Source organism: Natranaerobius trueperi (genome assembly GCF_002216005.1).
In the GTDB taxonomy this organism is placed as follows: Bacteria; Bacillota; Natranaerobiia; order Natranaerobiales; family Natranaerobiaceae; genus Natranaerobius_A; species Natranaerobius_A trueperi.
Genome location: NZ_NIQC01000002.1, coordinates 57,672 through 156,831, shown reverse-complemented (window position 1 = coordinate 156,831; position 99,160 = coordinate 57,672). Strand labels below are relative to the sequence as shown.

Sequence of the window (99,160 nt, the reverse complement as noted above, 5' to 3'; positions counted from 1 at the left end):
GACATAAATTTGTGAGGTACGCAGATGACTGTATCATCTACGTCAAAAGTAAGAGAGCCGCTGAAAGAGTAATGACCAGCTGTACAAAATACCTCGAAGAGAAATTAAAACTTAAGGTGAATCGAGAAAAGAGCAACATTGGGAGCCCACTTAAGCTTAAGTTTCTTGGCTATTCCCTCTACAAAGCTAGAGGAAAGGCTGGAATACGACCACACCAAGAGTCCATAAAACGCTTCAAAGACAGGGTACGGCAGATAACAAGTCGTAAACGTGGTAAGTCAATTCAACAGACACTTAAAGAACTTAAAATGTTCACCACAGGCTGGTTAGGTTATTTTGCCATTGCAGATATGAAGAATAGAATTACCGCCCTTGACGTATGGATTAGGCGTAGAATTCGAATGTACTTGTGGAAGCAATGGAAGAAAATAAGTGCTAGGTTTAAGAATCTCAAGCGACTTGGAATATCCAAAGGGAAAGCTTGGGAATGGGCAAACACTCGGAAAGGATATTGGCGGATAGCCAATAGCTGGATATTATCAAGGTCATTAACAAATGAATACCTCGCATCAGTTGGATATGATGACATATCCAAAAGATACGAGGTACTGCACTTAAATCATTGAACCGCCAAGTACCGGACGGTATGCTTGGTGGCGTGAGAGGTCGGTAGATAAATTAATTATCTACCTCCTACTCGATTACTTGAAAGTTTCGTGAATTGTATCTAACCATCCTCTTATATCTAACCCTTGTGGACATTCAGTTTCACAAGCTCCACACTTTATACATTGTCCACCATCTCTATTTTGTTCTTGAAGTTTTCTATAACTCTTAAGAGACTTTTCAGGGTTATTGAATAAGAAGGTAATCATTATATTGAGTTAATATAGCAGGAATGGCTATATTTTTTGGTTTACAAGGAATACAATATCTACAATGCAGTACATCTAATTTTTAATTTTTCATGATATAGATTTTTTATCCTATCTATCACTTGTAAGTCTTCATCACTCAAACTATTAGGACTCATTTTATTTGCGATTTTTATGTTTTCTTTAACTTGCTCTAAAGTATTCATCCCACTTAATACAGTAGTGACTTATGGGTGATCAAGAACCCAAGTTAATCCCCATTCTGCTGGTGTACGTTGGACTGAAGCGGAATTAATAATATCCATAACTTTTGGAGGTTGATTTTGTGCGAGCCTTACCCCTCTTAAAGGTTCCATTATTGCTACACCGATATCTCTTTCAACGGCATATTTAATACCTTTTATTCCAGCCTGGTGATGTTCGTCTAAATAATTAAATTGAACTAAGATAAGTACCAATTATAAGAGTCAATTATTTCTTTATATAATTCAGTACCTGCATGAAAAGAAAAGGATGGATAGCGAATTTTACCTTCCTTTTGAGCTTTATCTAATTTAGTTAATTAATCAAACTTTTTAACTTTTTTCCAGTTTATTGGATTTAAAACATGTAGCATATAGAAATCAATATAATCAGTTTGTGTTTTTCCAGTTGGTCTTCTAAAAATATATTAAACTCATGTTCAGATTCCATTTTAGCTACAGGTAGCTTTGTAGATAAATAAACTTTTTCACGATAACCATTTGATGATGCTTTTCCTGTAACTACTTCACTATTCACTTCATGGTACATATGCTGTGTCTATGAAATTGATTCCATTATCTATTCCGTATCGAATTATATCTATTGATTTTCTTCGTCAATTTCACTTTGATTATTATTTTAAATAGCAAATCTTAAACATCCCAATCTTAATGTTGAAATGCTTATATCAGATTTAGGGATATTTCTATATAACATAATCTCCTTCCTTAATATCTTCTCTGTATTTTTTTTCTTGAAAATTAGTATTTTTCCTTTGAAAGATGTATTTTTTTAATGTTTTTGGTCAAGAGTAATAGACAGATAATATGCATTAAGGAGGAAGTTATTTAGATGATGAAAGGTACAGTAAAATGGTTTGACTCTAAGAAAGGTTATGGTTTTATTGAGAAGGAAGACGATGGTGAAGATGTATTTGTACATTTTTCTGCCATCCAACAAGAAGGTTTTAAGACCTTAGAAGAGGGCCAACAAGTAGAGTTTGAAGTAAAGCAAGGAGATAAAGGTCCTCAAGCAGATAACGTACAAGTTGTAGAGTAATTGAGTAATGCAGCAGAGCATACTAGTATGCTCTGCTGCAATCTTTGTAAAATTGCTCTCGGGAGGGTACCGGTTTGGGACTTACTATTTTTATTAGAACTATTATATTTTACTTTATAATATTAACATTGTTTAGAATAATGGGTAAGCGAGAGGTAGGTCAGCTTTCTGCTTTTGACCTTGTCGTTTCGATTATGATAGCTGAAATTTCTGTATTAACTATTGAAGATGAAACAATCCCTATCTATGCAGGAATAATCCCCCTAGTATCTTTAATGGGGCTCGAAGTTATGTTTACTAAATGGGGACTAAAAAATAAACTTATACAAAAATTAACACAGGGCTCACCAAGTGTTTTGATTGAAGATGGAAAGATTAAAGAGCAAGAGTTAAAAAAGGTTAGGTTTGATTTAAACGAATTAATGGTACAACTTCGTCAACAAAATGCACATAATATTAGTGAGGTTGAGTATGCCATTTTAGAACCAGATGGTCAGCTAAGTGTTATTATAAAGAATGCACAAAGGCCAGTTACAAAACAAGATTTAAACATAAATGCACCTTATGACGGACTGCCAGTACCTTTAATTATGGATGGTGAAGTTGAGTATGGGCATTTAAAAAAAGAAAACTTAACTGAAAAATGGTTAATCAGTGAGTTGAAAGAGCGAGGTTTTAGTTCTCCGCAAGAAATTTTATATGCTAGTTTAGATTCACAGAGAAATTTATATGTGAGTCCTAAAGAAAAGTATGCTTCTAAAGAAAAAACACCGTCTCAATAAACGGTATCTTTAATGTATATATTAACAATTAACAATTTTGTAAATCCAAAACAGATTGGCTAACGAATTAGTTGAGTTAACTTTATTAAATTGAAGAGTAGCAAGTTTTTGATAGAAGTTTTCGAAAAAGCGGTGGAGAGATGATTCTCTCTTCTCTTTTTTTTACTTGCTGTTGACCAGAGATGGGTTTAAATAAACCTAGCTCGAGATACGATCAAGGTTTAGGTTATTTTTCTAGATCAACCGATTATAACCGCCATCATACTATGAGAAATTAATAGGTAGTAGTTTCATACTATTTAACAACAGTTATCTTGTTAGGTAAACCGATTTTAGTCCATAATAATTTCCTTCTGGATCCGTTATAAAATCATTTTTTATTTCTTCTTGAAATCTACCCGTTATTAATAACTTTTTGGGATAGTTTTTATTTAGAATATCTGTGGCAATATCTTGAGTTTGATGCTGTTTGCTGTTAGTAGGTAGCACCAGTAGGTTCTTTTTCCATTCTGGCATTATAGCTAGCAGAAAGTTTAAGTTGTTCATCTAATATAATTTTCATCGGAGTCACTAATTGCATGATATCGTACTTATCAAGTACGCCTAAATGTCTGGTGTTTTTTTTGCACCCCAGCTAGCATGGTAGCATAATGTTTATTACATATCATATTATTTTGCAACTATTAGAATATTGTCTTGACAATAGCTCAATTATAATCTAAACTAAAAAAGCACTTGAAAACGATTCTCATTCTCAAACACTCTTTTTTTACTTTGTATTGCGAATGTTTTTCAATAAGTTGATCTTTTAATTAAATATAAGCTTACAGGAGGAAAAATGTATGACGGTTTTAATCGTAGGTGGTGATAGGGTAGACAAAATTAAGGAGTATTTAGAACAAGAAGTTGGTGCGACCCAAATAAAACATGTAACAGGCAGAAAAGAACGTACTATGGAACTGCACTCTAACCTAGATTTAGTGCTAGTTTTAACTGATTTCATTAACCATAACCTTTGTAAGAATATTAAATGTCAAGCTAAAGAAAAGTGTGTACAGACTTTATTCTCTAAAAGATCACTAGCTTGTATCATAAAATCAATTCATTGTTTGGAAGGAGAGGGTTGTAAAGGAATACACAATTAATTATCGTTTGTGATTTATCTAAGGCAAACTAATGTATATTTTCTATACCTTTAAATAAAAACTGAAGTTATTTTTAGTAACTTAATTAATCAACATTATAATTTAGGAGGGGGAAAAAATGAAATCATTTGATCGTATTGCTTTAATATTAGGCTTATTAGTAATTGCTTTTTCACTAGTTTTCACTGGTTGTGGAGTTGAAACTGAAGAAGCAGAAACTTCACAAAAGGAAAATAATGAAGAAACTAACAACAACGAAGTTTTTGAACCTGCAACCTGGACACAAAATACTGATAACACTGACTTCCAAGATGGAACATACCGTGGATACTTTGGTGACGGTGGTGACATGCAAGTAAACGTACAGTTTACTCTTGAAGACAATGAAATCACTGATATTAACTTTAGACATTTAGAGTATGGTGGAGATGACTACTTAGAATCAGAAGATGATACTATAGTTGGGCTTAAAGAACAACATAAAGAATTATTAGATTATCTAGAAGGTGAAGATGTAAGGACAAGCCTCGAAGGACTATACGAACCAGGAGAAATTGTTGATGATGAAATAGATGGTGATAGTGGTGCTACTTTAAGAGCTAATAAAATTGCTTATGCTGTAAGAGATGGACTTAATAAAGGTGTTTATAGCTTTGACGGTGAAGTTCCAGAAGGTTATAACCCTGTATTAGGAGAAAGTTTTGAAGATGGAACTTATCGTGGAGTTTTTGGTGATGGTGGCGACATGCAAGTAAATGTTCAGTTTAGTCTTGAAGATAACGTGATTACGGATATAAGTTTCAGACACTTATATTATAGTGGTGACGATTATTTAGAGTCTGCTGATGAAACTATTGAAGGCTTTAAAGAGCAACATAAAGAGCTATTAGACCACCTAGAAGGTAATGACATTAGAGAAAGTTTAGTTGATCTTTATAAACCAGGAGACATTGTAGATAGTGAAGTCGATGGAATATCTGGTGCAACTTTACGTAGTAACAAGATCATCTCAGCTGTAAGAGATGGTTTAAACAAAGGAGTTTACAGTGGCGACATTGCAGATGCTTATACTCCACTTCCAGGTCACAGCTTTGAAGATGGAACCTATAGAGGTATCTTTGAAGATGGTGGAGATATGCAGGTTAATACTCAGTTCACTCTAGAAGATAATGTGATTACGGAGATTGACTTCAGACATTTATACTATGGTGGCGAAGACTATCTAGAGACTGATGATTTAACATTTGGGGCTATTGGTGAACAACATCTAGACCTATTAGATTATGTAGAAGGTGAAGACATAAGAGTAGTTATTGCAGATCTTTATGAACCAGGAGATATTGTAGAAACAGAAGTAGACGGGTTTAGTGGCGCTACAATTAGATCTAACAAAATTATTTACTCAATAGTTGATGGACTTAATAAAGGGATTTACACATTACCATAACTTTAGATGAGTAGTAACTCCCAGAGAAACGTCTCTGGGAGATTTTTATATTCCTTGTACGTTTGCTTTTTCTGTACGTACTTTAAGTTGAGCAGAATTATTAGATATCATATTAATTACTTACATTTCCTGTTAGCCTAAATTTTTCGCAAAAGATTCTATAGGTGATAATATCACAGAACAACTACACATCGTTTTAACTTCTCTTGACAAAGTAATGTAATAAGGGATAAGATTATATCAGCACTGATTGAGAATGATTTTCATTTTAGCCAATTTTTAATCTTTACCTACTATGTTTTTTGAAGTTATTATAAATTGGAGTGGATTTTAAATGAAAAAGAGAACTAACTATGGGTACTGTAAACAATTTAAAAATACCTTAATTAGAGCCTTTAAAATTTTATTTTTTATTGGTGTATTAATTTTTTTAGTCTTTAATTTACCTGAAATAATCCCTCATATAAAAACAGTTTCTTACTCATCCGTTACAGGCTTAGTTTTAATGCAATTGTTTACATTACTAGTAATAGCATATCAGTGGAAACTTTGCGACAAAGTAATAGATTACAAACCTAACCCAAAACACCCAATAATGCACAATAAACTCAAAGTAAGTGATTTTTGGATCTTAAATAGTTATGGAAAACTATGCGAAGGGATCACACCAGGGGTTAAAACAGGTGGAGAAGGGTTAAAAACTGTAATGCTTGTTAATAAATTTAATTACAAGAAGAAAGACGCACTAATATTAGTGTTAATACAAAAAAGTATTAGCTTAGTTAGTTTTGTAGTTGTATTAGCTGCTCTTTGTGTTATATTATCAGCACAAGGAAGCTACACTTTAATAAATTATTCAAATATATCACATCTGCTAATTATTATAACTGTTGCGCTAATATTATTACTCCTTATTGTAAATTTCTGGGGTAAAAAAAGTAAATTAAAGTATTTTTTGAAATTTCATCAGATAATAGTTATTTTAAGAAAAAAGAAGCTTTTTGTTTTTCTAGCTTTTTATTAGGAATAATTAATTGGACCCTTCTTGGTTGTTCTACTTTATTAATTAGCCAAAGTTTAGGTTTAGATCTTTCTGTAATACAAGCTTCTAGTGCCACTTTCATAGGCTACTTGTTTGGTATGATACCAATGAGTCCAGGAGGTATAGGAACTTACGAAGGAGCAATGACATTACAACTCTACAATTCAAATGTCTCTCAGGATTCTGCACTTAGTTTAAGTATTTTGAGTAGAGTTTTCACTTTTTGGATAGCTATCTTAATCTCATTTTTATCCATAACTTTAATTAAAATTACACATAAATTTCAATGGTTTACTTTTCTCTCGTACAGTCGAAGATCAAATTTCAATCAAGACTTAGCTAGTCCTCAAAATAAGATTAGGTAGGTGTTTAAATTGAACAGTCTTATTAGTTTAGATAAAAGTACTTTAATACAAGCTATCCCTTCTGTGATAACATTAGGAAATTTATTATTAGGGTTTTTTTCTATAATTCTAGCTATCAATGGTGAATACAGATGGGTTGTATCCTTAATAATCATATGTATGTTTTTAGATTTTCTAGATGGCAAGGCAGCAAGATGGCTTGATGTTGCAAGCCCTTTCGGTAAGGAACTGGACTCTCTAAGTGACATTGTATCCTTTGGTGTTGCACCTGCTGTATTAACTTTTATGATATTGCCTTACCATTTTTATTGGGTCGTATTAAATCTAATACTTTTTTTAGTATGTGGTGCTTGTAGACTTGCTAGGTTCAATGTGGAAGGTAAGAATCAAAATCAGTTTACAGGTTTCCCTATTACTACAGCTGGAGGACTACTGGCTTTAGTAAGTTATTATAACAATATACTACCACCAGTTATTCTTTTTACAATAATTATTACTTTATCTATACAAATGGTTGGTTGTGTCCCTTTTTCAAGTTTAAAAGGTTCTAATATACAACAATCGCATTATTTTAAATTGTTAAGTTTAACCTTCGTTTTCTTATCTGGTGTAGTGTCGATCTTATATCCTTTCATTATGGCGATTGTACTAGGAATTTATTATTTAAGTGGACCAGTTTTATACTTTCCTATAGTTTATAAGAAACACTCACAACATTTATTACAACTTGCTAGACTAAAATTCTAACTGATTAAAACCTCGGAGTGATCTCTCTGAGGTTTTTTATTGCCTGTAAGTCTGTCCTTTTGGATTTTATCCAAATCTAATCCACAAAAATTTGTATAATTTAATTTGTGAACGTAAATTATACATAGAGCTTAATACTGATTATGGGGGTAAGAATGTGTCAGAAATAAAAGTAGAGTAGAAGAATGTACTTATAATAATAGTGAGCTGTGCTTAGCTTCTACTATTGAGGTAAACTTAGAGTAAAAGACCACATAGTTAGTAATACTGATAACACAGCTTGTGAAACTTTTATGCCAGATGGAAAAAGAGTTAGTCAGTAATCTAGTTAGTTAAGCACTGGAAAACGCTATAAGATGGTCTCTTTAAGTAGGGGCCATTTTATTTATATTTCGAAACTAATATAGTAATATATAATATTAATAAAGAAATTCGATGAGTTTCATTTTTTATGGTTATATCTTCTACTTGACATAATAATAGAAAAAGGGTAGAATTCTACCGGCATAGATCGAGAATGATTTTCAATTTTGTTCAATATTTTATTATTACTTACTTTGTTTTTTGAAAGTCATTATAGTTTGAAGCGGGTACTTTAACACTTTAAAAATGCCTTGATTAGATCTTTCTATAATCTAAGCCTCTAGTGCAACTTTGAGGGCTACTTTTTTGGTATGATACAATGAGATCAGGAGGAATAGGAACCTGCGAAGGAGCAATGACATTACAATTCTACAATTCAAATGTTTTTCAGGATTTTGCACTTAGTTTAAGTATTTTGAGTAGAGTTTTCACTTTTTGGATAGCTATCTTAATCTCAATTTTATCCATAACTTTAATCAAAATAACACATAAATTTCAATAGCTAATTTGTCTTATATAGTCGAAGATCAAACTTAAATTAAGGCCTATCTAACCCTCAAAGTAAACTTGAGTAATTGTTTAAATTAAATAGTCTTATAGTCTTATGTCTAGTATATAGACAAGCTAGACACTAATGACTGTAGTCTGGTCGTATGTATTTAGAACTACCCAACTTTTCGAAAAAATGGTTGAGAGAAAGTAAGAAAATGGTTATGATTTAAACGAAAGATGGAGGAGTGTTTGAAAACTGATGTTCTCGAACAAAACTATAAAATCTAATAACCGATGGGCACTTATTGTTTTAGGTATTCTGATTATGATGTTTTTAGGTACAGTCTATTCTTATAGTGTGTTCAGAGTTGCATTAGAAAATGAATTACAAGTAGGTTCAGCTAAGAGTGGAATGCCATATATGGTTGCCTTAGCTTTTTATGCATTATTTATGTTCTTTACTAGTAAACACATTGAGAGCTCCCATCCTAGAAATGTTATCATTACAGGTGGTCTTTTAGTAGCACTGGGATGGATACTATCTTCGTTCGCTACAGATATTTTTGTATTAACAATTACCTACGGGTGTATCAGTGGTGCGGGTGTAGGAATAGCATATGGTGTTCTCATGAATGCTGCTGCGAAGTGGTTTCCTGATAAAAAGGGATTTGCAGTAGGATTGATCCTAGTTGGATTCGGACTTTCACCATTGATAACGGCTCCAGTTGCTAGAATTTTAGTTGTAAATTTTGGTGTAATGCGAGCTTTTTTTATTCTTGGAGTAAGCTTTGGCGTATTATTACCAGTATTAGCATTTCCATTTAAATACCCTAGTTGTGAAGATGTATCTAGTTACAATTATAAAACTCAACATTCTCATGATTCAGAAGATATACCATTAAAAGAAATGATTAAAACTATGAGTTTTAAAGGGGTTTATTTAAATTTTACTATTGGAACAATGATAGGGCTTATGATGATTGGAATGACTAATAATGTAGGCGTTGATTATTTTGAACTTGAATCGTTAATGGTGACAAGGTTGATGGCTATATTTGCAATTTTTAATGGCATAGGTAGACCAATTTTTGGTTGGATTACTGATCGTTTTGCTTTAAGAAATACAATGATCCTATCGTTTCTCTTGATATCGGTAGCTGCGATGGGCTTAATTACTTTAGGCAATGATATTGTAGTTTATATCATCACATTTTCGATATTTTGGTTTAATATGGGAGGATGGCTTGCGATAGCTCCAACTTCAACACTCAAACTTTATGGAATAAAAAATTATAGTGATAATTATGGACTGGTTTTTACTGCATATGGTATAGGTGCAATTGCTGGTGTTACAAGTTCTGGTATTCTACTTGATTTTCATGGTAATTATCTAAATGTATTTTATTATGTAATTGCTCTGTGTTTGGTTGGTGTAATTCTAACCAATAAGTACATTAAAACTTAAAAAAAGCTAAGTCTGATTAAGTTCAGACTTAGCTTTTTTTATTGGGAAGATGATAAGAGCAATATAGTTTGATATTGGAAAGAAGTTTTTAATATCTATACTGCAGTAACCTAGAAAGAAGAAAGCTAGCGCTTAAATGATTTTCATTTAAAAATAGCAGAAACTTAAACAGATAGATTAAAGTACTTTGAACAAATAGTTTGAAATTTATTGACTAATCACTTAATTTTCTGGGACCTGTAGTCCATTAGTGGGTTCGACATAATAATTATCTTTATAGATTAGTTCAGAGATGGGAACAACTTCATAACCTTGTTCTTTGATTAACTCTTTTAAAATATTATCTACTGCTTCAGGTGTATAAGTACCATTGTTATGAAATAACACAATCTCTCCTGGCTCAACTTCGTCTAAAACAATAGATTCAATATAATTTGCATCAGGTGCTTGCCAATCAAGTGAGTCAATACTCCATTGAATTGGATAATAGTCCATGTCCTCCAGGGTTTCTACAAGTAGATCATCATAGTCACCGAAAGGCGGGCGAAATAAAATAGGTTCTTCTCCTGTGATATCGTAGAGTTGATGATGTACTCGTTCTACTTCTTCACGAATCTGTTGTTCATCTAAATTAGTCATATGAGGATGTGTTAAACTATGATTTTCAACTTCATGACCTCTTTCTGAAATTTCTTCTGCCACATCAGGGTAGTTTTCTAACCAAAACCCTGTCACGAAAAACGTAGTTTTGATATCGTACTTATCAAGTATGTCTAAAATGTCTGGTGTTCGTTCTGCACCCCAGGCAGCATCAAAAGAAATTGAAATTTTCTTTTCTTCTGTATCTACTGAATAGATTGGTACTTTGCGCTCATCTGCAGTTATTGGTATTACGGTTGGAGTTTTCTCTTCAATAATAGAGAGATATCCAAAGGTACCTATAACTACAAAAAAACCAATTAACAATAACAATGAAGCCTTTCTTTTGAAATTAACACTAAAAAACACGGATTAATTCCCCCTGAAGTATTTTGTAATAACGTATTCATTTAATAGAGAAAAAATGCTTATTGAGGGAATAAGAAAAAGAAAAGTGCTGTTAGAACAGCACTTTTCTTGTAAAAACTATATTACTTTGCTGTGATATCCACGTTATCTAACATAGCGTATGGGAATAAGAAGTTTCCTATCCACTTGGTTTCCTGGCTAAAGTTAATTAGTTGGTGTTTTAATGCCTCAAAAGTATTAATAGACACCATACAATCTTTAATTCTTCCTAAAATTTTACCATTTCCAACAATGTAACCTAGAGAAATGTTTCCATTTACTTCTCCACTATAAGGGTTGCCTGCCCAAGCACCCATTAAATCTTTAATAATAATTGCTCGATCTAAATCTTTAATCATATCATTAATTGGTTTATCACCTGGAGTTAATACACAGGTATGAAAACCTGGACTAGGAAGTGATGTAGCCCCTCCTCTGATACCATGTCCAGTTGGTTTAAGCCCTAGTGATTTTGCTGTTAAAAGATCTACTGGGAAATTAGCAATTGTACCATTCTTTATTAAAGGTGTTTCTTGGGTGATTACCCCTTCATCATCTACAGGGCACATGCCTGGTGAAAACGGTCTATGGGGCATATCTGTTAGGTTAAAACGTGCATCAAATAGTTGTTCACCGGTTTTATTCTTAAAGGGAGATACTCCCTTTTCAACACTTTTACCATTAATACTAGCAAGTATAGGCCGTAAAAATTCACTCATTGCTTCTGGAGCGAAAATTACTTTGTATTTTCCACTAGAAACATCTTTTTCTTTAACACCAAAATGTAGATCTTGTAGTAATTCTTCTTTCATTGCTGTTAGGTCACTAAAGTATCTAGGTAATTTTTTTTGTTGGTGTATACTAAGAAAGCTAGTACCTACTAACAACATGGCTCCACCACTTACTGAAAAAGAAGTTTTTTCGTATTGAGTATCAAGACCAAGTGAGTTCTTTATTGCAATTTTTGTTTTCACTTTTTCAACAGCAGCATGAGCAAGTGCGTCAGTATTTTTACTTTTGATAGTATCTACTATTTCTTCACCCATTTCCATCATCTTAGTCATAGAAAGGTCAAGGATATCTTTATCATACATGTTTTCTAAAGGTTCAGGAGTAGTAGAAGGTAAGTTAGCTTGAAATTCTCTTCCAAACTGACTAGTTTCTCTTGCTTTATCTAATAGTTTCTCAGGTTCTTCAGTTGTAGTTGTACTACAAAAACCTTGCCTTCCTTCAGGGTTAATTAACCTAACAGCTGAACTTTGTGTTTCTTGTGTTTTAATATTTTTTAGTTTATTATTTTCAAATTCAACTGGAGTTCTAGTCTGAGTTACTGTGAAAATCTCAGCTTGTTCTCCATTCTTTCGCGCTAGGGATAAGAGCTTATCCATCAGACTTCCCTCCTATGATAACATTCTCAACTCTTACCGACGGAGAACCTTGGCTGGTAGGTAGAGGACCTTGACCTCCTTTACCACAACCTCCTCCGGAATCTTTAATCCTAAGGTCATTAGAAATCGCAGATATATTATTTAATGTTTCAAATACATTTCCAGTCAGGTTTACATCTCTTACCATTTCTTCTACTTGACCATTTCGAATCATATATGCTTCTCCAGCTTTAAAAGTAAACATTTCTCCATTAGTTTGTCCTCCATAGGCATCTAGAGCGTAAACTCCTAGATCAATATCTTTGATCATATCTTCTAAATTAGTGTTACCTTGAGCTATGCAAGTAGTACGCATTCTACAGATAGGGGGGTGATTATAATTTAGAGCACGAGCATTACCTGTTGGTTTTTCGCCCATTTTAACAGCTGTTTCTCGTGTATGTAAACGTCCCACTAACTCACCTTCTTTAATCAAATAAGTTTTTGGGTAGGTACACCTTCATCATCATACTTAAGATATCCTCTAGCACCACTCGCATTACCAGTGTCATATATATTTAAATGTTCTCCTCCAAACTTAGTCCCTAATTGCATAATTTCTTGGAGCTTTTTGTTTTCATATATATGGTCACTTTCACTTAAATGACCAAAGGCTTCATGCACAAATACACCGGCAAGTGTCGGATCAAGAATTACGGGATATTTCCCTCCTGTTATAGGTTTTGCATTAATCATTTTTACTGCCTTATCACAGGCAACCTTAACTTTGTCATGAAGTTCACGAACTACACCAAAATCATCACCACCACCAAAACCGACTCTTGACATTTGAGTGGTATTTTCATCAGTTGCTAAAGCGACAATGTTTCCACCCAAATCTACTTTTTCTTGCTCGATATAGGTACCTTGATTATTGATATAGTATAAAGTAGTAAAGTTGTCAAAATAGCTTATGCGCGAACTAGCAATTGGATTACCATAACTTAAAATTATATCATTATATTCTTCTAATAATTCTTTTTTTCGAGTTAAGCTAATACTAAATGGATCATCTCTTAAATCAGCATAAACATAATCTACAATAGGCTCAACCTCAGCAAAATTAGTTTTATCTGGGATTCTTTTTCCTACTAGTTGTGCTTGGGTGATTGCAAGATCTACCTTATCAGAAATATCATCCATGTTATTAAATGAAACAAAACCAACTCCACCTTTGAAAAAAGCTCGTACACAACCTCCATAGTTATCAGATGAATCTATTCTATCAAGTTCTTTCCCTTGGTATTCTAGTATATTATTGTGGCTCTTTTGAACACGAATTTCAATATAATCAGCTTTCTTACCTTTAAGTGCAGATTGAAGGTATTCTTTCAAAATGACGTACCTCCTTATGACAATAATTTATTCTTGACTAACCTTTGATTCGTTACATAGACCTTGTTTTCCTGTTTTTCGCTAAAATATAAAAGAAAAAGAACTACCTATTTTAGGTAGTTCTAGCGTGACCTATTTTTTTCTCATATTTTGAAATCTACGTTCTAGAGAAGTAACAAAGTCATCAACTTCTGAAGCTGTAATTGAGGCTGCTAGTCGTAATAAATCGTTTTTATCTGTAATGGATTCTATGTCCCTGGTTGTGATAGGTTCGTCTTGCTTTTTTAAAATTTTATCATTGTGAGAAACTACTGTATAAGCTGGTTTTTTGTTAATTAAAAAGTTTTTTAACCGCTCTTCTATATCCTCACCAGCATTATTGATAACATCTCTAAGTTTTGATTGCCATTCAAGTTGGTCTTCACTATGTTCATATTCTTGGTTAGTTTTTTGGATTGGCTGAGAAGGTTCTTCTTTAGAAAACTCAGTAGGGTGATAGTTTCCTGCTACAAAAGCTAAGGTTTTTAAAGCATTACATTGTATAGCCATATCAACAGTTTCTGGAGCAATTATTTCACCTTCTTGGACGATAACTCCCGCTTTGCCATCTTGAACTGTTTGGGTAGCCATTTTTCCTATTAGCTCATCTGGGTTAATTTGTGAAGCGCTAGCTGTTGTTTGTTCATCCATATGAGTTGTCATTTGAATCGTATCATAGGTTGAAATAACATAATCAACACCTAGAGTCAGAATTTGTTCAGCAGAAACTTCGAATTCTGAATGTTTTTTATTATTTTTGCTTAATACTAAACTTGTGAGCTCTCCACTAGGGAAATTGAAATAATAATCCCTACAAATTCCTAAAAACTCACCATGATCAGTGATAACTTTTTTACCAATAGGTGTTAGCTCAACAACTTCATTAGGTAAGTTAAGTTCTTCTTTAGTAATAGCAGCTTCTTCGTGTGGAATTGTAACGGCATGTACTCCTATAGTTTGAATATTTTGTATTTGAACCAGGTGAGATCTAGTAGAAAATATTTTATCACCACCAAACTTTAAGGCAATCACACTTTTTTGATATGGATCTAATATTACATCAGTAACTTTTCCGAGCGATTTCCCTTCATCTATAGAAATTACTGGTAATGAGAGTAAGTCACTCTTTCTCATAAATAATCCTCCCTCTTAAAAGTTTGTTACTTCTTTAGTATTTCCATAATATTTTTAAATATTATCGATCATTTTAGCCATGATTTTATTTGATTAGAATGGTATAATGTGAAGAAACCCATAATTTAAAATTGTATAATAAGGAGAATCAGAATGATTGTAAAAACTACTTCAACTGATCACACAATGAAAATAGGAGAACGGCTTGCACGAAAGTTGAAACAAGGAGATATCCTACTTTTAACAGGTGATTTAGGAGCTGGGAAGACAACTTTTACAAAAGGGATTGCTAAAGGTTTAGCTATAACAGATCATGTTACAAGCCCCAGCTTTACAATTATGTCACAATACCCAGGTGAGAAAGTTTATCTTTATCATTTTGATTTATATCGAATTGAGGATTCAGAGGAATTTTTAGAACTTGGGCTAACAGATTTTTTATACGGTAATGGAGTTAGTGTAGTTGAATGGAGTGAAAAACTCGAAGAATATCCTGATGAATATCTAAGTATTGATATAAAGCTAGACCCAGAGGATGCAGAATCAAGATTAATTAATTTTACTCCACAGGGAAGCCATTTTAAAGAAATTCTCGAAAAACTTTCTCAAGAGGTGTTCTAACTATGAAAGTATTAGGGATAGATACAAGTACAAGAACCTGCTCTGTAGCTTTAGTAGAGAGCAGTACCCCTATAGGTGAATTTACAGTACATGATAAAAGAACACATTCTGAACGGTTAATGCCTCTTATAGATAGTATATTTAAAAATACGGGTATTAATCCTTGTGATTTATCAGGTATTGCTGTTTCAAAGGGACCAGGTTCTTTTACTGGTTTAAGAATAGGAATAGGTACAGCTCAAGGATTATCTATGGGCTATGAAATACCATTAGTTGGTGTGAGTACCCTAGATGCTTTAGCTTTTCAACGTGCTAAAAAAGGTTATGTATGTCCTGTTATGGATGCTAAAAGAAAAGAAGTCTATACTAGTTTATATAGAGTATCAGAACAAAAGTTTGAACGAATTTGGGATTATCACGTTATCTCACCTGAAACACTTGTAAATAAGCTGTCAGAGAACTTTAAAGATAATGAAACTATTACTTTTACAGGTGATGGTGTTCAAGTTTATGAACAAAAGCTTAAGTCACAAAACTTCAATATGGATTTTACTTTTAAAGAGTTAGAAACTAACCGTGCTTTTATGGTTGCTCGTTTGGGTTTAAAGAGTTTGTTGAAAGGTGAAGGATTTTCTCCACATAAAATTTCACCTATGTATTTAAGAAAATCAGAGGCTGAAAGAAAGCGGGAGAATTGTCATGATTGAAAAAACTTTTTCAGATTATAGTATTAGAGGAATGGTTAAAGATGATATCTCAAAGGTGATGGAAATTGAAAAATGCTCCTTTAATTCTCCTTGGTCTGAGAATGCTTTTTTTCATGAGTTAGAAAAAAACTTTTTAGCTACTTATTTTGTTTTTGAACATATTCATGAAGAAGGAAAAGAACTATTTGCTTATGGTGGATACTGGTTGATACAAGATGATTGTCATATTACAAATATAGCAGTAGATCCAAATTACCGAGGTATTGGAGTTGGTAGAGTAGTATTAATTTCACTTCTCACCCATGCAAAAGAAAGAGGGGCTACACGGGCTACCTTAGAAGTTAGAAAATCTAACGAAAGTGCTATTAGATTATACCAAAAACTAGGTTTTGAACAATTAGGTATACGACCTAACTATTATCAAGATAATAATGAAGATGCAATTATCATGTATAAAATAATTGAAAAGTGAAAGGGTGAAACTATTGGTTGAGAGAAATCCGTGTTACATCCTTGGGATAGAAACTTCGTGTGATGATACAAGTGCTTCTGTTGTTTCAGATGGTTATAAAGTACATAGTAATGTTGTTGGCTCACAAACAGAAGTACATTCTCTTTATGGAGGAGTTGTCCCAGAGATAGCTTCTAGAGAGCATTTAAAACTATTATCACCATTAGTTAAAAAGGCAGTAACAGAAGCGGGTATAACCTTTAATGATCTTTCTGGAATTGCTGTAACAAAAGGTCCGGGGTTAGTCGGTCCACTTCTAGTAGGAGTTTCCTTTGCAAAGTCATTTGCTTATGCAAAAGAATTACCCTTGATCCCTGTTAATCATATTAAAGCACATATCTTTGCAAACTTCTTATCTAGCTCAACAAATAAAGGAATCTATCAACATGATTTTCCATTGATTGCTCTTGTGATTTCTGGAGGTCATACAAGTATATATTACATGAAAAGCTATGAGACATGTGAGTTAATAGGTAGTACTCGGGATGATGCGTGTGGTGAAGCATTTGACAAAATAGCTAGAGCTTTAGACCTTGGTTATCCTGGAGGACCTTTAATAGAAAGTGAAGCTTTCAAGGGTGAACCAAGTATAGATTTTACAAAACCGAAAATAGATAGTAAATATGATTTTAGTTTTAGTGGATTAAAAAGTTCAGTGTTAAATTACTTGAATAAAAAGAAAATGAAAGATGAGAAGTTTAGTGTACCAGATGTATGTAGTAGTTTACAAAGTACTGTTGCTGAAATTCTTGTTGATAAAACAATTAAAGCTGCTTTAGATACTAATGTTAAGACGATTCTATTAGCAGGAGGGGTGTCTGCAAATAGAACAATTAGGACACAGTTTACTAATGAAGCTTCGAAGCATGATATTAAACTGTGTTTTCCAAAGTTAAATTATTGTACAGATAATGCTGCAATGGTGGCTTCATTAGGATATTTTAATTATAAGTTAGGGTTAACCGGAACATTAGATATGAATGCTGTTCCAAATTTGACTCCTTAAGATGATCCCTCTATAACTGATAGGGGGATTTTTTATTTATAAAAGGATGAAATTAATTATTAATATCCACAATGTTATGTTGAGTGCCTGTGGATAATGTGAAAAATTAACATAAAACTTGTTGGATCGGGGAAAAAGCTGTGGATAAACCTGTGGAAACTGTGGACTAAATGAAAATTTCAACAATTCCATCAACTTTGTTAATTCTTGTCATAAAAGAATAGATAGAAATTTGTATTACTAAACATAATTTAGTAGACATTGTTAAATAATAATCTAAAAAACACAAAAAATGTATGATATAATAAAACACGTATTTACTAAAACACATAATATAAAATATAGAATGTTCACTAGAACTCTAGGAAGAGAGGGGTATTATGTTAAAAGGGTTTCAAAAGATACATTTTATAGGTGTCGGTGGTTATGGAATGAGTGCATTAGCTCGAATTTTATTAGCTAAGGGCTTTTATATATCCGGTTCTGATTTAACACCATCTAACCGTACAGAAGCATTAGAGGATTTTGGGGCTGAAATATATTATTCCCATGAAAAAAATAATATTTTGGATAAAGACTTAGTAATTTATTCAACAGCTATACCAAATAACAATCCTGAATTAGAAGAAGCAATTAATCAAGGGACACCTAGGTGGCATAGGTCGGAGTTATTAGCAGAGATTTTAAATAGTAAGTTTGGGATAGCTATCGCAGGTGCCCACGGAAAAACAACTACAACATCAATGTTATCTGTAATATTAGAAGACGCTTCTCTAGATCCTACTTGTATTATAGGGGGAGAAGTCTCAGAACTTAATGGTAATGCTAGAGCAGGGAAAGGTGAATACGTTGTAGCTGAAGCCTGTGAGAGTGATAATTCTTTTTTAAGGTATCATCCAAACATTTCAGTTATAACAAATATTGAAGCTGATCATTTAGAACATTATGATGGCAGTTTTGAAAAACTATTAGATTCATATAGACAATTTATTGATAACCTTGAGAAAGACGGATGTTTAATGATTTCTTGTGATTGTCAATATTATGATTATTTGCTTAAAGATATACCCCAAAAACACTTAACTTTCGGTTTATCAGATAAAGCAGATATACAGGGTCTAAATGTTACGTTAGAAAAAGGTTATACAGCCTTTAGTGTCTTTGAAAAATTAGATGGAAATCAGTTTGATATTGAGCTTTCGGTACCAGGAGAACATAATATATTAAATGCATTAGCTGCTATTTCAGTAGCATTGGAATTAAATATAGAGCCTAGTGTTATACAAAAGGCTTTGAAACGATTCACTGGTGCTAAAAGAAGGTTTACTCATATTGGAAGCTATAAGGACGCTGTAGTAGTGGATGATTATGCTCACCATCCAACAGAAATAGAGGCGACGCTTAAAACAGCAAAAGAGCAAACAGATAATAGAGTTATTGCTATATTTCAACCTCATCGTTATTCGCGAACACAATTTCTTTTAGAGGATTTTTCAAGATCATTTGATAATGCTGATATAGTAATTTTAAATAAAGTTTTTGCTGCTGGCGAAGAACCAATTTCAGGTGTGAATACTACAACTTTAAAAGAAAAGATACTCACAAACTCATCTGTTCAGAAAGTTTTAGAGATTGATAATATGGACGAGATAGTAGATTATGTTTATAAAAATGTAGAAAAGGGTGACTATGTTCTAACAATGGGCGCTGGTGATATATGGAAGGTGGCTAAAAACATAGTGGAAAATAATTAGGTTATTACAGAAGTAGGTGAAATCATGGAAGCTAAGGACTATTACGTATTTCGTTCAGTATCAGAGTTGAATATACTTCCTTTGGGAAGTATGTGTAATTTAAATTGTATTTTTTGTAGTCATAAGCAAAATCCTCGCGATATCAATGTTATAAATCTACCTCCTATAGGAACAGAAGAAGTTAAGGAACTCTTTGATTTTATTAATCCCAATAAAAAAATCACCATTGGTGAATCAGTAACTAGAATAAATGAAGGAGAACCTTTATATCATCCTTATATTAAAGAAATATTAATAGATTTAAGAAAAAAATTTAACGATACAGTTATTCAAATAACGACAAATGGTTCATTACTGAATGAGTCACTAATTAAGTTTTTAAAAAGCTTAGAACCAATTGAATTGAATATTTCTCTTAATACAATAGAATCATGTAAGCGTAAAGAAATTATGGGTGATTCTACTGGTATTGATCCAACAAATTTGTTACAACTTTTATCTAAATATAAGATAAATTATCATGGTAGTGTTGTTTTAATACCTTCAGCTATGAGCGTATTAGATATAGAGTTGATTGTTGAAAAACTAGAAAAATTCAACTCTAAATCTTTGCGTGTATTTTTACCAGGATATACTAAACATTCACCTAGACACGAAATACAGATATCAGATGATGAATCTGAATATTTTAGAGAACACTTAAATGCTATTAATTCTAAAGTAAATATTCCAATTTTAGTGGAACCACCGATTACAAATAATCTACGAATGATCATAGAAGGTATTGTTCCTAACTCTCCAGCTTTTAAAGCAGGTTTGTTTTCAGGAGATGAGATTTTGCTTGTGGATGGAGAAGAAGTTTTTAGTAGAGCTGAAGGTTTTATGAAAATAAAACAGAAAAGCAGTCCAACTATAACAATTAAAAGAAAAGAAGAACAGTTCAATGTAACCTTAGATAAATCTTCTAAAGAATCATCTGGTATTGCTGTTACATTTGATATTGAAAAGAGTACTATTAATAAAATTTTAAGTACTGTCTTTGATAAAAAATCAATTGTATTAACTTCAGAGTTCGGTTACGGGCCTATAAAAATGGGGATAAATAAGATGTTACCATCCTTTGACGGTAAAGTAATTGCAGTTAAAAACAATTATTTTGGTGGTAATATTAAGTCGGCTGGACTATTAACAGTGTCAGACTTTAGATCTTGTTTAAAAGAACAGTTAGATGGACAAACTATACAAGTTATATTACCTAATAAACCTTTTGATGAAAGAGGTTTTGATTTAAGGAATGAGCATTATCAAAATTTACAAGATGAGTTTGGTATTACAGTAAATATTATCTAAGAAAATAACGTCCGAGAGGCGTTATTTTTTTTGCTTTTTAGGAAAAAATAATAGAGGAAAGGAGGATAATCCATGAAAATTTTACATGTAGTTAGACCAGTTAGTGGTGGTATCAAACGACATGTCAAAACTTTGACTAATACTTTACCAGAATATGAAATAAAGCCTATAATTTGTGGGCCATATAAGTTCTTTAAAAAAGAAGATTTTTCGTGCCATTATAATTTATCTATTAATGATGGGTTATCCTTTGGTACTGACTTAAAAAATATATTTGATTTAAGGAAAATTATAACCAAAACCCAACCAGATTTAATTCATGCTCACGGTTATAAAGCTACACTGTTAACAGATAGTGCCGTTAGATTTAGAAAGATTCCTTGGGTTAGTACATTACATAATTTTCAAACATGGGGAAGAAACGCGAAAATTACACAAGTAGGATTTAATTATCTAACTAGAAATGTTTTAAATAGAGCAAGAAAGATTTTTTGTGTTTCTGATGCTTTAAAACATGAATTGATCAACTGTGGGTTAAACGAATCAAAAGCAAAGGTCTTATATAATGGAATAGAGTTTAATAATTATCATTATCCACTCCATAAATCACAAACTATTATTGAAAATGATAAGAATTACGTAGCTTGTGTAGCTAGATTAGCTCCTGATAAAGGTGTTAAAAATTTTCTTATGACAGTAAAATATTTACTAAATAATTATCAGTCATTTGTAGATTGGAATAACCTACATTTTATAATTGTAGGAGATGGACCTGACAGAAAAAAGTATGAACAGTTTGCTTGGGATATTAAAATTTCACCCTATGTGACTTTTTTAGGATATAGAAATGATGTGCCTGAGATTTTAAAAAGCTCTAAGGCCCTATGTATACCGTCTAAGTACGAAGGATTGTCAATTACTGCGATTGAATCAATGGCTTCCTTATGTCCAGTTATAGCTACTAATGCTGGAGGCCTGAAAGAAGTTGTCTTAGATGGCAGTACCGGATTAATAGCTAGCACAGATGACCCAAAGGATATGGGAAATAAGTTGGTTTTACTATTAAAAAGTAAAAAATTAAGGCGTAAATTAATATTTAAAGCTTATAAACGGGCATTAGATAAATTTAGTGATAAGAAGATGGTTAGAGAAACTGTTAACTTTTATAAAGAGGTGGGAGGGAAGAATGTTTTATAATGTAATAGTTAAAGCTTTCTTTCTAGTAGGGTTCATTATAGTTTTAATGTCTAGTTCTCTACAAGTTTTTGCAGAAACAGAAGAGACACAACTCGCTTTAGAAAACGACAAAGATTTAGTTATAATATTGATACCAGGCCTTTCTCTACAAGAAGCCGTTAATGAAGGAAATTTAGAAAAGTTACAAAAATTTATATCAAGAGGGGCAATAGGTTTAATGAATCAGGGTGTATCTGGTAGGTATCATCCGGCAGCTTCTTATATCTCTCTCGGATCCGGGGTGAGAGCTACTACAGAACAGGACGCAAACATAGTGTTACAAAAAGAAGAAACTAATGAAGGTGTTACTGGTCAAACATTATACCATAGACATTTCGGTAAAAATCAAATCCCTGAAACATCAGCTTTGGTTCCAAATTTACCAATATTAGAAAGCTCTAATAATAAACTAAGACATACTGTTAATTTAGGTTCATTAGGTCATAACTTACAAGAAAGCGATACAGAGCTCTTCTACTGGGGAAATAGTGATACAAATGAAATAGAACGTTTTGGAGTATTAACATTTATGAACACAAAAGGGTATTTAGATAATACAATTATTTCTTCTGAAAAAACATTAACATATTCAAAAGAGCATCCCTATGGTAAAAAAACTAATTACGATAACTTGAAGGAACAATTGAATAGTAACTTAAATTCTAATTTAGATATTCAAATATACGAGTTAGGGGATTTATGGAGAATCAAACAATATTCTTCGAATCTAAAGGAAGATAGAAAATTAACACTCAAAGATGAAGCTTACAATGAAATAAATAATATACTTGAATTTATTGGTGATTATACAGATACTCATCAAGTTGTAGTATTGAACCCTGTTAATACAGTTTCAGATTATCATAGTGGACAAAGGTTAAACTTTTTTTTAGTTTCACCAGCTGAAAAACAAGGGTTGTTAACATCTAATACTACTCAAAGGACCGGGATAATTTCAAATTTAGATTTTGCACCTAGTCTTTTAAAACATCAAAATAACAATATACCTGAAACTTATTTAGGTGATGTTATAAACTTTAATTATGAAGAACATGTAGCTAAAGAACTGACAGATACTAAAAATGTATTTTTGCAGATACACCAAAATAGACCTTTGATTATACAAGGTTTTATCTTATTTCAAATTATAGTTATTCTTAGTGGTTTAATAAACAGTTTATTATTTAATAAAATTATTCCACTAGTTGATACTTTATTGCTATCAATGATGGTAAGCCCTCTATTATTTTTATTTTTAGGGGGATTTCCCGATTTAGAAATAGTAAAAACATCTATCATACTAATTTTAGGATCAATAGCTATAGCTATATTTATACAACATTACTTTGATACTAAAGATGCTGTTATATTATTAGCTTTATTAGTTAGTGGTTCGTTAATTTTAGATACTCTTATGGGAAATCAATTATTATATAAGTCTGTATTAGGTCATGACCCTATCTCTGGAGCTAGATATTATGGGATAGGAAACGAATTTATGGGAATTTTACTAGGATCTTATACACTTTTTATGTTAAGCTTTGCAGAGAAAAACCCCAGATTACTCTGGAGTTATGTGCCTGTTACTATTTTTATAGTTTATTTATTTGCTCATCCTCAATTAGGTGCAAACTTCGGTGGATTTATCAGTACAATAGGAGTTTTTGTGTTTGTTATTTTATTATTAAGGAATGATTTCAATATTAAAATAGATATCAAACTAATTTTATTTGGCGGAATAGGTATAGCTTTATTGGCTTTTGTATTATTAATAATTCTAAATACTAGAACAGAAGTTATTAGTCATTTAGGAAGGACCATTGAGTTAGTTAATAATCAAGGGATTCAAGAACTGTATAATATTATAATTAGAAAAGTGAGTATGAATATTTCATTGATAAGATATTCGATTTGGAGTAAAGTGTTATTAGCCTTTTTAGGTGTTTTGCTTACAATTTTAGTTTTTAAGCCAACAGATAAAATAAATCAGTTAAAGCGTACTTCACCATTTATATACAGAGCTATTCAAGCAAACGCTATCGGTAGTTTATTAGTTTTTTTACTAAATGATTCTGGGGTTGTTGCTGCAGCAACTATTATGATTTTTGTAGTTCCACCATTATTACTATATACTACTCCTAAAAAAGTTTAGATTTCTAGTTCATCTAATTGTAAATACAAATCATCTAATCTAGTGGTTAATTTTTGATAATTGATATTAGTTTCTCTAGCCTTCATTTCATCTTTATAAAGTTCTGGATCACCGAGTAAAGATTCTAACTGAGTTTTTTCTTTTTCTAACTGATCAATTTCTTCCATTACTTCTTCTGTTTTTTTATAAGTGTTAATATTTTTGTCATCTTTTTTTATCTGTTTTTTATGACTATATTTCTGTTTACTTTCCTTTTCATCTTGTTTAACTTTTGCTAATTTCTCAACAAATTCAGAGTAGTTACCAGTAAATATTTCTACTTTTTCATTTGAAACATTAATTAACTTTGAAATAATATTATCTAATAGATATCTGTCGTGTGACACTACTAGTAAAGTGCCATCAAAGTTTTTTAAAGCACTTTCAAGAGCTTCCCTGCCTGAGATATCTAAATGATTTGTAGGTTCATCTAGTAATAGAACATTAGCTTTTTTTATAAATAATTTTGCTAAAGTTAATCGTACCATTTCTCCACCACTGAGTGTTGAAACTAATTTATCCATTTGTTCTGAGGGAAATAAGAACTTACCTAATATTTTACGGATTTCTTCTTCCTTTGCCCAGGGAAGTTCTTTTCTAATCTCTTCAATCAAAGTATAATTATAAGAAAGGCTTTTTTGTTCCTGATCTAAATATCCAATCTTTATATTGCTTCCATATCTAACAGTTCCTGTTGACGGTGCAATAATATTTGCTATAATTTTCAACAAGGTAGATTTACCTGAACCATTTGGTCCCATGATTCCAATTTTCTCACCACGGAACACTTTTAGTGAAAATGATGAAAACAAATGGTTACCTTCAATTTCTTTAGAGATGTCTGACAAAGACAGTACTTCTTCGCCACTACGCCTATCTGAATCCAATTTTAATGATAGAGACTTTTCATTTTTAGGCTTTTTGAATGGTTCCATTCTTTCTAGCTGCTTTCGACGGCTCTGAGCTTGTTTAGTCTTTTGACCTGCAATATTTCTTTCAATAAACTCCTTTGTTTTTTCTATTTTCTTTTGCTGATGCTTGTATTCTTTCATAAGTTTTTCATTGTAAGCACTTTTGTCAGCTACATATTTTGAATAATTCCCTTTATATTCAGTTAAATTATAATCTTCTAACTCCCAAATAATGTTAACTGTTTTATCTAAAAAGTATCTATCATGTGTTATTATAACAAAAGTTATATCAGTATTTTCTAGATAATCTTCTAACCACGAAATACCATTAAGATCTAAATAGTTTGTTGGTTCATCTAAAATGAGTAAATCAGGTTTTTCTAAAAGTTTTTGTCCAAGAAAAGCACGAGTCTTCTCTCCACCACTAAAATTTCTAATATATCTATTAAAATCACTATCATTGAAGCCTAAGCCTTTTAGAACAGATCTGATGTGTCTGTGGATAGCATAGCCATTAGAAGCTTCAAAAGTTTCTCTTAAGTTTGAGTACTTGTTCATAATTCCCTCTAATTCTTTTTCAGAGGCTGTACCCATCAACTCTTCTAACCTTTGCATTTCTTTTTCGATTTTGAAAATATTATCAAAAACTTGTTTCATTTCTTGATACAAAGTTTTATTGATATCAAAGTTTGGAGCTTGAGACAGATAACCAATTGTGATATCTTTTTGGCTTATTACTTCACCTTGATCTGGAAGTAGCTCAGAAGTTAACACCTTAATTAATGTTGTTTTTCCAGCACCATTTTTGCCAACTAACCCGATTTTATCACCTGAATTGATTTGTGCTTTAATATTTTCAAATATACGAGTACTACCATAATCTTTAGTTAAATCATTGATTTTTAGTAATGCCATATTAACCACCCTCAAAATAAGTTTACAAGTAAATTATAACAAATAAATTGTTTTAAAAATAGTTCTAAAATCCAATACAAATCATATAATAATCATTATAGAGTAAATTAGGAGGTGTTTTGGATGTGGAAGAGATTAACTATATTTATTGTAATAACTTTTTTACTTATGGCTTTGATATCCTCAATTTATGCTCAAAACCAAGCTAGACAGGTTTCTACAACTGAAGAACATTACAGGATGGATAGTTATAAACTTAAAGCAATTCACAAACAAGGAATAGCTTTAAATGACTTTGGTAGTGTAATACAAAATGAAGAAGGAGAGCTTATCCATTGGAATCATCCTAGAAAATATTTCTGTGATTCTGGTTACTTAAGATATAAAAAGGATAATTCAAAAGTAATGACTTTTGAAGGAAATTATGTAAATGAAGCAGATCTTATTTCTATACCCGAAACTCATGTGGTTAAATCATTCATTAATAATTTATTAGTATCAAAAGATAAATAATAAAGTTAATATCTGATAAACTGTTGTCATACAGCAAGTCTTACCCTTGAAGATACTTACAATATCTTGTGTGTGAGAATTTTATTTTTTTAGATATGAAAAAACTCCCTTGTTATAGACAGTTTATTATTAAGGTTGTATATAACAAGGGGAGGATATATCGGGTATTTTTAAGTATTAGTCACATATTAGTACGAAATTTGTGATATCTGTTTTGTAATAAAACCTATGCTAAATATTTTTTGCTATAGAATTAACCACTTCTTGTGCTTGTCTATTTGCAGTCATAAACGAGTTACAATATGACAGATTATACTCATTTTTAGTTGACTTTGGTGTTACCTGATTTGTAAAGTCATGTTGGTTGCTATGTACAAGTGGGATATTTAAATCATTCACAGTATTTTCTAACAAAATACTACTATCTTTATCATTAGTTGCATCAACGACAACATCACATGGGTCTAATAATTGAAGAACGTTTTTTTGATTTAACTTAATGGAATAAAGTGTTGTAGATACTCCAGAATTAATTTTTTCTACCTGTTTTGCTGCAGCTGTGATCTTTTTGATTCCTATGTTATTTTCTATAGTAAAATTTGTTTCATTAAGGTCTTTATGATCTATAATAATTATATGTCCTATACCTATACGAGCTATTATTTCTATAACAGCTTTTCCTAGTTCACCAACCCCTACAACTCCGATTGTAGAGTGTAATAAAGATAATTGTCCATTAATACCTAAAGGGTTGTAGTTTTTAGAATAACGAAGGGGTAGAATTCCATTTTTTAATGAAAGTTGTTGAACCTTTCTTGGGTTGAGTTGGTATGTACTTGATAAATATAACTCATCTTCAATAGAAATAACATTAACTAACTCATTCTTAATTTCAACTTTATACTGAAATCTTTGTATTTCTTCAACTAGCCTAGGGATGGTCAAATTTTCACCTCCTTATCTGTTAATAGTTATTTATTAGCTCCTTGCAAAACTCAAAAAGTCTGCCATAAGAGGATTTTACAGGGTATTTCAACAGGAACCCCTCTACTTCATATCGAAATACTCATTAGGAATATTTCTTGGGAGGTGATCCTGTGAAAGATCAAATTTCTTTCTTTGATTACTCTGATGAGTTTCAAAAGTTAGATTCTCATTCGATACTCAAGAAACTTTCTGATTACATAAAAACCTTCATGATATTGAAAAATACAATAACTTTACAGCTGATGCCGGCTTTAATAGTACAGAAAAATATTGCTTCTTGATAGAAGAATGTTCTCTAATGCTAGTAATTAGTAAAAATCGTAAAAACTCTAAAAAATTAGGCAAAGATTTCAATGAAAATGGTATTCCTGTTTGCCCTAAAAACATTAACTTACTTTCAAAAATGATGGTTATTGTAATTCCCGTAAAATAATAAAGTGGGTTTGCTTTTGAGTAGAAGGAAAGTACTAAACGTTTCAGTAAATGTTGCATTCCATGTACTGATTCAAAGTATGACGTGTAATTTATACTTATCCTAAAGACAACTAACGCGAACATACTCCTATTTTCTAAGGGTTCTAAACTATAGAAAAGGTACAAGAAAAGATTAATGTCTGATTTTAATAGTGACCTTGTGAATTTGCTTTATCCGCTATTTCTCAAAATAATGTTGCTTTAATTGCTTGTAAGTCTGCATTTAACGAAAAAATCAATTCGTTGGATTGCCACTTAAGGAGTGATTCATCTTTTACCTTGAACTTTAAAATTCAAAAGGAATTTAATCTTTTTTAGCTAATTCGTTTTGCAAGCACCTATGTTAATAGTTATTTATATAAAAAGTATTTCTTGTTTAAACTTCTTGAAGACTTTTAGATTACCTTTTGGTACATGTTCCCAGTAAAAATAAAATGCTTGCTCTAAGCTCGAGCAAGCATTTTGCCAATTAATTAATTTTGTCCGATAACAACTCGTCTTGGATAAGGTATCTCAATTCCACTTTCATCTAAAGCTAATTTGAACCTTCTTCTTAACTCACGTTCCATAGCCCATTGTTCTCCTGGAATTGTTTTACAAAAGGTTCTAATATCAACACTAGAGTCAGCTAAGGCGACTACTCCTTGAACAGTTGGTTCTTCAACAATTTCAGGTAACTCCTTAACTGCTTTTTTACTTTCTTCTTTGAGAACTTCTATAGCTTTGTCTATATCCTCTTCATAAGCAATACCTACAGTGACTAATCCTAGCATTTCACCACGACTATAATTAGTTACCTTGCCAATCTCTCCATTTGGTATAATGTGAACTTGACCTGTCCATTCTCGTATTCTTGTTGTTCTTAACCCCAGCTCTTGCACTTCTCCAAATACATCTGCAGCTGTAACCCATTCACCAATACTATATTGGTCTTCAAACATTATGAAAAAACCTGTGATCACGTCTTTAATCAAGCTCTGTGCACCAAAACTGACAGCTAAACCAATGACACCCACACCTGCTAAAATTGAGCTAGTTTTAATTCCAAAGTTTTCTAGTATCATGATTCCAGCTAGAAAATAAACTGCATATACAAGAATACTTTTTAAGAGACCATTTAAGGTTTTTTTTCTTCGTTCATCCATAAGTCGTTCTTGATTTTGTTCAGTTTTAAAAATATGATCTATTACTTGTCTGCCGATATTAATGGTGATCTTAGCCAGAATAATGATACCGATAGTCTTTAAAATAATGACACCTAAAGCTCTAACTTCTGCAGGACCAATTACCTCTACTTTAAAAATTTCGAGTGATACCAATATAACTCCAAAGAAAAGGCCATACTTTAAAATGGTTCTCAAGCCCAAAAAAAGTATTTTACCTGTTTCTTCTGAAACATACCTTGATTCTTCAATTTTCATTATTCTTTTAATGATATGAAGACCTACTTTATAAATAGTTAGGGCAACAACTATAATAATAGCAATTTTTATTAAATTTTCACCTAGTTGAAGAACTGATATATTATCCATGAAATTCCTCCTTAATTTATATCTAAGATTATATCTTCTTTCTTTATTAACCAATTTCCTTCAAGATAAAATTATTGGCGATTTAAATTTTTATTGAATGCTTAATTGTAAAATGAAATTGAACTAAATGAAAACTCCATAGTAGACCCAACTGTAATATAATTAAATCACCGCAAAATAACTAATTACAGGAAGGATGCACACTATGGATTACTTTAATGATACACCAACTTCCCGCAAGAATAAACATCTAAATGATTTCGAGCGAGGAAAAATTGAGTTACTACATAAGCAAGGCTACAGCCCATACGCTATTGCTAAACTTTAAATAGAGCATCAAATTTAATTCGTAATGAACTAAAAAGAGGTACAGTAACCCAAATCAAAGCCCTTAAACTATGCAAAATTTATTATCCAGATACAGCTAAAAGAATATATGAACAGAATCGTAAAAACTGTGGACCTAAATTTAAATTTCTACAATGTGAAGAGTTTATTGCTTATGCTACAGATCTATTTTGGAACTCTGACTTTTCTTTTAGAATTTGCAGAACTTGCGTCGTTAGAAAAAACTAGCGAAACCAAGGTTTACTTTGCTCATCCTTATGCTTCTGGAGAGCGAGGTACTAATGAACGCCATAATGGCCTTATTAGACGGTTTATCCCAAAGGGTAAAATGCCTACTTGATTATTCGTGAGAAGCCATTGCTAAAGTTCAAACTTGGTGCAATACCTTGTCCAGACGGATCTTTGATTATCTAACGCCAGGTGAAGCTTTTATTGAACAGTGTGAGGTCTTACTTGAATGATTTTTATATTAAAGTTGGTACTAGTTCAATTTAATATTGCAATTCATGATTTTTATTGAATCTTAATTTATAAGTATTATGTCACTATTTTAACTTCACTGATGTATATCAGACCGTTTTAAAAAAATTGGTGGAAGCTTATAGAGAAATTTATTGATAAAGATGTAAAGGTCATAGGAAATGAAGAACCAGTTTTGGAATTTTATGTATGGTGACAAGTAGTGTATTTATTGAGCTAATGACAAATTTCCTCTCGAATAATGGCCATATTTCCCGGGAAATTGCCAACCTATGTCAATCTTTAGACTTTCAGGTGACAGTTTGACGATAGAGAAGAATTTGCTAATAAAGCAAAACTTCCCTAATGTTGATGAAATTTTTTCAGACATCGTTGGGTTATTTCTTTAATCTGAAAATACTTAACCAGCGGCCTTGTGCAAGATGTAGTCGAGCTGAAGATCTCGAAGTGAGAGAACAGAAACTGTGATCCTAACAAACGAATAAGCTAGCGCCTAGCAGATGCTTATGAGAAAATTCTCTTGGGGTAGAATTTAATTAGGCATTATTACCGGAGTAGCATTTACGAATTCAGATACAAAAGTGGTCGTGACGGAGCTTACTGGTTAGAAAATGTTAATTTATTTAAAAAGAAACAGAGAGCCAAACAGCTAATTTTCAGGTTTTTTGTTAAAAATTGTCGTTAAAGGATTTATAACATAGAAGAAAAGTATAAGCCAAACTTAGACAAGACAAAATCTATGGGTGAGGGGTTTTAGAAGCTATCTTAGATTTCTATAAATAAGTAGTTCAGGGTTAAATTCCTGAACTACTTATTTGTGGCTTTTCTTTTGAAAAGTCTACTTCTGATATAATCATTTTAACTTGAAGGTTATCTAACCCAGTTAAATTTGTTAATGTATGTTTTAGTACGTTTTTTAGCTTATCACCTAAAACATGGAAAGGTACATCTAAGTTTAAAGAAACTTGTACCTCTATAAGTGTGTTAGATTCTGTTGAAGTGATTTTGATATTCTTAATATTATTTAAGTTAATTTGTTGTTGAAGTGTAAAAAATGTCATATCTTGTAGTGCTTTTTCCTTTATAAAAACACCACCCAATGAATGAAACTCTGGTTTAACAACAGATTGTTCACCTAAATATTTAGTAGACCCTTTGCTAGTAATCATTAATTTTAACTGGTCTAGTAAAGGTACCCTAAAATTCTTTCTGACTTCAACGGGAGAAAGGGGGACAACATGCCGTCCTCTACTTCGATGATTTTTTGCTCTTATTCGTTCTTGAGTAGTAGTTATTGTATTAATGTCTATCCAGTGACCAGGAGAGTTTAGTTCTAGATGTTTTACTATTTTATTAATCATATTTTTTGAAGTTCCGATAATTAAAATTTTATCTGGATTGGTTTTATTAATTTTTTCTTTCATTTGTTTTGCGTAATCTTTATTGTCAAAAATAGCACGTTTTACTGCTTTTATTTTATTTTTTTCTTGTTTTCCTGAAACAGATCCATCGATTCTCTTTCCTTTATATATAAGTAATCCATCATCGATAATTAGTGGAATATTATATTTATAAGCGATGCTAATAGCTCGGTGGCTTTTACCAGTACCACTCTTTCCATATAGAGCGTATATTTCAGACAAATTATCACCTACCTAGATTATCTTCTATAAAATATATTACATGATAATAATATATTTTATTCTTAAATTCAAGTTTAATGGTGTTAGTCAACTGTTTAATAGAGTTTTTTTAAAAATCTTATAAGTTGGATTGTTTGAATCTCCTAAAATAGCAAACACAATTTTGTTGAATAAAATTGCCTTATTCTTTAGATTCTCTTCGAAGTATCTTGCTACATCATTAACATCATTTTCAAAAACACCACAACCAAATGCTCCAAGAACAATAGAATCATGGCCAAGAAAAGAAGCTAAACTAATAATTTTGCTAATTCGACTTCTCATAATAATTTCAATCAAATTGATATTTTCAGGTTCTTGAGTTGTTACTATTTTAGCATTAACCGCTGGAGCTGTTATGAAAGAAGTGTAAAAAGGTTTATCAAGAAGAGTATCATTTATATCTCGAAATACAGGTACTTCTGGGGAATAAATCATATAATCGGTATATAGTGCAGAAGAAAAAGCTTTATTTGCTACATAAAATTCTTTTTTACTATTGATACTACTATATAGACTAGAAACTCTACAAAGACTTTCTTCTTGAGCACTGTTTCCATTTAAAAAACCTCCACCTGGATTAATAGCAGAAGCAAAATTAAGACAAACTGGGTTATAACCATTTACATATAATCGATTTGCAGCTGCTAAGGTATCTTCAGTAGTTACTTCGATTGGGTAAAAATCATCTTCTTTATGTATTAAATTCTGTTCTATAATCTTTTTTTCTATAGATTGTAATTTATGAGGGCTAAATAGTTCAGTATTTGCAATACTTCTTTGAATGAACTCTTTAATATCAACCCATGAATTATTGTTATTGTAGTAGCCACCTTGATCAATAATTTCTAAAGTATCTTTAGCTACTTTAGCCCTTCTTTCTCTAGAAGTCATATGTATCCCTCCTATAGAAGTTTTTACAAATAAGCTATGAAAAAAAGCTTCTAATTATTTGTGTACTTTTGTTACATCGAGGTTTTTAGCTTTCATTTGTTTACAAAAACTACATTCTTTTATATTATTCCCTGTTGGTTCTTTACATTATTTTTGACACATAGATAGACTGACAGTACTATTATCTGTACCAAAAAACTTTTTTTCTTCCCGTAAGAACCCTAAATAAAATTGATTTTTAGTTCCAGGTGACTTTTCTTCTAAGCTATTCATAACTTTTTTATATTTAAACGTACTTGCACCTTGAGACATGGGACATTCTTCAAAGATATATTCTATATTTTTTGTTAAACAATAGGCTGCGGTATCACGTTTCTGTTAGTCTAATTAAGGGTTTAACCTTTTTTGCTAATCCGCTAATATTAGGCATATTAGGTGACTGTCTTTTGAGATAACTTGTTTGTCAGTGTAGGGTGTTACCTAATAGGGTTGAGGTTTCATTATCTAAATTGTGGCCAGTAGCAATCACTTTATAATTACCGTACTTTGTCATTACATTCATGATATATCTTTTTATAAGTCCACATGCTGAACAAGCTGAGCGAGGGTTATTTTTTGCTAAATCTTTAACTCCAGTATTATAAATTTGTGGTAGAGAGACTACATATAAATTACTTTGCAATTTATTATTTAACTTGTCAATTTTATCTAAAGATGTTTTTGAATATTTATCTACTCCTAAATCGATATATAGCCCGTCCACGTTATAACTTCTTGTTATTAAAATATCCTACAATGCAGGGCTGTCTTTTCCTCCATAAATTGCTACTAAAACTTTATCCTTTTTATTAAACATCTTGAATTTCTGGATTGTTTTTTCTACCTGATTTTGAAGATGTTCAATTAAATGTTTACTACAAAAAGTGGATTTATGTCTTTTGATTCGCAAAACAGCTTGTGATGAACACTAAGAGCATTTCATACTATCACCTCCTCTAGATTAGCCACCAGAAACTACTGAAATAATCTCTATAATTTCTTCATCCTTTACTAATCGATCGCGAGTAAGAAGTTCACCATCTTTAACTACAAGTACAGATTCTGAGTTTAAGTCTAATTCCTTGAGTATTTCAGAAACTTTTTTACTTCCAGATAATTCAAATGTTTTGTTACTTGTTTTCATGTTACTTTCAAGATAAACCCTCCTTTCTTATTTGAGTTTCTTTAATTTTGAAGTGTACTAGAATATTTTTATTTGTGCAATATTTATGCATGGTTGGGAATAATGAAAATGAGGCATTTTTTAAGGAGGAATAGATATGCGTGATAACCACCTAATATGGTTAATGGTAATAACTTTAATTTTAATAGTACTTACTTCAATGGTTATATTGGGATTTTTTGAAGAAGATCCAAACCAAGATAGACAGATAATTGTAGATAATGATATTTTAGAAAACAGCTCGGTTATGTGCCGAGCTGTTTTTATGAAGATAGAAACCTTAATTTTCATGAAAGAATGTTAAGGTTAGCAGGCAAAGTACCTATTATCTCACCATCAGCGTGCAAAGTTATGTTTTCCTCTTTTGAGTCAATATAATGTTCTTTAGTTTTTATCACAGAGACTTCCCTAAGATTAGTATGACATCCTTTAAATAAGTTAGGTAAGACTTTTAAAATTTTTAACTTAGAGATATCTTGTGCAATTAATAAGTAAAAAGATCCATCATAGGACTAGCAGAAGGTATTAGTTTCATTCCTCCTCCAACAAATTTGGCATTACCAACAGCTAATAAAAAGTTATTTATAGTCCTTTTTGTGGTATTTTCAAAAGTAATTGAAATATTTTGGCTTCGATAAGTTAACAGTGTTTTCAATATAGCTGAAATGTAAGTAGTAGTTCCACTTATCCACTTATCCATTTATAGCTTTTGTTGACCTTTTTTGCAATTTCTGCATCAAAACCAATCCCAGCGGTGTTAATAAAGTAAGTTTGAATATTAAAAGACCTAAATCTAGATGAATGATATGTCCTTTGAGGGTATTTTGCATGCAAATATAGGATCTTTTGGTAGCTTTAAAGTTTTTATAAAGTCATCGTGCCTGTAGGTATTATCCCAAGTGTTACCTTTCTAAAATCTATATTTTGTCCATTAATTGCTTCATGAAGAGTCACATCTCCACCTATAATTATTATTTTACAACAACCCTCTTTGATGAGTGATGACACTAGGTTTCCAGCATCTTTGGGTTTTTGAGTAAATTTAAATTTATAGTTTATTTATTTGAGTCAAGATATTTTTTACATCTTCCCAAATTATTTTAGCTCTTTTTCGCCCTGCAGAAGGATTAATTATAAAACCAAGGGGTGCTCTTTTCCAATACTCCTAATAATATTTTGTTTAAATTATACATTACAAATAAATAATTATCTACTCTAAATAGTCGTAATAGTATTAGTTATTACATTATGTTAAAATTTAAATCAACGATAAATATGAGGGGAGTTGAAGTGAAAATGGTTAACGAAGAAATAAAGACCGAAATTGAAGAGATAATAACTAATCCTCAATTAACGTTTCATCAACGTAAACATCAACTAGCAACGTATGCAGAAAGTTTATTAAACTATGTCCCAATAAGTAAAGAAGCGGCTTTTGCAAAAGAAAACGGTATTATTTGTGATTTGTTTGAAGGACATGCCCCATATAGACCACGTTATATACTTCCCGATTATGATAAAGCTATTAAACAAGGTTCTAAATTTTTAGAACTAGATCCTCCAAAAGATTTAGATGAAGCAATTAATTTTTTAACTATATTGTACACCCATGTACCCTCAATAACTGGTTATCCAGTTTATTTAGGAAACCTCGATAGATTACTAGAGTCTTTTAGTGAAAAATATGATGATGATACCTTATATAAGAAGTTGAAACTTTTTCTAATAACAATCGATAGATTACTTCCTGATGGATTTACACATGCTAATATAGGTCCTGAAGGTACTAGAGTAGGTAGGTTATTATTTAAATTAGAACGGGAGCTAAAACAAGTTGTACCAAACTTAACTTTAAAATACGATCAAGAAAAAACATCAGATGAACTATTAATTGAAGGTGTAAAAACAGTATTTGAAGTAGGGAAACCGCATTTTGCTAACCACCAAATGATAACAAGTGATTTAGGTGAAAAATATGGGGTTGCAAGTTGCTACAATTCTCTTAAAGAAGGTGGTGGAGCACATACCCTTGTTAGGCTTAATTTAAAGAAAGCAGCGAAAGAGCATAGGGGTCGCCCTCAAGAATTTCTTGATACAACACTTCTAAAATATGTTAAGTTGGCATTAGAAGTCATTGAAAGCCGTGCTGAATATTTAGTTAATAAAGCCAAATTTTTTGAGCATAACTTTTTAGCACTAGAAGGAATTATAAGTAAAGCAAAATTTAGCTCTATGCTTGGTATTTTTGGTCTAAAAGAGTGTACTGAAACTTTACTTGATGATAATGCTCACTATGGTCATGATAAAGAGGCAAATAAGTTTAGTTACAAGATAACAGATAAGATATTAGAAATATTAGATAAAACTGAAATATCCCATGCAGAAGGAAATTCAAACAAAGCAATGTTTCACTCCCAGTCAGGAATTGATTTAGATACTGATACTACTCCAGGGACAAGAATTACTCCAGGAGAAGAACCTGATCTTTTTAATCATATAAAAGTAGTAGCACCACACCATTCAAAATTTATAGCTGGTGTTAGTGATATTTTCCATTTCGAAGGTACCATAAGAAATAACCCAAAAGCGGTTTGTGATATTATTAAAGGTGCATTTAAAGAAGGAATGCGAGAATTTACTTTCAACTTAACAGATGGAGAATTTGTACGTATTACTGGGTATCTAGTTAGAAGATCAGATTTAGAAAAATATAAAAATGATGAAAGTACAAGATATACAACAACGCCTTTAGGTGAAGGAGCTATTAATATACAAGGTGTGTTAAAGAGAAAGCGGAGGATGATTAATCATGAAAGAAATCCATGGTTTAATTAATCGTACAATAAATTTTAGTTCTATAGATGGCCCAGGAAATAGATTGGTGATTTTTTTTCAGGGATGTAATTTTAGATGTATTAATTGTCACAACCCACAAACTATGGGTAATTGTGTAGGTTTTCTACAATGTGGTATTTGTATAGAAAACTGTAAAAATGAGGCGTTACAAAATACTGGTTTCTCTAAAGAAAAATGTATGGGGTGTGACACTTGTGAAAGTGTTTGCCCCTTCAATTCTGATCCTAGAGCAAGATTTATGACTCCAGAAGAAGTCTTACAAGAGTTTATATTACCCGCCTCTCCTTTCATATCAGGTGTTACTTTAAGTGGAGGTGAAGCCACTTTACACAAAGAATTTATAATAAAACTAAGGAAACTGATGAATAATGATACTTCTTTAAGAGACTTAACCTTGTTTTTAGATTCAAACGGTAGCGTTTCTATATGGGACGAAATAACACCTTATATTGATGGTGTGATGTTAGACTTTAAAGCTTTTAGCTCAATTAAGCATAAAGAAATTACAGGGGTTAGAAATGAAACAGTGCTAGCTAGTATTTATAATTTATATAATAAAAATAAACTTTGGGAAATACGAATTCTGATTTTACCTGGGTACAATGATGATAATTTTGAAATAAATAGCATAAAAATGTTTTTAGGGGATAATGCGCCTAAGTGTCGGATACGATTAATCCCTTTTAGAAAATATGGGGTAAGAGAACCTTATAATAAGGTTGTTGAACCTGATACAAAAAAAGTAGAACAGATAAAAGATCTCTTTAGAGATGCTGGGTTTTGTGTTTATGTAACGTAATTACTTGGGAGGTGATAATATGAATCCAATTAAACCGATTTTTTTTGAAGAAGAAAGGCTATTTTTGCTGGATCAAAGAAAAATCCCATTAAAAGAAGAGTATTTTGAATGTAATTCATTTAAAGACACTTACTATGCTATTAAAGAAATGGTAGCACGAGGAGCGCCTTTAATTGGTGCTGTAGCTGCTTATGGAGTAGTCTTGGCTTGTAAAGAATTCAAAGACGATCATAAACAAAATTTCATAAAAAATATGGATTATGCGATAAAACATCTTGCTAAATCACGACCAACTGCTGTAAACCTTTTTTGGGCATTGCGTAGAATGGAAAAAGTTTTTAAATCAAATGTTGATTCTATTGACACTCTTGAAAATCTTTATACCTTATTAATAAATGAAGCTCACAATATCTGCTATGAGGATTTAGAAACCAACTATCAAATGGCAAGGTATGGAGTCAAAGTTGTAAAACAAAAAGCAAGAATTTTAACACATTGTAATACTGGAGCACTTGCTACTACTGGTTATGGTACAGCTTTAGGAGTAGTTAGGGAAGCTCATTATGTTGGTAAAGATATAAAAGTTTATGTAGATGAAACTAGACCAAGACTTCAAGGTACTAAATTAACTTCTTGGGAACTTCAAAAAGAACAGATTCCTTTTACTCTTATAGCAGATTCTGTTTCAGCAGTTTTGATGAAAAAAGGTTACATTGATTTAATTTTAGTTGGAGCTGATCGAATAGCTCCAAATGGAGATGTAGCAAATAAAATAGGGACATACGGATTATCAGTTTTAGCTAAACAATTTGATATTCCTTTTTATGTTGTTGCACCCACTTCAACTATTGATCTTGATATAAGTTGTGGTGATGATATTCAAATTGAAGAAAGAAAAAATGAAGAAGTTACTAATATAAATGGGGTTAGAGTAGCGCCTGATAACATTCAAGTGTATAACCCTGCTTTTGATGTGACACCTTCAAAAAATATAACGGGTATTATCACGGAAGTTGGGATATTAGGTGCAGATAAAAATAGTATCAGAGAGTTTAGAAGGAAAGGTGATTAATATGAATACCTGTAAAAAGGTTTTAGAAGTAAGTAAAAAAATGGCTTCACTTGGGCTAATTCAAGGAACATGGGGAAATGTTAGTGCTAGAGTAAAAACAGATAAAGGTGAATATATTACAATTACCCCTTCTGGTATGGATTATGAAAAAATGAAAGTAGAAGATATGGTGATTTTAGATGCGAGTGGTAATGTTATAAGTGGTACTAATAAGCCATCTTCAGAATACAGACTACATTTAGGTATATATAAACATAGAAAAGACATAAATGGAATAGTCCATACTCATAGCCCTTATAGTACAGCTATGGCTATTTCACATACTGAGATTCCACCAGCATGTGAAGATTTAGTTCAAGTTATAGGGGGGAGTGTTTCAGTTGCAAGTTATGCACATCCTGGAACAGTTAAGTTGAGTGAAAACGTAGTGTTTGCCCTCTCTGATAAAATGGCAGTGCTACTAGCTAACCATGGATTAGTATCTTGTGGTAGAACATTAGAAGAGGCTTTAAAGGCAGCTCAAATTGTTGAAAAATCAGCAATGGCTACAGTTTATGCAAAGTTATTTGGTGGTGCTATTCATCTACCAAAAAAAGAGATTGAAAAAATGAGAGATTTTTATGTAAAAAGTTATGGAAAACCTATTTAAGTTCGTAAATTCTAATAAAAATATCTATGACCTGAAAAATGATTCAATTGTTATATATTATTTGGTATAATTCAATTGAACAAAATTAAATAGATGATAACAATTTTTCTTATATTTATAAAATGAAAAACTGGTATACTATCATTTACATAATTACCAATTTGATACTATTGAGAAGAAATTGTTTTATTAAAAATAAGGTTAGGGTGTGGGCTATGATAGAAGACAATAACACCGTAAATAAATTACATTTAGCCTATCAAGCTGCGAGATTATATTATGAGTGTGATGAAAATCAAGAAGAAATTGCTCGAAAGCTAGGTGTTTCTAGACCTCAAATATCAAGATTATTAAAATTAGCGAGAGAGCAAGGATTAGTAGAATTTAAGGTGAAAAACCCATTAAAACTTCATACAAGATTAGAGAAAAATTTATGTGAAAGATTTTCACTAAGACAAGCTATCGTAGTTCCTTTAAGTGCTGAAAAACCTGATCTAATTAAAGAAAAACTTGCAAATGTAGCTTCAAGTTACGTATCTGATGTATTAATGGATGGTATGGTTATAGGGATTCCTTGGGGGTCTACTTTGAATCATTTAACAAAAGTTTTCCCTGAAAAAAGTTTAGAAGACACAGTTGTAGTTCAACTAAAAGGTGGAGTGAGTAAAGTTTCAAACAAAGTTGATACATTTAATCCGATTATTACCTTGGCAAAAAAGATAAATGGTTCTCCTTGTTTTTTGCCGGCACCGTCAATAGTTAACAGTATTGAACTGAAAAATGTTTTTTTACAAGAAGAAAAAATAAAGGAAACACTAGAGTTAGGTAATAAAGCAGAGATAGCTATATATAGTATTGGCTTACCAAATGAATATTCAGTACTTATTGAAGCGGGTTATTTTACAAAAAGTCAAATGCAAGAGTTAAGAGAACAAGGGGCTGTAGGAGATATTTGTTCAAGATATTTTACCATAGAAGGAGAAATTTTTAATAAGGACCTTGATGAGAGAACTATTGGTATAGATATTAAAAGTTTAAAAAATAAAGAGTATTCAATTGGTATAGCTGGTGGAGAAGAAAGAGCTCCAGGGATTTTAGGTGCTTTACGAGGTGGTTTTACTAATGTTCTTATAACTGATGAAAAAGCAGCACAAAAAGTTCTTGAATTAGATAACTAACATTAAGAGTTAGTTAGTATGTAATCTATATTTAAAAAAACTAAAAAAACTCATACTATCAAGGGAGGTGATTAAATAGGTTTATTGACAGTTTTAAAAAGATTTTTAAAAGTTTGCTAACTATCTAAAGGGGGTAATGGCTTTGCCTAAAAAATTATTGGCGTTGTTTATGGTAACTTTATTGTCTTTTGCTGTTGTTGCGTGTGGTCCGGCTGATGAAGATGAAAATGGTGAAGAGGAAGCAACAGAACCAGAAGATGAGACATTACAAGTAGGGATTGTATTATCTACTGGTGGATTAGGTGACCAGTCTTTTAATGATGCTGCTTATAGAGGTTTAGAGTGGGCAGAAGAAGATTTTGATATTGAATTTACCCATATTGAGCCAGAAGACGTAGCAGAAGACGCACAGTCTCTTAGACAATTTGCAGAGCGAGGGTATGATCTGATATTTGGAGTAGGATTTCAAATGGCTGATTCACTAGAAACTGTTGCTCAAGAATATCCTGATATAAAATTTGGTCACGTTGATGAAGACTTTGGAGAAGATATTCCAGATAATGTTGAATCATTAAATTTTGCAGAACATGAAGGTTCTTTTTTAGCAGGTGCTTTAGCAGCTAAGGTCAGTGAAAGTGGTACTATTGGATATGTCGGAGGAGAAGATTTTGGATTGATCCATAGATTTGAAGGTGGTTTTGTTCAAGGAGCTCAATATATCGATGAAGATATTGAAATTATTAGTGACTATGCTGCTAGTTTTGAAGACTCAGGTAGAGGTAGAGAAATTGCACTATCCTTTATCGATCGAGGTGCAGACGTAATCTATCATGCAGCAGGTGGCTCAGGAATGGGTGTAATAGAAGCAGCTGAAGAAAGTGGAATCTATGCAATTGGTGTAGACTCTAACCAAAACTGGGTTGCTCCAGGTCATGTTATTACTAGTATGTTAAAGCAGGTAGATAATGCAGTATATGAGACAGTTGAAAGAGTTATTGATGGAACTTATGAAGGTGGTCTAAACAGAGAGTTTGGCCTTGAAGATGATGGAGTTAGTCTAAGTAGTCTAACAGAAATTGATGTTGAAGAAGAAGAAGCTGTAGAACTCGAAAGTATTGATGAAGAAGATCTAGAAGTAATCAAGGAAATGAAAAAAGAAATTACTGCTCCTCATAAAGAAAGAATAGAAGAACTTGAACAAAAGATTATTGATGAAGAAATTGAAGTAGAAGACTGGATGTTTCTAGATGAACGACCAGACTATTAATTAAAAATTGCCAAATATTTCGTACTAATTATTAGTAGAGGCGCTGTTGGCAAACAGCGCCTCTATACTAGACAATAATACTTTGATGTTTAACTTGAAAAAGGGGGAAAACAAATGTCAACAGAGCAAGCCTCCCAAACAACTATAAAAATTCCTGAAGGGGCAAAGTCAGAAGATGTTGCAGATCTCCTGTCTGGAAAAAAGTTAGTATCAAAAGATGATTTTTTACGGAAAGTTGATGAAATGAAAGTTCAATATTTTTTGCATGGTGAGTTTAGTTTTTCTATAAATGAATCTTTAGAAGAAATTGTTGAAAAGATAACAACACTTTTAGAAATGAGAAATATTACTAAAGTTTTCCCTGGAGTTAAAGCGAATGATAATGTTAATTTAAAAATTCGCAAGGGAGAGATACATGCTTTAGTCGGAGAAAATGGTGCTGGTAAATCAACACTTATGAATATTTTATATGGATTATATGACCCCGATGAGGGAGATATTTTCTATAAAGGAGAAAAAGTTAGATTAGCAGATCCTATCAAAGCTATTAAATTGGGTATCGGAATGGTTCATCAACATTTCATGTTAGTTGAGCCTTTAACTGTGGCAGAAAATATCGTTTTAGGAAATGAACCCTTAAATAATAATATATTTATTAATAAAAAATTAGCTGTAAAAGAAGTTCAAGAAATATCGGATAAATATGGTCTGCGTGTGGATCCAAATAAAAAAATTGAAAACACATCCGTTGGAATGCAACAACGGGTTGAAATAATAAAGATATTATATAGAGGTGCAGAACTGCTTATTTTTGATGAACCTACAGCAGTGCTAACCCCTCAAGAGGTAGTAGAACTTTTTGATATATTTAACGCTTTAAGAGATCAAGGAAAAACCATTATTTTTATTACTCATAAATTAGGTGAGGTTAGAGAAATTACTGATAGATTAACTGTTTTAAGAAGAGGACAAACTGTCGGAACAGTTGATACTGAGTCAGTGACTGAAGAAGATGTTGCAAGAATGATGGTAGGAAGAGATGTTTTGCTCCGAGTTGAAAAAAATGAATCAAAACCTAATGATGAAGTACTAAAACTTGAAAACTTAACTACGAAAGATCACAGAGGAGTCCCTGTTGTAAATGATGTTTCTTTAAGTGTTCGCTCTGGTGAAATTGTTGGAATTGCCGGTGTAGAGGGGAATGGTCAATCCGAAGTGATAGAAATGATCACTGGCTTACAAAAAGTTGATGGTGGTAAGATCTACTTTAAAAATAAAGATATAACTAATGAATCACCTAAAAAGATAAAAGAATTTAAAATCGGTCATATACCTGAAGATAGAAGAAAACGAGGGCTTGTGCTTGATTTTGATTTAGCTGAAAATATGATATTAGGTTATCATCATAAAGAACCTTTTAGTAAAAATATGAGGATGAATTATGATAAAATCTATTCTTACGCTGATGATATGATTGATAAATATGATGTAAGAACACCCGGTTATCATGTTACAGCAGATTCACTTTCTGGTGGGAACCAGCAGAAAGTGATCATAGCTAGAGAATTCTCTCATGAGCCGGAATTATTAATTGCTTCTCAACCTACACGAGGGGTTGATATTGGAGCGATTGAATTTATACACCAACAAATAGTAAATCAACGTAATGCAGGAAAAGCGGTTTTAGTAGTATCTGCTGATCTAAATGAAGTGATGTCATTAAGTGACCGTATAGCTGTAATTTACGATGGAGAGATTGTTGCGATAGTTAATTCAAATGAAGTTGATGAATTTGAGCTCGGTGCCCTAATGACAGGATCTACTCCAGATAAGGAGGATGCAAAATGAGCGAACCACAAAAAGACTCCAACCAGAAGTTCAAAAAAATAACTAGTGTATTTAAAGAGTGGATAAGTGGAAACTCTGGTGTAAAATCTACACTTGAAGAACTTGGTTTTTCTTTGTTATCTATTATTACAGCAATGATAGTTGGGTCTTTATTTATTTTAATAGCTGGTGAATCACCGATAACAGCGTACCAAGCGTTATTTGAAGGTTCTTTTGGGAGTTTCGATTATTTTCTTAATACTCTATGGCGCTCAACACCATTAATATTGACTGGACTTGCTGTAGCTTTTTCTTTTAGAGCTGGGTTATTTAATATCGGAGCAGAAGGACAGTTAATAATAGGAGGATTTGCTGCAGCAATGGTGGGGTATGTTTTTACAGACCTGCCAACTATTATCCACCTTCCGGTAAGTGTATTAGCAGGAATGGTAGCAGGGGGACTTTGGGCTGGTATTCCAGGACTTCTAAAAGCAAAACGTGGTGTTCATGAAGTTATCGTAACTATTATGCTGAATCATATTGCTATTAGTGTAGCTATTGATTATGGTATTAATAATTTTAGAGATGGTGGTAGACAAGCAACACCTTATGTACAAGAAACTGCTGAACTGTTTAATTTTAACCAGTTGGGAGAACATTCCATTCTACAACATTTTCCGCCCGTAGATATATTTGCTGCCCCAGCGATTAATCTTCATTTAGGGTTCATATTTGCATTAATAGCTGCGGTAATACTCTGGTATATTATGTGGAAAACAACTCTTGGTTATGAGATTAGAGCTGTTGGTTTTAATTCATCTGCAGCAGAATACGGTGGAGTTAATGTTGCTAAAAACATTATTCTTGCTATGGTTATAAGTGGTGCTGTTGCAGGATTAGCAGGTGCCAGTGAAGCTTTGGGGACTCATAGAAGTTTTATTTCTGGCATGGATGCAGGACATGGTTTTACAGGTATAGCAGTTGCATTATTAGGAAGAAACCATCCAATAGGTGTAATATTAGGAGGACTATTGTTTGGAGCTCTTGCACAAGGTGGATTACACATGCAATTTGCAGGTGTACCACAAGAAATAGTAACTATTATACAAGCTCTGGTAATTTTCTTTATAGCTAGTTTACAAATGTTTAAAATATTTCTTGTTAGAAGAAAAGCAAAAGGGGAGGCTAAATAATGGAGATATTAGCAGAATTATTTTCCCTTTCGGTGATATTTGCAACTTTAAGGTTTGCGACCCCACTAATATTAGGAGCATTAGGTGGTCTGATTTCAGAACGATCTGGGGTAATTAATATTGGACTTGAGGGTATGATGCTCTTTGGTGCATTCGCTGCTGTTTATGGTAGTGGTATAACTAGTAATCCTTGGATGGGATTAATTCTAGGAATTTTAGCCGGTATGTTATTAGCGTCTATACATGCGCTTGTATCAGTTAAATTTAAAGCTGATCAGATTATAAGTGCAACAGGCATTAACATTTTCGCAACAGGTATTACAGTCTTTTTATTACAAGTTTTATTTAATACTGCAGGGACATCTCCTAGAGTCCCTAGGCTACCTGCGTGGCAGATAATGGATTTCTTCCCTTTTAGACCTATAACTTATTTTGCTTTAATTTTAGTGCCACTTGTATGGATTTTCTTATATAAGACACCTTGGGGACTTAGAATTCGTTCTATAGGTGAACATCCACAAGCAGCTGACACTTTAGGTATAAATGTTAACAGATGGCGTTTTATCTGTGTCGTTATTAGTGGTGCCTTAGCCGGTATGGCGGGAACGCATTTGTCTATTGGTGCGGGAAGCGCATTTGTAAGAGATATGTCAGCTGGTAGAGGCTTTATTGCTTTAGCAGCTATGATTTTTGGTAAATACAATCCATTTGGAGCACTTGGTGCAGCATTATTATTTGGTTATTCTGAAGCGTTAGCTCTGCGGGTTGATCTTCCATTTATTCCAGATGAATTGTTTAGAGCTTTCCCTTATGTTGTAACTATAATAGTTCTAGCTGGTTTTATAGGTAAAGCCACACCTCCAAAGGCTATCGGAAAGCCGTATAATAAAAGTGGAGACTAGAATTACTTCTTCTAAATATACGTTAAACTAATTACAAGCCACAAATACAATTATATTTGTGGCTTGTAATTTTTTTGATGGTTAGGTAGAGCAATAATAGTTAGATAAAAATTTTGTTATATTATTAATCATTGCTTTATTAGGTTTTTATTAATTTCTTTGCATTTATAGGTGTCAGACCAATATATATTGTTGATTTAGGTAATTCAGAAATCATGTTGGATTACAGCTCATATTTTATGTAGGTTTTCTTATATTAGTTCTTTTTGGTACCGGTATATTAACAACTATTTTCACTATTTATGTTATTTTCAAAGATAGAAATGATTAGTATAATACAGTATAGATGTTAACAGTGAGAGACAAAAAAAGAAAGGACATCAAAATGATGATTTTATTAAAACTTTTCCAGGGAGATACAGTTTTTAAAAGCCTTATTTACAAAATGCCGTGGTTATTTTTAGGGTTTATATTGTTTTCTATAGGTATTTTATTGACCCTATATGCTGATTTAGGGATGGGTCCATGGGATGTCTTTCATAAGGGGGTAAGTATTTATTTACCAATTTCATTAGGGCAGGTGATGCAAATAACGGGTATAACTTTATTAGCTATTTCTTACTTTTTAGGAGAGCCTTTGGGGATAGGAAGCTTTTTAAATATGTATTTTATAGGCCTATTTGTTGATATCTTTGAAGCTTTAGGTGTGTTTTTTACACCAGATAATATAGTAATTAGATTTTTGATGCTTATTTCGGGAATATTTGCAATAGGTTGGGCAACCTTTTTCTACTTAAAAGTACAATTAGGTGCAGGTCCTAGAGATGCTTTAATGGTAGGTCTTGTCAAGTTAACGAAAAAACCGGTATGGTTAATTCGCGGGTGTATGGAACTAACTGTATTACTTATTGGTTACCTACTAGGCGGACCTGTAGGGATTGGTACAGTAATTGTTGCTTTAACTATCGGTTTTTCAGTGCAATTGGCTTTTAGGATAGGAAATTATAACACTAATAATGTAAAACATCAAAATCTTGGTGAACTAGTAAAAGCTTTAAAATCTGATTTAAAAAATCTTACCCAAAAAAATTCTATGGGGGGTTAAAAGATGGTTATTTACTATTTGCAAAATATACACAATGGATGAAATATATCCATGTGCAGAAAAAATATTAATAAAAGATGGAAAATAGCGATGTTAGTAGAAAAAAAGTTGATTTATCTTATTTTGATTAGATAATGAACAAAACATCGACCTTGATGGTAAAACAAAAGTTCCTGGATTTTAATGGTAGTCATTTATTTTGGAACAAGTATGAACATATTATTAAAAATAGATATAAAAATTTATAAAATTGGACCCATTAAAAGTTCTTTTGGATAGTTTACTTGAAGGAAAAATTTCGTCCTTAGAGAGACTTATTGTGGTGGTTTTGACATACTCCTATGAAGAATTACTTAATATTTGATTGTTCTGATAGGTATAAAATAAAGATTTTATGTCATGCTATCGGAGACAGAGCAATCGAAATGTTTTATAAAGAAAATCCAATATGGTAGTAAAAGGAAATATGTTAGAAATTAACCGGAATAATATTCTAGTTTAATTTCTAACATATTTTTTTCCAACACGTCCAGCTAGTACAATAGGATCATAAACTGGTGAAAAGGGTGGAGCATAAGCTAAATCTAAATGGTATAAATCTTGTATAGTTTTTTCAGATTGAATCATCCCTGACAAAACATCAATTCTTTTTACTTCATTTAAAGGTCCTATTATTTGTCCACCTAGTAATTTTCCGTTATGTTCATCAAAATTGATAAATAATGTAACCTTAGAACTATCAGGATAATATTTTGGTTTAGTATTACTTTCTATTCTGATTTTTTTAACATGATATCCTTTTGATTTAGCTTCTGACTCAGTGATACCTGTTCTAGCAACCCCAGTATCAAACAATTTCATTATAGAGCTATTTAACACACCAGGAAAAGTTTCGACATTATTTTTTACTATATTTGTACCAGTGATACTACCTTCTTTGTTAGCCTTTAAAGCTAAAGGTGAAAAAGTGGGTTGTTTAGTAACAATATTCTTAGCTTCTGCAACATCACCTGCTGCGTATATATTAGAAATATTAGTCTGAAGATATTCATTTACTCTTATACTACCTTTGATACCATATTCGATGCCACTATTTTTTAGAAACTTAGTGCTAGGTGTAACACCAATTGCAACTATTAATATATCAAAATTGAGACTCGTTTCGTCTGACTTTCTAACAGTGATATTATCATTTTTTTCTATTACGCTTGCAATTTTTGTTTCTAACTCTAAGGTGACATTATTTTTTTTAAGTACATCTTTCATATGCTCAGATACCTCAGGCTCAAAGGCTTTACTGAATTGGTTCCTACGATGGATTAAAGTTGTATTATAACCTAGTAAAGAAAAAACTTCCACCATTTCTAAAGCGATATACCCTCCACCAATAATACCAACTCTACTAATGTCATATTTTTCAATAGAATTTTTTATATTAATGCCATCTTTAATACTTTTAATAGTAAATATATTGCTATTTTCTCTACGAGAAGTAATATCAATATTATGTAAGTTTGGAGATACTCCACTAGCTACTACTAGGTAATCGTAACTTTCTTTATATTCTTTATCTTGTGAACTTAAAACTAATGAGTTTTCTCTCGGAAGAACTTTTCTAACTTCATGATTAAGTTTTAAATCAATACCTCGTTTTTCTTTTAAATCATTAGTTGTTAAAGCAAATAGTTGATCTGAAGATGTGACTTCTCCTTGAATAAAATAGGGTATACCACAACTTGCATATGATATTTCGTCAGATTTTTCTACAACGGTAACATCCCAGCTTGCGTCTTGTCTTTTGATCTGACTAGCAGCACTTAACCCAGCTGCGTTCCCACCGATTATAATAACTCGTTTTGACATGAAATCACTCCTAAGATAGTCTATAATATATAATTCTTGTTAAACTAGACGTTTTCCTGCTTATTTGACATGAGTCAATATTTTATGCACAAAAATCAAGTTTTAGCGAGTGTTTTATGAACTCGTAAAAGCTTGAGTTCACAAAACTTAAACTTCCATGCATTATTTTTCTGTTGTACTAGCTTTTAATAAACTTAGAAGAATCGAAAGCTAGATATCTTTCATGGTTAACTCCTTCTTTTCTAAGGCTAGCTGTGTGCATTGTCATAGGGGCATTCTTTACGGCTAAATGCCTGTATGATCTTTAGTTTTTGTTAAATAAATTTATATTAGCAACGCCGTTTTCGATTTTGATGATTGACAGAACAATTCCTGCATTTTTCAACAATCTTGATGATGCCTCTAGATTACAGTATTCCAGCAGAACTTGTATTTGGTGTTCTCGGTATGTAGCTTTAAAGATAATTATTCGTAATTTAAGATCTATCTTCAATAAATTCAGTATTGTTTCTTCTATTTGTGTTAAGGTTAATTTTAGGATAACAATTAAGATAATAACATAGTTAAATAAGGGGACGTCCTCCTTACGATTTTGTGGTGGCAGTACCCCTTATTATTTAAAAACTAATTAAGGAGTGTGGTCAATAATGTCTTCGATTTTAATAAAGAAAGGTACTTTAATAACAATGAATCCAAATAAGGAAGTTTTTACAGGCAATATTCTGATAGAAGGAAATAAAATATCAAAGATCAGTCAAGAAGAGATAACAGATAAAGTTGATGAAGTTATAGATGCTACAGATCAAGTTGTTATCCCCGGTATGATTCAATCACATATTCATTTAACACAAACATTATATAGAGGCCAGGCAGATGATCTTGAACTTCTTGACTGGTTAAAAAATAAAATTTGGCCATTAGAAGGCTCACATACAGCAGAATCAAATTATATCTCAGCATACCTTGGTATTTCTGAATTAATAAAAGGTGGAACCACGTCTATTATAGATATGGAAACTGTACACTACACTGAACCAGCTATCAAAGCAATTTATGAAACCGGGTATCGAGCAGTAACCGGAAAGTGTATGATGGACGATGGTGGTGATGTACCTGAAACACTTAAAGAAAGCACTGAAGATTCTATAAATGAAAGTGTTCGGTTACTTGAGAAATGGCATGGAGAAGGTGACGGAAGAATAAAATATGGTTTAGCTCCGAGGTTTGCAATTTCATGTACTGTTGATGCATTAGAAAAAGTACGTGATATTACAAAAGAGTATGATGTATTAGTTCATACACATGCTTCAGAAAATCAACAAGAAACTAAGCTAGTAGAAGAAAAAACCGGTTTAAGAAATGTTAAATTATTTGATAAACTAGGTTTAACAGGTGAGAATCTTGTCTTAGCACATTGTATTTGGTTAGATGAAGCAGAAAAGAAGATTCTTGCTGATACTAAAACAAAAATTTCCCATTGTCCAAGCTCTAATTTAAAACTAGCATCAGGTATTGCTCATATTCCAGAACTATTAGATTTAGGGGCTGAAGTTTCCTTAGCTGCAGATGGTGCTCCTTGTAATAATAACTTAGATATGTTTGTAGAAATGAGACATGCAGCGTTAATTCATAAAGCTAGAGTTTTAGATCCAACAGTAATGAATGCAGAACAAGTATTTGAAATGGCAACTCTTGGTGGTGCACGAGCTATGGGTATGGAATCACAATTAGGTAGTTTAGAAGAAGGAAAGTTAGCAGATTTAGCTATTGTTAATTTAGATAGTATTCATTCAGCACCAAGGGAAAGAGAAGATGTGGTCTCTAAGTTAGTTTATTGTGCGAAAAGTACCGATGTAATGACTACGATAATAAATGGAAAAACTCTTATGAAAGATAGAAAGTTACAAACAATCGACGAAGGTCAAGTTATCAGAGAAGCAAATAAATATTTAACTAAACAGCTACAAAAAGCCGGATTTAGTTATCTTGACCATTAAATAGAAAGTTAATGTCCTTAGCGTTATTTATAACAGAGGGATAATCCATTAGTTCACCTAAACTAATAATCGTTATATGGAACTGTAACTAGAATAAGTTGATAATGAAATCATCTATACACCTTATAAGCAAGTTTAAAAGACTTTAGAAAACGAATAGAAAATACAGTTAAATAACAATATTCTCCATATCAAAAGTGTAACTACCCCTTATTAAAGTAAGTTACATTTCATCGCAACCGAATGTAGTGAGGTTGCAAAAAAATTTTTTAAAACGGTTGGGGGAATTATCTTTTTAAAGTTTATTATAAACGGTATTTCGGTACTTTGATTCTGGTCTCTAAAACCTTGTAAAACAAATTAGAAGAGTTAAATACATAGGTTTTGAAGCATTTCGCACTTCTGTGTCTATTAGACACGGAGCCTAAAACATTGGACATGATTTAGATATAAGGGAAGAATATCAGCAAATAAATAGGTGCTAGCTTATGTGCTAGCACCTAAAGAAACTAGAGCGACATCCCAGCCGCCTCGATCACTTTCATCTGATGCGCCCATAAAAGTACCATCAAAAGCATCTTCATTTCCTTCCGCATGTTCAATAGCTTTAGCTACTGTATCGATTGATTTTTCAGATGTACTAGTTGCCTATGAGAACACATCAATGTCGGCTGAATTTTCTTAAACTAATCTTTTAGGTAGCTCGTCCATTGCATTATGACATATATCGTAGCCATAGTCTTCATCTTTTTTTCCTTGCCATATTGTTGAACTCAGTTAGTTCAACTTCTACGATTTCGTCGTTTTCTAAAGTTACATCAGCAGTAACATAACCTTTTTCATTTGCTTCAGAGACTGCTGAGTAAAAGTAAGTACCTACCCTCAAGACCTTCTTCCCCATTTTTTAGAGCATCTAGAAATAGAGTTGATAACCCAAAAATTTAAATTTTGATTTTTATGTATTTACTTCCTGCATTAGTAGATTTATATTATATAATTGTTAATTATAGTACAAACAAACACTAATACTGTTTAAATGTAGTAAAAAATGTCACGATGCATAAATATAAACTTAAATTTAAGGCAAATTACTTATCTTTTTCAAGGTCATATAGGATCTTATCAAGATACCACTCTTCAGACTTACCGGGATTTCTTTCTTTTTGCCGTTCGATTAATCTAGTAAGAGTCTTTTCAGCTTCCGCATCAGAAGTTTTTAAAAGGGATTTACATTTGTTTCTTAAATGTTGTTCACGTGAGGAGGTAATGCTTCCTTTTTGGCGAACAAAATAGATAATAGTTATAATAATTACAAGTCCAATTATCATATAGCTCATTTTACTTCCCCCCAAATTATAGAAATTACTATGCTAATTTTACCATAATATCAGATTTCTTTATAGGAGGAAAAAGCTGATGGAATTTTTGGTTGTTTTTAATCAAAAGGCAGGTCAAGCTAATCAAAATAAGCTTAATCAAATAATTAAGATTATAGAAAATAAAGGTAGTAGTGTTAAATTACTTTCGTTAACAGATGATGGTTTTAAAAGTGAGTTATTAGGTTCCTTAAAAGACTTAAAAGGTTTGATTACTTTTGGTGGTGATGGCACACTAAATACTATAGTGAATGTGATACTATCTTCGACATCATTGTCACCAGATGAATTACCAACAATTGTTCCTTATCCTTCAGGAACAGCTAATGATTTTGCTTACCAACTTTTTGAACAAGAAGTAAGCATAGAAGAGATGATTAATTCAGTATTTCAAGAAAACATAAAATTTTTAGATGTTGGTAGGGTAAATGATTATTACTTTATAAATGTATTTGGAATAGGTTCTTTTGCAGATATCTCGTATAAAACACCACCTGAATTAAAACAAAGATTAGGTATGTGGGCATATTGGGTGGAAGCTATAAAGCAATTACCTAATTTTGGTTCGATTAATTTTAGTTTAAAAGATACTACTAAAATTGAAACGACCCAAGGTTATCTATTACTTGTCTTAAATGGAAAAGGAGCAGGCGGGTTTAAAAGCCTAGCTCCTCGTTCATCGCTTAGTGATGGCAAACTGGATATTGTTATTGTAAAAGAGAATAAAACTATACTTGATTTGGCTCCGTTACTTCCAAAGATTATTAGAGGAGAACATCTAGAAGACCATAGAATCACTTATTTTCAAAAAGATAGTATCGAAATAACTTCTGATAAAGAGGTTGTTAGTGTTGTTGATGGTGAAAAAGGTCCAACTCTTCCTATAAAAATTGATATATTACCTAAAAGATTACCTTTTGCTTATCAAAAGCAAAAGGAACAAGAGATTAAAGGTTTGTTCTAAAATCATCAACTGAAGTGATTTTATTTGTTCTTCTAGATTGTTCTACTGCAAACCCGACTATATGACTTTCGATAGATGCCTCAAGAGTTGAGGTGTCTTTTTCATATTCTTCTTTTAGATAACTTTCAAAATGCTCCATTAACCCCAGGTCTCCTCCTCCATGAGCGCCTTGTTTATATGGTGGTTCAATGTTTTCTTCTTTTTTTCTAAATGGTAATAGCTGAATTTTATTTTGAGCAAAATCTGCTCTAATCTCACCTTTAGTTCCATATATTTTAGTTACTCTGGTCATTTCCTTGGATAATCCGTTTAATGTAAAATTGACTTGAATGTTGTCTTGGTAGTTAAGATTTGCAGTTATTACTTCAGGCATTGTATTATCTAGTAAATAAACACATTTGCCTAAGTCAGTAAATTTGACCCCAAGTTTTCTTTGATATAAAGGGGGCATAGTTTTAACAACTTCTTTTGGCCAAGGGAGGTTTTTTGATAGGTAGATGTGTTTTGCAGAATAAGGACAGTTATTTTCAGCTTCACAACGATTACAATGTTTTCCTGCATTATAAGGATGGTTATCTTTGATAAAATAATTTTGTTTTCCTTGTGCAAAAACAGTTTTACATTTTTTATTGTTTAATAACCAAGTTAAAAGATCAAAGTCATGAGAGCTTTTAGCTAAAGCTAAAGGAGCAGAAACTGATTCATTTCTCCAATTACCTCTTACATAACTATGAACGAAGTGATAATAACCAACATTTTCAGTATGGTTAATAGCCTTAATATCCCCAATTTCACTTTTATTTAAAGTCTCTTTTAACTGTTTATAAAAAGGTGTGTATCTTAACACATGTGCAATTAGTATACTATCCCTATTTTCTCTTGTTTTATCAACCAATTTTTGAAATTCGTCAAAATTAGGTGCTATAGGTTTTTCTAATAGAATTTTGTATCCTATTTCTAACCCTTTTATCGTGGGGTGATAATGATCATGGTCCATGGTTGTAATTAACAAAGCATCAGCAATTTTACCTTGTTCAAATAATTGTTCATAATTTTTATATTGACGCTCGTATGGAATATTATGTTCTTTAGCAAAAGCTTTTCTTTTATATAAGTTAGGTTCTGCAACTGCAGTAATATTAATATCAGAGCAATGTTTTTTTATAAAATTACCATAGATATTTTTCCCTCTATGACCTGCTCCAATTAGAGCTACAGTATACTTTGAAGAGTTCAAAACCTCACCTCCTAGATCTAAGGTATCTACTATATCAAATAGCAGATACCTTTTTACCTTCCACTTCTAATAAATATATTTATATATATTATAGTTTACAATTATCAATTATTAATTAGGCCTTTTGCAAAATTTTGAAAGCCCAATTCGTGGGGTTTTTCGCTCAATATAAAAGGAGCTCACCCCAAAATTATCGAAAATACTAAGTGGAAACAAAATATCTCGATAACGAGTGAGTTCCACTATCGTATTTTCTACAAACAACCCTGTTTTCCCTTGAAGCATTGCAAGAAATGGAGTTAAAAAATCTACTAATTTTACTTTTTAGCTCATTAGATCTCGCACCATATGCAAAAGAATTAAGATCTCCATCACCACGGGGGCACCAGGCTACAATCGAGAAGCAATTCTTAGAGCACTTTTAGCATCACCATCAGAAGGAATAAATGAGTTTAGCGAATTGAGTACAAGATTAAAACAAGATATTAGGTTCAGATATTGTTGTGGCTTTGGTATTAGCGACGAAATTCCTTCCGTATCAACGTTTAGTCGAGTTTTTGCCAAAATTACAGAAAAAGGTTTAATGGAGCAATTATTTTATGATCTTGTAGGTGCTTGCTATCAAGAAGGAATTATTGATGGTACTACAATTACTATAGATAGTACTACCATTGATGCTTACGAAAAGAAACAGCCAAAGTCAAAACAATCTAGTACTAACGCTAACTGGGGTGCTAAATTTGATAGTTTCAAAAACAAGATTACCTGGTTTGGATACAAATCACACTTGGCAGTAGATGCTGAAAGTGAACTGCCCACAGCTTTAGAAGTTACACCAGCAAATTATAAGACGTGATAATAATATCATTTTTTATGTTATTTTGAAGGAATTTAGAAAATTCGCAAGAATTGTGTATGTGTAATATCTTATGAATGAGTGCAGACAAGTCACAAAAAGGAGGTGAAAAGTCTAAAAGTTTAAAATTTTATTTAACTTATTTATATTTTCTTAATGTAGAAGGGGGATTACGCTAATGGATTTAATTAGTATAATCGAAAGCATTAATGAAATACTTTGGGGACCTATAATGCTAATGCTTTTATTAGGAACAGGAGTTTTATTTACTGTAAAGTTAAGGTTCATTCAGTTACGTCGCTTGAAAGATACTGTAAAAGAAACATTTAGAAAAAACGAAGGGATTGAAGCTGATGAACAAGGTATGAGTTCTTTTCAAGCCCTAGCAACTGCAATTGCAGCTCAAGTAGGAACAGGAAATCTTGCAGGAGTAGCTACAGCTATCGGAGCAGGAGGACCTGGAGCTGTATTTTGGATGTGGATAAGTGGAGTATTTGGAATGGGAACTATTTTTGCAGAAGCTGTAATCTCGCAAGTCCACACAGAAAAAGTTGGGAGCCAAGTTACTGGTGGTCCCGCTTATTACATCAAGAATGGACTTGGAAGTAAAGCTTTAGCTGCCTTTTTTGCAGTTGCAATAGTTTTGGCATTAGGATTTATGGGTAACATGGTACAATCAAATTCAATATCAGAAGCAATGTATACTGCTTTTGAAATTCCACCTATTGCGACAGGTCTAGTAATAGCCATACTTGTTGGGTTAATAGTAATCGGGGGAATGAAAAGAATAGCTCATTTCACATCAAGAGTTGTTCCAGTAATGGCAGTATTTTATCTTTTAGGAGCTCTTGTGATTATGATAACACATTATCAAGAAATTATACCTTCTATTCAATTGATATTCCATAGTGCTTTTAATCCAACAGCTGCAACAGGTGGTGTTGTAGGTGTTACTGTAAGAGAAGTGTTTCGCTATGGAATAGCTAGAGGATTGTTTTCTAACGAAGCAGGGATGGGTTCTACACCTCATGCTCATGCCGTTGCTAAGGTAAAACATCCGGCTCAACAAGGACTTGTCGGCATATTTGGTGTTTTATTTGATACAGGCATAGTATGTACTATGACCGCACTTGTAATTATAGTAACAGGATCATATACAACTGATTTAATAGGGATAGAGCTAACACAACATGGATTTTATGAAGGTTTTGGCACTTTTGGAGGAGCATTTATTGCTGTTAGTATGTTTTTCTTTGCTTTATCAACAATAATTAGTTGGTATTTCTTTGCTGAAGCTAATATCAGATACTTGTTTAGTACTCGTTATTTAAAAATATTTCAAGCTTTAGTATTAGTATTTGTTGTAGTGGGTACTACTTTAGAAGTGGATGTAGTTTGGGAGCTAGCTGATATGTTTAATGGATTAATGATTATTCCTAACTTAATAGCACTGTTAGGTATGGTTTCATTAGTGGTCAAAATACTTAATGACTATGAAAACAATTATGAAAAGAATCAACCTTCTGAATATGAAAAATCATATGAGTAAAAGAATTGAACATATTTTTACTACTAATATTAATAATTTGAGATCTGAATTACAAGAACAAAGGTCTAAATGGGCTGTTCCAAAAGTAATATCTTTTGGTTACAGCCCATTTTTTAATCTGAAGTATTTTCAATAATTAAGATTCATTCATTCTTAAAAACTTAAGGACTTAAGCATAAGTCGGCAAAAAATTTCAGACTTATGCGTAAGTCGGAAGAAAACTTAAGGACTTAAGCATAAGTCGGCAAAAAATTTCAGACTTATGCGTAAGTCGGAAGAAAACCTAAGGACTTAAGCCTAAGTCGGCAAAAAATTTTAGATTTAGGTGTAAGTCTTAAATTGCTATTAAATAAAATTAGGGTTAAACTTATCTTAAGTTAAAAAAAGAAAGGGGGATTTTAATGACTGAATGCAATGGAACTTTATCAAAGGATTTTAAAGTAAAAGAATCTAATTATTTACTAGTAGCTTCACCATCAGACATTGAAAGCGAAAAGGAAAAAGAGGCATATTTTAAAGGCTTAAATGATGGTATAAATACAATTAAACAAATACTAGCTGAAGAAAATATACAATTAGAAATCGAATAAAATAGTAGGAAGAAGAATTTAAGGGTACCACTCTTTAGGACACCAGATTGAAAACATAAAGAAGCAGCCTTATCATTAAAATACTAGATAAGACTGCTTCTGTGTGTAAATCTAACTTTAAATAAAAAAAGTATATTAGTCTTTTTCTATTGAATAGAGATTGATTTCTTTATTAATTTCATCTAAGAACTCTTCATTTAAATAATCTTCTTTTTCTTCTGGAATAGAAATTGTGTTATTGTTACCATCACTTACATATCTATCTTCAGGTCTGTTTTCATAATGAGAAAGCCACTTATCTATTCTAGCTTGATCAGCTCTTATTCGCGGAAGATCTAATGAATCAAAACCCTTGTGAAAAGGAGATTTACTAGGTTTCCACCCAACATTTAATACAGCCTTATGTTCATAAGATGTATCATTATGTTCTCCAGAGTAAACATACTCTTTTAACTTATCCCCCTGTGGCCACTGACCAAAAGCAAGAGCTAAACTCTTAACTTGGTAATTCGGTATGATTTCTTCAGTATATTTTTGATGTAATCCTAGTTCTTCTTGAATTAATTCTTTAGCTTCTTCTTTTGAATTATCTTCGGATATTTTCTTTAAATCTTGATGATTATAACCATGATTACCGATCTCAAATCCTAATTCATCAAGGTGGATTATTTTTTCTTCATATTTGTCTTGGCTTTTGAAAGGTGTTGGTAGATAATTTACATAAAAGGTGCCACCAACAGTGAAATCCTCATATTTTTCTTTCATTTCTAAAATGATACCCACCGCTGTATCAGGATCTATAATTTTTTCACCATCTTCATTTTCTTTATAGCCAAAATGACCAGATGTACCATCATCAAAAGTTAAGACTACAGGAGTTTTTCCTGGAGGTAGATCAATATTACCTTCAACAATATCCATTAAATTAACAATACGATAATCTTTTTCATATAAGCGCTCTAAATCTTCCCTGAAATTTTCTCTTGTCCGCTCCCAAGTGTCCTCTTCATCACCAATTCTATGATACATTAGTATCATAATTTCTCCAAGCTCATTAGGTTCTACATTCTGATAATCGATTTCAGGTTCACTATTGTCTTCTTCATCTTCTTTTTTGTCTTCTTTTTCATTACTTCCCTCAGAAATTTCATTTTCATCACTTGTTTCTTCTTTTGGTTTTCCTTCTGTTTCTTGATCTTGACAACCAGTTATAAAAATTAGTGTCAAAATTAGACAAAGTCCAACTGTAATAAAAGTTGCTTTAGAACGTTTAACTGAAACTTTTTTCATAGATTATATCCTCCTCTTATCAATTGCTATACATATAAATTCTTCAAATACAGCTAATAACCTTCTTAACATAATTGAGAAATTGCGGTAAAATTGACTATGATATTTTAGTGTGCTATAATTTTAATAAAAGTTTATAAAGTCATGTTTCATAATAGGGAATAGTAGAAAAGCGACAGGTACAGAGAGGAAATCATTTGCTGAGAGATTTCTACTTTAATCGGTTTTTGAACCCGCCTTATTGAACTCGATTGAAATCGAGCGGCTAATCCGTTATCTTGTGGAGTGGACCATTGTATGGTCAACCCGGGTGGTAACGCGGAAGTAATCCTTTCGTCCTGGAATAGGGCGAGGGATTTTTTTTATATCTAAAAAAATATTTTAAGGAGGGATATTATGTCTAATGGAAATGAGAACTTTGTAAGAGAGATTACTCCTCAATCACAAGATTACTCACAATGGTATTTAGATGTTATAAAAAAGGCTGAGCTGGTAGATTATGCACCAGTTAAAGGTTGTATGGTAATAAGGCCATATGGTTATGCAATATGGGAGAATATGAAATTGGGGCTAGATAGAAGAATTAAAGAAACAGGTCATGAAAATGCGTACTTTCCTTTATTTATTCCTGAAAGTTTGCTTCAAAAGGAGGCTGATCACGTAGAAGGGTTTGCTCCAGAGGTAGCCTGGGTAACTAAAGGTGGTCAGGAAGAACTATCTGAAAAATTAGCTATTAGACCAACTTCTGAAGCAATGATTGGTGAAATGTATAGCAAGTGGATTCAATCTTGGAGAGATCTTCCTGTTTTAATTAATCAATGGGCTAATGTAGTTCGATGGGAAAAGTCTACCAGACCCTTTTTAAGAACATCTGAATTTTTATGGCAAGAAGGACACACTGCACATAGAACAGAAGAAGGTGCTGAAGAAGAAACCTTAAAAATGTTGGATGTATACAGAGATTTTGTAGAAAATGATATGGCTATTCCTGTTTTAAAAGGATTAAAGACAGAGAAAGAAAAATTCGCGGGTGCCCTACGGACATATTGTATAGAAGCGTTAATGTCAGATGGAAGAGCTCTGCAGGCTGGAACTAGTCATAACTTGGGTCAACATTTTGCTGAAGTTTTTGATATAACGTTTTTAGATCAAGATGATGAGCGTAAATACGTATGGCAAACCTCTTGGGGAGTATCAACTAGGTTATTAGGTGCTTTGATAATGGTACATGGTGATGACCGAGGGTTACAAATACCTCCAAAAGTAGCACCAAATCAAATTGTTATGGTACCTATTATGCCTAAAAATAAGCAAGAATTAGTAAAAGAAGAAAGCCAAAAACTGTATGATGAACTGAAAAAAGACTTTAGAGTAAAACTAGATGACAGAGAAGAACAAACACCTGGATGGAAATTTAACGAATGGGAGATGCGTGGTGTACCTATTAGACTAGAGATTGGACCAAAGGATATTGAAAAGGAACAAGTTGTACTAGTACGAAGAGATAATGGAGAAAAAATCTTCGTAAAAAGAGATAAATTACATGATAAACTTGAAGAAGTTTTAGCTGATATTCAAGATAGCATGTACAATAGAGCTAAAGAATACCTAGAAGATAATACCCGTGTTGCAAAAGATATGGATGAATTATCATCTATCATAGAAGAGCACAAGGGAATGGTAAAAGCTCACTGGTGTGGTAGTGGCAATTGTGAAGAACATGTGAAGGATGAGACAAAGGCAACTATTAGGTTAATTCCTTTTAACCCAAATACTGGTGAAGACTGTATTTCCTGTGGTAAAGGAGATAGTAAGGAAGTAGTTTTTGCGAGAGCATACTAATTTTTTAAAGAGAAGTTTCCTTTAAGGGAGCTTCTCTTTTTCGTAAACTAGAAAAGGGAGGGGAATAGATTGATAGATAAAAGTTTAATTAGAAAAGAATTGATTAATAAAAGAAAGAAAATGCCCGAGAATTTAAGAACAAAGTATAGTCATGAAATTACTAAAAAGTTCTTTCAAAATTTTGTTGATAAGAAAGTCACAAGTATAATGACTTATTTACCTATCAAAAGTGAGGTAGATACATATCAATTAATAGAAAAAGCAATTAATAATAATATTAATGTTTATGTTCCAAGAACAGATCCTAAAAATAAAACTATGAAGCCCATTAAGATTACTAATTTAAAGACAGATTTACAATTAGGTGTTTATAATATATATGAACCAAAGGCAGAACTAAGTGAAACTATTAATAGTAAAAGTATTGATAAAATAATAGTACCAGGGGTAGCTTTTGATTTATTAGGGTATCGCATAGGTTATGGAGGAGGTTATTACGATAAGTTTATTGATAATCTAGCAAGTTATAGCGAATGTATCGCTGTTGCCTATGAGTTTCAAATAAAAGATAAATTACCAAGGGACTCATGGGATAAACCAGTAGATGCAATTATAACAGAAAAAGAAGTGAGGTTTATCAAAGTTTAGCAGGAGGAAAGTTGTGGAGCGTATTGGGTTATATTAATAAGCATATTATTGACCTGATTTTAACTTATTAACAAGCACCGATATGTTATTTAATGTTAATTGAGTCTTTGACTAGTTGTAGTTTTTTCTAACTTAACAATGGAAAAAGTAATCACAGTAAATAGCTGCTATTATAGAAGAAATACACTTTATTAAGTAAACAATAGCTAAGTATTGTGCTAAAAAAACTTAGTTTTTAGATTGATAATGTAACGATTTGATTGTATTAAAGTGAAAAATTAGAGCTAACAAAAGAAATATTAGCTGCTGCAAACGTAGAGATAATCATCAAATAAAATTAATTATGTTACAACTTCAAATAATAAGGTTAAAAAACTACTAACAAAGATCATTCGTGGGAGTAATACTAATAAAAACAGTAATTTAGATTAAATTATTAAGAGATTCTTAATGCTATACATAATTCCAGGGACCAAGGTTTTTACTTGGTCAACCGTCTTGAGAGGGTGACATTTTTAAAAACAATTTTAAATTTACTTATTGACAAATTTATAAATAGGAGTTATCATGTTTTATAACAATTTATAGTAATAATAAAATAGATCATATAAATACGACTATGAAGGGGAGAGTAACTAATAGTCTTAAGTCATAGCGAGCTGGGGATGGTGTAAGCCCAGTACTTAATTATTAGTGAAGCGCACCCCTGAGTCTAAAGGCTGAACTAGTAGTAGGTCTTTGCGGCAGGCCACCGATATCGGCTAAACGAGTGAATCGATATGATCGATTAACTAGGGTGGTACCGCGAGATAACCTCTTCGTCCCTTTATTAGGAATGGAGAGGTTTTTTTATATCATAATTTAATATAAAATGCGTTGAAGGAGAGAGTACCTTTGATGATGGTAACAGCGAGCTGGGATTTGGTGGGAGCCCAGTACCTAATCAATAGGGAAGCGCACTCCGGAGCACCAGGCCGAAATCCTGATGATGTTCAAAAGTCATTTGAGTCAGAGAGAGTAGGTTTTGGCGGGCTAACCGTTACTAGACTAGATAGACCAAAGGGAATCGGATAATATCCGATTAACTAGGGTGGTACCGCGGGTGAAACCCGTCCCTAATCAATATTGATTAGGGACGGGTTTTTTTAGTTTGCCCTGCATGGGCGGTAGCTAGGCGGTGCAAATTCGCTACAGGCTTGGTGGTAGAAACTGTTAGCAGATGGCAAGGACGTCCATCGTGAGGTGGAGTCTGAAGGAAGCCTAATGCAAAATCTCGGTCTGACGATCAGAAATCACATACAAGGCATATGTGAGTCGGACGATGTGCCATACAACACAAAGTCCAATACCACCCGAACCCTACGGTGTAAATGTGGCAGATATATGAGAGGAAAGTTACCGTTCTTAACAGGGGAGGTCTTACGGGGGTTGCTGACAAGAAGGTTTAACCAACAACCCACAGCCGACAAAGCGTACAGTGATGTACGGTTGAACCGTAAGAAGTCAGCAGAGAGAATACTACGAACAAGGATATAAACAAGCAGTGGATAATAGACCTAGCTAAATATTTGATACCGTGAACCATGACTTATTGATAGGTATGGTAAGGGAACAGGTAAAGGATGAAACCATTATACGACTCATACGTAAATTCCTACTCGATTATCAAAAAAGATATTCTATGCAAAGGAGGTGATCATTATTTGTGCAACTTCAATGATTTCTATTTGGAACCAGGAACTAAGTTGATTGAAAACTGTAAAGGAAATGACTTGTTAACTTTAAAGGATTATCATGCTGATACTCTTTCTGCCTTACTCAATCTATCTCAAAAGCTAAAAACTGATACTAAACAGGGAATAGCTAAACAATATTTACAAGGTAAGACTTTAGGGATGATGTTTGAGAAACCGTCCACTAGAACTAGGTGCTCTTTTGAAACAGGTATTTATCAATTAGGCGGTATGGGAATGTTTTTAAGTAAGAATGATTTACAACTTTCTAGAAAAGAACCTATCAAAGATACCGCCAGAGTATTGTCTAGTTATTTAGATGGCATTGTGGTGCGCACATTTGAGCATAGTAAAATAGAAAAATTTGCTCAGTATTCTTCTGTTCCAGTTATTAATGGTTTGACTGATACTTTTCATCCATGTCAAGTTATGGCAGACCTTCTAACAATAAAAGAACAATTTAGAACTTTGAAAGGTCTTAAACTGACTTATTTAGGTGATGGAAATAATATGACCAATTCTTTATTAATTGGGTGTGTCAAAATGGGGATGGAAATTACTGTAGCATCTCCTACTGAATATTTACCAACTTATGAGATTGTCAAGTTAGCTAAAGAAGAAGCTGATAAAACAGGAGGTAAGGTTACTATTACTGATGACCCTGATCAAGCGCTAAAGAATAGTCATATTATTACAACTGATGTATGGGTCAGTATGGGAGAAGGAGAATCATCTAAAAGTAACAAGTTAAAAGCTTTTAAACCGTATCAGCTTAATAAAGAGGCGATATGTAAAGCTGATAAGGATGTTGTAGTATTACATTGTTTACCCGCCCATAGAGGAGAAGAGATTACAGATGAGGTGTTAGAAGGAAAACAATCAAGAGTTTTTCAACAAGCAGAGAATAGACTTCACGCCCAAAAAGGTATTATGGTTGCTTTAATGGGTTAAAAAGTAGATTAGTATTTGAGTTATCGTAACTTTTTTATATAATTAATATTTATTATTTGAAGGGAGAGTATTAATGATGTCACAGATTAATAAGGTAGTGTTAGCGTATTCAGGAGGGCTTGATACTTCAGTTGCAATTAAGTGGATCCAAGAAAATTATGACTGTGAAGTAATAGCTATGATAGGTGATGTAGGTCAACAAGAAGATGTAGAAGCTATTAAAAAGAAAGCTTATAACACTGGTGCTAGTAAGGTCTATGTTGAAAACTTACAAGAAGAGTTTGTAACTGATTATATCTATCCTGCAATTAAAGCAAATGCAATGTATGAAGGTAAATACTTACTTGGAACAGCTATATGCAGACCACTTTTAGGTAAAAAAATGGTGGAAATTGCTCAAAAAGAAGGTGCTGATGGAATAGCTCATGGATGTACAGGAAAAGGAAATGATCAAGTAAGATTTGAAATGGCAGTTAAAGCCCTAGCTCCTGAACTGAAGATTATAGCACCATGGCGAGAATGGGATATAAAAAGTAGAGAAGATGCTGTAGAGTATGCCAAATACTATAATATTTCAGTTCCTGTTACTAAAGAGAAACCCTATAGTATAGATAGAAACTTATTTCATTCTAGTTATGAAGGAGGGATATTAGAGGATCCTACTTATGAGCCCGATGAAGACATGTTTATAATGACAACCTCACCAGAAAAGGCAGTTGATACACCTGAATATGTAGAGTTTGAGTTTGAAAATGGAATACCAACTAAGATTAATGGTGAAATATTAGAACCAATTGAGCTAATGGAAAAATTAAATGAAATTGGTGGTAAGCATGGTGTTGGTCGTGTTGATATAGTTGAAAATAGATTGCTTGGTATGAAATCAAGAGGAGTATATGAAACACCTGGGGGTACTTTATTATACCATGCGAAGAAAGAATTAGAATACCTAACTTTAGATAAAGATACTATGCATTTTAAAGAATTAGTCTCAAGCAAGTATTCGGAACTAGTTTATAATGGTTTATGGTTTTCAAGCTTAAAAAAAGCTCTTGATGCTTTTGTTGACAAAACTCAACAAAATCTTACAGGAAAAGTAAAACTTAAACTTTATAAAGGAAATATAGAAATCTCTGAGAGAAAAGCGCCTTATAGTCTATATCGAGAAGACTTAGCTACCTTTGAGGAAGATGAAGTTTATAATCAAAAAGACGCTGAAGGTTTTATCAATATTTTTGGTCTTACCTTAACAACTGAGGGGATGATACAGAGAAATCAAAATTAGAAAGGTGGTATATCTATTGAAATATAACGGCGTTTCTGAAGTTAACAAACTACGGACTGTATTAGTAAAACATGCAAAAGACGCTTATGTAAGTCAAAAATATCTAGAAAAGTATTGGAAGCAATATAATTTTTTAACATGCCCTGATTATGAAAGAGCAATTGAAGAATATGAAAAATTCCTAAAATTATTACAGTTAAATGTAGATGATGTTTATTTTTTACCAGAAGACGAATCGGGGATTGATTCTATATATGTTCATGATCCTGCGGTGATTACACCTAAAGGTGCAATACTAGGTAATATGGGCAAAGAGAATCGTAAAAAAGAACCAGACAGTATGGGTGAGTATTTGAAAGAACTTAGAATTCCTATTATAGGCCAAATTACAGGCAACGGAAAATTAGAAGGTGGAGATGTTGTATGGTTAGATGAAGAAACAGTGGCAATTGGTATTGGTTATAGAACAAATAAAGAAGGAATTAGACAATTTAAGCAATTAACAAAAGATACAGTTAAAGAAGTAATAGAAGTAGACTTACCTCATTTAAATGGTCCACAAGAATGTATACACTTAATGTCACTTATTAGTCCAATCGATAATGACTTAGCTGTAGTATATTCAAAGTTTATGGCTGTATCTTTTAGAGAATATCTTCTAGAAAGAGGCTATAAATTGGTTGAAGTTTCTGACTATGAATTTCATACTCAAGCTTGTAATGTATTAGCTATAGCTCCACGTAAATGTATCATGTTGTCTGGTAATCCTGAAACACGTGATAAATTAGAAAAAGAAGGAGTAGAAGTTTTAACCTATATAGGGGATGAAATTTCTCATAAAGGTATGGGTGGACCTACTTGCCTTACTCGTCCTATTTTTAGAACAACCGATTAAGACTAAGCCACCATCTTAATTAGGAGATGGTGGCTATATTAAAAAATTGGAGGTGATTATAATGGACTTTGGTATATATTCTTTATTGCCACCGTTAGTAGCTATAATACTAGCAATTTTGACAAAACAAGTACTACTTTCATTATTTGTAGGGGTCTGGCTAGGAGCTACTATGTTATCAAGTTTTAACCCTATAGTGGGTATAGTCAGTACTTTTGAAGATCATATTTTTATTGAAATGGCAGACCCCTGGAATACGTCTGCGATGTTATCAACCATTATATTAGGAGCATTTTCTGCAATCTTAGAACGAGGTGGTGGAGCTAAGGTTTTTGGGGACTTTTTAAAGGATAGAATAAAGACTAGAAAACAAGGACTATTATTAACATGGGCTGGAGGAGTAACAATTTTCTTTTGTGATGTAACCAATCCAGTTATTGTTGGACCGATTTTTAGACCAATTACTGACTTTCTAAAAATATCAAGAGAAAAACTTGCCTATTTATTAGATTCAACCAGTGCACCTGTAAGTTTACTGGTGCCATTTTCAACTTGGGGAGCTTATGTAATTGGTATAGTTGGTAGTGAGTTTTCTGAACTAGGCTATGATGCTAACCCATTAGATGTATTTATAAAAGCAATCCCTTATCAATTTTATGCTATATCTGCATTAATAGCTACATTAATAATATCTTTTAAAGGTATTGACTTTGGCCCTATGAAACAAGCTGAAAAAAGAGCTTGTAATGAAGGAAAACTAATAAAAGATGGGGCAAAGCCTTTAAGAGCTGAAAACAGTATAGAAGTACCTTCTTATGCTAAGCCAACAATTTGGAATATACTTGCACCATTAGGTGTATTACTAATTCTTATATTTTCTTTATTTATTTGGACTGGTGGGTATCCTGAAGTTGGTTTATTCCAAGCAATAGGTAATGCTGATGTAATGTTATCTCTTAATGTATCATTTTTTATAGCTAGTATAGTTGGAGTATTAGTTACTGTTAAAAGTAAAGTATTCACCTTTAAAGAAGCTACTGAAACTTGGCTAAATGGCACGAGACAGATGATGGATGCGATATTAATTCTAATCCTTGCTTGGTCAATAGGGAGTGTAACAGAAGGTATAGGGACAGCTGATTATATAGTAAGTGTTACAGAAGCTTTTCTAACACCCGCTGTAATGTTGGTTTCTATTTTTGTCGCATCAGCCTTAGCAGCTTTTTCTACAGGGACATCTTGGGGGACGTTTGCTATATTTTTACCAATATCCATCTCTTTAGCTAGTAGTATAGACGCTAGTATGGCTCCGTCTATTGCAGCAGTTTTAAGCGGTGGCTTGTTTGGAGATCACTGTTCCCCTATTTCAGATACAACTATACTTTCGTCCATGGGTGCTTCTTGTGACCATATTGATCATGTAAATACTCAACTACCTTATGCTATAAACGCAGCAATAGGTGGTTCTATTGGATTTTTAATTGCAGGTATTACAAAATCTTTTGTGCTTCCTTTAATTACAACATTTGTATTTACGATCTTAGCGCTTGTTATATTTTCAAAAATAGATGGTGAGGTTAGTGAAACAAGATCAAAAATTAATGAGTTAAATACTTTAGTAAAAGAATCTACTAAAGGTTAAATGTCGACTAATAAGACGTGCTATAAATAGTCAAGTATAAAATTATCAAAGATCAGTGAATTCTTTTGACTATGATTAGCATGTCGAAACTAACTCTATTGTATAGGAGGGAATAAATTGTCAAAATTATGGGGTGGAAGATTTACAAAGGAAACTAATAAACTAGTTGAAGAGTTTACAGCTTCAATAGAATTTGATAAGAGACTTGTTTTATACGATATAATTGGAAGTATCGCTCATGTAAAAATGTTATCTAATCAAAAGATACTTTCAACTAAAGAAAAAGATGAGTTAGTTCAAGCATTACAAGAAGTTTTTGAGGAAGCAAAACAAGGAAAACTTGAATTTAATATCTCAGATGAAGATATCCATATGAATATAGAACGACGGATAATAGAATTGGCTGGAGATACTGGTAAAAAACTTCATACAGGAAGAAGTAGAAATGATCAGGTAGCTTTAGATATGCAAATGTTTTTTTTAGATAAAAGTGGTGAATTAGCAAAAAAAATAGTGGAGTTACTAGAAACTTTTATAAATTTGTCAAAGCAACATATATATACTTATATGCCTGGTTTCACTCATATGCAAAGGGCACAACCAACGACCTTTTCTCATCATATAATGAATTATTTTTGGAAGTTTAAAAGAGATTTAGAAAGAATACTAGAATTTAACTTAAGAGCAAATAATATGCCACTAGGATCCGGAGCATTTGCAGGGACTAGTTTCCCGATTTCCCAGGAAATCACGGCTAATGAATTAAATTTTTCGAAAGTATTTGATAACAGTATGGACGCTGTTAGTAGTAGAGATAATGCTCTAGAATTACTTTCAATTTTGACATCTGTAATGCTCAATTTAAGCCGGCTATCTGAAGAGTTAGTACTATGGTCTTCTAAAGAGTTTAATTATATTAAATTAGATGAAGCTTTTACTACTGGTTCTAGTATAATGCCTCAAAAACAAAATCCAGATGTTGCTGAATTAATTAGAGGAAAAACTGGTAGAGTTATAGGTAACTATTCTGCATTAGCAACTACATGTAAGGCTCTTCCAATGGCATATAATAAAGATTTTCAGGAAGATAAAGAATGCGTTTTTGACACAGTAGATACATTAGAAGTATCCATATCTTTAATGAATGAGATGCTACAAACAATGACAGTAAACAAAGATGTAATGAAAAACTCTATATATTCAGATTTCTCAAATGCTACAGATGTTGCTGACTACCTAACAACATTAGGAATACCTTTTAGAATAGCTCATGACATTACAGGGAAATTGGTTAGAAATTGTCAAGAAAGAAAAAAACTACTTAATCAAATTACAAAAGAAGAATTATCACAATTAGTACCAGACTTAAACTCTGACTCTTTAGATAATTTATTTACTGTCTTAGATCCAATTGAATGTGTTAACTCACGAAGTAGTAAAGGTGGGCCATCACCTAATATTATGAGAGAACAAATTAACTGTGCTTTAAAAGAGTTAAATGACTTTTCTAGTAAAGTACAAAAATTACCTAAATTTTTGTAGTATAAAACACTACTGTAGATAAAATCTATAGTAGTGTTTTATTATATTTTGTATATCAAATAAGTGATTGTTAAATCTAATCATGAAGGTAAAACAAATATTGGATTTGCTTTAGCAGTTGTAGGTGCATTTATCGTTACAAGGATATTAGGTCCAGGTGATGTAGTAGAAGATAAAGCAGTGGTAGTAGAGGTGAAATCTTTAATGTTAAAAGTAGTTACATTAGGAGAAACACTAGTGGATTTTATTTCTCAAAATAGGGATAATAAAACATTAGAAAAACAACCAGGAGGAGCTCCTGCAAATGTGGCAGTAGCTCTTTCGAAACTTGGAGTTATTGCAAGCTTTATTGGTAAGGTTGGAGAAGATATTATAGGGCATTTTTTAAAAGAAACATTAGATTATTATAAAATTGATACCATGGACTATATTTTACAAATGAGATTAAAATAGGGATTACTTTTGTATCCTTAGATTCTTATGGGGAACGTCATTTTGATTTTTATATTCCAAAAAGTGTAGATCAACTTTTAGAACCAGAAGAAATAACAGAAAAACTTATAATAGATAATGATATTTTACATATAGAATCTATCTCAACAATTCAAAGTCCAAGTAAAAAAGCGACCTCTAAGGCAATTAATATAGCTAAAGACAATAATATAATAGTCTCACTAGATCCAAACTTAAGATCGAATTTATGGGATGAAGAATTGATGGTTGATTTTTAACAAAAATTCAAGGGTCACAAGTATCATATATCACAAGAGGGAGTAAGGATAGCTTACTATATTATTCAAATAAGTCTATAAACATTGACCCCTTTGAGGTAACTACAAAAGATACAATTGGAGCGGGAGATGCTTAGACTGCTGGTGTATTATATTCGATATCTAGCTTTAATAAGAAATTTTATGAACTAACTATTTCTGAACTTACCTATGCTGGGAAGGTAAGTGCGATAGCCGGAGCTTTAGCAGTTACTGAGAAAGGTGCAATGAAGAAGAGTGTTTTTGTGGGGTTTTTATATACGAGAGTTGATGCTTTCTTAGATGGGTATACTAAGTATATAAGAAGCAAGTCACCCTACTCGTAATTATCAATGGATACATACTTTTACAATTCTAAAAGAGTAATTTTTAACGATAAATATTTTTATACTTTAAACTCCTGACTTGTAAGTTGTTTATGAATTTAACGAGTGATAGAATTGTATTAAATATCCAAAAATCGGAGTGTGATAAAAGTTGAAATTAAAAAAACCGATAGCTGTTAGAGTTTTAGGAAGATACAGTCCTTATCCTCCGAAAAACGGAAATTGTTCAGGGTATTTATTAACAATTGAAAACAAAAAAATTTTATTTGATTGTGGAAATGGTATATTAAGTAATCTTCAAAATTACTTTGATGTATCAGAATTATCAGCTGTATTTATTAGTCATTTTCATGAAGATCATGTTGCAGATTTAGTGGCTTTAAGGCATGCTTATGAAACTTCTATAAAAATGGGTAATGCGACTAATCCATTAGCTATATATGTTCCTCGAAAACCACAAGAACAAGTTGACAAACTATCTTCTTATGAAGGTTTTGATGTTAAAGCTTTAGAAGAGAATGACCATATTAATATAGGTGAAATCGATATTACCTGTATCAAAACTGAACACCCTTTATATTGTTTAGCGTACCGGTTAGAATATAATGATAAAATCTTTGCTTATACTGGTGATACTGCTTATAAAGAAGACTCTTCTTTGATAGACTTTATTTCAAATTCAGATTTATTATTAGCAGAAACCAGCTTCACAGAAAAAAATAAAAAAGGACATGAAGATTATCATATGAGTGCTAAAGAGGCAGCACTTTTAGCAAAAAACGCAAATGTTAAACGACTGATAATGACGCATTTACATCCTTTAATAGATACAAAAGAACTTTTAAATGAAGCTTCAAAGGTATTTTCTGATAGTTCTTTAGCCGTTGAAAATACTTCATATTTGATTTAGCTAGGAGAATTATATGATAGAAATTAATTATGAAAAATCTGAACGTAGTATTTTGGTTAAAAAGAAAGCACAGTTAGAAAAGTATAATCAAAAACACCGGAAAGTAAAACGCAATCTATATGTTGCGTATATAAAAAAATTTTTACCATTTAACAGTCCAAATACAAAACAATTAAGGGCTTCTCTTAGAAAGGTAGAAAAAAACATAGACCGATTAACTAAAGAATTAATTGCTTTAGAAAAAGGAGCGTACGGTGAAAAGTTAGTTACAGACACACTTAAAGAAAGTCTAAATGATCAATTTTATTTGATAAGTAACTATACTTTTCAACATAATGGGACAAGCTATGAAATTGATCATATAGTAATAGGGCCGACTGGAATATTTTTTTTAGAGGCGAAAAACCTAAATGGTCGAATTTTTGTATTTGATGAAGAAAGTAAATGGTTAAAGACACCACTTAACAATCCAGATGCTCTTAAAGTACCATTTAAAAACCCACAATTTCAATTATCTAAAGCAAGAGATGCATTTTTTAAGTCACATTCTAGTGAAGTACTTGATACTTCAGTTAATTTTGCTGTTGTTTTTCCTAGAAATAGTTGTTTATTATTAGGTAGAGAGCAAACATCTACTATACCAGTACTATATAATGATGAAGTATCTGAATATATTCAAAGTTATAAAGAGAGCTTATCAACCAGTTATATAAAATATTGGATTAAAATGCTAATAGGATCTGATTAATATTTTCGTATTGATATTAAACAACACTTTATTTTTATGAATTAATTAGTAAGTAAACCTCATTCTATGGTGATTAATTTTAAATAATTCTCTAAAGAATTTAGTCAACTTGAGAGATATCTTTCATATGTTATTATTAGAACTAAATCAAACCATAGATGAGGTGAGAATTTAAATTTATGAGTGGAATTGTAGGAGTACAAGGTAAGTTTCAAACTAAAAAGCTAGAGGGTATATTAGAAAAGCTTGAACATCGAGGACCTGATGGAAAAAGACTTTATCCAAATGGTAACCTAGCTTTAGGGGAAGTTACAAGTCAATATGAATTATCTTTAGCTAGAGAAAATATATATAATAGTGTTTTAGTTCTAGATGGAACCCCTAGCTATCAAGGTGCTAAGTTATCAAGAGAAGAACTGTTTAATTTCTATCTAGATAATGGACCTAATATTTTCAAATTATTAGAAGATGATTTTGCAATTATATTAACAGATGGGGATAAATTAGTTGTAGCCCGAGATATATTTGGAACACGACCTCTGTATTACTGTAAGGTCCAAGAAGGACTCGTTTTTGCATCAGAAATAAAAGCTTTAAAAGAATTAGATGCTGAAATAAAAGTATTTCCACCAGGAACATATTATACTACATCAGATGGTTTTAATAGATTTAAATCTGTACCAGAATTCAATGATGATATAGAAGATTCACCAGGGAGTGCTCGCTATTACCAAAAGGCTGAAGAGTTAAATTCGCTTATTGAGAAAGCTGTTAAAAAAAATATCTCTGAAAACACACGAATAGGAGTATTTTTGAGTGGTGGAGTAGATAGTTCTGTTATAGCTGCTGCTTTATCTAATGTAAAAAAAGCTCCAATACAAACTTTTGCTGTTGGAATGAAGGACTGTGATGATGTATTAAATGCTAGAAAGGTTAGTGAATATATAAATAGTGAACACTATGAGCTAACTTATGAGAGTCAGGATATGATTGATGCTTTACCTGAAGTTATCTACCATTTAGAATCTTTCGATGTAGAGTTAGTAAACAGTTCTATTGCAAATTATCTTGTATCTAAAATAGCAAAAGAGAAAGGGATAGAATTAGTTTTGTCAGGAGAAGGAGCCGATGAACTTTTTGGAGGATATCATCATTTAAAACAGTATGAGACAAATGAAGAATTAAATAGAGAACTTGAGTTACTACTGAAAGGAATGCACAGTGGTGGGCTACAAAGGGTTGATAGAATGACTAAAGCCCATGCGTTAAACTGTCAAATGCCGTTTTTTGATTCTGAGATAATAGAATTTGCAAGAATTCTACCGTATAGATGGAAGATTTCCGATAGTGGGATGGAAAAAGTAATACTCCGTCAAGCATTTAATGGTATGCTTCCAGACGAAGTGTTATGGCGTAAAAAATCACAATTTGGAATCGGTTCAGGTAATGAAGATGCTATGACAAATATAATTAATGCACAGGTTACTGATAAAGAGCTTCGAATGGCAAAAGAAAATTATGGGATAAACTTCAAATCTAAAGCTGAATACTATTATTATAAGATTTTTAAAGAATTTTATCCAGACAAAGTCGAATCTATGGTTAATAGATGGTTAGCGTAAAAGGTTACGGGTAAGACCGTAACCTTTTTCATTTTAAATTTAGAAGGGAAAATAGTATTTTATAAGGAATATTATTTAACTAAGGATCTATTTAATTCAAAGGGGGTAATATAGAAATGCCTAATAAATTAGATGAAACTATTCAAAATAAAATATTAGAAGAAGCGAAAGAAGGGAAATTATCGTGTGGTAAATGTATGAAAATAGCAGAAGAATTAAATTCTTCACTTTTAAAAGTTGGTAAAAATGTCGAAGCATTAGATATAAAGATAATAAGTTGTCAGCTTGGATGCTTTTAGAGGAGTGAGGATAAATGTTTGAAGTAATATCAGTTGATAAAGCAAGAGAGAAAATTTTACAGTATCTAAATAAAAAGAAAATTGAAAAAGTATATTTTTCTGAAGCACTAGGTCGCGTGACAGCAGAGAACATTTACTCTCCGATGAATTTACCTCCTTTTTCGCGTTCTACTGTTGATGGTTATGCTGTTAGATCTTCAGATACTATCGGTGCATCAGAATCGTTACCTGCATTACTAAACTTAAAAGGGATAATAGAAATGGGCAAAAGTTCTGATATAGCAATTAACTCTGAAGAGGCGATGGGAATTTCAACAGGTGGTATGCTTCCGGAGAATGCAGATGCTGTTGTTATGATGGAGAATACAGACTCTTTTGATGATGGATCTATTTTAATTAATGAAAGTGTTGCTTCAGGAGAAAATGTAATATGGGAAGGAGAAGACATAAAAAGTAAAGAGTTAGTCTTGAAAAAGGACCATGTTATTAGAGAACAAGACATAGGAGCATTATCTGCTTTAGGTATTCTTGAAATTTTTGTTTATAAAAAACCGACTGTAGGAATAATTTCTACAGGTGATGAATTAGTGTCTCCTGAAGAAGAACTTACCCCAGGAAAAATAAGAGATATAAATTCTTGGGCTATTAAGGCTTGTGTAGAAAAAGCACAAGCTATTCCTAAATTTTATGGTATTATACAAGATGAACAAGATGAATTTTATGAAACTTTAACTAGAAGTCAAATAGAATGTGATTTAGTAATAATTTCAGGTGGTAGCTCTGTAGGGACAAGAGATCTTGCAGCTAAAACAATTAATGATTTAGGAGAACCTGGTGTTATTTTTCATGGAGTTTCTGTTAAACCTGGAAAGCCAACGATATTTGGTTTAGCACAAGACACACCTATATTTGGACTTTCTGGTAATCCAGTGAGTGCTTTGGTGACTTTCGATCTGTTTGTTAGGCCAGCAATTAGACGTTTGTTAGGTCTAAAGCCATACGATGAATCGGAACAGGTGAGTGCTAGAATTACAAGAAATCTGTCTTCTAAAGGTGGTCGTGAAGATTATATAAGGGTTTCATTAACTAGAAAAAATGATGGCACACTTGAGGCAGAACCAATTTTAGGGGAATCGGGTTTGATTTTTACATTAGTAGAAGCTGATGGAATCATTCGTATTCCACAAAACACTGAAGGAATTACAGCTGGTGAATCTGTACAAGTTTTCAAACGTGGGGTGATAAAATGAAAAAGAGAAAAAAAAGGAGGAAGGTTTATTTAGATAATACTCCCTTAGATGAAGCAATTGATAATTTTTTTAATGTTTTAGAGGAGATAGGAAAAGATAGCTTACCAAGTGAAACTGTAAAGACCGAGGATGCACTTCATAGGATAACAAGAGAACCGATTTTTGCAAAAACATCTTCTCCACACTATCATGCATCTGCTATGGATGGTGTAGCTGTAAAATCCCAAAGTACACATCGGGCTTCATTAAGGAACCCAAAAGTTTTATCTATTCCTGAACAAGCAGAAATAGTTGATACAGGTGCACCACTTCCAGAAGATAAAGATGCAGTAATTATGATAGAAGATGTGGATTGGGCTGGTAAAAAAGAAATAGAAATTGTTGAACCAGCAGCTCCATGGCAGCATGTTAGGACAATTGGGGAAGATTTAGTTGCAACCGAATTAATTGTACCTGCAGGTCAAAAGTTGAAACCAGTAGATATAGGTGCAATATTAGCTGGTGGAATTACAGAAGTATCGGTAGAACCTAAACCTAAAGTTTCAGTAGTACCGACAGGCACCGAGTTAGTTGAACCAGGTTCAGATCTTGAACCAGGTGATATTGTAGAGTTTAATTCTCATGTCCTTTGTGGACTTATTAGTGAATGGGGTGGAACACCTTTTCGAGAAAATAAATTAGATGATGATTATGAACAGATTGCTGATACGGTGAGAAATTTAACATCAAAGCAAGACTTAGTAGTGGTAAATGCGGGTTCTTCTGCAGGTAGTCATGACTATACATATCAAGTTATAAAAGATTTAGGAGAAGTGATTTGTCATGGTGTTGCTATAAAGCCTGGAAAGCCAGTTATACTAGGTATAGTTGATAAAACACCAGTGATAGGTATTCCTGGATACCCTGTTTCAGCTACTTTAACTATGGAATTATTTGTTAAACCAATTTTATATTATTGGCAGAACCGTAAACCATATATATCAAAACAGATTAGAGCTAATATGTCGAGGCGTGTAGTATCGTCTTTTAATGCTCAAGAGTATTTAAGAGTAAAAGTAGGTAAGGTTGGGGACAATTTTGTGGCTACACCTCTAGGTAGAGGTGCAGGGATGATTATGTCACTAGTTAAAGCTGATGGAGTAACTGTAATACCTCAAATGAGAGAAGGTATTGAAAAAGGCGAAGAAGTGGAGGTTGACTTATATCGTCCAAAAAATGAAATAGAAAGTACAGTAGTAGGGATTGGAAGCCATGATATATCATTAGATATATTATCAAATGAGCTACATAAGCATTTTCCACCTTATAGTTTATCATCTGCTCACGTTGGTAGTATGGGTGGAATAATGGCTCTAAAAAGAGAAGAAGCACATATTGCAGGTGTGCATCTTCTAGATTCTGAAACTGGTGAGTATAATAAACCACATATTGAAAAGTATTTAAAAGAAGAAGATGTAGTTTTAGTTAACCTAGCCTATAGAGAGCAAGGTCTAATAGTAAGTAAAGGAAACCCTAAAAATATTACTGGTTTACATGATATAGTAAGAGATGATGTCTCATTTGTAAACAGACAGAAAGGTGCAGGGACGAGAATCTTACTAGATTATAAATTAAAAGAACTAGGAATTAATTCTGAAAATATCTTAGGTTATGATCGAGAAGAAGTTAACCATCTGTCTGTAGCAGCTGCGGTCAATGGAAATACAGCAGATTGTGGATTAGGGATTAGAGCTGCTGCGGAAGCTTTAGATCTAGAGTTTGTACCAGTTGCAAAGGAACGTTATGATCTTGCGATACCTAGAAAGTATTGGGAGTGGGATGGAATACAATATATTTTACAGGTAATCAGAAGTGAAGGTTTTAAAAATTCAATTGATGAATTATCAGGTTATGATCTATCTTCAAGTGGTCAGATATTACACTAAGGAGTGATATCTATGTATAAAGCAGGGGTAATTACAGCTAGTGATTCTCGATCAAAAGAAGGGAAAACTGATGAAAGTGGTGCTCTTTTAAAGTCTAAATTAGAAAGTTTAGAAATAGAAGTACAAGAGTATCAAGTTATTCCAGATGAAAGAGGTGAATTGTCTAATTTAATGAACCAATGGTGTAATCAAAATCTGAATTTAATATTAACAACAGGAGGAACAGGTTTAGGACCTAGAGATTTTACACCAGAGGCAACTAAAGACATCATTGAAAGAGAGGTACCGGGAATAAGTGAAGAGATGAGACGTGTTAGTAGTCAAAAAACTTCAAAAGGGATGTTGAGCCGTGGGATATCAGGTATTAAAAAACAAACTTTGATAATTAACCTGCCTGGGAGCCCAAAGGCAGTAAAAGAGTGTTTTGAAACAATAGAGCCAGCTCTGATACATGCATTAGATACTTTAACAGGTATAGCCTCTGAGTGCGCTAGGAAATAGCACTCAGAGGCTAATAGTTTTAGAAAAAAATTGAATAATTTTATAATTTTGGTTAATAATACTTTGGAGAAAATAAAAATAAAAAAAGTAGAATTGAAGAGCATAAGAGAGAATTGGGGAGCTATTTTGAAATATTGTTAGATATTGACTGATATTTTTCAAAGAGAAGTCTTGCCTTATATGTTTACATTTACTAATATTATAAGTGTAATTAGCACTCGGTGAAGGTGAGTGCTAACAAATTGTATTAATTACATACAATACAAATCAAAGGAGGGTTTATAATGAACTTAAAACCGCTTGGAGATCGAGTTGTTATTAAAGTTTTAGAACAGGAAGAAAAAACACAAAGCGGAATAGTTTTACCTGAAAAAGCTAAGGAAAAGCCACAAGAAGGTGAAGTTGTTGCTGTTGGAAGTGGCAAAGTTTTAGATGATGGATCTAAAATTGATCTTGAGGTTAAAAAGGGAGATAAAGTAGTCTACTCAAAGTTTGCTGGAAATGAAGTGGAAGTTAATGGAGAAGAATACTTAATTATGCGCCAAGATGATATTTTGGCAGTATTTGAATAATAAAAAAGATAAAAAGGAGGTAATGTGCAATGGCTAAAGATATTAGGTTTAGAGAAGATGCTCGTGGAAGATTAGAGAGTGGTGTTAATAAATTAGCGGATACTGTTAAAGTAACTTTAGGTCCAAAAGGGCGTAATGTTGTATTAGATAAGCAATTTGGTTCACCTCAAATTACAAATGACGGAGTTACTATTGCTCGTGAAATCGAGCTTGAAGATAACTTTGAAAATATGGGTGCTCAGTTAGTTAAAGAAGTTGCTACTAAAACTAATGATGTAGCAGGAGACGGTACTACAACTGCTACAATTTTAGCTCAAGCAATGGTTAAAGAAGGTATTAAGAACGTAACTGCTGGTGCCAACCCAATGATTATCAAAAAAGGAATTCAAAAAGCTGTTGATAGAGCTGTGGAAGAATTACAAAAGAATGCTGTAAGTGTTGAAGATAAAGAATCTATTTCTCAAGTTGCTGCAATTTCAGCAAATGATGAAGAAGTAGGTGCTTTAATTGCTGAAGCAATGGATAAAGTAGGTAAAGATGGAGTTATTACAGTAGAAGAATCTAAGAGCTTCAAGACTGATCTAAATGTTGTAGAAGGTATGCAATTTGATAGAGGATATGTTTCTCCATATATGGTAACTGATAATGAGAAGATGGAAGCTGTTCTTGAAGATCCATATATTCTAATTACTGATAAGAAAATCGGTAACATCCAAGAGATTCTTCCAGTATTAGAAAAAGTTGTTGAACAAGGAAAGCAAGTTCTGCTTATTGCGGAAGACATTGAAGGTGAGGCTCTTGCTACATTAGTTGTTAATAAACTTCGAGGTACATTCACTTGCGTAGGAGTTAAAGCTCCTGGTTTCGGAGATAGAAGAAAATCTATGTTAGAAGATATTGCTATTCTAACAGGAGGACAGGTAATCAGCGAAGATGTAGGTCTAGAGCTTAAGAATGCTGATATTAGTATGTTAGGTAAAGCTCGTCAGGTAGTAGTAACCAAAGATGATACTACTATTGTAGATGGCTATGGTAATGAAGAAGATATTGATAAGAGAGTTTCTCAAATTAGAACACAAATTGAAGAAACTACTTCTGATTTTGATAGAGAAAAATTAGAAGAGCGTTTAGCTAAACTTGCTGGTGGAGTTGCAGTTGTAGAAGTAGGTGCTGCAACAGAAACTGAAATGAAGGAAAAGAAATTACGTATTGAAGACGCATTAAACTCTACAAGAGCTGCAGTTGAAGAAGGTATTGTAGCTGGTGGTGGAACAGCATTGATTGATGTTCTTCCGTCATTAGATGATGTAGAAGCTGAAGGTGACGAGGTTACAGGTGTACAAATTGTTAGACGTGCTCTTGAAGAACCTGTAAGACAAATTGCTCATAACTCTGGAGCTGAAGGTTCAATTGTAGCTGAAAGAGTTAAAAAAGAAGATACCAATACTGGATACAATGCTCTTGAAGGTGACTACACTAATATGTTAGACAAAGGCGTAGTTGATCCTAAGAAAGTTACTAGAAGTGCTCTAGAAAACTCTGCAAGTATCGCTGCTATGTTCTTAACTACTGAATCTGTTGTAGCTGATCTTCCAAGTGACGATGACAGTGACGATGGTGGCGCAGGAGGAATGGGTGGCGCCCCAGGAATGGGCGGCATGCCAGGAATGATGTAATCACATTGATGTGATATATAAACCCCGACCCCAAATCTTTGGGGCGGGGTTTTCCTTGTTTGACATAGGGTTTAGCAAGCTATATAATTTATTCAAGTACTAGAATAATATAAAGGAGAGTTATGCATGAGCTTTTTCATGAAACCAAAGAAAAAAGCCTTGAGAAAAGTAGCTTTGGTAGCTGCTGTTTTATTTATAGCTTCTGTTGCTTTAGGAGCAGGTATAGGAGCTTTAGACTTTCTAGGTGGTGAACCACAACATCAGGTAAATATTGAACAAGAAAAAGAACAACTAGCTCACTTTGAGGAAGAGGTAAAAGAAAATTCAGAAGATGTTGGTGCGCTGATGAATTTAGGGCAACAACAATTATTCTTAGGTATGATTTATGCAGAACAAGAAAATGACTTAGAAAAAGCAGAAACTTACTTTGAGAAATCTCAAGAAACTTATGATGATGCTATTGAATTAGATCCTGAGAATGTAGATTTATTGGTTGATAAAGCTTCAGCTGCTTTTTATTTAAATGAAGTTGAAAAAGCAGAGGGATTATTAAGTGAAGCATTAGAAATTGAACCAGAACACAACGAAGCTTTGTATATGTATAGTAATTATTTAGCTTATATTGAAGCTGACTTTGAAGCTGCAATTGAGAAATTAGAGACAGCTTTAGATAGTAAAGATTTAACTGATCATAATCGGGAACAATATGAAATGATGATAGAACAATATGAAGTTATGAACGAGTCTACAGAAGAAAATATAGAACAACAACTAGATGTTGAAGAAGAACAAGAAGATCAAGAATAATAATTTGATAAATGAATATAGGAGGGAGTACTTTGTCAAGGGAACTAGTAGTAGTTATCGATTTTGGGGGTCAATATAGTCAATTAATAGCAAGAAGAATTCGTGAAGAAAGTGTATATTGTGAAATTCATCCGTATACTATATCTGTTGAAAAAATCCAGGAACTATCACCTAAAGCTATTATTTTATCTGGTGGGCCAAGCAGTGTTTATTTAGATGAATCACCAGATATAGATAGTGAAATTTTTGAGCTAGGGATACCAGTTTTGGGAATCTGTTATGGAATGCAAATAATGGCTAAAAAATCAGGTGGTAAAGTAGTTCGAGCAGAAAAAAGAGAGTATGGTAAAGCATTGTTTGAAGTTTTAAATGGAAACCATCTAACGGAAGGTTTGTCAGGTGAATTATTAGTTTGGATGAGTCATGGAGACTCTGTTGAAGAGTTACCTCCAGGTTTTAAAGTCATGGGTAAAACTGATAACACACCAGTTGCTGGTATCTTTAATCCACAAAAGCAACTATATGGTGTTCAGTTTCATTTAGAAGTATTGCACACACCAAAAGGACAAGAAATGTTAAATAATTTTCTTTTTGAAATAGCAGAACTGTCATCAGACTGGACTATGGATTCCTATATTGATGAAACTGTTAATAGTATAAAAAAAGAAGTTGGAGATAGAAATGCTATTTGTGGGTTATCGGGTGGCATAGATTCGACTGTCGCAGCCGTTTTAGTTCAACAGGCAATAGGCGATAATTTAACATGTATTTTTGTTAACCATGGCCTTTTAAGAAAAGATGAAGAAAACCAAGTGTTAGAACTATTTAGAGAGAAATTTGATGTTAAAGTAGTATATGTTGATGCTAGAGAGCGCTTTCTATCCAAACTAAAAGGTGTAACAGACCCTGAACAAAAACGGAAAATTATTGGTGAAGAGTTTATTAGAGTCTTTGAAGAAGAAGCGAGAAAGATTGGAGACGTTGACTTTTTAGTTCAAGGCACTTTATATACTGATGTAGTCGAGAGTGGCACAGAAACTGCTAGTGTCATTAAATCCCATCATAATGTTGGTGGTCTACCAGAAAAAATGGAGCTTTCTTTAATCGAACCTTTAAATTCATTGTTTAAAGATGAAGTACGCCAAGTTGCAAAAGAGCTTGAGATGCCTAAAGAAGTTGTTTGGCGACATCCTTTTCCTGGTCCAGGCCTAGCAATTAGAGTGCTAGGTGAAGTTACTGAAGACAAACTTTCTATTTTAAAGGAAGCTGATGCAGTAGTTGCTGATGAATTAAAAAAAGTTGGCTTATATCATGATATTTGGCAGTTATTTACGGTTCTACCTGACATTAAGACCGTAGGAGTAAAAGGTGACGAACGTTCCTACGATTATCCAATTATCCTTCGTGCTGTAAATAGCCAGGATGGTATGACAGCAGATTGGTATCGCTTTTCGAATGATGTATTAGAGAGTCTGTCAAATCGAGTAGTGAACGAGGTTGAAGGTGTTAACCGTCTAGTTTATGACATTACATCTAAACCCCCAGCTACAATCGAGTGGGAATAGGTCTTTACAAATTACTCGGAACCTGTTATTATATACTCAACAAATCGAACTTAAATTTAAATCTCTCGTATAAATTCGGGAATAAGGCCCGAAAGTTTCTACCTAATGACCGTAAATCATTTGGCTACGAGAGAAAGGGTACCTAGGGTTCCGGGGATTTTTGTAAAATTATCCTGACCGGTCCAAGTGGTACTTACCTTTGTAAAAGGGTACACCGAAGGGATAAAAGCCCAGGCGGGTAGGTTTCTCTCATGAGTCCTACCCTACCTGGGCTTATTTGTTTAGATAAGGAGGTTTTTTATGAACTATGAACCTGGAATTACTTTAGGGATTGTAGGTGGAGGACAATTAGGACGAATGCTTACCATCAAAGCAAAAGAGCTTGGTCTTATGGTTGTGGTATTAGATCCAAAAGCAAATGCTCCGGCTGCACAACTTGCAGATAAACATATTAAAGCAAAATTTGATGATAAAAGCGGATATGAAAAGTTGCACCAAAACAGTGATATTATCACTTTTGAATTTGAACATATAAGTGCTGAAAATTTAAAAATGTTAGAAAATCAAGGTGCTATAGTACGACCAGGAGCTAATACGTTATCTAAGATTCAAGATAAAGGTATTCAAAAAGAAATGTTACAAACATTAACAGAAGAAGAGTTGGTGCCAAAATTTAAGGTAGTGACTAATAAAAAACAAGCAATATCTGCAATAAAGGAATATGGCTATCCAGTTATGGTAAAACTTTGTACAGGTGGGTATGACGGTAAAGGAAATTTTTTATTACAAGATGAGTCTGAGATTGAAAAGCTAAATGACTTACTAGAAAAGCACAATAAGTTATTAATTGAAGAATATATTGATTTTGAAAAAGAAGTTTCTGTAATGGCAGCTATAAATTCTAAAAAAGAAAAAGTTACTTTCCCTTTAGTTGAGAATTATCATTCAAAGGAAATCTTACATGTAACTAAAGCACCTGCTGAAGTATCTAACACAACACATAAATTGGCAGCACAAAAAGCTCTTGAAATTATTGATTTTTTCGATGATCCAGGTATTTATGGGATAGAGTTTTTTCTATTAAAAGATGGTAGGCTCTTAGTTAATGAAATAGCTCCGAGGGTTCATAATTCTGGACATTATACAATTGAATCGTGTAATATCTGTCAGTTTTCTATACATTTAAGAAGTATTTTAGGGCTACCTTTAGTTGACCCCATTTTAGAGAAAAAAGCATGTATGATAAATTTATTAGGTACTTTTGAAGGAAAACTGAAAATTGATGATTTTAATTCACTCTTTGAACAGCCTAATGCTTATCTTCACTTATATGGTAAAGATGAAGTTAAATTTCAAAGAAAAATGGGTCATGTTACTTTAACAGGTGATGATTGTGATGAACTTATTTCAAAAGCAAATAAACTAAATTTGCTTTGATTAAGGAGGGAAGAGAGTATGGATAATAAGGTTGGAATAATTATGGGAAGTGACTCTGATTTACCAATTATGAAAGAAGCATGTGACGTATTAGAAGAATTTGGGATTAGCTATGAAATTGATATAGTATCTGCCCATCGAACACCTAACAAAATGTTTAACTATTATAAAAGAGCATTGGATTCAAATATCAAGGTTATTATAGCAGGTGCTGGAGGAGCTGCCCATCTTCCTGGAATGGTAGCTTCATTGACAGATCTTCCTGTGATAGGAGTTCCCATTAAAACTAAATCGCTTAACGGTATTGACTCATTGTATTCAATAGTACAAATGCCAAAAGGAGTGCCGGTAGCTACAGTAGCTATAAATGGTTCTGAAAATGCAGCTATATTAGCGGCTAAAATACTAGCAACTAACGATAAAAATATTCTAAATAAACTAACTGAATTTAGAAGTAATCAAAATGACCAAGTAATTAAAAAGAGTGAACAACTACAAAAACAAGGTTATCAGAATTATTTAGAAAGGATGAGAATAAGTGATTGAAAGATACCAAACTGCTGAAATGAAACAATTATGGGATTTAGAAGCTAAATTTAAGAAATGGTTAGATGTTGAAATATATGCAAGTGAAGCTTTTTCAGAGCTTGGTGAAGTCCCAAAAGAGGCCGTGTCAAAAATTCGTGAAAATGCCAAAATAGATGTATCTCGTATATTAGAAATAGAAGAAGAAACACGTCATGATGTAGTAGCTTTTACCAGATCATTATCTGAAAATATGGGTTCTGAGAAAAAATATGTTCATTATGGGTTGACTTCTTCAGATGTTGTTGATACTGCATTAGCAGCTTTAATTAAGGATGCATTATCTATTATACAAGATGAGTTAGATCAATTAATTGAGGTTTTGAAAGATAAAGCTAATGAGTATAAATATACACCCATTATAGGTCGTACCCATGGTGTTCATGCAGAACCTACCAGTTTAGGGCTTAAACTAGCACTTTTTTATGATGAGATGACTAGAAATAAAAAGCGACTAGAACAAGCAAAAGACTCAATAAGTGTAGGAAAAATATCAGGCGCTGTAGGCACTTTTGCTAATGTACCTCCCTTTGTAGAAGAATTTGTCTGTGAAAAGATGGGTTTAAAACCTGCCTTAACTTCTACACAAATTCTACAAAGAGATAGACATGCTGAAGTAATGTCTACTTTAGCTATTCTTGGTGGTACTATGGATAAAATCGCAACAGAAATTAGAAACTTACAAAAATCTGAGGTTAGAGAAGTAGAAGAACCATTTTATAAAGGGCAAAAAGGTTCTTCTGCAATGCCGCATAAACGTAATCCTGTTAATTGTGAGAAAATTTCAGGTCTTTCGAGGGTACTCAGAAGTAATGCAGTAACTGCTTTTGAAAATCAACCATTATGGCACGAACGAGATATATCTCATTCATCTGTTGAGAGGATAACTATCCCTGATAGCACTACATTAACTCATTATTTATTAAAGATATTAAAAAGAATCATTACTGATCTTCATGTCTACCCAGAAAATATGAAAGAGAATATTAATAAGACATATGGACTCGTATTTAGTCAGAGGGTACTTTTAAGATTGATTGATAAGGGGTTATCTAGAGAAGAGGCGTATGACTTAGTGCAAAAACATGCTATGAAATCCTGGGAGAATGGTAAAAACTTTAAAGATCTATTAAAAACTGATGATAAAATTCTCGAGTTATTACCTGGGGATGAGCTAGATCAGTGTTTTGATACTGATTGGTATATGAAAAATATAGACTATATTTTTAAGAGATTGGGCATCTAGCCCAATCCTCTATAAAAGGGGGATATACTATGGTAACTAAAGGTTCAATTTTGTATGAGGGGAAAGCAAAAAAAGTTTATTCACTCCAAAATAACAATCATGACAACCAATGTGTGCTTGAGTTTAAAGATGATCTTACAGCTTTTGATGGAAATTTAAAAGACTCTCGTGATGGAAAAGGAATATTAAATAACAAGATTAGTTCTCAGTTACTAAACTATTTAGAGAATCAAGGTGTATCAACTCATTTTATTAAATGTTTATCTGATCGTGAAATGCTAGTTACAAAGACTAAAATTATCCCAATAGAAGTAGTCGTTAGAAATATAGTGGCAGGTAGTTTAGTTAACAGATTAGGACTAGAAAAAGGGACTGAATTAGCGTACCCGGTAGTAGAATTTTATTATAAAGAGGATAAGCTAAAAGACCCTCTAATTAATGAACATCATGCTATAGCTATTAACCTAGCTACTTCATATCAACTAAAAGAAATGTCAAATTTAGCTTTACGCATAAACCAACTACTAAAACAATATTTTTATGATCTTAACTTAATTTTAGTTGATTTTAAATTAGAATTTGGGCGTGTATCAGGTGAAATTATTTTGTCAGATGAGATTACACCAGACACATGTCGATTATGGGATAAATTAACTAAAGAAAGTTTAGATAAAGATAACTTTAGAGAAAACAAGAGAGATGTGTTAGCTGGTTATGAAGAACTATATCAGAGAATACAAAGGAGGTTAGAAAAAGATGTTTAGAGCTCAAATCAAAGTTAATTTAAAGACTGGTGTGCTAGATCCACAGGGTGAAGCTATAAAGGATTCTTTACATTCCATGAACTTTAATGAAGTAAATGATGTTAAAGTTGGAAAACTGATTACGTTATCATTAGAAGATAATGATAGAGAACAGCTAGAAAAAAGAGTAGAACAAATGTGTGAACGTTTACTCACAAATCCAGTAATTGAAAATTACCAATACGAATTAGTGGAGGTAATGTCAAAATGAATTTTGGTATAGTTGTTTTCCCAGGCTCAACATGTGACCGAGATGCTTTTCATTTTATTAAAGATGTATTACAAGAATCAGTTACGTATTTATGGTATAAAGATAGCCTACCAAAAGAGATCGATTGTGTAATCCTTCCTGGAGGTTTTAGTTATGGTGACTATTTACGTCCTGGAGCAATTTCTGCCCATGTACCAATTATGGAAGATGTAATCAAATTTGCTAATAATGGTGGGTATGTAATTGGTATATGTAATGGTTTTCAAATATTAGTTGAATCGGGTTTACTTCCCGGAACTTTGATTCAAAATAAGCAATTAAAATTCGTCAGTAAAAGTGTTTATCTACGTGTTGAAACAACAGATACTCCTTTCACAAACCAATTAAATAAAAAAGAATCTATCTGTTTACCAATTGCCCATGGTGATGGAAATTATTATATTAGCCAAGATGAACTTAAACAGTTAGAGAGTAATAATCAAATTTTATTTAGATATGTAGATAGAAATAACGAGCCTACTAGTAATGCTAATCCGAATGGTTCAATCCAAAACATTGCCGGGATTTCAAATCTAGACAAAAATGTTTTAGGTATGATGCCTCATCCAGAACGTGCAGGTGAAAAAATACTTGGTTTAGAAGACGGGTTAAAAATCTTTAAATCTATTTTAAAACACTGGAATGAACAGGGAGGGGATAAATTTGGCTCTTACTAATATAGAATTACAGACAATTAAAAATTTACTGAAAAAAGAACCAAATGAAGTAGAACGTGGGATGTTTGAAGTGATGTGGAGTGAGCATTGTAGCTATAAAAATTCTAAACCTTTATTAAAAGAGTTACCTAGTAAAGGTGAAAACGTTATTCAAGGTCCTGGGGAGAATGCAGGGGTTATAAGTTTAGGAGATGGAGATGCTGTTGCCTTTAAAATAGAAAGTCATAACCATCCTTCTGCTATAGAACCTTATCAAGGTGCTTCAACTGGTGTTGGAGGGATAATTAGAGATGTAATCTCAATGGGAGCAAGGCCCACTGCTCTATTAAACTCTCTTAGATTTTCACCATTAAAGACTAAGAGAACAAGATATTTGTTCGGTGGAGTTGTATCAGGAATAGGGGGCTATGGAAATTGTGTAGGTGTTCCTACAGTAGCTGGTGAGGTTTATTTTGATCCTTCATACAATGAAAACCCTTTGGTGAATGCTATGTGTGTTGGTACGTTAAAAGAAGATGAACTCTATCGAGGTGAAACTGGTTCTCCTGGTAACTTATTATTATTAGTTGGGTCAAAAACCGGAAGAGATGGTATTTTAGGTGCAAGTTTTGCATCAGAAGCTTTGTCAGGTGATAATGCCTCTGATCGTCCTTCTGTTCAAGTAGGAGATCCATTTATGGGTAAGTTATTAATTGAAACATGTCAAAATCTACTTAAAACTGAATCATCTGCAATAGTGGGATTACAAGATCTAGGTGCAGGAGGATTAGTTTCAGCAGCATCAGAGATGGCTAGTAAAAGTGATATGGGAGTAACGATGGATGTTTCACAAGTTCCTTTAAGAGAAGAAAATATGACACCTTATGAAATTATGCTAAGTGAATCTCAGGAACGGATGTTGTTTATCGTGAAAGAAAGCCAAGTAGAAAGGTTAAGGGATAAAGTTAAAGAGTTAGGCTTAGATGCTTCTGTAATCGGAGAAGTTATTGAAGAAAAAAAACTTATAGTAAATAATAGAGATATTACTGTTGCGAATGTCCCCCCAAGAGCCTTAACTGACAATGTGCCAGAAAAATTACGAGAAATTAAATTTCCTCAGTATTTAACTGAACAATGGAAACAAGAGCCTCAGGTATCACAAAAACTGCAAACAATGATAACAGCAAATAATTATTCTTACGAAAATTTAATCATTAATATGCTTAACTCTCCTAATATTGGATCAAAACAATGGATTTATGAACAGTTTGATTATACTGTTGGTGCAAATACTGTTAAAGCCCCTAAAAGTAATGCTTCTGTAGTTAGACTAAAAGGAAAAAATAAAGGTATTGCCATTAACTGTGATGGCAACTCAAGATATGTTTATGCAGACCCAAAGAGAGGGGCTAAAATAGCTGTTTGTGAAGCCAGTAGAAATCTAGTAACTACTGGAGCTAAACCTTTAGGATTAACTAATTGTTTGAACTTTGGAAACCCAGAAAAACCACAAATATACTACCAGTTAGCTAATACCATAAAAGGTATGAAAGAGGCATGTGAAACTTTAGGTATACCAGTAACAGGAGGGAATGTCAGTCTTTATAATGAGGGAGAGAATGAAGATATAAAACCAACACCAGTCATTGGTATGGTAGGTTTAGTTGAAGATCTTAGTAAAATTATGTCAGCTGACTTTAAAGATGAAGGAGATATGTTAGTTTTATTAGGTGAGACATATGAAGAATTAGGTGCTTCTGAATTAGGATATCTATTAACTGAGAAAACGATAGGTCGTACACCCGAAATAGATCTGTATAAAGAACAAAATTTACAAGAGTTTATACTGAAAATAATAAATTCTGAATTAGTTAAATCCTGTGATGATTTATCTGATGGTGGATTAGCTGTTTCTCTAACGAAAAGTTGTATCCTTGGTAACATTGGTTGCACTATAGATTTACCGACAGATAAATCTATGTTGACTTGGTTATTTTCTGAAAGTCAATCTAGAGTATTAGTATCAGTTTCGAGTGACAAAGTAGATAGTTTAGTAGAATTAGCAAAAAAAGATGATATACCATCTCAGGTGATAGGGACAATTAACGAATCTAGATTATCTATAACAAAAGGTGATGAAGAGATAAATCTAGGGATAAATGATTTAAAAAATTCTTGGGAGGGAGCTATACCGTGGATTATGGATTAAAAAATCAAGATAAATTATCTGAAGAGTGCGGGGTAGTTGGTATGTTTGCTCCTGAAAAAGATGTACAAAGCTATATACATTTTGGGCTATATGCACTTCAACATCGAGGGCAAGAGAGTGCTGGCATATCAATTAGTGATGGATCAGATATAAAAACTAAAAAAAAAATGGGTCTAGTTAGTGAAGTTTTCCAAGGAGATACTCTAGAGAACCTTTCAGGTTATAATGCTATAGGGCATGTTCGTTATTCAACAGAAGGTGATAGCTCAGTTACTAATGCACAACCATTGACCATAACCTGTAAGCTAGGTAAGATTTCTATTGTTCATAATGGAAACCTAAAAAATGCTAAAGGGTTAAGAAAAAGATTAGAAGAGGAAGGTACAATTTTTCAGACTACTACTGATAGCGAGATATTAGCACACTTGTTAGCTAAATCAAGCTATAACAATATAATAGATGGGCTAAAAGAAGTAGCATCAATGATGAAAGGTGGATACACTTTTTTACTAATGACTACAGATAGACTCATTGCTTTTAGGGATGCTCATGGATTTAGACCATTATCACTAGGAAAGGTTGATGGTGGTTATGTTCTTTCTTCTGAAACATGTGCTTTTGATACTATAGGAGCAGAATATGTGAGAGATATTTCACCTGGAGAGATGGTAGTGATAGATAAACAAGGTATTACGAGTACAACTTTATTAGAGCCGAAAGATCCTTCTCTTTGTATATTTGAATACATTTATTTTGCTCGTCCTGATAGTAATTTAATTGGTAAAAATGTTCATTTAGTAAGAAAAGAACTAGGGAAAGAACTAGCAAAAGAAAGCAACATTACAGCAGATATAGTTTCTGGTGTTCCTGATTCAAGTCTTTCTGCAGCGTCAGGAGTTGCAGAAGCTCTTAATCTTCCATATGAAATGGGACTTATTAAAAATCGGTATATTGGTAGAACATTTATTAAGCCAAATCAAGAAATGAGAGAGTTGGGGGTACAAGTTAAACTAAACCCAGTTAATGCTACAGTGTTTGGGAAAAGAATTATATTAGTAGATGATTCAATTGTTCGAGGTACTACTATTACTAACATTATTAAGACATTGAGAGATGCTGGAGCTAAAGAAGTGCATATACTGATAAGTTCACCACCAGTGAAATTTCCTTGCTATTATGGTATTGATACATCTTCTTGCGGTGAGTTGATTGCATCCAAACTTAATGTTGAAGAAATAAGAACAGAAATTGGTGCTGATAGTTTACAGTTTTTAAGTATCCAAGGAATGGTTAGGGCAGTTGAACGTGTGCCTGGGTTAAATGAAAATACAGGTTATTGTTTGGCCTGTTTTAATGGAGAATATCCTGTAACAGAGGAGGACTAATATGGGTGATAACTATAAAAGTGCCGGGGTGGATATTGAAAAAGGTAATAAAATAGCACAAAATATCCAAAATATCGCCACTGATACAATAGAAAATACTGATAACGCAGAAATTTTATCGGGTGTAGGTGGTTTTGGTGCTCTATTTCAACTAAAAGCAAACTACCAAGATCCAGTGTTTGTAACCTCTACTGATGGGGTTGGAACAAAACTGAAGCTTGCTAAAAAAGCTGGTATTTTTGATACCATAGGTATAGATTTAGTAGCCATGTGTGTAAATGATATTTTAGTACAAGGTGCTAAACCACTTGTTTTTTTAGATTATTTAGCTATGGATAGCTTAAATGAACAAACTATTCAAAAAGTTTTAAGTGGAATTACGAAAGGTTGTAGTCAAGCTAGATGTAGTCTTGTTGGCGGAGAGACTGCAGAAATGCCTGGCTTTTATCAAAATGATTTGTTTGATCTAGCTGGCTTTACTGTTGGTGTAGTTGAAAAAAAAGATATGGTAGATGGTTCAGATATAAAATCAGGTGATCTAATATTAGGTATTAGCTCTTCGGGGATTCATAGTAACGGATACTCCCTTGTAAGAAAAACCTTATTAAAAGAAGAAGGTGGCAAATTTTGTTTAGATGATACACCAGATGAACTTGAAAATTCTCTTGAAGAAGAGCTTTTGAAACCAACTAAAATTTATGTAGACTTAGTGCACTCGATTTTAGAACAATCTAATGTGACTGGTATGGCTCATATTACTGGTGGAGGCTTATATGATAATATAAGTCGTGTGCTATCTAATAACTGCGCTGTCAGAGTATCTAGACAAAAAGTTAGAAGTTTAACTAAACCAATTTTTGATTTAATTCAAAAATCAGGGAAAATTACAGAAAAAGAAATGTTTCAAACCTTCAATATGGGAGTTGGGTTTGTTTTAATACTACCGAGAGAAGAAGCGCATGAAGCTAAAAAAATGCTTGATGATAAAGGGGAACAGGCAGAGATTATAGGTGAGGTGATTGAAAAAAGGCAAGAACTCCAGGGTGTGATTATGGATGATTAACCCTCAATTTGCTGTTTTCGCTTCTGGATCAGGTACTATCTTTCAAGATATAATTGATGCATATAAAAAAGGCGAAATTCCCGGGGAGCTTTCTGTATTAATAACAGACAAACCTAATTGTTTAGCTAGACAAAGAGCTATAAGAGAAGGTATAGCCACAAAAGTTTTTTCAATTAAAGATTATGGTGAAAAAGAAGTTATGGACAGAGAAATGGTAACATATCTTCAGGCAAATCAAATTGAGTATATAGTACTAGCAGGTTATATGAAAATTCTATCTTCTTATTTTATAAGAAACTATCAAAATTGTATTATAAATACACATCCTTCTCTTTTACCATCTTTTAAAGGGTTAAATGCAGTACAAAAAGCGTACGATTATGGGGTTAAAGTAACAGGGTGTACAGTGCATTTTGTAACAGAGAAAATGGATGAGGGACCGATATTACTACAAAAAGAAGTGAATGTTTTACCCGATGATACTGTAGAATCTTTAACAGAAAAAATAAAAGAACAGGAACGTAAGTTAATAGTAAAAGCACTTAAAGCACTATTATTAAACCAAATAACGGAAACAAGAAATCAGAGGTGGGTGATGACAGAATGAAAACGAAAGTTTCTAGAGTTTTAATTAGTGTATATGATAAATCTAATGTACTTAATCTTGCAAAAACTCTTGAAGCTTGTGGGACGGAAATCATATCAACTGGAGGCACTCTAAAATATTTGCAAGATAATGGTGTAGATGTTAGGGGTGTAGAAGATATAACAGGTTATCCTGAAATCCTTGGTGGTCGTGTGAAAACTCTACATCCTAAGATACATGGTGGAATCTTAGCGAAACAAGGCACAGAACCTGAATTGAAAGATCTAGATATAAAACTTTTTGATCTTATTGTTGTTAATCTATATCCATTTAATGAAGTTATAAAACAAACTAATGTGTCCCTAGACGAAATTATAGAAAATATAGATATAGGAGGCCCGACATTAATTAGAGGGGCTGCTAAGAATTGGAATAGAGTAACAGCTTGTGTTGATCCAAAAGATTACAATAAGTTAATAGAGGAATTAACTGAAAACCAAGGAATTTCAGAAGAACTCAGAAAATATTTAGCCAAAAAAGCATTTAGCCATACAGCTTATTACGATTCAGTTATTGCAGAATATTTAAACGGAGATTATAACTTAGAATTGCCTGATATTAATTCTTTATCGAAAAAAGACTTAAAGTATGGAGAAAACCCACACCAAAAAGCAGTATTTTTAGAAGATCCAAATAGGTCTTTTATTCAGCACCAGGGAGATACCTTATCTTATAATAATTTAGTTGATATTGATGCCTCACTAGAATTAGTATCAGAGTTTAACTCTAAAGCATGTGTAGCAATTAAACATACTAACCCGTGTGGTGTGGGTGTATCTACCGATATATTGACAGCCTTTGAAAAAGCATATGCTGGTGATCCTGTGAGTATTTTTGGTGGGATAGTTGCCTTTAATGATCAGGTGACTGAAAAGTTAGCACAAAAAATTACGTCTATATTCTTAGATGTTGTTATATCTCCATCTTTTACAAAAGAGGCACTAGAAGTTTTAGCAAAAAAACCTAGATTAAAGGTTATAGAAACTAAAGTAGATAAGACTAAAGCAAAACAAATAAGAACTGTATCTTTTGGTTATTTAGTTCAAGAAAAAAATATAAAAATCTCTCCATTAGATAGTTGGAATCTAATGACAGGACCAAAAGTATCAGATGATCAGTTATCTGATTTAGTAGTGGCTGAAAAAGTTGTAAAACATGTGAAGTCAAATGCAATCGTTGTAGTAAAAGATGGTCAAACATTAGGAATTGGAGCGGGTCAAATGAATCGTATTACAGCAAGTAAGCTTGCTTTAGAGCATGCGGGAGAGCATGCAAATGGAAGTGTGTTAGCATCAGATGCATTTTTCCCGTTTGATGATGTTGTGAAAAAGTGTGAAGAATATGGAGTTTCATGTATTATTCAGCCTGGTGGGTCTAAACGTGATCAAGATTCCATAAAAGCAGCTTCTGATGCTGGGATTTCAATGTTTTTTACAGGTGTACGTCATTTTAAGCACTAAAGAGTGGGGGGATGACTTTTGAAAGTATTAGTTGTAGGTTCTGGAGGGCGAGAGCACGCACTTGCCTGTAAGCTATCAGAGAGTAATCAGGTTTCTGAGATTTTTGTTGCTCCCGGTAACTATGGTACACAACAGGAAAGTAAATGTACAAATGTAAACATTGCTGAAACAGATATTGAGAGTTTAGTATCTTTTGCTAAAAAAAACGAAATAAACTTAACAGTTGTTGGACCTGAACTACCCCTATCATTAGGGATAGTAGATTATTTTCAAAGAAATAATTTGAAGATCTTTGGACCAACTAAAGAAGGAGCAAAAATTGAAACTAGTAAGTGGTTTGCTAAAACTTTGATGTTAGAAAATAATATACCAACTGCTAAAGCTTGCTATTTAGATGGTAGTAAAGGTATAGATAATATGGAGATAAATAAAGGAAGTAAATTTTTATCTGAAATGACACCACCTTATGTTGTAAAAGCTGATGGATTATATTCAGGAAAAGGTGTTGTAGTAACTAATGATTATAACGAAGCTTTAAATACTATAAAAAAATTTTTATCTGAACAGATGAATGTTGTGTTAGAAGAATACCTAGAGGGAGAAGAAATATCCCTTCTTGCTTTTACTGATGGAAACAAAGTGCTTCCTTTACTTCCAAGTCAAGACTATAAAAGAGCTTATGATAATGATCAAGGACCTAATACAGGAGGAATGGGAGCGTATGCACCTGTTTCTAAAATTTCAAAAGAGTTTATTAGAGAAGTAACTGATAGTATTTTAGAGCCAACTATTAAATCCATGGATAATAAAGGAATTAGCTATCATGGTGTATTATATGCAGGATTAATACTAACTGAAACGGGACCTAAAGTTTTAGAATATAATGCAAGGTTTGGTGATCCAGAAACTCAAACTATTTTACCGTTACTTTCTTCTGATCTGTATGAAATTCTAGAAGAAGTAGCAAATGGTAAAATTATCAAGGATAATTTGGAATGGAAAGAACAAAGAGCAGTTTGTGTTGTCTTGGCTTCTAGGGGTTATCCTAAAGAATATAAAAAAGGTTTCACTATTGATTACCCATCTATACAAGATTCTAATGTAAAAATATACTTAGCAGGTGTAAGTTCTAGTAATAGTAGTCCAGTTACTTCTGGAGGAAGAGTTATAAGTGTTACTGGTATCGATGAAACAATTGCAAAGGCTAGATGTGAAGCTTATAAAAATGTGAACAAAATTGAATACTTTGGTAAACAGTTCCGTGGTGATATTGCCCTGACAACTTTAAAATGATAAAATACCAATGGGTGTAAACTGATATTTAGTAAAAGGATTGCTAATGAGTTGTCCTGATAGCCACGGGGGTGATTGTAATTCGTAAGATAAGAGGAGAATTTTTAGATCAATTTTTTGAAGCAATCTTAAGCCTTGAAACTGTAGATGAATGTTATGAGTTTTTTGAAGATGTGGCGACTGTAACGGAAGTTAAAGCTTTGGCTCAAAGATTTCATGTTGCAAAAATGTTGAAAGAGGGTTATACTTATCAAGATATTGAAGATAAAACAGGTGCTAGTACTGCAACTATAAGTCGAGTAAAAAGATTCTTACATTACGGTGCTGGTGGTTATGACATTGTGTTAAAAAGAATTGGAAAACAAGAAACAGAAGACAATGATAATTAGGAAGAGTAATCTCGTATTACTCTTCCTAATTTCGTTAAGGTGGGTGGTAAAAGATGGTGATAGACTTAAATTCTTTAAATACTGAACAATCTGAAGCTGTTAAGGCAACAGAAGGACCAGTACTGATTTTAGCTGGTGCAGGTAGTGGAAAAACTAAAGTGTTAACTTATCATGTTGCATATTTAATTTCTAATAAAAAAGTTCATCCTGAGAGTATATTAGCTTTAACATTTACAAATAAGGCAGCAAAAGAAATGAAAGAACGAATAAATGACCTAGTAGAAGATTCACCCCCAACATGGGTGTCAACCTTTCACGCTACTTGTGTTCGAATTTTGCGTCGTGAAATTGATCTACTAGGTTATGGTAAAGACTTTTTGATCTATGACGCTAGAGATAAAACTAAAATAGTTAAAGATATAATTTCCGAGCTAAACTTAGATAATAAACGTTATCCTCATCAAGCTGTATCTAGAAAGATAAGTAACATAAAAAATAACTTACAAAGTTCTTCAAATTTATATTACCCTTATGATCAAATCTATGAATCATATCAGAAATGTTTAAGAAAAGAAAATGCATTAGATTTTGATGATCTACTTGTACAAACTATAGAACTGTTTGAAAAGTTTCCTGATAGACTACAATATTATCAAAATAAATTCCAACATATTTTAGTTGATGAGTTTCAGGATACTAACCCCGCCCAAAATCATCTCATCACATTATTGTCGCCACCTCAGGAAAATGTTTTTGTTGTAGGTGATGATGATCAATCAATCTATCTATTCCGTGGTGCTGATGTAACTAATATATTAGATTTTGAAAAGAAGTTTCCTGATACTAAAGTTATCAAACTAGAAAGAAATTATCGTTCAACTAAGACTATTTTAGAGGCTGCTAATCAAGTAGTGGTTAAAAACCCACAAAGAAAATCAAAAAAATTATGGACAGAAAATAATGATGGAGAACTATTAAAGTCTTATCAAGGAGTAGATGAACGAGATGAAGCTCAATTTATAGCTAATGAAATTAGAACTAACAGGCATCAATTACCATTAATGGCTGTTTTGTATAGAACTAATGCACAATCTCGTGTATTAGAGGATATATTTCGAAGAGAAGGAATTTCTTATACTGTAGTTGGTGGATCTGGTTTTTATGATAGAAAAGAAGTAAAGGACATTATGGCTTATTTAATGGTGATACAAACGCCAAAAGCAGATAGCCAGTTAGAACGTATTATTAATGAACCAAAACGTGGAATAGGTAAGACAACTGTAGAAAAGATTAAAAATTATGCTAATAGAAATGGGTTATCTTTTTATGACTCATTATTAGAGATAGATTTCGTGGAAGTTAGTAAGCGTGCTCAAAATTCTGTGAAAAAGTTTGTTGATTTAATTACTAATTTTCAGCTAATGCGGGAATACTTAACTGTTAGAGAACTAGTCGAGGAAGTAGCAGAAAAAACCGGGTATCTAGAGACATTAAGGTCACAAAACAATAGAGAAGCACAGAATAGAATTGATAATATTAAAGAAATTTACTCTTTAGCAAAAGATTTTGAAGCTGAAGGTGGCGAAACATTACAAGAGTTTTTAGCTCATACCACACTTCTTGGTGATGTAGATACTTGGGAAGATGAAAATCAAGCAGAAGTAGTGATGATGACTCTTCACAGTGCTAAAGGTTTAGAGTTTCCGGGTGTATTTCTAACAGGACTAGAGGAAGGTGTGTTTCCTCATGTAAGGTCTTTTGACAATGAAGCGTCAATGGAAGAAGAAAGACGTCTGTGTTATGTTGGAATTACTAGAGCAGAACAAGTCCTGTATCTAACTTGGTGTGAACAACGTACAATGAATGGTATGACTAGAATGCATACACCATCAAGGTTTATAAATGAAATTGATACCGAATTAATTGAAGGACAAAATGAATCAGATAATAATTTATCATCTGATGCTATTTCTAAAACAAGATCAGAAACTGTTCAAAACGACAGTACATTTATGAATTCAAGAACTAAAAGCATAGCTAATGAAGTATTTGAATCTGGAGATAAGATCTCCCATAAAAAATGGGGCGAGGGTAAAGTGGTAGAGGCACAAAAAGCAGCTGGTGATTGGATTTTAACAGTATCATTCCCAGGGGTAGGTACTAAAAGATTAGCAGCTGGTGTTGCACCGATTAAAAAAATATAGTGAGGTGTGACCGTTGAATAAAACTGATGTCGTAGAACGAATACAAAAACTAAGAGAAAAACTTGAACACCACAATTATAGATATTATGTGTTAGATGATCCAGAGATTTCAGATAAAGAATATGACTCACTCATGAACGAGTTAATTCAACTTGAAGAATCTAACCCGGAAATGAAATCATCAGATTCTCCGACTCAAAGAGTCGGAGGGGAACCCGTAGATAAATTTTCTAGGGTCCCACATGAAATCCCTATGTTAAGTTTAGATAATGCTGAAAGTCAGAAAGAGTTGCTTGAGTTTCATAATCGTATAACAAAAAATATTCCAGTAAATGATATTGCCTATGTAGCCGAATTGAAGATCGATGGACTTGCCTTGTCACTAAAGTATGAATCTGGTAAATTGGTTCAAGGTGCAACTCGAGGTGATGGTTCAGTGGGAGAAGATATAACACCTAATGTAAAAACTGTTGGTTCAATACCACTTAAATTAAGTAAAAACGTTAATTTAGAAGTTAGAGGCGAGGCATTTATGCCTAAGAAATCTTTTTCTCGACTTAATAAAGAAAAAGAAAAACAAGAAGAACGTTTATTTGCTAACCCTAGAAATGCTGCTGCTGGCTCCTTAAGGCAACTAAACCCTAAGGTTGCTGCAAAAAGAGATCTAGACTTTTTCGCTTATAGTGTAGCTAATATTGAAGGTGAAGAGATAGATAGTCATTTTGATTCATTGCAATTATTAAAACAATTAGGATTTAAACTAAACCCTTATATCACTAGTTGTAAATCTATTGAAGAAGTAATCACATATTGTGAAAAATGGCAAGAAAAAAGAGAAGAACTACCTTATGAAATAGATGGAGTAGTAATAAAATTAGATAGTTTTTCTCAACAAGAAATGCTAGGTGCTACTTCTAAAAGTCCACGATGGGCGATTGCGTATAAATTTCCTGCAGAACAAGCTGTTAGTAAAATTAAAAATATATTTATTAATGTTGGTAGAACAGGAGCTTTAACTCCTGTAGCTGAATTAGAACCAGTTACAGTAGCAGGTTCTGTAGTACAACGAGCAAGCCTTCACAATGAAGATATTTTAACACAAAAAGATGTCAGA

Annotated in this window: 98 protein-coding genes, 2 pseudogenes, 1 riboswitch and 2 other annotated features (1 of these 103 running past the window's edge); of the genes and pseudogenes, 75 read left to right on the top strand and 25 right to left on the bottom strand. The window is 32.6% G+C overall.

Annotated elements, in window-relative coordinates; translation table 11 throughout:
* Positions 1-626, top strand: a 626-nt coding sequence (locus CDO51_RS02025; protein ID WP_240503462.1) for a group II intron maturase-specific domain-containing protein, incomplete at its 5' end; no start/stop codon positions are given.
* Positions 627-701: 75 nt separating this feature from the next.
* On the opposite strand, the gene CDO51_RS02020 is transcribed toward CDO51_RS02025, so the two are convergent.
* From CDO51_RS02020 to CDO51_RS02010, 4 genes are all read right to left on the bottom strand, one after another.
* Positions 702-875: a 4Fe-4S dicluster domain-containing protein gene (locus CDO51_RS02020; RefSeq protein WP_089022621.1), complete on the bottom strand. Its 174-nt coding sequence runs from the start codon at positions 873-875 to the stop codon at positions 702-704.
* Between the two features lie 59 nt (positions 876-934).
* Complete coding sequence (locus CDO51_RS13685) at positions 935-1,081, bottom strand: hypothetical protein (protein ID WP_158212273.1); 147 nt, start codon at positions 1,079-1,081, stop codon at positions 935-937.
* Positions 1,082-1,102: 21 nt separating this feature from the next.
* On the bottom strand, positions 1,103-1,333 hold the full coding sequence (locus CDO51_RS02015) for a hypothetical protein (protein ID WP_089022620.1): 231 nt from the start codon (positions 1,331-1,333) through the stop codon (positions 1,103-1,105).
* A 142-nt stretch (positions 1,334-1,475) separates the two neighbouring features.
* Positions 1,476-1,667, bottom strand: a complete 192-nt coding sequence (locus tag CDO51_RS02010; RefSeq protein ID WP_089022619.1) for a hypothetical protein — start codon at positions 1,665-1,667, stop codon at positions 1,476-1,478.
* A 306-nt stretch (positions 1,668-1,973) separates the two neighbouring features.
* On the opposite strand from CDO51_RS02010, the gene CDO51_RS02005 reads away from it, so the two are divergent.
* Both CDO51_RS02005 and CDO51_RS02000 read left to right on the top strand, forming a co-directional pair.
* Entirely contained in the window at positions 1,974-2,177 is a 204-nt protein-coding gene (locus CDO51_RS02005; RefSeq protein WP_089022630.1) for a cold-shock protein, read from the top strand.
* A gap of 74 nt (positions 2,178-2,251) precedes the next feature.
* Positions 2,252-2,959 carry a DUF421 domain-containing protein gene (locus CDO51_RS02000; protein ID WP_089022618.1) on the top strand — a complete coding sequence of 236 codons (708 nt, stop codon included), beginning with the start codon at positions 2,252-2,254 and terminating at the stop codon, positions 2,957-2,959.
* A gap of 309 nt (positions 2,960-3,268) precedes the next feature.
* Here the strand turns inward: CDO51_RS02000 and CDO51_RS01995 are convergent, their stop codons facing one another.
* Positions 3,269-3,448, bottom strand: a complete 180-nt coding sequence (locus CDO51_RS01995) for a hypothetical protein (protein WP_158212272.1) — start codon at positions 3,446-3,448, stop codon at positions 3,269-3,271.
* A 353-nt stretch (positions 3,449-3,801) separates the two neighbouring features.
* On the opposite strand from CDO51_RS01995, the gene CDO51_RS01990 reads away from it, so the two are divergent.
* The 6 genes from CDO51_RS01990 (at position 3,802) to CDO51_RS01965 (ending at position 10,025) form a co-directional block, all read left to right on the top strand.
* On the top strand, positions 3,802-4,104 hold the full coding sequence (locus CDO51_RS01990) for a DUF2325 domain-containing protein (RefSeq protein WP_089022616.1): 303 nt from the start codon (positions 3,802-3,804) through the stop codon (positions 4,102-4,104).
* Positions 4,105-4,222: 118 nt separating this feature from the next.
* The gene (locus tag CDO51_RS01985) at positions 4,223-5,551 is read left to right on the top strand and encodes an FMN-binding protein (RefSeq protein ID WP_089022615.1); all 1,329 of its coding nucleotides are present in this window, start codon (positions 4,223-4,225) and stop codon (positions 5,549-5,551) included.
* A 334-nt stretch (positions 5,552-5,885) separates the two neighbouring features.
* Positions 5,886-6,575, top strand: a complete 690-nt coding sequence (locus CDO51_RS01980; protein ID WP_089022614.1) for a lysylphosphatidylglycerol synthase domain-containing protein — start codon at positions 5,886-5,888, stop codon at positions 6,573-6,575.
* On the top strand, positions 6,494-6,958 hold the full coding sequence (locus tag CDO51_RS15270; RefSeq protein ID WP_089022613.1) for a lysylphosphatidylglycerol synthase transmembrane domain-containing protein: 465 nt from the start codon (positions 6,494-6,496) through the stop codon (positions 6,956-6,958). Before CDO51_RS01980 ends, CDO51_RS15270 begins: the two co-directional genes overlap by 82 nt.
* 9 nt (positions 6,959-6,967) lie before the next feature.
* Entirely contained in the window at positions 6,968-7,705 is a 738-nt protein-coding gene (pssA, locus tag CDO51_RS01970; protein WP_158212271.1) for a CDP-diacylglycerol--serine O-phosphatidyltransferase, read from the top strand.
* 1,114 nt (positions 7,706-8,819) lie between these two features.
* The gene (locus CDO51_RS01965; RefSeq protein ID WP_089022611.1) at positions 8,820-10,025 is read left to right on the top strand and encodes an L-lactate MFS transporter; all 1,206 of its coding nucleotides are present in this window, start codon (positions 8,820-8,822) and stop codon (positions 10,023-10,025) included.
* A 222-nt stretch (positions 10,026-10,247) separates the two neighbouring features.
* On the opposite strand, the gene CDO51_RS01960 is transcribed toward CDO51_RS01965, so the two are convergent.
* From CDO51_RS01960 to CDO51_RS01940, 4 genes and pseudogenes are all read right to left on the bottom strand, one after another.
* Positions 10,248-11,033, bottom strand: coding sequence for a polysaccharide deacetylase family protein (locus CDO51_RS01960; protein ID WP_240503461.1), 786 nt, complete (start codon positions 11,031-11,033; stop codon positions 10,248-10,250).
* 122 nt (positions 11,034-11,155) lie between these two features.
* Positions 11,156-12,460 (bottom strand): TldD/PmbA family protein, encoded by a 1,305-nt coding sequence (locus CDO51_RS01955; protein ID WP_089022610.1) that lies wholly within the window; start codon positions 12,458-12,460, stop codon positions 11,156-11,158.
* Positions 12,453-13,834 (bottom strand): annotated as a pseudogene (locus CDO51_RS01945) (TldD/PmbA family protein). The gene CDO51_RS01955 and the pseudogene CDO51_RS01945 overlap by 8 nt, the downstream one beginning before the upstream one ends.
* A 132-nt stretch (positions 13,835-13,966) precedes the next feature.
* Entirely contained in the window at positions 13,967-15,007 is a 1,041-nt protein-coding gene (locus CDO51_RS01940) for a PRC-barrel domain-containing protein (RefSeq protein ID WP_089022607.1), read from the bottom strand.
* Between the two features lie 153 nt (positions 15,008-15,160).
* Here CDO51_RS01940 and tsaE point away from each other — a divergent pair, with 153 nt between their 5' ends.
* The 8 genes from tsaE (at position 15,161) to CDO51_RS01900 (ending at position 24,344) form a co-directional block, all read left to right on the top strand.
* Positions 15,161-15,628 carry a tRNA (adenosine(37)-N6)-threonylcarbamoyltransferase complex ATPase subunit type 1 TsaE gene (gene tsaE, locus CDO51_RS01935; RefSeq protein WP_089022606.1) on the top strand — a complete coding sequence of 156 codons (468 nt, stop codon included), beginning with the start codon at positions 15,161-15,163 and terminating at the stop codon, positions 15,626-15,628.
* A gap of 2 nt (positions 15,629-15,630) precedes the next feature.
* Positions 15,631-16,335, top strand: coding sequence for a tRNA (adenosine(37)-N6)-threonylcarbamoyltransferase complex dimerization subunit type 1 TsaB (gene tsaB / locus CDO51_RS01930; RefSeq protein ID WP_089022605.1), 705 nt, complete (start codon positions 15,631-15,633; stop codon positions 16,333-16,335).
* Complete coding sequence (gene rimI, locus CDO51_RS01925; RefSeq protein ID WP_089022604.1) at positions 16,328-16,807, top strand: ribosomal protein S18-alanine N-acetyltransferase; 480 nt, start codon at positions 16,328-16,330, stop codon at positions 16,805-16,807. The genes tsaB and rimI overlap by 8 nt, the downstream gene beginning before the upstream one ends.
* 13 nt (positions 16,808-16,820) lie before the next feature.
* On the top strand, positions 16,821-17,852 hold the full coding sequence (gene tsaD, locus CDO51_RS01920) for a tRNA (adenosine(37)-N6)-threonylcarbamoyltransferase complex transferase subunit TsaD (protein WP_089022603.1): 1,032 nt from the start codon (positions 16,821-16,823) through the stop codon (positions 17,850-17,852).
* A 380-nt stretch (positions 17,853-18,232) separates the two neighbouring features.
* Entirely contained in the window at positions 18,233-19,606 is a 1,374-nt protein-coding gene (gene murC, locus CDO51_RS01915; protein ID WP_089022602.1) for a UDP-N-acetylmuramate--L-alanine ligase, read from the top strand.
* A gap of 24 nt (positions 19,607-19,630) precedes the next feature.
* The gene (locus tag CDO51_RS01910) at positions 19,631-20,956 is read left to right on the top strand and encodes a DUF512 domain-containing protein (protein WP_089022601.1); all 1,326 of its coding nucleotides are present in this window, start codon (positions 19,631-19,633) and stop codon (positions 20,954-20,956) included.
* Between the two features lie 72 nt (positions 20,957-21,028).
* Positions 21,029-22,153, top strand: coding sequence for a glycosyltransferase family 4 protein (locus CDO51_RS01905; protein ID WP_089022600.1), 1,125 nt, complete (start codon positions 21,029-21,031; stop codon positions 22,151-22,153).
* The gene (locus CDO51_RS01900) at positions 22,143-24,344 is read left to right on the top strand and encodes a hypothetical protein (RefSeq protein ID WP_089022599.1); all 2,202 of its coding nucleotides are present in this window, start codon (positions 22,143-22,145) and stop codon (positions 24,342-24,344) included. The genes CDO51_RS01905 and CDO51_RS01900 overlap by 11 nt, the downstream gene beginning before the upstream one ends.
* On the opposite strand, the gene CDO51_RS01895 is transcribed toward CDO51_RS01900, so the two are convergent.
* Positions 24,341-26,209: an ABC-F family ATP-binding cassette domain-containing protein gene (locus CDO51_RS01895; protein WP_089022598.1), complete on the bottom strand. Its 1,869-nt coding sequence runs from the start codon at positions 26,207-26,209 to the stop codon at positions 24,341-24,343. The two genes, CDO51_RS01900 and CDO51_RS01895, sit on opposite strands and share 4 nt — an antisense overlap.
* A gap of 123 nt (positions 26,210-26,332) precedes the next feature.
* On the opposite strand from CDO51_RS01895, the gene CDO51_RS01890 reads away from it, so the two are divergent.
* Positions 26,333-26,722 carry a hypothetical protein gene (locus tag CDO51_RS01890; RefSeq protein WP_089022597.1) on the top strand — a complete coding sequence of 130 codons (390 nt, stop codon included), beginning with the start codon at positions 26,333-26,335 and terminating at the stop codon, positions 26,720-26,722.
* 231 nt (positions 26,723-26,953) lie between these two features.
* Here CDO51_RS01890 and CDO51_RS01885 read toward each other — a convergent pair whose 3' ends face one another.
* Positions 26,954-27,667, bottom strand: a complete 714-nt coding sequence (locus CDO51_RS01885; RefSeq protein ID WP_089022596.1) for a ThiF family adenylyltransferase — start codon at positions 27,665-27,667, stop codon at positions 26,954-26,956.
* Between the two features lie 152 nt (positions 27,668-27,819).
* Here CDO51_RS01885 and CDO51_RS13680 point away from each other — a divergent pair, with 152 nt between their 5' ends.
* Together CDO51_RS13680 and CDO51_RS13675 are read left to right on the top strand one after the other, a co-directional pair.
* Positions 27,820-27,990: a hypothetical protein gene (locus CDO51_RS13680; RefSeq protein WP_158212269.1), complete on the top strand. Its 171-nt coding sequence runs from the start codon at positions 27,820-27,822 to the stop codon at positions 27,988-27,990.
* A complete protein-coding gene (locus CDO51_RS13675) occupies positions 27,987-28,142 on the top strand; it encodes a hypothetical protein (protein WP_158212268.1) in 156 nt (51 codons plus the stop codon). Before CDO51_RS13680 ends, CDO51_RS13675 begins: the two co-directional genes overlap by 4 nt.
* A gap of 514 nt (positions 28,143-28,656) precedes the next feature.
* Here CDO51_RS13675 and CDO51_RS01880 read toward each other — a convergent pair.
* The gene (locus CDO51_RS01880; protein WP_089022595.1) at positions 28,657-29,715 is read right to left on the bottom strand and encodes a mechanosensitive ion channel family protein; all 1,059 of its coding nucleotides are present in this window, start codon (positions 29,713-29,715) and stop codon (positions 28,657-28,659) included.
* 205 nt (positions 29,716-29,920) lie between these two features.
* On the opposite strand from CDO51_RS01880, the gene CDO51_RS14575 reads away from it, so the two are divergent.
* Entirely contained in the window at positions 29,921-30,043 is a 123-nt protein-coding gene (locus tag CDO51_RS14575) for a helix-turn-helix domain-containing protein (RefSeq protein WP_240503460.1), read from the top strand.
* Positions 30,044-30,217: 174 nt separating this feature from the next.
* Complete coding sequence (locus tag CDO51_RS15165) at positions 30,218-30,403, top strand: hypothetical protein (protein WP_338044558.1); 186 nt, start codon at positions 30,218-30,220, stop codon at positions 30,401-30,403.
* A gap of 934 nt (positions 30,404-31,337) precedes the next feature.
* Here CDO51_RS15165 and CDO51_RS01870 read toward each other — a convergent pair.
* The 5 genes from CDO51_RS01870 to CDO51_RS01855 all read right to left on the bottom strand — a co-directional run bounded on the left by CDO51_RS01870 (position 31,338) and on the right by CDO51_RS01855 (position 34,302).
* A complete protein-coding gene (locus tag CDO51_RS01870; RefSeq protein WP_089022594.1) occupies positions 31,338-32,186 on the bottom strand; it encodes an isopentenyl transferase family protein in 849 nt (282 codons plus the stop codon).
* An 87-nt stretch (positions 32,187-32,273) separates the two neighbouring features.
* Positions 32,274-33,119, bottom strand: coding sequence for a TIGR02452 family protein (locus CDO51_RS01865; protein WP_089022593.1), 846 nt, complete (start codon positions 33,117-33,119; stop codon positions 32,274-32,276).
* Positions 33,120-33,266: 147 nt separating this feature from the next.
* The gene (locus CDO51_RS14890; protein ID WP_276206983.1) at positions 33,267-33,392 is read right to left on the bottom strand and encodes a hypothetical protein; all 126 of its coding nucleotides are present in this window, start codon (positions 33,390-33,392) and stop codon (positions 33,267-33,269) included.
* Between the two features lie 190 nt (positions 33,393-33,582).
* Entirely contained in the window at positions 33,583-33,882 is a 300-nt protein-coding gene (locus tag CDO51_RS14130; RefSeq protein ID WP_205842067.1) for an adenine nucleotide alpha hydrolase family protein, read from the bottom strand.
* Positions 33,883-34,119: 237 nt separating this feature from the next.
* On the bottom strand, positions 34,120-34,302 hold the full coding sequence (locus tag CDO51_RS01855) for a MoaD/ThiS family protein (RefSeq protein ID WP_089022592.1): 183 nt from the start codon (positions 34,300-34,302) through the stop codon (positions 34,120-34,122).
* Between the two features lie 136 nt (positions 34,303-34,438).
* Between CDO51_RS01855 and CDO51_RS01850 the strand changes: the two genes are divergently transcribed.
* The gene (locus CDO51_RS01850) at positions 34,439-34,645 is read left to right on the top strand and encodes a hypothetical protein (protein WP_089022591.1); all 207 of its coding nucleotides are present in this window, start codon (positions 34,439-34,441) and stop codon (positions 34,643-34,645) included.
* Here CDO51_RS01850 and CDO51_RS15265 read toward each other — a convergent pair.
* From CDO51_RS15265 to CDO51_RS01840, 3 genes are all read right to left on the bottom strand, one after another.
* The gene (locus tag CDO51_RS15265; protein WP_420811479.1) at positions 34,629-34,799 is read right to left on the bottom strand and encodes a hypothetical protein; all 171 of its coding nucleotides are present in this window, start codon (positions 34,797-34,799) and stop codon (positions 34,629-34,631) included. The two genes, CDO51_RS01850 and CDO51_RS15265, sit on opposite strands and share 17 nt — an antisense overlap.
* 26 nt (positions 34,800-34,825) lie before the next feature.
* Positions 34,826-35,041, bottom strand: coding sequence for a diacylglycerol kinase family protein (locus tag CDO51_RS01845; RefSeq protein WP_089022590.1), 216 nt, complete (start codon positions 35,039-35,041; stop codon positions 34,826-34,828).
* Positions 35,042-35,205: 164 nt separating this feature from the next.
* On the bottom strand, positions 35,206-35,400 hold the full coding sequence (locus CDO51_RS01840; protein ID WP_089022589.1) for a diacylglycerol kinase family protein: 195 nt from the start codon (positions 35,398-35,400) through the stop codon (positions 35,206-35,208).
* 189 nt (positions 35,401-35,589) lie between these two features.
* Here CDO51_RS01840 and CDO51_RS01835 point away from each other — a divergent pair, with 189 nt between their 5' ends.
* The 10 genes from CDO51_RS01835 (at position 35,590) to CDO51_RS01790 (ending at position 47,189) form a co-directional block, all read left to right on the top strand.
* On the top strand, positions 35,590-37,176 hold the full coding sequence (locus CDO51_RS01835; RefSeq protein WP_089022588.1) for a YjjI family glycine radical enzyme: 1,587 nt from the start codon (positions 35,590-35,592) through the stop codon (positions 37,174-37,176).
* On the top strand, positions 37,151-37,996 hold the full coding sequence (locus CDO51_RS01830; protein ID WP_089022587.1) for a YjjW family glycine radical enzyme activase: 846 nt from the start codon (positions 37,151-37,153) through the stop codon (positions 37,994-37,996). Before CDO51_RS01835 ends, CDO51_RS01830 begins: the two co-directional genes overlap by 26 nt.
* A 19-nt stretch (positions 37,997-38,015) precedes the next feature.
* Positions 38,016-39,068 carry an S-methyl-5-thioribose-1-phosphate isomerase gene (mtnA, locus tag CDO51_RS01825; RefSeq protein WP_089022586.1) on the top strand — a complete coding sequence of 351 codons (1,053 nt, stop codon included), beginning with the start codon at positions 38,016-38,018 and terminating at the stop codon, positions 39,066-39,068.
* Positions 39,022-39,717: a class II aldolase/adducin family protein gene (locus CDO51_RS01820; RefSeq protein ID WP_205842066.1), complete on the top strand. Its 696-nt coding sequence runs from the start codon at positions 39,022-39,024 to the stop codon at positions 39,715-39,717. The genes mtnA and CDO51_RS01820 overlap by 47 nt, the downstream gene beginning before the upstream one ends.
* A gap of 215 nt (positions 39,718-39,932) precedes the next feature.
* Positions 39,933-40,895: a sugar-binding transcriptional regulator gene (locus CDO51_RS01815; RefSeq protein WP_158212267.1), complete on the top strand. Its 963-nt coding sequence runs from the start codon at positions 39,933-39,935 to the stop codon at positions 40,893-40,895.
* A 136-nt stretch (positions 40,896-41,031) separates the two neighbouring features.
* Positions 41,032-42,162, top strand: a complete 1,131-nt coding sequence (locus tag CDO51_RS01810) for a BMP family lipoprotein (protein ID WP_205842065.1) — start codon at positions 41,032-41,034, stop codon at positions 42,160-42,162.
* Positions 42,163-42,498: 336 nt separating this feature from the next.
* On the top strand, positions 42,499-44,010 hold the full coding sequence (locus CDO51_RS01805; protein WP_420811478.1) for an ABC transporter ATP-binding protein: 1,512 nt from the start codon (positions 42,499-42,501) through the stop codon (positions 44,008-44,010).
* Positions 44,007-45,182, top strand: coding sequence for an ABC transporter permease (locus tag CDO51_RS01800; protein ID WP_089022583.1), 1,176 nt, complete (start codon positions 44,007-44,009; stop codon positions 45,180-45,182). The genes CDO51_RS01805 and CDO51_RS01800 overlap by 4 nt, the downstream gene beginning before the upstream one ends.
* Positions 45,182-46,084: an ABC transporter permease gene (locus tag CDO51_RS01795; protein WP_089022582.1), complete on the top strand. Its 903-nt coding sequence runs from the start codon at positions 45,182-45,184 to the stop codon at positions 46,082-46,084. The genes CDO51_RS01800 and CDO51_RS01795 overlap by 1 nt, the downstream gene beginning before the upstream one ends.
* 445 nt (positions 46,085-46,529) lie before the next feature.
* Positions 46,530-47,189, top strand: a complete 660-nt coding sequence (locus CDO51_RS01790; RefSeq protein ID WP_240503457.1) for a YczE/YyaS/YitT family protein — start codon at positions 46,530-46,532, stop codon at positions 47,187-47,189.
* Positions 47,190-47,687: 498 nt separating this feature from the next.
* On the opposite strand, the gene CDO51_RS01785 is transcribed toward CDO51_RS01790, so the two are convergent.
* Complete coding sequence (locus tag CDO51_RS01785; RefSeq protein WP_089022580.1) at positions 47,688-49,052, bottom strand: FAD-dependent oxidoreductase; 1,365 nt, start codon at positions 49,050-49,052, stop codon at positions 47,688-47,690.
* 647 nt (positions 49,053-49,699) lie between these two features.
* Here CDO51_RS01785 and CDO51_RS01780 point away from each other — a divergent pair.
* Entirely contained in the window at positions 49,700-51,049 is a 1,350-nt protein-coding gene (locus tag CDO51_RS01780) for a 5'-deoxyadenosine deaminase (RefSeq protein WP_089022579.1), read from the top strand.
* Between the two features lie 490 nt (positions 51,050-51,539).
* Positions 51,540-51,734 (top strand): hypothetical protein, encoded by a 195-nt coding sequence (locus tag CDO51_RS14125; protein ID WP_089022578.1) that lies wholly within the window; start codon positions 51,540-51,542, stop codon positions 51,732-51,734.
* Between the two features lie 57 nt (positions 51,735-51,791).
* Here the strand turns inward: CDO51_RS14125 and CDO51_RS13670 are convergent, their stop codons facing one another.
* Both CDO51_RS13670 and CDO51_RS01770 read right to left on the bottom strand, forming a co-directional pair.
* Positions 51,792-51,935 (bottom strand): hypothetical protein, encoded by a 144-nt coding sequence (locus tag CDO51_RS13670; RefSeq protein ID WP_158212266.1) that lies wholly within the window; start codon positions 51,933-51,935, stop codon positions 51,792-51,794.
* Positions 51,936-52,137: 202 nt separating this feature from the next.
* Positions 52,138-52,386, bottom strand: a complete 249-nt coding sequence (locus CDO51_RS01770) for a hypothetical protein (protein ID WP_089022577.1) — start codon at positions 52,384-52,386, stop codon at positions 52,138-52,140.
* A 79-nt stretch (positions 52,387-52,465) separates the two neighbouring features.
* Here CDO51_RS01770 and CDO51_RS01765 point away from each other — a divergent pair, with 79 nt between their 5' ends.
* Entirely contained in the window at positions 52,466-53,389 is a 924-nt protein-coding gene (locus CDO51_RS01765; protein ID WP_089022576.1) for a diacylglycerol/lipid kinase family protein, read from the top strand.
* On the opposite strand, the gene CDO51_RS01760 is transcribed toward CDO51_RS01765, so the two are convergent.
* On the bottom strand, positions 53,373-54,626 hold the full coding sequence (locus CDO51_RS01760; protein ID WP_143824653.1) for a Gfo/Idh/MocA family protein: 1,254 nt from the start codon (positions 54,624-54,626) through the stop codon (positions 53,373-53,375). The genes CDO51_RS01765 and CDO51_RS01760 overlap by 17 nt on opposite strands.
* A gap of 293 nt (positions 54,627-54,919) precedes the next feature.
* Between CDO51_RS01760 and CDO51_RS01755 the strand changes: the two are divergent.
* The 4 genes and pseudogenes from CDO51_RS01755 to CDO51_RS01745 all read left to right on the top strand — a co-directional run.
* Positions 54,920-55,470 (top strand): annotated as a pseudogene (locus CDO51_RS01755) (transposase); the annotation flags it as partial.
* Between the two features lie 190 nt (positions 55,471-55,660).
* On the top strand, positions 55,661-57,031 hold the full coding sequence (locus CDO51_RS01750) for an alanine/glycine:cation symporter family protein (RefSeq protein WP_089022573.1): 1,371 nt from the start codon (positions 55,661-55,663) through the stop codon (positions 57,029-57,031).
* Positions 57,024-57,167, top strand: a complete 144-nt coding sequence (locus tag CDO51_RS13665) for a hypothetical protein (RefSeq protein WP_158212265.1) — start codon at positions 57,024-57,026, stop codon at positions 57,165-57,167. The genes CDO51_RS01750 and CDO51_RS13665 overlap by 8 nt, the downstream gene beginning before the upstream one ends.
* 265 nt (positions 57,168-57,432) lie before the next feature.
* Complete coding sequence (locus CDO51_RS01745) at positions 57,433-57,621, top strand: hypothetical protein (RefSeq protein WP_089022572.1); 189 nt, start codon at positions 57,433-57,435, stop codon at positions 57,619-57,621.
* Between the two features lie 135 nt (positions 57,622-57,756).
* Here the strand turns inward: CDO51_RS01745 and CDO51_RS01740 are convergent, their stop codons facing one another.
* Entirely contained in the window at positions 57,757-58,911 is a 1,155-nt protein-coding gene (locus CDO51_RS01740) for a polysaccharide deacetylase family protein (RefSeq protein WP_089022571.1), read from the bottom strand.
* Between the two features lie 396 nt (positions 58,912-59,307).
* Here CDO51_RS01740 and proS point away from each other — a divergent pair, with 396 nt between their 5' ends.
* The 35 genes from proS to ligA all read left to right on the top strand — a co-directional run.
* Positions 59,308-60,753 carry a proline--tRNA ligase gene (gene proS / locus CDO51_RS01735; RefSeq protein ID WP_089022570.1) on the top strand — a complete coding sequence of 482 codons (1,446 nt, stop codon included), beginning with the start codon at positions 59,308-59,310 and terminating at the stop codon, positions 60,751-60,753.
* 69 nt (positions 60,754-60,822) lie between these two features.
* The gene (locus CDO51_RS01730; protein ID WP_089022569.1) at positions 60,823-61,401 is read left to right on the top strand and encodes a 5-formyltetrahydrofolate cyclo-ligase; all 579 of its coding nucleotides are present in this window, start codon (positions 60,823-60,825) and stop codon (positions 61,399-61,401) included.
* 610 nt (positions 61,402-62,011) lie between these two features.
* Positions 62,012-62,230 (top strand) — a binding site (T-box leader).
* Positions 62,231-62,268: 38 nt separating this feature from the next.
* Positions 62,269-62,521 (top strand) — a binding site (T-box leader).
* Positions 62,522-63,128: 607 nt separating this feature from the next.
* Positions 63,129-64,085 (top strand): ornithine carbamoyltransferase, encoded by a 957-nt coding sequence (gene argF, locus CDO51_RS01720; RefSeq protein WP_240503456.1) that lies wholly within the window; start codon positions 63,129-63,131, stop codon positions 64,083-64,085.
* Positions 64,086-64,161: 76 nt separating this feature from the next.
* Positions 64,162-65,370 carry an argininosuccinate synthase gene (locus CDO51_RS01715; RefSeq protein ID WP_089022626.1) on the top strand — a complete coding sequence of 403 codons (1,209 nt, stop codon included), beginning with the start codon at positions 64,162-64,164 and terminating at the stop codon, positions 65,368-65,370.
* Between the two features lie 16 nt (positions 65,371-65,386).
* Positions 65,387-66,265 (top strand): dimethylarginine dimethylaminohydrolase family protein, encoded by an 879-nt coding sequence (locus tag CDO51_RS01710; protein WP_089022566.1) that lies wholly within the window; start codon positions 65,387-65,389, stop codon positions 66,263-66,265.
* A 61-nt stretch (positions 66,266-66,326) separates the two neighbouring features.
* Positions 66,327-67,907 (top strand): Na+/H+ antiporter NhaC family protein, encoded by a 1,581-nt coding sequence (locus tag CDO51_RS01705; protein WP_089022565.1) that lies wholly within the window; start codon positions 66,327-66,329, stop codon positions 67,905-67,907.
* 117 nt (positions 67,908-68,024) lie between these two features.
* Positions 68,025-69,449 carry an argininosuccinate lyase gene (argH, locus tag CDO51_RS01700; protein WP_089022564.1) on the top strand — a complete coding sequence of 475 codons (1,425 nt, stop codon included), beginning with the start codon at positions 68,025-68,027 and terminating at the stop codon, positions 69,447-69,449.
* Between the two features lie 63 nt (positions 69,450-69,512).
* Positions 69,513-69,902 (top strand): PfkB family carbohydrate kinase, encoded by a 390-nt coding sequence (locus tag CDO51_RS01695; RefSeq protein WP_089022563.1) that lies wholly within the window; start codon positions 69,513-69,515, stop codon positions 69,900-69,902.
* A gap of 283 nt (positions 69,903-70,185) precedes the next feature.
* Positions 70,186-70,317: a PfkB family carbohydrate kinase gene (locus CDO51_RS15260; protein ID WP_143824656.1), complete on the top strand. Its 132-nt coding sequence runs from the start codon at positions 70,186-70,188 to the stop codon at positions 70,315-70,317.
* A 379-nt stretch (positions 70,318-70,696) separates the two neighbouring features.
* On the top strand, positions 70,697-71,455 hold the full coding sequence (locus tag CDO51_RS01690) for an MBL fold metallo-hydrolase (RefSeq protein WP_089022562.1): 759 nt from the start codon (positions 70,697-70,699) through the stop codon (positions 71,453-71,455).
* Positions 71,456-71,468: 13 nt separating this feature from the next.
* Positions 71,469-72,203, top strand: a complete 735-nt coding sequence (locus tag CDO51_RS01685) for a nuclease-related domain-containing protein (protein WP_089022561.1) — start codon at positions 71,469-71,471, stop codon at positions 72,201-72,203.
* Positions 72,204-72,382: 179 nt separating this feature from the next.
* On the top strand, positions 72,383-73,825 hold the full coding sequence (locus CDO51_RS01680; RefSeq protein ID WP_089022560.1) for an asparagine synthase-related protein: 1,443 nt from the start codon (positions 72,383-72,385) through the stop codon (positions 73,823-73,825).
* 116 nt (positions 73,826-73,941) lie between these two features.
* Positions 73,942-74,124 (top strand): hypothetical protein, encoded by a 183-nt coding sequence (locus CDO51_RS01675; RefSeq protein WP_089022559.1) that lies wholly within the window; start codon positions 73,942-73,944, stop codon positions 74,122-74,124.
* A 14-nt stretch (positions 74,125-74,138) separates the two neighbouring features.
* Complete coding sequence (locus tag CDO51_RS01670) at positions 74,139-75,374, top strand: molybdopterin molybdotransferase MoeA (RefSeq protein ID WP_089022558.1); 1,236 nt, start codon at positions 74,139-74,141, stop codon at positions 75,372-75,374.
* Complete coding sequence (locus CDO51_RS01665) at positions 75,371-77,299, top strand: molybdopterin biosynthesis protein (RefSeq protein WP_089022557.1); 1,929 nt, start codon at positions 75,371-75,373, stop codon at positions 77,297-77,299. The genes CDO51_RS01670 and CDO51_RS01665 overlap by 4 nt, the downstream gene beginning before the upstream one ends.
* 12 nt (positions 77,300-77,311) lie before the next feature.
* On the top strand, positions 77,312-77,800 hold the full coding sequence (locus CDO51_RS01660) for a MogA/MoaB family molybdenum cofactor biosynthesis protein (RefSeq protein ID WP_089022556.1): 489 nt from the start codon (positions 77,312-77,314) through the stop codon (positions 77,798-77,800).
* A 284-nt stretch (positions 77,801-78,084) separates the two neighbouring features.
* Complete coding sequence (gene groES / locus CDO51_RS01655) at positions 78,085-78,372, top strand: co-chaperone GroES (RefSeq protein ID WP_089022555.1); 288 nt, start codon at positions 78,085-78,087, stop codon at positions 78,370-78,372.
* A 29-nt stretch (positions 78,373-78,401) separates the two neighbouring features.
* Positions 78,402-80,048, top strand: a complete 1,647-nt coding sequence (gene groL, locus CDO51_RS01650) for a chaperonin GroEL (protein WP_089022554.1) — start codon at positions 78,402-78,404, stop codon at positions 80,046-80,048.
* Between the two features lie 126 nt (positions 80,049-80,174).
* Positions 80,175-80,855, top strand: a complete 681-nt coding sequence (locus CDO51_RS01645; RefSeq protein WP_089022553.1) for a tetratricopeptide repeat protein — start codon at positions 80,175-80,177, stop codon at positions 80,853-80,855.
* Positions 80,856-80,887: 32 nt separating this feature from the next.
* Complete coding sequence (gene guaA / locus CDO51_RS01640; protein ID WP_240503455.1) at positions 80,888-82,420, top strand: glutamine-hydrolyzing GMP synthase; 1,533 nt, start codon at positions 80,888-80,890, stop codon at positions 82,418-82,420.
* 45 nt (positions 82,421-82,465) lie between these two features.
* A riboswitch (purine riboswitch) is annotated at positions 82,466-82,567 on the top strand.
* Between the two features lie 153 nt (positions 82,568-82,720).
* Positions 82,721-83,857: a 5-(carboxyamino)imidazole ribonucleotide synthase gene (locus CDO51_RS01635; RefSeq protein ID WP_089022551.1), complete on the top strand. Its 1,137-nt coding sequence runs from the start codon at positions 82,721-82,723 to the stop codon at positions 83,855-83,857.
* An 18-nt stretch (positions 83,858-83,875) separates the two neighbouring features.
* The gene (gene purE, locus CDO51_RS01630) at positions 83,876-84,403 is read left to right on the top strand and encodes a 5-(carboxyamino)imidazole ribonucleotide mutase (RefSeq protein ID WP_089022550.1); all 528 of its coding nucleotides are present in this window, start codon (positions 83,876-83,878) and stop codon (positions 84,401-84,403) included.
* Positions 84,396-85,688, top strand: coding sequence for an adenylosuccinate lyase (purB, locus tag CDO51_RS01625; RefSeq protein ID WP_089022549.1), 1,293 nt, complete (start codon positions 84,396-84,398; stop codon positions 85,686-85,688). Before purE ends, purB begins: the two co-directional genes overlap by 8 nt.
* A gap of 29 nt (positions 85,689-85,717) precedes the next feature.
* Positions 85,718-86,452 carry a phosphoribosylaminoimidazolesuccinocarboxamide synthase gene (gene purC / locus CDO51_RS01620; RefSeq protein WP_089022548.1) on the top strand — a complete coding sequence of 245 codons (735 nt, stop codon included), beginning with the start codon at positions 85,718-85,720 and terminating at the stop codon, positions 86,450-86,452.
* Positions 86,445-86,702, top strand: a complete 258-nt coding sequence (gene purS / locus CDO51_RS01615) for a phosphoribosylformylglycinamidine synthase subunit PurS (protein ID WP_089022547.1) — start codon at positions 86,445-86,447, stop codon at positions 86,700-86,702. Before purC ends, purS begins: the two co-directional genes overlap by 8 nt.
* Positions 86,699-87,418: a phosphoribosylformylglycinamidine synthase subunit PurQ gene (gene purQ, locus CDO51_RS01610; protein WP_089022546.1), complete on the top strand. Its 720-nt coding sequence runs from the start codon at positions 86,699-86,701 to the stop codon at positions 87,416-87,418. The genes purS and purQ overlap by 4 nt, the downstream gene beginning before the upstream one ends.
* Positions 87,384-89,606, top strand: coding sequence for a phosphoribosylformylglycinamidine synthase subunit PurL (gene purL, locus CDO51_RS01605; RefSeq protein ID WP_089022545.1), 2,223 nt, complete (start codon positions 87,384-87,386; stop codon positions 89,604-89,606). The genes purQ and purL overlap by 35 nt, the downstream gene beginning before the upstream one ends.
* Positions 89,591-90,991, top strand: coding sequence for an amidophosphoribosyltransferase (gene purF / locus CDO51_RS01600; RefSeq protein WP_240503454.1), 1,401 nt, complete (start codon positions 89,591-89,593; stop codon positions 90,989-90,991). The genes purL and purF overlap by 16 nt, the downstream gene beginning before the upstream one ends.
* A gap of 1 nt (position 90,992) precedes the next feature.
* Positions 90,993-92,054 (top strand): phosphoribosylformylglycinamidine cyclo-ligase, encoded by a 1,062-nt coding sequence (gene purM / locus CDO51_RS01595; RefSeq protein WP_089022544.1) that lies wholly within the window; start codon positions 90,993-90,995, stop codon positions 92,052-92,054.
* Positions 92,047-92,661, top strand: coding sequence for a phosphoribosylglycinamide formyltransferase (purN, locus tag CDO51_RS01590; RefSeq protein WP_089022543.1), 615 nt, complete (start codon positions 92,047-92,049; stop codon positions 92,659-92,661). Before purM ends, purN begins: the two co-directional genes overlap by 8 nt.
* Positions 92,658-94,160, top strand: a complete 1,503-nt coding sequence (purH, locus tag CDO51_RS01585; RefSeq protein WP_089022542.1) for a bifunctional phosphoribosylaminoimidazolecarboxamide formyltransferase/IMP cyclohydrolase — start codon at positions 92,658-92,660, stop codon at positions 94,158-94,160. Before purN ends, purH begins: the two co-directional genes overlap by 4 nt.
* Before the next feature lie 18 nt (positions 94,161-94,178).
* A complete protein-coding gene (purD, locus tag CDO51_RS01580) occupies positions 94,179-95,453 on the top strand; it encodes a phosphoribosylamine--glycine ligase (protein ID WP_089022541.1) in 1,275 nt (424 codons plus the stop codon).
* Between the two features lie 74 nt (positions 95,454-95,527).
* Positions 95,528-95,842, top strand: a complete 315-nt coding sequence (locus CDO51_RS01575; protein ID WP_089022624.1) for a YerC/YecD family TrpR-related protein — start codon at positions 95,528-95,530, stop codon at positions 95,840-95,842.
* Positions 95,843-95,895: 53 nt separating this feature from the next.
* The gene (locus CDO51_RS01570) at positions 95,896-98,046 is read left to right on the top strand and encodes an ATP-dependent helicase (RefSeq protein WP_089022540.1); all 2,151 of its coding nucleotides are present in this window, start codon (positions 95,896-95,898) and stop codon (positions 98,044-98,046) included.
* 13 nt (positions 98,047-98,059) lie between these two features.
* Positions 98,060-99,160 carry the 5' portion of an NAD-dependent DNA ligase LigA gene (gene ligA / locus CDO51_RS01565; protein ID WP_089022539.1) on the top strand. 906 nt of this gene lie beyond the right edge of the window, so the window shows 1,101 of its 2,007 coding nt (coding positions 1-1,101); the start codon lies at positions 98,060-98,062; its stop codon lies beyond the right edge, outside the window.

Bases quoted from the DNA above. Each gene is read 5' to 3' on its own strand.
- CDO51_RS01855 (WP_089022592.1), bottom strand. From the start codon at position 34,302: ATGAAAACAAGTAACAAAACATTTGAATTATCTGGAAGTAAAAAAGTT.
- CDO51_RS01675 (WP_089022559.1), top strand. From the start codon at position 73,942: ATGCCTAATAAATTAGATGAAACTATTCAAAATAAAATATTAGAAGAA.
- mtnA (WP_089022586.1), top strand. From the start codon at position 38,016: ATGAATCCAATTAAACCGATTTTTTTTGAAGAAGAAAGGCTATTTTTG.
- purC (WP_089022548.1), top strand. From the start codon at position 85,718: ATGGTAACTAAAGGTTCAATTTTGTATGAGGGGAAAGCAAAAAAAGTT.
- CDO51_RS01865 (WP_089022593.1), bottom strand. From the start codon at position 33,119: ATGACTTCTAGAGAAAGAAGGGCTAAAGTAGCTAAAGATACTTTAGAA.
- CDO51_RS02020 (WP_089022621.1), bottom strand. From the start codon at position 875: ATGATTACCTTCTTATTCAATAACCCTGAAAAGTCTCTTAAGAGTTAT.
- CDO51_RS01910 (WP_089022601.1), top strand. From the start codon at position 19,631: ATGGAAGCTAAGGACTATTACGTATTTCGTTCAGTATCAGAGTTGAAT.
- purQ (WP_089022546.1), top strand. From the start codon at position 86,699: ATGAATTTTGGTATAGTTGTTTTCCCAGGCTCAACATGTGACCGAGAT.
- CDO51_RS01980 (WP_089022614.1), top strand. From the start codon at position 5,886: ATGAAAAAGAGAACTAACTATGGGTACTGTAAACAATTTAAAAATACC.
- rimI (WP_089022604.1), top strand. From the start codon at position 16,328: ATGATTGAAAAAACTTTTTCAGATTATAGTATTAGAGGAATGGTTAAA.
- CDO51_RS14890 (WP_276206983.1), bottom strand. From the start codon at position 33,392: ATGAATAGCTTAGAAGAAAAGTCACCTGGAACTAAAAATCAATTTTAT.
- CDO51_RS01785 (WP_089022580.1), bottom strand. From the start codon at position 49,052: ATGTCAAAACGAGTTATTATAATCGGTGGGAACGCAGCTGGGTTAAGT.
- CDO51_RS02005 (WP_089022630.1), top strand. From the start codon at position 1,974: ATGAAAGGTACAGTAAAATGGTTTGACTCTAAGAAAGGTTATGGTTTT.
- tsaE (WP_089022606.1), top strand. From the start codon at position 15,161: ATGATTGTAAAAACTACTTCAACTGATCACACAATGAAAATAGGAGAA.
- groES (WP_089022555.1), top strand. From the start codon at position 78,085: ATGAACTTAAAACCGCTTGGAGATCGAGTTGTTATTAAAGTTTTAGAA.
- groL (WP_089022554.1), top strand. From the start codon at position 78,402: ATGGCTAAAGATATTAGGTTTAGAGAAGATGCTCGTGGAAGATTAGAG.
- CDO51_RS01940 (WP_089022607.1), bottom strand. From the start codon at position 15,007: ATGAGAAAGAGTGACTTACTCTCATTACCAGTAATTTCTATAGATGAA.
- CDO51_RS14575 (WP_240503460.1), top strand. From the start codon at position 29,921: ATGGATTACTTTAATGATACACCAACTTCCCGCAAGAATAAACATCTA.
- CDO51_RS01905 (WP_089022600.1), top strand. From the start codon at position 21,029: ATGAAAATTTTACATGTAGTTAGACCAGTTAGTGGTGGTATCAAACGA.
- CDO51_RS01645 (WP_089022553.1), top strand. From the start codon at position 80,175: ATGAGCTTTTTCATGAAACCAAAGAAAAAAGCCTTGAGAAAAGTAGCT.
- proS (WP_089022570.1), top strand. From the start codon at position 59,308: ATGTCTAATGGAAATGAGAACTTTGTAAGAGAGATTACTCCTCAATCA.
- CDO51_RS13685 (WP_158212273.1), bottom strand. From the start codon at position 1,081: ATGAATACTTTAGAGCAAGTTAAAGAAAACATAAAAATCGCAAATAAA.
- CDO51_RS01670 (WP_089022558.1), top strand. From the start codon at position 74,139: ATGTTTGAAGTAATATCAGTTGATAAAGCAAGAGAGAAAATTTTACAG.
- CDO51_RS13665 (WP_158212265.1), top strand. From the start codon at position 57,024: ATGAGTAAAAGAATTGAACATATTTTTACTACTAATATTAATAATTTG.
- CDO51_RS01750 (WP_089022573.1), top strand. From the start codon at position 55,661: ATGGATTTAATTAGTATAATCGAAAGCATTAATGAAATACTTTGGGGA.
- CDO51_RS01680 (WP_089022560.1), top strand. From the start codon at position 72,383: ATGAGTGGAATTGTAGGAGTACAAGGTAAGTTTCAAACTAAAAAGCTA.
- CDO51_RS01705 (WP_089022565.1), top strand. From the start codon at position 66,327: ATGGACTTTGGTATATATTCTTTATTGCCACCGTTAGTAGCTATAATA.
- CDO51_RS01880 (WP_089022595.1), bottom strand. From the start codon at position 29,715: ATGGATAATATATCAGTTCTTCAACTAGGTGAAAATTTAATAAAAATT.
- CDO51_RS01955 (WP_089022610.1), bottom strand. From the start codon at position 12,460: ATGGATAAGCTCTTATCCCTAGCGCGAAAGAATGGAGAACAAGCTGAG.
- CDO51_RS01715 (WP_089022626.1), top strand. From the start codon at position 64,162: ATGTCACAGATTAATAAGGTAGTGTTAGCGTATTCAGGAGGGCTTGAT.
- purN (WP_089022543.1), top strand. From the start codon at position 92,047: ATGATTAACCCTCAATTTGCTGTTTTCGCTTCTGGATCAGGTACTATC.
- CDO51_RS01895 (WP_089022598.1), bottom strand. From the start codon at position 26,209: ATGGCATTACTAAAAATCAATGATTTAACTAAAGATTATGGTAGTACT.
- purH (WP_089022542.1), top strand. From the start codon at position 92,658: ATGAAAACGAAAGTTTCTAGAGTTTTAATTAGTGTATATGATAAATCT.
- CDO51_RS01665 (WP_089022557.1), top strand. From the start codon at position 75,371: ATGAAAAAGAGAAAAAAAAGGAGGAAGGTTTATTTAGATAATACTCCC.
- purM (WP_089022544.1), top strand. From the start codon at position 90,993: ATGGGTGATAACTATAAAAGTGCCGGGGTGGATATTGAAAAAGGTAAT.
- CDO51_RS01740 (WP_089022571.1), bottom strand. From the start codon at position 58,911: ATGAAAAAAGTTTCAGTTAAACGTTCTAAAGCAACTTTTATTACAGTT.
- CDO51_RS01965 (WP_089022611.1), top strand. From the start codon at position 8,820: ATGTTCTCGAACAAAACTATAAAATCTAATAACCGATGGGCACTTATT.
- CDO51_RS01805 (WP_420811478.1), top strand. From the start codon at position 42,499: ATGAGAAATATTACTAAAGTTTTCCCTGGAGTTAAAGCGAATGATAAT.
- purL (WP_089022545.1), top strand. From the start codon at position 87,384: ATGAACAGGGAGGGGATAAATTTGGCTCTTACTAATATAGAATTACAG.
- tsaB (WP_089022605.1), top strand. From the start codon at position 15,631: ATGAAAGTATTAGGGATAGATACAAGTACAAGAACCTGCTCTGTAGCT.
- CDO51_RS15165 (WP_338044558.1), top strand. From the start codon at position 30,218: ATGCTACAGATCTATTTTGGAACTCTGACTTTTCTTTTAGAATTTGCA.
- CDO51_RS01685 (WP_089022561.1), top strand. From the start codon at position 71,469: ATGATAGAAATTAATTATGAAAAATCTGAACGTAGTATTTTGGTTAAA.
- CDO51_RS01900 (WP_089022599.1), top strand. From the start codon at position 22,143: ATGTTTTATAATGTAATAGTTAAAGCTTTCTTTCTAGTAGGGTTCATT.
- CDO51_RS01780 (WP_089022579.1), top strand. From the start codon at position 49,700: ATGTCTTCGATTTTAATAAAGAAAGGTACTTTAATAACAATGAATCCA.
- CDO51_RS01835 (WP_089022588.1), top strand. From the start codon at position 35,590: ATGTTAAAATTTAAATCAACGATAAATATGAGGGGAGTTGAAGTGAAA.
- CDO51_RS01795 (WP_089022582.1), top strand. From the start codon at position 45,182: ATGGAGATATTAGCAGAATTATTTTCCCTTTCGGTGATATTTGCAACT.
- CDO51_RS01815 (WP_158212267.1), top strand. From the start codon at position 39,933: ATGATAGAAGACAATAACACCGTAAATAAATTACATTTAGCCTATCAA.
- CDO51_RS01810 (WP_205842065.1), top strand. From the start codon at position 41,032: ATGGCTTTGCCTAAAAAATTATTGGCGTTGTTTATGGTAACTTTATTG.
- CDO51_RS01765 (WP_089022576.1), top strand. From the start codon at position 52,466: ATGGAATTTTTGGTTGTTTTTAATCAAAAGGCAGGTCAAGCTAATCAA.
- CDO51_RS01800 (WP_089022583.1), top strand. From the start codon at position 44,007: ATGAGCGAACCACAAAAAGACTCCAACCAGAAGTTCAAAAAAATAACT.
- CDO51_RS01790 (WP_240503457.1), top strand. From the start codon at position 46,530: ATGCCGTGGTTATTTTTAGGGTTTATATTGTTTTCTATAGGTATTTTA.
- CDO51_RS01890 (WP_089022597.1), top strand. From the start codon at position 26,333: ATGTGGAAGAGATTAACTATATTTATTGTAATAACTTTTTTACTTATG.
- purE (WP_089022550.1), top strand. From the start codon at position 83,876: ATGGATAATAAGGTTGGAATAATTATGGGAAGTGACTCTGATTTACCA.
- CDO51_RS02010 (WP_089022619.1), bottom strand. From the start codon at position 1,667: ATGTACCATGAAGTGAATAGTGAAGTAGTTACAGGAAAAGCATCATCA.
- CDO51_RS01850 (WP_089022591.1), top strand. From the start codon at position 34,439: ATGCGTGATAACCACCTAATATGGTTAATGGTAATAACTTTAATTTTA.
- CDO51_RS01830 (WP_089022587.1), top strand. From the start codon at position 37,151: ATGAAAGAAATCCATGGTTTAATTAATCGTACAATAAATTTTAGTTCT.
- purS (WP_089022547.1), top strand. From the start codon at position 86,445: ATGTTTAGAGCTCAAATCAAAGTTAATTTAAAGACTGGTGTGCTAGAT.
- CDO51_RS01660 (WP_089022556.1), top strand. From the start codon at position 77,312: ATGTATAAAGCAGGGGTAATTACAGCTAGTGATTCTCGATCAAAAGAA.
- murC (WP_089022602.1), top strand. From the start codon at position 18,233: ATGTTAAAAGGGTTTCAAAAGATACATTTTATAGGTGTCGGTGGTTAT.
- CDO51_RS01990 (WP_089022616.1), top strand. From the start codon at position 3,802: ATGACGGTTTTAATCGTAGGTGGTGATAGGGTAGACAAAATTAAGGAG.
- CDO51_RS01745 (WP_089022572.1), top strand. From the start codon at position 57,433: ATGACTGAATGCAATGGAACTTTATCAAAGGATTTTAAAGTAAAAGAA.
- CDO51_RS01985 (WP_089022615.1), top strand. From the start codon at position 4,223: ATGAAATCATTTGATCGTATTGCTTTAATATTAGGCTTATTAGTAATT.
- CDO51_RS01845 (WP_089022590.1), bottom strand. From the start codon at position 35,041: ATGGATAAGTGGATAAGTGGAACTACTACTTACATTTCAGCTATATTG.
- CDO51_RS01635 (WP_089022551.1), top strand. From the start codon at position 82,721: ATGAACTATGAACCTGGAATTACTTTAGGGATTGTAGGTGGAGGACAA.
- CDO51_RS01770 (WP_089022577.1), bottom strand. From the start codon at position 52,386: ATGAGCTATATGATAATTGGACTTGTAATTATTATAACTATTATCTAT.
- CDO51_RS01570 (WP_089022540.1), top strand. From the start codon at position 95,896: ATGGTGATAGACTTAAATTCTTTAAATACTGAACAATCTGAAGCTGTT.